This window comes from Pseudomonas lactis (genome assembly GCF_001439845.1).
Taxonomy (GTDB): domain Bacteria; phylum Pseudomonadota; class Gammaproteobacteria; order Pseudomonadales; family Pseudomonadaceae; genus Aquipseudomonas; species Aquipseudomonas lactis.
Genome location: NZ_JYLO01000010.1, coordinates 222,038 through 335,563 on the forward strand (window position 1 = coordinate 222,038; position 113,526 = coordinate 335,563).

Below are 113,526 nucleotides of genomic sequence, written 5' to 3' on the forward strand. Positions count from 1 at the left end.
CGCCCGATGAACCGCGTGGCCAAGCCGCTGCGGGAAATGGGCGCAATCATCGAAACCGGGCCGGACGGGCGTCCGCCACTGAGCATTCGTGGCGGGCAATCGCTCAAAGGCTTGAACTATGTATTGCCCATGGCCAGTGCCCAGGTGAAATCCTGCCTGTTGTTGGCGGGGTTGTACGCTGAGGGTAAAACCTCGGTGACCGAGCCCGCACCGACCCGCGACCACACCGAGCGCATGCTGCGCGGCTTTGGTTACCCGGTGGCGGTGCAGGGCGCGACGGCGTCGCTGGCGTCGGGGCATGGGTTGACCGCTACGCGTATTGAAGTGCCGGGGGATATTTCGTCTTCGGCGTTTTTCCTGGTGGCGGCCTCGATTGCCGAGGGCTCCGAGCTGTTGCTGGAGCATGTCGGTATCAACCCGACCCGCACCGGAGTGATCGACATCCTGCGGCTGATGGGCGCTGATATCACCCTCGAAAACCAGCGCGAGGTGGGTGGCGAGCCGGTTGCGGATATACGTGTACGTGCTGCCGTGCTCAAGGGCATCGAGATTCCAGAGGCCCTGGTGCCGTTGGCAATTGATGAGTTCCCCGTGCTGTTTATTGCTGCAGCCTGCGCTCAGGGCCGTACTGTTTTACGCGGTGCCGAGGAGCTTCGCCTCAAGGAGTCCGATCGCATCCAAGTGATGGCCGACGGTCTGTTGGCCCTGGGCGTGAAGTGTGAACCCACCCCAGATGGGCTTATCATTGACGGTGGACCGATGGGCGGTGGTGAAGTGCATGCCCATGGCGATCATCGGATTGCCATGGCGTTCAGTGTGGCTTCCCTGCGGGCGAAGGCGCCTATTCGTATTCTTGACTGCGCCAATGTTGCTACGTCTTTTCCGAACTTTCTGACACTGTGTGCCCAAGTCGGCATCCGTGTTGCCCAAGAGGCTCAATTGTGAATATCAAAGCACCGGTGATTACCATCGACGGGCCTAGCGGCTCGGGCAAAGGCACAATCGCTGGCATTCTGGCCAAGCGCCTGGGTTGGTGCCTGCTGGATTCTGGAGCGCTGTACCGCCTGCTGGCGTTCGCTGCGCACAACCATGGTGTGGACCTGACCAACGAAGAGTTGCTGACCAAACTTGCCGCCCATCTGGATGTGCAGTTCATTGCGGCGACCGAGGGTCAGTTGCAGCGCATCATTCTGGAAGGTGATGAAGTCAGCGATGTGATTCGCACCGAGAGTATCGGCGCGGGTGCCTCCCAAGTGGCCGCGTTGCCCGCCGTGCGCGAGGCGCTGCTGCAGCGCCAGCGCGCATTCCAGGAGGCGCCGGGCCTGGTGGCCGATGGCCGCGACATGGGCACGGTGGTGTTTCCCGAGGCGCCGCTGAAGATTTTCCTGACCGCCAGCGCCGAGGAACGGGCACGCCGCCGTTACTTGCAGTTGAAGGGCAAAGTCGATGGTGTTAGTCTGTCGAGTCTGCTAGATGAGATCCGTGCACGCGATGAGCGTGATACCCAGCGTGCGGTAGCCCCGCTCAAGCCGGCGGCTGACGCCATACAGCTGGATTCCACGGAGCTGTCCATCGAGCAGGTGCTGGAACGCATCATGAGTGAAATCGCCATTCGCGATATCGCCGGGTGATCAAGAAGGCCGCAGGGGACCAGTCATAGTCCTGCGGTGGCTTCTTTTAACTGAAACTGACCCACACCGTCTGGGGTGTGGAGATGGGCGTATTCTTCGCCCTTATCAACAGGAATTAAAATGAGCGAAAGCTTTGCGGAACTCTTTGAAGAAAGCCTAAAAACCCTGAACCTTCAGGCAGGCTCCATCATCACCGGTGTTATCGTTGATATCGATTACCAAGCTCGCTGGGTAACCGTTCACGCTGGTCTGAAGTCTGAAGCTCTGATCCCGCTGGAACAGTTCTACAACGATGCTGGTGACCTGACTATCAATGTCGGTGACGAAGTTCACGTTGCTCTGGACTCGGTTGAAGACGGTTTCGGTGAAACCAAGCTGTCCCGTGAAAAAGCCAAGCGCGCTGAATGCTGGATTGTTCTCGAAGCAGCCTTCGCAGCTGAAGAAGTGGTCAAGGGCGTTATCAACGGTAAGGTTAAAGGCGGCTTCACTGTCGACGTTAACGGCATCCGTGCGTTCCTGCCAGGTTCTTTGGTCGACGTTCGTCCAGTGCGCGACACCACGCACCTGGAAGGCAAAGAACTCGAATTCAAAGTCATCAAGCTCGACCAGAAGCGCAACAACGTTGTCGTTTCCCGTCGCAGCGTGCTGGAAGCAGAGAACTCCGCCGAGCGTGAAGCTCTGCTGGAATCCCTGCAGGAAGGCCAACAAGTCAAAGGTATCGTCAAGAACCTCACCGATTACGGCGCATTCGTCGATCTGGGTGGCGTCGATGGCCTGCTGCACATTACCGACATGGCTTGGAAGCGTATCAAGCATCCTTCCGAAATCGTCAACGTTGGCGACGAGATCGATGTCAAGGTTCTGAAGTACGATCGTGAGCGTAACCGCGTTTCCCTGGGCTTGAAGCAGCTGGGCGAAGATCCATGGGTTGCTATCAAGGCTCGTTACCCAGAAAGCACTCGCGTCACCGCGCGTGTTACCAACCTGACCGACTACGGCTGCTTCGCAGAGCTGGAAGAAGGCGTGGAAGGCCTGGTACACGTTTCCGAAATGGACTGGACCAACAAGAACATCCACCCTTCGAAAGTCGTACAAGTCGGCGACGAAGTGGAAGTTATGGTTCTGGACATCGACGAAGAGCGTCGTCGTATCTCCCTGGGCATCAAGCAGTGCAAATCTAACCCATGGGAAGATTTCTCTGGCCAGTTCAACAAGGGCGATAAAATCTCCGGCACCATCAAGTCGATCACCGATTTCGGTATCTTCATTGGTCTGGACGGCGGCATCGACGGCCTGGTTCACCTGTCCGACATCTCCTGGAACGAAGTTGGCGAAGAAGCTGTTCGTCGTTTCAAGAAGGGCGACGAGCTGGACACCGTTATCCTGTCGGTTGACCCAGAGCGCGAGCGCATCTCCCTGGGCATCAAGCAACTGGAAAGCGATCCGTTCTCCGAGTACGTTCAAGAGAACGACAAAGGCGCCATCGTTAAAGGCACTGTGAAAGAAGTTGACGCCAAAGGCGCCATCATCGTTCTGGCCGACGATATCGAAGCGACTCTGAAAGCCTCCGAAATCAGCCGTGACCGCGTTGAAGACGCGCGCAACGTACTGAAAGAAGGCCAGGAAGTAGAAGCCAAGATCATCAGCGTTGACCGCAAGAGCCGCGTGATTCAGCTCTCCATCAAGTCGAAAGACGAAGTGGAAGAGAAAGAAGCTATCCAGAGCCTGAAAGAAGCTGCTCCGGAAGCTGCTGCTGACACCACCATGGCGGCACTGCTGCGCCAGGCAATGGCTAAGCAGAACTAAGTTCTGTAAAGCTGTAGAAAAAGGGCGACTTCGGTCGCCCTTTTTTGTTGCCTCCCGCCTCAACGGTAGGAGCGAGCTCGCTCGCGAAAAACTCACAGACGACACGTTCATTCAAGATTCATGATCGTTCCCACGCTCCGCGTGGGAACGCCTCTTGAGACGCTCTGCGTCTCGTCCGTTAGCGCCAGTGGCGCAGAGCGTCACTGGCTGCATTCCCACGCAGAGCATGGGAACGATCACGATCAAGGGCCTTGCGATGCGAGGCCTTTTTTTTGCCTGAAATTTGATGAAGCAACTGCACCGAACCAAGGCATTCAGCCCAATGTCAGAACTGACTATAGTCATAAAAACGGCTATTTCGCGTTGCTGGCTCAATAAGGGTTTGAATGAACAGAATTATCGTAATACTCGCCTTGCTGGTACTTGCAGGCTGCTCCTCCACCAGCGCCAAGACCCACGCCAAGCGCGGCGTCAGCGGCATCGAGATCGACTGCTCTGGCCTGGGCAACAAGTGGGAAAAGTGCGAAAAGCGCGCTGCTCGTGAGTGCAAGATGCAGGGCTACAAGGTCATTACCCGCTCCAGCGATGCAGAGGACGAAGAGGGCGACTACCTGTTCGGCTGGAACCCTGCTGGCGCGGTGACGCGGACCATGTTGGTGATCTGTAAGTAAGGCGTTGGCTGCTCGCTGAGCGTGTTTATTCAGCCTCAGATAAGTTGACACATGGGCTGTTCAAATTCATCAACTCATGCTAAAACCTTCGGAGCGCTTTTCCTAGCTGCTTGAAAAAGAAGGGAAAAATATGACGAAGTCGGAGTTGATCGAACGAATTGTCACCCATCAAGGGCTGCTCTCATCCAAGGATGTGGAGCTGGCTATCAAGACCATGCTTGAGCAAATGTCCCAATGCCTCGCCACCGGAGATCGCATCGAAATCCGCGGCTTCGGCAGCTTTTCCCTGCACTACCGCGCACCGCGCGTAGGCCGCAACCCAAAAACCGGCCAATCCGTCAGCCTCGACGGCAAATTCGTTCCCCACTTCAAACCGGGGAAGGAATTGCGCGATCGGGTGAACGAAGAAGAGGAAGAAGGCGTCTGAGTGTTTTTGGGGAAGGAGAAGGGTATGCGTGGGGTTAAGCGCGTTGTTGCGGTGTTGATTGCGGTGCTTGCAGCGTTGGTGGTTTTGGCGTTTGTGCTGGAGAACCAGCAGGGCGTGGCGCTGTCGTTCCTGGGGTGGAGTACTGCGCAGATGCCGGTGGCGGTGTTTGTGGTGGTGGCTTTGATTTTGGGGATGGTGATTGGGCCGGTGTTGGGGGTGGTTGTGCGTAGGCGGCGGGGTAAAGCGATTGCTTAGTATTGCTCTTGGCGGGCTCTAAGAGCGAATGATGACCGTTTGTCAGAAATGTTATCACGCTTGAAGCCGGTAATTCTTTATGGTGGCCTATCGACTTAACCCCGTTGGTCGTAACAGTTCCCTCGGAAAAATCAGAAGCATCTGACATACATGTCAAGACTTGTAATGTTCCGGAGAGATGGCAGAATAGAATCTGTTCTCGATAACAGTCATTTTGTGTGCTCAGAATTTGGCAGGGACGCTGGGTTTTGGCGGTCATCCAATTAGAAAAAAATACACATCAGGTCTGCATAACGAGCCCGCAGTTTCTCTTTGAAGGCAGGTTTTTGTTGTGAGTAGTAGCTTCCGAATTCCCCCGACACCTTCGTCCGAAGAAGTTGATCTCGCGGTCCTTTTTCAATCTCTCTGGCGACAGAGAGTCCTTATAGCCGCTGTGACGCTAGTCGTTGGCGCTCTGGCTGTGATCTATGCCTTTTCGGCGACTCCGGAATTTCAAGTCAGCAGCGTTTTGCGTCCAGCGGCGATCAATGATCTGGATGCATTGAATCGGTCTGGGGTATACGTCCTCCCAGCGGGTGAGGCGTTGAACAAAGTCGGAGCATCTCTTGAGTCTTATGATACGCGGTTAAGCTTCTTCCGAGCCCGTCAAAGTTTATTTAAGGCCTTCGAGCGTCCAGGGAGAACCCTGGAGCAGAGTTTTGATGAGTTCAATCGCAACTCCATCAATCTGATTTTGCCAGATCCCAAGAAATTAGACTCCCTCAGCGCCTATATCAAGCTGGAGATGAGCTACCCTAAAGGGATAGATGGCGTGACTATCCTCAACGAATTCATCGAGTTTGCCATTGCCACCGAGCGTCGGCAGATTAGCGCGGACCTGAGCGTCATCATCAATAACCGACTGAATGAAATTCAAGGCAAGCTCAAGGCCGTCCGCTCGGGATATGAAATTGATAAAGAGGCAAAAATTGCCAGTTTGACCGAGGGTGATGTGCTTCGTCGTGCTCAGTTGCAGGACGAGCTAAAGGCTCTGAGGGCTCAGCTTAAGACTATTCGTCGTGATAGGCTTGCATTGTTGAACGAAGCAATCGGCATCGCTAAGTCGCTGGGTATCAAAAAACCAGCCACCCCGTCGTCACTCGGTGATGCAGATCGCAGCGGGGGGGGCAGCACGATGCATACCGAGATTAATAATCAGCAGATTCCGTTGTATTTCATGGGGGTTGATGCGTTAGAGGCTGAGAAAAATGCTCTCCTTCAGCGCAAATCCGATGACTTCACAGAGGGGCGTATCGCGCAAATCGCTAAAGAGCTTCAGTTGCTGCAATCCAACAGGCAGATTGAGGTTTTGAATCGTCGTGAAAATGAAGATCTGTTTTTAAGCAATGTGGAGCCCCTTCGTGCTGAAGAGGCGCGCCTACGCAGCTTGAATATTGATATGAGTCGCTTGAAGCTGGTAACTATTGACAAGCAGGCGTTGGAGCCACTGGGGCCTATCAAACCTAAGAAGGCGCTCATTTTGGCGGTCGGTCTGATTCTTGGCGGCATGCTAGGTATTCTCCTTGCCCTCATTCGTACAATGGTTGTAAATAAACGCCAGCTGATCATGAAATGCGTGCCTTTTAATGCTTCAGATATCGCCATCGAAAAGAAGGCCTCTTCTGAAGGCATCGTCCGACAGCCTTAGGAATGAGCTCGTCTATCACACGTTGAGCAGGCATGCATACCATGCGCGGTGTGGGTGCTATTTATTCCCGTTTCCCTCCTTTGAAATAGGAATATGTACCTATGTCAAATTACTTTTGGGTCATGCCTGAAAAATACTCGGGGTGATTCTATCCTGAGCAGAAAGATTCTGTGAACAGTGATCCATCACGCTGGCCAAGTGTAACGAACCACTTATTTGTATTTACATCCCGTAGTATGATTGTCAAATTTCATGGAACCGTTTTATTTGAAAGGCATCCAACGATTTATGGCACAAAGCCATGCAAGCAAGGTCCTGTGCTTTTTTTGCTGAAGTGGGTACGTGAAGCCTGCGCTAGCGATGGCGTTCCGATCCGAGCGCGTTACGTTAGTGTTGATTCTGTTTGTCAGCAGGGGCAGGTTCGGGCAGGCATTGGTAAGAGCAATAAGCTTCGTACGTAATGTAATGAATAATGTAAGTTAATGAGAACCCTCAAAAGAAGTATGAGCGAGGGAGCGTTGGAAGCGTATAGGGCAACGGTATCTGGAAACAGATCGATCTCACTGAGTGGGTTTTGAGCTTGAAGAACTTCGTACTGGAATTGTTTCAGTAAGTATTTTGGATTTTGATCATTTAGGTTTTAATTATGCAGAAACTGGAAGATATTAAGCTCGCCATCATCGGCCTTGGTTATGTTGGCCTCCCCTTAGCAGTAGAGTTCGGCAAACAGCGATCGGTGGTTGGATTTGACATTAACCAGCCGCGTATCCAAGCGTTGAAAGCGGGGCATGATTCAACCCTCGAAGTCAGCGACGAAGAGCTCAAGCAGGCCAGCTATTTGAGCTACAGCTGCGACTTGGCTGAGCTGGCTGCTTGCAACACTTTTGTTGTCACAGTTCCGACCCCGATTGATGAGTACAATCAGCCAGATTTGACGCCGCTCATAAAAGCATCTGAAAGCATTGGCAAGGTGTTGAAGAAGGGTGATTTGGTTATTTACGAATCGACTGTCTACCCTGGCGCAACTGAGGAAGATTGTGTTCCTGTACTTGAAAAGGTCTCAGGGCTGACATTCAACGTTGACTTTTATGCTGGATACAGCCCGGAGCGAATCAATCCTGGTGATAAAGAGCATCGTGTCACCACGATCAAGAAGGTGACGTCTGGCTCGACGCCGGAAATCGCTGACTTGGTGGACGCGCTGTATAATCAAATTATCGTCGCGGGCACCCATAAAGCTAGCAGTATCAAAGTTGCAGAAGCCGCTAAGGTTATCGAGAATACTCAGCGTGATTTGAACATTGCGCTTATCAATGAGCTGGCCATCATCTTTAATAAGATGGGTATTGATACTGAGGCTGTCCTTCAGGCAGCGGGTACAAAATGGAACTTTTTACCTTTCCGGCCGGGTCTGGTAGGCGGGCATTGTATCGGTGTCGATCCCTACTATTTGACGCATAAGGCCCAATCCATTGGCTACCATCCTGAGATTATATTGGCAGGACGTCGCCTTAATGACGGTATGGGCGCCTACGTTGTCTCTCAGTTGGTCAAGGCGATGCTCAAGGAGCGAATTCATGTCGATGGCGCTCGCGTATTGATCATGGGGCTGACATTCAAGGAGAACTGCCCGGATCTACGCAATACCCGCATCGTTGACATCGTCAAAGAACTTTCAGAATACAACATTGAAGTCGATGTCTACGATCCATGGGTTAACGCCAGTGAAGCTGAGCACGAGTATGGGATAACGCCGGTCTACGAACTCGAAACAGAAAAGTATGATGCCATCGTGCTGGCTGTGGCGCATACACAGTTCCGCGAGCTAGGTGCCAAGTCGATTCGGAGTTATGGCAAGTCTAAGCATGTACTTTACGATCTGAAGTATTTGCTGAGCACGGAAGAGTCGGATATCCGTCTCTAAGACTAATGTCTCTATTTGCTAACTCACTATTAATCTTGAGTATATAACTATGGCCCGCTATGAACAACTGTTAGATTTGCTTCAGGTATCTCCGAAAACTTGGCTAATAACCGGGGTGGCAGGTTTCATCGGTTCTAATTTGCTGGAAGTGCTTCTTGGTTTGAATCAGCGGGTCGTTGGATTAGATAACTTTGCAACAGGTCATCAGAGGAATTTGGATGAAGTAAAAAGTGCCGTTTCCTCTGGTCAATGGGCTAACTTTTCTTTTGTTCAGGGAGATATTAAAGTACTAGAAGATTGCCATAAGGCTTGCGATAGCGTTGACTACGTTTTACATCAGGCAGCGTTGGGATCGGTACCACGTTCTCTTAATGATCCGATTACTACCAACAATACGAATATTGATGGTTTCCTAAATATGCTAGTGGCAGCACGGGATGCAAAAGTAAAAAGCTTCACATACGCCGCAAGTAGCTCAACATATGGAGATCATCCAGGGCTGCCTAAGGTAGAGGACATCATTGGCAAACCACTGTCTCCTTACGCAGTGACCAAATACGTTAACGAACTGTACGCTGACGTTTTTGCCAAGTGTTATGGGTTTGATACTATTGGCCTTCGGTATTTTAATGTGTTCGGTAAGCGCCAGGACCCTGAAGGTGCATATGCGGCAGTGATACCCAAATGGGCGGCTTCCATGATAAAAAACGATGACGTTTTTATCAATGGTGACGGTCAAACCAGTCGGGACTTTTGTTTTATCGAAAATACTATCCAAGCGAACCTACTGGCTGCCACTACGACGGACTCGGCTTCGCGCAATCAGGTTTACAACGTCGCGGTCAGCGGTCGAACAGACCTAAATATGCTTTTTACGTCTTTGCGTGACGCATTGGCAAAAAATGGGATTAACTATGATAAGACCCCGGTGTATCGGGATTTCCGAGCTGGAGACGTTCGCCATTCACAAGCTGATATCAGCAAAATAAAAAAACACCTTCAGTATGAGCCTCGCTTTGACATTGTTGAGGGCGTCGAAAGAGCTATGCCATGGTACGTACGTTTTTTGAATTAACGTTATTCTTTTTTTTAATGTATGTATACATGGACCATAGACAGGGGGCAATAAGTTGCTAGCAAAACACGGTGCCGCTTATCTGGTTGTAAAGTTGATACCGGCAATATTGTCCCTATCGGCCTTGGTGATTTTTACGCGTATTTTGACGCCTGCTGAGTATGGAGTTTACTCACTGACTATCTTGGTTGCTGGTGTAGGTAATGCGGTGTTACTACAGTGGTTGAGCTTGGGGGTTGGTAGGTATCTTCCTGCTGTAACTGATAAAAAAGATGAAGAACGCTTGTTGGGAACTGCGAGATCGATTTCATTTATTATTTTTGTAGTCGTGATTGTTTTGTCGCTTATGTGCGCGGCCCTAGGCGCGTTTTCATCATTTTCAATAGTATTTTGGATGGTCGGTTTTTTGTTTGCGATCCAGGGTTGGCATGAACTTAACCTAAAGGTTTTAAATACATCTTTAAACCCTTTTGATTATGGGAAAGTACTCACCGTAAAAAGTGCAGTTGGCTTTTTTCTATCTGTAGTTGCGGCCTACCTGGGCTTTGGTGCAGAAGGGATATTGGCCTCAATCATAGTAGGTTCGATTGCCGCATGCGTAATCAGTAGGCGGATATGGAGTGGTTTGCCTTGGTTTTTTATCAATAGGGATTACCTGAGCAAATTATTCGCTTATGGTGCTCCGTTAACGATTACTTATCTCTTGATATTTGTTATTGATGCGTCTGATAGGTTTTTCATCGAGCGCATGGTGGGGGTTGAGGCTGTCGGCGTTTATTCAGCTTCGTATGAGCTGAGCCAGTATTCAATCGGCATGCTGACATCGGTCGTTCATTTGGCTGCCCTGCCATTGGTGATAAATGCACTGGCTAAAGAGGGCTTGCTGGCTGCGGGTTTAAAACTGCGTCAGACCTTTTCATTAGTGTTTGCGGTGGCTGTGCCATTGTCGGCAGGAATGGCGTTGACCGCCCCTGATATAGCGTATTCCATACTCGGGGATAAGTTTAGAGAGGGCGCTACTGTGATCATCCCTTGGATCGCGCTGGCGATGTTTTTAAGTACGATAAAATCATATTACTTCGATTACGCATTTCAACTGTCAAACTCCACTCGAATACAAATGGGTATTGTCTTCGTGAGTGCCGTCGTGAATGTTGTTTTCAACTATTTTCTCATTGCCGAATATGGCGCTACGGGCGCTGCGATTTCGACGGTGATCGCTTTTCTTGTTTCCTTGATATTGAGCTGGGCTTTGGGGCGACGCGTATTTGCTATGCCGCGTCTTCCCTATAAAAATGCGGCGCAAATTATAGTTGCTGTGGTGGTTATGGCAGCAGTAGTAAGCAGTATCAATTTTGAGTTGTCGGTGTTGTCTTTTTCGTTAAAGGTGATTTTGGGTGGTGCGGCCTATATAGCTGTATTACTACTATTTAACGCCAGAAACCTGATTGCCAATGTTCCTGCGTTGTTAAAAAAATAATTGCTGAGTGTTAGGGGGGAATTTGCCGTATTTTACAGTGTTTACGCCGACTTATAATAGAGCATATATTTTGAGTCAGGTGTATGAGTCGCTTAGGGTGCAAACGTTTCAAGATTTTGAGTGGCTGATTATTGATGATGGTTCCACTGATGGGACGCAGGCACTTGTCGAGGAATGGATAAAAAAGAAAGAGCTGAATATCCGTTACATTTATCAGAATAACCAAGGTAAGCATGCCGCGCATAATGTTGCGGTCGAGCATGCAACAGGTTATTTGTTTTTGGTTTTCGATTCCGATGACCGATGTGTTAACACAGCTCTGGAACGATTGAAGTTTCATTGGGAGGATATTGACATCTCACAGAGAGATCAGTTTTCGACGCTCTCAGTTCTATGCATGGATGATGAAAGTAATGTATTGGGTCAAGAGTATCCAAATTATATATGTGATATTGCTGATCCGGATCTACAGCGTCAATACCGTTCCATGGGCGATAAGTGGGGCGTTAATGTCACAGAAATATTGAAGCAGTATGAGTTCCCCATAATTGCGGGTGAGCGATTTATTGCTGAAAGCATTGTTTGGAATAGAGTTTCACTTGTCTATTCTGCTAGATTTGTTAATGAAAAGTTATGCATAAAAATTTATCGAAATGACGGGCTCACGCAGTCCTCGGTACGAATTAGGGTTAACAATCCATGTGGCGCCAGTCTGGTGTATCTTGAAGAGTTCAAGATACTGAAGGGCATCGCTAGCAGGTTCAAATCGGCTATTAATTATGTACGATTCGCCCTAAGGACAAACAAAATGGAAATAATATTTCCAAGTTGTAAAGCATCGCTCTTGATGATGTGTGCGTTTCCTGTGGGCTGTGCTTTTTATTTTGTTGATTCCTATCGGGTGAAAAAGTAAGGAACTAGGTTTTTGAATTTTGCTGACTGCTTATAAGAGGTTGAAGTGGTATGTATAGCTTTTTAGCAGGCTTGACTCTGTTGGCGGTCGCAATTTTATCGCGCGCAACCATGAGGGATCCGTTTCATCCTTCGTTTATATTTCCTGCCATTTGGGGCGGCGGATTATGCTTAATAGCCTTCACTCCTCTGTTGGGTTTTTATGCCGTTGAGTCTGACGCTCTGCTAATTTTTATTCTGGGCGGGGCAATATTCAGTGCGGTGTCTATTTGTATAAGCCTGTTTGCCAAAAGCTTCGTGCATAAAGGCTTTTTTTGTCGCGAACTTAATTTTAATGATCTGTTTTTGCTATTCGCCTTCATGCATCTTCTGGTTTTGCCGGTTGCTTATAGTGATTTGTCTGCACTCGGTTCTGACTTTGAGCAGATATCATACGCCGCAAGGGCAATGTCGGTTGCTGGGGAGTCAGTATTCGGTCGGCTGACAGCAAACTATCTGCTGCTGGGGCTGGTAATAATTCCGTTATTTACGATAGCCTTGGCTCAACGGAGAATAGGGTGGCTCAAGTATCTCATAATCGCTTTTCCATGGTGCGCTCTGATATTGGTTGGGAGTGGTAGGGCAGGGTTGATACAGATGCTGTTAGGCCTGGTATTTATTTATCGGGTGGTGCATCAAAAACTTCCCGTTAAAATTATGGCGACCTTGGGTTTATTTTTTTTGGTAGTTTTATTTGTAGGCGCTATAGCCACAAATAAAATCGATGTAAGTTCAGATGAAAGTGTAGGCGAAGTTATGTCTATCATGCTGACGCACATTGCAGGTTATGCGCTTCAAGGGCCGGTTCTGTTTTCGCTATATTTTGATGGGACGGTTCGAGTCTTCGAAAACTGGAACCCCTTCATATCCGTTTGCCACTTACTTTCCATGGTTCAGTTGTGCACCCCTTTACCCATGCACTCAGAGTTTAACTTATATGGCGATGGGTTAGAGGGTAACGTTTATAGCTTGTATTTTTCCATTTTTCCCGGGTTCGGCGTGTTGGGTGTCGTTTTTTTTATTGCGCTGTATTCGGCGGCTTCAACCTATGCTTACCTGAAGGCTAAGCAAGGCCATATCTTTTATATGGTGATCTCTGCCTACTTGTATTCAGCGATTGTATTATCATTGTTTTCCGATACGTTTCTACCTTCGTTATGGTTTTTCATGAAGGTGTTTGTGATTGTAGTCTTTGTGTTGTTGTTTTTTTCAAAAAAACCAATTTCATAATTTATAAGGTTGACGGTATGAAAGATGAAATTTCGGTTATGGCATTCACGCAGGGTGATAAGGTGCCGAGCACACGGTTTAGAGTGGACTATTTAAAGCGTGGATTAGAAGCCAAAAATATTAAAATACATGTCTCCAATGCTTATGAAAGCGCTTATCCGCCCAGTGCCCGCGCGCAAAGATTACTTTGGATTATCAAGGAATTCTGCTCCAGGCTTTTTGGTGTGTGCAAGAGCTTTAAATATGATGTGATCATACTACAGAGAGAGATGATTTCGACGATTCCTACTCTGGAAAGGTTTACCAAAAGACCGCGAATTTTAGATGTTGATGACGCGATTTGGTTGCACAGAAATGGGTGGGCGGTAGAGCAAATTACGAAGCGTGTCGATCACATAGTTTGTGGAAATAGTTATATTGCCGACTATTTTCGCAAGTTTGGTAAGCCGATGACTGTTATTGCCACGCCCGTTGATGTTGATAGATTTCGTCCTTTGAAAAAAGACTTCGCTGCTAAAATTATTGGATGGTCGGGCACTTCCGGAGGATTCAAGTTTCTATATGATATAGAAGACGCCCTGGCTCAGGTCCTCAAGGAAAACAAAGGTTGGAAGCTACGCGTTGTTTCTGACCAGCGTCCGCGTTTCGACAAGATTCCTGATGAGGCTGTTGAGTTTGTACAGTGGGCAGTTGAGAATGAAGTCAGCTCTATTGCAACCATGGACATTGGCCTCATGCCGTTGGATGATACGGAGTGGTCGCGAGGCAAGTGCAGTTATAAGATGTTGCTGTATATGGCTTGTGGTATTCCGATCGTGGTATCCGACTTTGGTATGAATAGCGAGATCTTAAAAAATGGATTTATCGGTTATGGAGTGGTTACGCCTGCTGAGTGGTATCAGTCTTTGAACGCGTTGATTAATAATCCGTTAGACAGAGATCGTGCAGGCCAACATGCCCGGGATGTCATCGTCAACAAGTATTCCCAGCATCAGGCGGTTAATGAGTGGGAGAGAATAATCAGAGAAACTGTTGAAAAAAGCAGCTGATGGCGAAATAAGTATTTATACTGTTTGGCTGAAGAATTTTAATAGGGAAGGGTTTCGTAGTGTGTGGAATAGCCGGTTACTTTCATTCGACGCCGTCCTCTATAACTGATCGTCATGTCGTTCAGATGGTCCAGGCCATAAATAAGCGTGGCCCCGACGGCTCTGGAACGTGGACTGATGATGCACAGATTGTATTAGGTCATGCTCGTCTGGCTATTCAGGACCTCTCACCAGCCGGCCACCAACCGATGGAAAGCGCGAATGGGCGTTATGTGATCGCGTTCAACGGCGAAATTTATAATCATCAGACGCTGCGCAAATCACTCGAAAGTCAATTCGAGGCTCCTGCTTGGCGTGGCCGCTCCGACACGGAGACTCTTTTAGCGTGCTTCAACAGTTGGGGCGTCGAGAAAACGCTTCAAGCTACCGTGGGTATGTTTGCTATCGCTTTGTGGGATCGTGTAGACAATAAACTCGTCCTTGCACGTGATCGGCTGGGTGAAAAGCCGCTTTATTGGGGCTGGTTGGGTGACATTCTGGTTTTCGGGTCTGAGCTTAAAGCGCTTAAGCAACATCCAGACTTCAAATCAACTGTTGATAGGAATGCGTTGGCTTTATACCTTCGCCATAATTATGTGCCGGCCCCGTACAGTATATATGAAGGTATAGAAAAGCTGATGCCTGGCCACTATGTCAGTATTTCCTTGGGCCAAAAAAGAGAGTCGGTTAAGCCAGCTTTTTTTTGGTCGTACAATGACGCTGTTGTGAGGGGTTTGGATCAGCCGCTAGTTGGCAGTGAAACTGCCATTGTAGACGCGCTTGAATTGCAGCTAGCTGAAAGTGTTGGGATGCAAATGCTATCCGACGTGCCCCTGGGTGCGTTTTTAAGCGGCGGCGTCGACAGCAGTCTAATTGTTGCCCTGATGCAGAAACAAAGTCGGCGGCCAATCAAAACCTTCACCATCGGTTTCAGTGAGGCAGGCTTTAATGAAGCGGAGCATGCCTTGGCTGTCTCCCGTCACCTGGGTACCGAGCACACGGAAATATACATTCAGCCGAAAGACGCGCTGGATGTTATCCCTCACTTGCCAGCGATTTATTGTGAGCCATTTGCCGATAGTTCGCAGATTCCAACGTTCTTGGTTAGCCAACTTGCAAAACAGCAAGTCACGGTCGCTCTGAGCGGCGACGCGGGTGACGAGCTGTTCGGTGGCTACAACCCCTACCAATTCACACCGCAGGCGTGGAACCACGTCAGTAAAGTGCCGGTTTCTTTGCGGCGATTGGCCGCGAGCTCACTCAAACTACTGCCTCTGAGGGGCAGGGTTGAAAAGCTGGTGGATATTATGAATACCCCCACCCGAGAAGATTTTTATCGTCAGATGATCAGTCACTGGAAGGATCCTCTGGTCGCAGTGATAGATGCAAAAGAGCCTGCAACGCTGTTGAATACACCCACGAGCTGGCCTTCCACTACGGGCAGGTACGAAGAGTGGATGATGGCGATGGATGCGCAAACCTATATGGTCGACGATATCTTGGTAAAAGTTGATCGCGCCGCGATGGCCAACAGTCTTGAAACACGTGTTCCATTGTTGGATCACCGCATTGTCGAATTGGCCTGGCGTATTCCCTTGCCTATGAAAATTCGTGAGGGCGTAGGCAAGTGGGTATTAAGAGAGGTGCTCTATCGGCATGTTCCTCGGCAGTTGATTGAGCGGCCAAAAAAAGGATTTTCCATTCCTGTCGCTTCGTGGCTGAGGGGCCCATTGCGTGAGTGGGCCGAAAATCTTTTGAGCGAAAGCCGGCTACGTCAGGAGGGTTTTTTCCACCCTGCGCCTATCCGTCAGATCTGGGCACAGCACCTTGCTGGACATGCGGATTATTCGAGCAGGCTGTGGGGCGTTTTGATGTTCCAGGCTTGGCTCGAGGAGCAGGGCTGATGAAAGTTACCCATGTAATTGTCGGCCTTAATATCGGCGGCGCTGAGTTGATGTTGCGTCGACTTTGTGAGTCTTTCAACTCCAGCTCCGAAGACGAGCACCGTGTTATTTCATTGACGGATCTGGGCGAAGTCGGCGCATTGCTGCGTGCTCATGGCGTCACCGTTGATACTTTGGGCATGCGTGGCGCCTGGGATGTTTTTAGCGCATTCAACAAGCTGGTGCGTCTTTTACAGTCTACTAAGCCTGATGTGGTTCAAACCTGGATGTATCACGCTGATTTGTTGGGCGGTTTGGCCGCACGCTGGGTCGGCGTAAAAGGGCTAATTTGGGGCATCAGAACCACTGATGTCAGCAAGGGAGGAGGTAAGTCAACGATAGTTATTCGCAGGCTGTGCGCCTGGCTTTCTGCTATTTTGCCCAGCGTTATTGTTTGCGCTGCCGAAGCGTCGCGAACGACGCATGTCGCGGTTGGTTATTCCCCGAAAAAGATGATCGTCATACCCAACGGGTTCGACCTTGAGCGTCTAGTAGCTTCATCCGAAGAGCGTGAAGTTATACGATCAGCGCATGGTATTGGGGTGAATGACTTTGTTATCGGTAGCCTCGGACGTTTCAACGAAGTCAAGGATCACGCGGGTTTCATTAAGTCCGCGGGACTCGTTGCCGCTCGTTTCCCACACGTTAAGTTCTTAATGATTGGGCGTGATGTTGATCGTGGCAATATTGCGCTAATGGCTGATATAGCTGCGACCGGATATGCTGATCGGTTTGTACTATTGGGTGAGCGCAAAGACGTGGCGGGATGTTATAGGGCGATGGATATGTTCTGCCTGCATTCGTTTACTGAGGGATTCCCCAATGTACTAGGTGAGGCCATGAGTATGGCATTGCCTTGTGTAACTACCGATGCCGGTGATGCAGCCTTTCTTCTTGGCGGAAACGGAATTGTCGTACCTGTACACGAACCTCAGGTATTGGCTGAAGCATTGGCGAAGGTGGTGGGAAAGACTGACGCGGAGCGTACAACGATGGGGCAGGGTGCCTATACTCGGATCTTCGAAAATTTCACGATGAAATGTACCGAGACAAAATTCAAAGAAATTTATGACCGGCTTTACTTAAATCAGGATGTTCAGTGATGTGTGGTTTCAGCGGAATTTTCCAGTCCTGTATTGGCGATTTGACAGCAATCGTCAACCGGATGAACGATGCCCTCACACACCGTGGCCCTGATGATCGTGGCGTTTGGGTCGATGAGAATGTGGGGCTTGCGCTCGGACATCGACGTTTGGCCATTGTCGATCTGTCCGAGGCGGGTCGACAGCCGATGCATTCTAGTTGCGGAAGATTTGTAATTGTTTTTAACGGCGAAATCTATAATCACCGCGAGCTAAAGCAGAAGTTGGAGGATGAGGGGCTGTCGCCGGCGGAATGGCGAGGACATTCTGATACCGAAGTGCTGCTGGAAGGCCTTGTAAGCTGGGGCGTCGAAAAGACCCTGCAGGCGTCCGTTGGCATGTTTGCCTTCGCGCTTTGGGACAGGCAAGAGCAAGTGTTGACACTTGCGCGTGACCGGATGGGCGAAAAGCCTTTGTATTACGGCTGGCAAGGGGACGCGCTGCTTTTAGGCTCCGAGTTGAAGGCGATCAAGGCTTTCCCACAGTTCACTGGGGAAGTGGATCGTAATGCACTCACCTTGTTACTTCGTCATAATTGCATTCCAGCTCCTTACAGTATTTATAAGGGCATTGCGAAGCTTGAGCCGGGTCACTACGTAATCCTTACGCTGAACAATCTTCCCGCCGCAAAAATCGCAGTTCCTCAATCTTACTGGCGTCTCAACGACGCCGTTGCGAGAGGCATTGCCCAGCCCTTTGAGGGAACTGCTTCTCAGGCGACGGATTTGCTAGATGCACAATTACGTTCCAGCATTGGCCAGCAAATGCTGGCTGACGTACCTTTGGGCGCGTTTTTAAGCGGTGGTGTTGATAGCAGTACGGTAGTAGCTCTAATGCAGGCGCAAAGTGCTCAGCCGATTCGTACATTTACTATCGGTTTCGACGAAGGTGGTTACGACGAAGCTGTACATGCCAAAGCCGTCTCCCAGCACCTGGGTACGCAGCATACGGAGCTATATGTTCGTCCGGAGGACGCGTTAGCAGTGATTCCACGCCTGCCATCGATGTATTGCGAGCCGTTCAGCGATAGTTCGCAGATCCCGACCTTTTTGGTCAGCCAATTGGCTAGCAAGCAGTTGAAGGTTGTGCTCAGCGGTGACGGTGGAGACGAGCTTTTCGGTGGTTACAATCGCTATCTTAGCGCTAAGAAAGTCTGGTCGAAAATGCAACAGCTACCTCCGTTTGCCAGGCAAGCAAGCGCCGGGCTTTTAAGGTCACTTTCGCCCTCCAGCTGGGATCATCTGTTTCGTATCTCTAAGCCACTACTGCCCAAGCGTCTACACCTCAGTACGCCGGGAGAGAAAGCACATAAATTGGCTAATGTTCTGACGCTTGCGGACGGCCATGAGTTCTATCTTCAGTTGAACAGTCACTGGACCGATCCTGCAAGCGTAGTGATTGATGGCGAAGAGCCGAAAACCATTTTCACCGAGCCTTCACGCTGGCCACAAACTGACAGCTTTGAGCATTGGATGATGGCGATGGACGCCCAAACCTATATGTCGGATGACATCATGGTCAAGCTAGATCGTGCAGCCATGGCCGCAAGTATTGAAGGGCGTGTGCCATTGCTCGATCATCGAGTCGTCGAACTGGCTTGGCGCATGCCGCTCGATTTGAAGATTCGTAACGGTCAGGGTAAGTGGCTGCTGCGGGAAGTTTTGTATAGATATGTACCCAAGGAACTCATCGAAAGGCCAAAGCAAGGTTTTGGTATTCCGCTGGGTGCTTGGTTGCGCGGACCTTTAAGGGAGTGGGCTGAGTCATTGTTGAACGAAGCACGCCTACGGCAGGAGGGATACTTCCATCCTGAACGTATCAGGCACATGTGGCAGGAACATCTCGAGGGGCGCGGTAACTGGCAGCCTCATTTGTGGACCATTTTAATGTTTCAGGCATGGCTGGAAGAACAGGCATGAGTAAAATTCTTCTGTTCATCGTCAACGATCCGGCTTTCTTTCTCTCCCATCGGCTGGCTGTGGCCAAGGGCGCTCAGACAAAGGGCTATAAGGTTCATGTGGCGTGCATGCCAGGCCCGGCAGTTGCGGCTATTGCTGCGGAGGGTTTTGAGTTTCACTCATTGCCACTGTCACGTAGTGGTCGAAATCCTCTCGCCGAGCTTGGCCTTATGTTCACTATTTGGAAGCTACTTTGGCGATTGAAGCCGGACATACTGCACTTAGTAACCATCAAGCCAGTTTTGTATGGTGGAGTCGCTGCTCGTTTTGCGCCGGTTAAAGGTGTTGTTACGGCTATTTCAGGGCTGGGTTTTGTGTTTCTTTCAAGGGGACTCAAGGCTCTTGTTACGCGTAAAGTAGTCAGCACTTTTTACCGTCTTGCTCTGGGAAAGCGTAACCTGCGCTCGATTTTTCAGAATCCCGATGATCGTGATTTGCTGTTAAGCATGAGCGGCCTTAACGAATCTAAAGCCGTGATGATTCGTGGTTCCGGCGTCAACTTGTCACTTTACACAGCGATTCCGGAGCCTGAAGGACTTCCTGTGGTATGCCTGGCAGCTCGATTGCTACGTGATAAAGGTGTCGAGGAGTTCGTTGAGGCGGCAAAAATACTCGCTGCACGCGGCGTCAAGGCGCGGTTTCAATTGATAGGTGATATTGATCCAGGCAATCCGGCTACCGTGACTCGTACGCAAATAGATCAGTGGCGAGAGGATGGTATGATCGAGTTACTCGGTTATCGCGATGACATCGCTACACTGTTCGCTGCAGCGAATATCGTCACTTTGCCCTCTTATCGTGAGGGGTTACCCAAGGTCCTAGTGGAGGCCGCAGCCTGTGGCCGTGCGGTTGTAACTACAGATGTGCCCGGATGTCGAGACGCAATAGACCCTGACATAACGGGTTTTTTGGTTCCCGTACGTGATGCAAAGGCGTTGGCCAACCAATTGCAGGTGCTGATCGAAGATCCGGCCCTGCGCAGTCGTATGGGCATGGCTGGCCGTGAGCTGGCTTTGCGTGCTTTTTCGATTGAAAAGATCGTAGAACAACATTTGGATGTGTATGGGCAGTTGGAGCGCATAGTTTGAATCAGAGGAAGACAGTCTTTGTTACGGGCGCTAGCGGCTTTGTGGGCGCCGCGCTTGTTGATCGGTTGGCATCCGCAGACGACTGTCAGGTGCTGGCACTGGTGCGTCGAGAGGGTGTTACGCTCCCTGCCAATGCCGTCCCTGTGCTCGTTAGTGCCGATTATCTAGCCACAGAATCTTTGCTTGCCCTCGAAGGGGTCGATGTGTTGGTTCATTGCGCAGCCCGTGTTCATGTAATGTCTGATGCTTCGAGTGATCCGCTGACTGAGTATCGTAAGGTCAACGTAGACGGAACGCTGAAGCTGGCACAGCGAGCAGCGCACGCCGGAGTAGAACGTTTCATTTTTATCAGTTCAATCAAAGTGAACGGAGAAGCAACTCAGCCTGGCGCTCCCTATACGGCAGACGATGTGCCAGCCCCTTGCGACCCGTATGGCGTTTCAAAAAAGGAAGCCGAAGAGCAGCTAAAGATACTGGCCAAAAAAACCGGGATGGACGTCGTTATCATTCGCCCCGTTCTCGTTTACGGCCCGGGAGTGAAAGCCAACTTTCGCAGCATGATGAACTGGCTTAACAAAGGCATTGTTTTACCTTTGGGAGCTATACGCAATCAGCGAAGCCTAGTCTCGCTCGACAATTTGATTGATCTGATTGTGGTTTGCTTAGATCACCCCGCAGCAGCTAATCAAATATTTTTAGCCAGTGATGGTGATGACATGTCGACTACCGATTTGTTGACGCGCATGGGGATTGCACTGGGTAAACCAGCCCGATTGATACCTGTGCCCGCTGCTCTTTTGCAGTTAGGTGCTGCGTTGATAGGACGTAAGGCTATTGGCCAGCGGCTGTGTGGTTCGCTGCAGGTCGATATTGCTAAGACTCGCCGGCTATTAGAGTGGACACCACCTTCCACTGTGACCGCTGCCCTGCGCAAGACAGCTGAAAGTTTTCAGGGCAGCTTGAAGTAAATAGTGACCCTTCTCGGGACCGTAATTGGAGTTGTTGATGAATCATTTACTGTGGCTTGCGCCTGCAGTCGCGGCGTTTGCTCTTTTCCTGACGTGGTGTTTACGGCGCTACGCACTCGCCCGTAGTCTGATTGACGTGCCTAACGCACGTAGTTCGCACTCAGTCCCGACTCCTCGAGGCGGAGGAGTGGCTATTGTGTTGAGCTTTCTAATTGCGTTGCCTTTCCTGCTCGTAGGCAACGAAATAACGCATTCCTTTACATGGGCATTATTGGGTGCGGGGGCCGCAGTTGCAGTGCTCGGATTTCTTGATGACCACGGTCATATCGCTGCCCGTTGGCGGTTGCTAGGGCATTTCAGTGCCGCGATCTGGGCCCTGTTTTGGTTGGGAGGCTTGCCAGCGATAGTGCTGCCGGGAATGGTCATCGACCTTGGTTGGCTCGGGCATATCGTCGCTGCTTTTTATCTGGTGTGGGTGTTGAATCTATACAACTTCATGGATGGAATTGATGGCCTGGCCAGCGTTGAAGCGATATGCGTCTGCCTCGGAGCCTGCCTGATCTATTGGCTGAATGGGGATCAAGCGCTTATCTGGGCTCCGCTGCTATTGAGCATGGCGGTACTGGGTTTTCTCTACTGGAATTTCCCGCCCGCCCGAATATTCATGGGGGATGCAGGTAGCGGTTTTCTCGGTGTAATCCTTGGTGTGCTCTCCCTACAAGCTGCCTGGCACAACCCTGATTTGCTGTGGGTGTGGCTTATCTTGCTTGGGGTTTTTATTGTCGATGCGACATTTACGCTCATTCGTCGCTTGATGCGAGGAGATAAAGTGTATGAAGCCCATCGCAGTCATGCCTATCAGTTCGCCTCACGCCAAGTAGGGAGCCATTTGCCCGTCACTCTCTCGGTGTTAGTGATCAATGTCTTCTGGCTGCTCCCTCTTGCACTTTGCGTTGTATTGTTGGGACTGAACGGGTTGCTTGGGGTTTTCATAGCGTACGTCCCACTGGTAATCCTGGCAGTCAAATACAAGGCAGGTGAGCTGGAGAGGGCTACCTGATTTTTCGTGAGTAGATTTACGCGGTCATTAATGCTCTGAAGTGTTTAAATATGACAAAGCAGTAGCGCCAGGAGCAACAAAGGTGTTTAAAGGGTTCATGAATACAATACGATCATATTTGCTGGGCCTACCCCGTCGCCGCAAGCGCATCCTGCAGGTTGTTGCGGACGTTCTTCTTGTGTGGTTTGCACTGTGGATGGCGTTCCTCGTTCGCTTAGGGGTGGATGACATGATCAACCCTATAGCACTGCATCGCTGGTTGTTCCTGAGCGCACCAATCGTCGCCATACCGCTTTTCATCCGCTTCGGCATGTACCGGGCGGTCATGCGCTATTTTGGTAATGACGCGCTGATCGCAATCATCAAGGCGGTAAGCCTTTCATCCGTGATTCTGGGGGTGGTGGTCTATTGGTATAGCAATCATCAAAACGTGGTGCCGCGCTCAATCATCTTCAACTATTGGTGGCTGAGCTTGATCATGGTTGGTGGCCTGCGGTTGGCTATGCGTCAGTACTTTTTGGGGGATTGGTTTGCTGCAGCCCAGCATGTACCGTTTACCAACCGTGAAGACGGCTTGCCGCGTGTTGCAATCTATGGCGCCGGCGCTGCCGGTAATCAGTTAGTAGCGGCCCTGCGTATGGGGCGTGTCATGCGTCCCGTAGCGTTCATAGATGATGATGACAGCATTTCAGATCGAGTGATTTCAGGACTGCAGGTGTACAAACCTCGTCATATTCAGCGAATGATTGATGCCACTGGCGCCCAGGAAATTCTGCTTGCAATACCGTCCTCTAATCGCGGTAGGCGACGTGAAATCCTTGGTTTTCTTGAAGGCTATCCGCTGCATGTACGCAGTGTTCCGGGCTTCATGGATCTCGCCAGCGGTCGTGTGAAAGTGGATGACATCCAGGAAGTTGATATCGCTGATTTGCTGGGACGTGATTCAGTGCCCGCACAAGGGGAACTGTTGGAGCACTGCATTAAAGGGCAAAGCGTTTTGGTGACTGGTGCTGGTGGCTCTATAGGCTCTGAGCTATGTCGTCAGATTCTTGCACTACGTCCTACTACGTTACTGTTATTCGAACACAGTGAATTTAACCTCTACAGCATTTTGTCTGAGCTTGAACAACGCATCATCCGTGAGTCGTTGCCGGTCAGGTTGCTGCCTATCCTTGGATCAGTACGCAACCAGAATAAGTTACTGGATGTCATGAATACATGGGGTGTGGACACTGTCTATCACGCAGCAGCTTATAAGCACGTACCGATGGTCGAGCACAACATTGCAGAGGGCGTGTTGAATAACGTCATCGGTACTCTAAATACGGCGCAAGCAGCGCTGCAGGCGGGTGTTGCTAACTTCGTCCTGATCTCTACTGACAAGGCTGTGCGCCCAACTAATGTTATGGGGAGCACTAAACGTCTTGCAGAGTTGACTCTCCAAGCCCTCAGCCGTGAATTGGCTCCTATATTGTTCGGCGATAAGTCGAATGTTTCCCGTGTCAACAAGACCCGCTTCACTATGGTTCGCTTCGGAAATGTACTGGGTTCATCTGGATCGGTGATTCCGCTTTTTCATAAGCAAATCAAATCTGGGGGGCCTCTGACGGTAACTCATCCCAAGATCACTCGTTACTTCATGACTATCCCCGAAGCGGCACAATTGGTGATCCAGGCGGGTTCTATGGGCCTTGGGGGGGATGTGTTCGTGTTGGATATGGGGGAGCCGGTGAAAATTGTCGAGCTAGCCGAAAAGATGATTCATCTCTCTGGCTTAAGTGTTCGCTCTGACAAGAATCCCCACGGTGATATTGCTATCGAGTTCTCTGGCCTGCGCCCAGGGGAAAAACTTTACGAGGAGTTGCTGATAGGTGATAACGTCGTTGCCACCCAGCACCCCATGATCATGAGTGCCAACGAAGACTGTCTGGCTTGGGATGTGCTCAAGGATAAGCTGACCGAGTTACTCGCGGCTGTAGAACAGGACGATTACGATCGTGTTCGTCAGCTTTTACGCGAGACGGTAAGTGGGTATGCCCCCGACGGCGAAATCGTTGACTGGATCTACCAACAACGCCGCCTGGAACCGTGAATAATACCCTGTTACTCATCCATTTTTGACACTCTCCAACCATCGCCTAACGTAGAAAAGCAGCTTCGGAAAAGCTGCTTTTCCCTCACCGATGTCATGGAGCGTCACCAATGCAAAACCTCTACCTCTCATCCTTCATCTTCGCCTTCCTCACCAGCCTCTCCGTCGCCACCACCGCTGCGCCGTCCATCAAGCCAGAGCCCCCAACCCCCATCTCCACCCAGATGACCAAGACCGAACAATCTTCCAAGGTCAACCTCAACGCCGCCGACGCCGAAACCCTGCGCCGTGATCTGTTCGGCATTGGTGCTTCCAAGGCGAAGGCAATCATCGCCTATCGCGAGAGCAACGGCCCGTTCACAGCGGTGGATGAGTTACTGGAAGTGAAAGGCATCGGCAAGGCATTGCTGGAAAAGAATCGCGACAGGCTGGTTATTAATTGAGGATCTGAAAACAGCGCGGAGGGCCGGTCATAGACCGGCCTTTCCTTTAACTAACGGACATTGCGATTTCCCCTCGCAGGCAACATTGGCACGAAACGTGGTTACCTCTTCCTCAGTGATTGTTCAACAATCTCGAGGTAACGATGCCACTCACCCTATCCTTAGCCGACCAGATCGCTCTGGAACTGCGCGCCGACATCATAGGCGGCCGGCTGTTACCAGGCATGCCGCTGATCGAGTCGGACCTGGTCAAGGTCTACAACGCATCCCGGAATACGATTCGCGAGGCGCTGCATCGTCTGGGCCAGGAGGGCCTTACTCGTTATATCCGCAATAAGGGCGTCATGGTTCGGCGCTTGGAGCGAGCAGAAGTGCGCGACCTCTTCGTCGTCCGCCGCACCCTGGAGTTGCAGGCGATTGCGCAAAGCGGGCCGCTGACGGACGCTCAATCAACACTTATGCAAAACGCCATTGACGCCACCACCCTGGCCCGGGAGCGGGAAGATTGGCGAGCCGTGGCCACTCACAGTCTTATGTTTCACCAGCAGATCGTCGCGTTGATGGGCAGCCCGTTGTTCGACGAGTTCTTCGCCCAGGTAATAGCCCAACTGCGTCTGGCGTTCTGCGCCGCGCCGGATGAGCAGCGCTTCCAGTCACCCTGGCTGGAGCGTGACCATGAGATATACACATTGCTAACCCGCAACCAAACCCAGGCCGCCAGCGAGGCGATGAGTCTGTACCTGGATGACTCGGAACGCCTTTCTCTCGCCTTGTTTGATCGCCCTTGATGGAGGAGTGCCCCATGTACAAAGACTATCCCGCCGCGTACCAGGTCAGCAAAGGTTCGGCGTTGCAGGTGGATACGGCGTTCTATGAGCGTATTCGTGATCAGAAAACCCAGCGCACGTTGATCGAACAGTTCGAGGTGCCGATTCGAACGGGGAGAGCGTGGAAGGTGCCGGCCGGGCATGTGTTCCGTGTGACCACACCGGTGGGGCCGCAGGTGGGGGATTTTAATGTCTGGAACGCCAACGACCCACGCGAACGCTTGTGGGCCGCGCGCACTCGGCAGCTGCAAGGCGCCCATGTCAGCACCCATGATCGGTTGTGGTCGAACCTGCCTTTTCTACGGCCCTTGGTCACTATTACCGATGACAGCCTGGCCAGCTACGGCATTGATGAGCACGGTGGGCGTTTGCACGATTTGTTGGGCACGCGGTGCGACCCCTATGTGAACCGTATGTTGACCGGGGAGGACTTTCACCACCATTGCCACTCGAACCTGACCCGTGCGGTATTGCCCCATGGGCTGACGGAGTTCGATGTGCATGACGTGTTGAATATTTTCCAGTGCACCGGGCTCAATCAGGATGACATGTACTTCATGAAAGCCTGTCCGGCGAAGAAGGGCGATTACCTGGAGTTTTTTGCCGAGATTGATCTGCTCTGTGCGTTGTCGACGTGCCCTGGCGGGGATTTGTCGCTACCGATGTGGGGGCCGGATGCGCAGGATCCGCTGACGGTGTGCCGTCCGTTGGGGGTGGAGATCTACCGGTTGGAGGATGAGTTGCTCAATGGCTGGAGCCAGCCGGAACGTGCTGCCTACAAAGGGCAGCACGGCTTGCATATTGCCAAGGCGGATTGGGAGTAACCCAATATTCAGCGATCCTGCGCATCCTTGGCATCTGCCTGGGCATTGCGCTCGGCTACGCGTTTGCGTTGTTCGTCGGTGAGTTCCACCTTGTTGGCGCTGTCACGCAGCATCATCAGGCCACCGACGATCGACCCGATCGCTACTACCATAATCAACCATGCATACCACGGCATAAGACGCTCCTTGAGGCAGAGGTTCGTGGGAGAATTTCCCACGGTAATCACTGCTTTGAGTGACGGGCTTTCTGAGTAGTTCAGTGTAGGCCCGTTCTGCCTCATAGGCGCTATTGTCCGGTCAACATTGCATCCGCCGGCGCATCGATGCGGTCTTGTGCGGTCATCTGGAAGTAGATGAAGCCCACCGCCATAAAGCCCAGGAAGATCAGCCCGATCAAGGCATTGAACCAGGCCATCGCCACCAGGCACACCACCGCCAGCACCAGCGCGATACCCGGCACGATGGGGTAGCCTGGCGCGCGGAAGGTGCGCTCCAGCAACGGCTCGGTCTTACGCAGTTTGAACAGGCTGAGCATGCTCATGATGTACATGACGATGGCACCGAACACCGCCATGGTGATCATCGCGGCGGTCAGGGTCATGCCGCCCAGGTTGATCAGGCCGTCGCTGTAGATGGCGCCGATACCCACCACGCCGCCGGCGAGGATGGCCCGGTGCGGCGTCTGGAAGCGTGAAAGTTTGGCCAGGAAGGAGGGGAGGTAACCGGCGCGGGCCAGGGCGAAGAACTGGCGCGAGTAGCCGAGAATGATGCCGTGGAAGCTTGCCACCAGGCCGAACAGGCCAATCCATACCAGCATGTGCAGCCAGCCGGAGCTGTCGCCCACCACGGTTTTCATCGCCTGGGGCAGTGGGTCGTTGATGTTCGACAAGGTGCGCCAGTCGCCTACGCCGCCAGCGAAGAACATCACGCCCATGGCCAGGATCACCAGGGTCAGGATGCCGCTGATGTAGGCTTTTGGAATCGTGCGTTTGGGGTCCTTGGCTTCTTCGGCGGCCATGGCGGCGCCTTCGATGGCGAGGAAGAACCAGATGGCGAAGGGGATGGCGGCAAACATCCCGGCAATCGCCGGGGCACCGAAGGTGTCGGAACCGGCCCAGCCGTTCAGGGCGAAATGGCTGAAGCTGAAGGCTGGGGCGACCACGCCCATGAACACCAGCAGTTCGGCGACGGCGAGCACGCAGACCACCAACTCAAAGGTGGCGGCAAGTTTCACCCCGAGAATGTTCAGGCCCATGAACACGATATAGGCGCCGACAGCGGCGTGCTTGGGGTCGAGTGCCGGGAATTGCACGTTCAGGTACGCACCAATGGCCAGGGCAATCGCGGGCGGGGCGAAGACGAATTCGATCAAGGTGGCCAGGCCTGCAATCAAGCCACCTTTCTCACCAAAGGCGCGACGGCTGTAGGCAAAGGGGCCTCCGGCGTGGGGAATCGCAGTGGTCAGTTCGGTGAAGCTGAAGATAAAGCAGGTGTACATCGCGGCGACCATCAATGAGGTCACCAGAAAGCCCAAGGTCCCGGCGACGCCCCAGCCATAGCTCCAGCCGAAATACTCGCCGGAGATCACCAGCCCGACGGCGATGCCCCATAGGTGCAGGGTGCCCAAGGTGGGTTTGAGTTGTGTGTTCATTTTGCTGCGCTCCCTGAACCGTTTGGAATAATTCAAGGTGTTGCAGTGGCTATGCCAAGCCTCAGAACTATGTCGTAAAGCAGTGCCTATGTCGCCGGGGGGACGGTTTGGCGTTTGAATGTGGCATGAGTTGCACCACATAAGTGCGGTGGTGACTTGGCGCGCGCTTTCGCGGGCAAGCCCGCTCCCACACGTGACCGAGTATTAACTGAAAGAACGCAGTCGAATGTGGGAGCCGGGCTTGCCCGCGAAGAGGCCCTCCCAGCCACTGCAAATCCCGCTGTAAACCCCGCATAAACCCACTCTTTACGCCATCTTTACGCCCCACCCAGCCCCTCGCTCTCGTTCCTTTACACCGCTCCTGCGGACAATGCCCCCACACGCGGCAATCGCCGCACGAAGGGGAGACTTCCATGAGCGTTCTGGACGGAGTGTCACTGCTATTGGCCGTGGCGCTGTTCATTTATCTGCTGGTTGCGCTGTTACGCGCGGATCGGAACTAGGAGCGGGCTATGCACAGTTATGACTATTGGCTGATCATCGCCTTCTTCGCCGTGGTACTGGTGCCGGCACCGTTTCTGGGGCGGTTCTACTACAAGGTGATGGAAGGCCAGCGCACCTGGCTCACGCCCGTATTGGGGCCTGTCGAAAACGCCTGTTACCGCCTCTCGGGCGTGGATGCGCAGCAAGAGCAGAGCTGGCAGAAATACATGCTGGCCTTGCTCGCATTCAACCTGGCGGGCTTCTTGTTGTTGTTCTCGATCCTGTTATTCCAGGGCTCCCTGCCACTGAACCCGCAAAAACTGCCGGGCCAGGAATGGACCCTGGCGTTCAACACCGCCGTCAGTTTCATGACCAACACCAACTGGCAGAACTACAGCGGCGAGGCGTCCTTGAGTTACCTGAGCCAGATGGCCGGCCTCACGGTGCAGAACTTCGTCAGCGCCGCGACCGGCCTGGCCGTGCTGGTCGCACTTTGCCGTGGGATCGGGCGCAAATCTGCCCAGACGCTGGGTAACTTCTGGGTCGATATGACCCGCGCCACCCTCTACGGCCTGTTGCCGTTGTGCCTGGTGCTGGCGCTGTTCCTGGTCTGGCAGGGCGTACCGCAGACTTTCGCCCATTATGTTGATGCCGTCACGATGCAGGGCGTGGACCAAGTGATTCCCCTGGGCCCGGCCGCCAGCCAGATTGCGATCAAGCAGTTGGGCACCAATGGCGGCGGCTTTTTCGGGGTGAACTCGGCGCATCCGTTCGAAGACCCGACGGCCTGGGCCAATCTTTTCGAAGTGGCCTCAATCATCCTGATTCCGGTGGCGTTGGTGTTTACCTTCGGCCATTACGTCAAGGACCTGCGCCAGAGCCGGGCGATCCTCGCGTGCATGCTGGCGCTGTTCCTGATCGGCGGCGCGACGTCGCTGTGGTCCGAATACCAGCCCAACCCAACCTTGAACAACCCGGCGGTGGAGCAAACCGCACCGCTGGAAGGCAAGGAAACACGCTTCGGCACCACCGGCACCGTGCTGTGGTCGGTGACCACCACCGCGGCGTCCAACGGTTCGGTCAACGGTATGCAGGACAGCCTCAGCCCGCTGAGCGGGATGGTGGCATTGGTCAACATGATGGTCGGCGAAGTGATCTTCGGCGGTGTCGGTGCCGGTATGTACGGCATGTTGCTTAACGTGTTGATCGCGGTGTTCCTCGCCGGCCTGATGATCGGCCGCACCCCGGAATACCTGGGCAAGAAACTCCAGGCCAAGGAGGTGCAATTGCTGGTGGTGACCCTGCTGGTGATGCCGGTCGGCGTATTGGTGTTGAGTGCCATCGCCGCTAGCTTGCCCGGCCCGGCAGCTGCCATCAGCAACCCCGGTCCCCATGGCTTCAGCCAGTTGCTCTACGCCTACACCTCGGCCAGTGCCAACAACGGTTCGGCGTTTGCCGGCCTCGGCGCCAACACCCCGTTCCATAACCTGATGCTGGGCCTGGGCATGTTGATCGGCCGCTTCGGCTACATCCTCCCGGTACTGGCCCTGGCCGGCAGCCTGGCGATGAAGAAAGCCGCACCGATTGGCCAGAACAGCTTCCCCACCCATGGTGCGCTGTTCGTCACCCTGTTGACCGTGACCATTTTGCTGGTGGGCGGCCTGACTTTCCTGCCGACGCTGGCGTTGGGTCCCATCGCTGAACACTTGAGCATGGGCTTCTAGTTAAGGGATATGAAAATGAATATGCCTGCAAAAAACGCGGCCCCGGTCAAAACCCAGGAGCCTGCCAAAACCGCAATCTCTGCGCTGTGGCGCCCAGCGCTGGTTCAGGCCTTCGTCAAGCTGGACCCTCGCCAACTGCAACGCTCGCCGGTGATGCTGGTGGTCGAACTGACCGCCATCCTCACCACCGTGCTGTGCTTTGTGCCCGATACCACCGTTCCAACGTTTGTCGCCGTGCAAATAGCCGTGTGGCTGTGGTTCACCGTGCTGTTTGCCAACTTCGCCGAAGCCTTGGCCGAGGGGCGTGGCAAGGCCCGTGCCGATAGCCTCAAGGCCGGCAGCGAAGGCTTGAGCGCGCGTCGCCAGGAGGCTGACGGCAGCTTCAAAATGATACCGGCCACCAGCCTGCGCAAGGGCGATGTGGTACGTGTTGCCGCCGGGGAAATGATCCCCGGTGACGGCGAGGTCGTCGAAGGGATTGCGGCGGTCAACGAAGCGGCGATTACCGGCGAATCCGCCCCGGTGATCCGCGAGTCTGGCGGCGACCGTTCGGCCGTTACCGGCAACACGCGGTTGGTCTCGGACTGGCTGTTGATCCGCATCACTGCCAACCCGGGCGAGTCCACCCTCGACCGCATGATCGCCCTGGTGGAGGGCGCCAAGCGCCAGAAGACCCCCAACGAAGTCGCGCTGGATATCCTGCTGATCGGCCTGACCCTGATCTTCCTGCTGGTGGTGGTGACCTTGCAGCCGTTCGCCCATTTCGCCAATGGCAGCTTGCCTTTGGTGTTCCTGGTCGCACTGCTGGTGACGCTGATTCCTACCACCATTGGTGGCTTGTTGTCGGCCATCGGTATTGCTGGCATGGACCGCCTGGTGCGTCTCAACGTGATCGCCAAGTCTGGCCGCGCGGTAGAAGCGGCGGGGGATGTGCACGTGCTGTTGCTGGACAAGACCGGCACCATCACCTTCGGCAACCGTCGTTGCTCGGCCGTGGTCGCGGCGCCTGGCGTCAGCGGCCGCGAGTTGGCCGAAGGCGCGCTGCTGGCGTCCCTGGCCGATGACACGGCGGAAGGCAAGTCCATCGTTGAATACCTGCGCGCCTTGCACCCGCAGGCCGAGCCAAGCCTGGAGGCGTTGACCGCCGTGCCCTTCAGCGCCGAGACCCGTTTGTCCGGTGTCGACTACCAGGGCCGTGTGTTCCGTAAAGGCGCGGTGGATTCGCTGCTGGCGTTTATCGGCCAGCAACGCAGCGACCTGTTGCCGGCGCTGTCGCGGGAAATAGACAAGATCGCCCAAAGCGGCGGCACGCCCTTGCTGGTGTGCGCCGATGGCAAGTTGCTGGGGGCGATCCATCTCAAGGACGTGGTCAAGCCCGGTATTCGCGAGCGTTTTGCCGAGCTGCGCAAGCTGGGGATTCGCACCGTGATGGTCACCGGCGACAACCCGCTGACCGCCGCCGCGATTGCTGCTGAAGCGGGGGTGGACGACGTGCTGGCCGAGGCCACGCCAGAGAAGAAACTCGCGCGTATTCGCCATGAGCAGAACGATGGTCGCCTGGTCGCCATGTGTGGCGACGGCGCCAACGACGCCCCGGCGCTGGCCCAGGCTGACGTTGGTATGGCGATGAACGACGGCACCCAGGCCGCGCGCGAGGCCGCCAACATGGTCGACCTCGACAGCGACCCGACCAAGCTGCTGGACGTGGTGCAGATCGGCAAGGAACTGCTGGTGACCCGTGGCGCGCTGACGACCTTTTCCATCGCCAACGACGTGGCCAAGTACTTCGCGATCCTGCCGGCGCTATTCGCCTCGATCTACCCGCAACTGGGCGTGCTCAACATCATGCACTTGCAGAGCCCGCAGAGCGCGATCCTCTCGGCCATCGTGTTCAACGCGCTGATTATCGTGGTGCTGATCCCATTGGCCCTGCGCGGCGTGCGGGTGCAGGCGGCGAGTGCGGCGGCCTTGTTGCGGCGCAACCTGTTGATCTACGGGCTGGGCGGGCTGTTGGTGCCGTTCGTGGGCATCAAGGCCATCGACATGCTGCTGACCGCGCTGCACCTGGTTTGACCTGTCCGCTGATCGTTCCCACGCTCTGCTGATCGTTCCCACGCTCTGCGTGGGAACGCCGCCGCCCCGAACGCTCCGCGTCCCACCGCACCACTGAATTGAGGAGTCTGAAATGTCCAACATCATCCGCCCAGCCCTGAGCCTACTGGTACTCATGACTCTGATCACCGGCGTGGCCTACCCGCTGGTAGTCACCGGCGTGGCCCAAGTGGCCTTCCCCGATCAAGCCAATGGCAGCCTGGTGCACGACGCCAGCGGCAAGGTGCGTGGCTCCAGCCTGATCGCCCAGGACTTTACCGGTGACCGCTGGTTTCACCCACGCCCGTCAGCCGGTGCATTTGCCACAGTGTCCAGCAGTGCCAGTAACCTGGGGCCCAGCAATCCGGCCTTGGCCACTCGCATATTCGAGGAGGCCAACAAGCAGTCAGTGCCGGGCCAGGGCCCGGTGCCACTGGCCTCGCTGACAACCTCCGGCAGCGGCCTTGATCCCCACTTGCCACCGCAGGCGATTGCCTATCAACTGGCGCGAGTAGCGGCGGCGCGAAATGTGCCGGTGGCAACCTTGCAGCGGTTGCTGGATGAGCATATCGAAAGCCCGTTGGTAGGGCCGCCCGTAGTAAACGTCCTGGCCCTCAACATGGCTTTGGAAACGTTGTAAGCCAAGCGATCGCCATCGCGGGCAAGCCCGGCTCCCACATTTGGAATGCATTCCACTGTGGGAGCCGGGCTTGCCCGCGATGGCGGCCTTGAAGACTCTCCATAAATACCTGAAGGAACCCCCGAGCATGAGCGACTCCGGCCGCGCCGATGCCCTGTTAGCCGATCTGCCCCGGGACGGTCGTGGCCGGCTCAAAGTCTTCCTCGGCGCCGCGCCCGGCGTGGGCAAGACCTACGCCATGCTCCAGGCGGCTCACACCCAACTGCGCCAGGGCGTGCGCCTGATCGCCGGGGTGGTCGAAACCCACGGCCGCGCCGAGACCGAAGCCTTGCTCAGCGGCCTGCCGCAACAACCGCTGTTGCGCAGCGAATACCGTGGCGTGATGCTCGAAGAAATGGACCTCGACGGCCTGCTCGCCGCCAAGCCCAAGCTGGTGCTGGTGGACGAACTGGCCCACAGCAACGCCCCCGGCAGCCGTCATGAAAAGCGCTGGCAAGACATTCAGGAACTGCTCGCCGCCGGCATCAACGTGTTCACCACGGTCAACGTCCAGCACCTGGAAAGCCTCAACGACCAGGTGCGCGGCATCACCGGCGTACACGTGCGCGAAACCTTGCCGGACTGGGTGCTGCAAGAGGCCGACGAACTGCTGCTGATCGACCTGCCGTCTCGCGAGCTTCTCGAGCGCTTGCGTGACGGCAAGGTGTATGTGCCCGAACAGGCGCGTGCGGCCATCGATGCGTTTTTCACCCAGACCAACCTCATGGCCCTGCGCGAGCTGGCCATGCAAACCGCCGCCGCCCACGTCGACGACGACCTGGCCCAGGGCTACCGCCAACTCGGCCAGGCCGCGCCGGCGGTGCGCGGGCGTTTGCTGGTCGGCGTGGATGGCGATGCCCAAGCCGAACGCCTGGTGCGCCATGCCAGCCGTGTGGCCCAGCGTCGGCATTTGCCCTGGAGCCTGGTGCACATCGACAACGGCCGTGCGCGGGATGAGCAATCGCGCCTGCGCCTGCAAAACGCCCAGCAATTGGCGGAGCGGTTGGGCGGCGAAGTGGTGTTGCTGCGCGCGGGGGAAGTGGCCAAGACCCTGATCCAGCACGCCGCCGAACGCCGCGCCAGCCTAGTGCTGGTGGGGCAGTCACGGATGCGTTGGCGGCGGCGCTTGTTCGGTGGTGGCTTGGCGGCACGCCTGTTGCGCAATGCCCGCGGTTTGGAAATCAACGTCCTCGACAGCGATGACATGCCTGCACCGCCACGTCTGCCGGAGGTACGCGGGTTGGTGTGGTTCGATTACGCCTTGGCGGTGGTGGCGACCCTCGCCGCTGCCGCAGTGGCCTGGGCCGTGTCCAGTGCGTTGGCGCTGCCGAACATCTCTTTGGTATTTCTCGCCGCCGTACTGCTGGTGGCGGTGCGCAGCAGCCTGGGGCCGTCCCTGGTGTGTGCGGCACTGTCGTTTTTGACTTACGATTTTCTGTTTATCCCGCCGAATTTTTCCTTCGCTATCCAGCGTGAAGAAGACGTGCTGACCCTGTTGTTTTTTCTGTTGATGGCGGCGTTGACCGGCAACCTCGCCGCGCGCCAGCGCCGCCAGTTGCAGGCGTTGCGCGATACCCAGGAAGAAACCAGCGAACTGCTCGACCTGTCGCGCAAGCTCACCGCTGCCACCGACCGCCAGGCTGTTATCAGTGCCGCCGCCCACCATCTGCAAGGTTGGAACGACCTTGACCTGTGCCTGGTCAATCGCGACGGTCAGGGCGGCTGGAAGGTCGAGACCGGTGGCCCGTTGACCCTCACCGAAGCCGAACGCGCTGCCGCCGATTGGGCCTGGCAGCATGATCAGCCGGCCGGCATGGGCACCGGCACCTTGCCGTTTGGGCGTTGGTGGTGGTGGCCGCTGTCAGGTGAAGAGGGGCCCTTGGGGTTGCTGGGTGTCAGTGCCAAGCCTGGCCTGGAATTGAGCGGGCAACGTCGTCGCTTACTCACCGCGTTGAGCCAACCGCTGGCCCAGGCGCTGGCGCGGGCACAACTGGGGCAGGAGCTGGAATCGGCGCGCCTGCACGGCGAAACCGAACAACTGCGCAGCGCTTTGCTCGCGTCGGTGTCTCACGATTTGCGCACGCCATTGACGTCCATGCGCGGCAGCATCGACAGCCTGCTGGCCCTGGGTGAAGCCATCCCGCTGGAGGATCGCCGCGAATTGCTCGAAGGCACCCGTGATGAAGCCGAGCGCCTGGACCGCTATATCCAGAACCTGCTGGACATGACACGCCTGGGTCATGGTGCGCTGAAACTGGCACGCGATTGGGTGTCGCCCGGCGATATTGTCGGCAGTGCCCTTGGGCGACTGCGCGCCGTGCTGGCGCCGTTGCAGGTGAGCACCGATGTGCCGCCGGAGCTGCCTTTGTTGTATGTGCATGCGGCGTTGATTGAGCAGGCCTTGGTCAACGTGTTGGAAAACGCCGCACGGTTTTCGCCCCCCCAGGGCCGCTTGCAGTTGCGGGCTGGGGTGCAGGATGAGCAGTTGTTTTTTGCCGTGGCGGATGAAGGACCGGGGATTCCCGAGGAGGAGCGGGCGAAGATTTTCGACATGTTCTACACCGCTGCCCGTGGTGATCGAGGCGGACAGGGCACCGGCCTCGGCTTGGCGATCTGCCAGGGCATGGTCGGCGCACACGGTGGGCATATCAGCGTGGCCGATGGCATTGAGGGGCGCGGCACCTGCATTTCCTTGTTTCTACCGCTGCCCACACAACCTGTCCTGGAGTAATCCTGTAGGAGCGAGCTTGCTCGCGAAGGTCGTTAACGACAATGATGGCGTCCTGAGTTTACGCGGTGCCTATGGGTTTTTCGCGAGCAAGCTCGCTCCTACAGGGGGGGTGATTTTTTAATGGATTTTGATGAGACACCATGAGCCAGACCGCGACGATTCTCGTCATAGATGACGAACCGCAGATCCGCAAATTCCTGCGCATCAGCCTGGCCTCCCAGGGCTATAAGGTGATCGAGGCCGGCACCGGCAACGAAGGCCTGGCGCAAGCGGCCCTGAACAAACCGGACCTGCTGGTGCTCGACCTGGGGCTGCCCGACATGGACGGCCAGCAGGTGCTGCGCGAGTTTCGCGAGTGGTCTACGGTACCGGTGCTGGTGCTGTCGGTGCGGGCCAGTGAAGGCCAGAAAGTCGAGGCTCTTGACGGTGGCGCCAATGACTACGTGACCAAGCCCTTCGGCATCCAGGAATTCCTCGCTCGGGTGCGTGCGTTGTTGCGTCAGGCACCGGCGGGAGAGGCCCAGGAAGCCGCCCTGAGTTTTGGCCCGCTGACGGTGGACCTGGCTTATCGCCGCGTGCTGCTGGACGGTGCCGAAGTGGCGCTGACCCGCAAGGAGTACGCAGTGCTGGCGCAACTGGCCCGCCATCCCGGGCGGGTGATTACCCAGCAGCAGTTGCTCAAGGACATCTGGGGGCCAACCCATACCGAGGACAGCCACTATCTGCGGATCGTGGTGGGGCACCTGCGCCAGAAGCTGGCGGATGACCCCACCCAGCCGCGGTTTATCGTGACGGAGGCGGGGGTGGGGTATCGGTTGCTAGGTGCCTGAACCTTTGGTGCCTGCGCTGGCGCCATCGCAGGCAAGCCAGCTCCCACAGTTGAAATGCATTCCCCTGTGGGAACCGGGCTTGCCCGCGATGAGGCCATCCGCAACACCCACACGCTCAACTCTGCTCACTCTCATACCGATCCAACGTATCACTGGCAATCTCCCGCCCCAAAGCAATCAACTCCGGCGCTTTGTAGAACTCGAAAAACCGGCACACCCGCTTCGGCACGTTGATCAGCACATCCGGTGGGTACCCAGCGATCTTGTATTGCGCCAATGAGGTTTGCATCACCTCGAAACTCTGGTTGATAAGGTCCAGCAGCGATGCAGGCCCGACGTTGTCGATGATGAACGAGCCGGTCGCAGACTTCGGCGCGCCAGCTTTCTCCGGCGCCGCGGCGGGTTGCTGGGCTTCGGGTTCGGCAGACTCCAGCCACGGGTTGATTTCGGCGGCCTGGGCCTGCAAGGCTTCTTGTTCCAGTTTCATCAACTGCTCGGCCTGTTTGCGGCGAAACGGCAGGTGCGAACCCAGTGACTTGGCCAGGCTGTTGAAGCGGCTCTTGAACGCTGGCGGGCGCTGGATCACCGGCAATTGATAGTGCTTCTGGTTGGTGGCGTTGAGGTTGACTGCAATGATCAAGTCACAGTGGCTCGACACCACCGGCACGATGGGCAGCGGGTTGAGCAGGCCGCCGTCCACCAGCATGCGGTTGCCTTGCATCACTGGGGTGAACAGGCTGGGGATGGCCGCCGAGGCGCGCATGGCCTGGTGCAGGCAGCCTTCCTGGAACCAGATCTCCTGTTGGTTGGTGAGGTCGGTGGCGACGGCGGTGTAGGGGATGCGCAGCTCCTCGATATTGATATCGCCGACGATCTTGCGGATTTGCCCGAACACCTTCTCACCGCGAATCGCTCCCAGGCGAAAGCTCACGTCCACCAGACGCAATACGTCAAGGTAGTCCAGGCTTTCGATCCAGTTGCGGTACTCGTCGAGCTTGCCGGCAGCGTAGATCCCACCCACCACGGCGCCCATGGAACAGCCGGCGATACAGGCGATGTCATAGCCGCGTCGTTCGATTTCCTCGATCACCCCGATATGGGCGTAGCCCCTGGCACCACCGGAGCCCAGCACTAAGGCAACACGTTTCTTCATGGCCAGATCCTTCGCAAAACAGGGGCCCACAATGCACCCATCAAGGGGCCTGCTTCAATCCTTGCTGACAGCGCGCAAGATTTTTCCAGGCTGGCGATCAGGCTCGGGTATGCTCTGGCAATAGGTACTACCGATTTCAGGCTAAGGACAAGGCACTTTTCCCTGTAGGCAACGTCTACAGGCTACGACTGAATTTGTATATTTGAGGTGTCATCAATGAAAGCCTGGATCTGTGTGCCTGTGATCGTGCTGGCCTTGGCTGGTTGTGCCGGGAAAACCGCGTATCGCGACAGCTGTGGCTCGCAATTGGACGCCGCCTGGAAAGAACTGGACCTGGCCAAGGCCGAAGGTTTTGCCGGCACTGTCAGTTACTCCAAGGCGTTGTCGCTGTTGACTGGCGCCAAGACTCAGCAGCAGTTTGAAGCGTTCGAGGGCTGCTCCAACAAGGCCGAGAAAGCGCGGTTCTACATTCGTGAGTCTCGCGCCGGGCGATGACCCCGCAGCGGGCAGGATTTTTTATCGAAAAGTGAGGGCAGGATGTCAGCGTTGGTCAATCAGTTAGTCGCTCAGGTCATTGGCCTGGAAGTAGGGTTACTGAGCTGCCAGGCTCGCCTCGCCGCCTTCACTGACGATGAAGCCTTGCATGATTTGCGCACCACTGTGCGACGCCTGCGCAGCCTGTTGCGCCCTTTGCGCGGGCTGCCCGGTGTCGAACAGCTTGAATTGGCCGCCAGCACGGTTGGCCAACTGACTACGCCGCTACGCGACCGAGAGGTGCTGGCGGCGTATTTGCATCAGCACGGGCATCACGAGGCAGCTGATCGGCGCCTGCGTCTGCAGCCCGAGGCTTACCGCCAAGTGGCGCAAAGCCCGGAACTGGCGCACTTGCTGCTGATCCTGGATGCATTCCCGCGGTTTATCCGCGCGTCCCAGCACCAGAAACTGCTCAAGGGCTTGCGCCCGCGTATCCAGAAGCGCTTGGCCAAGCAATGGCAGAGACTCGATGAGGCCCTGAAGAATCCCGATCATGATCGCCACCGGCTGCGGTTGCTGATCAAGCGTGTGCGCTACGCCGCCGAGGCGTATCCGGAGCTGGACAAATTACCCGCTAATGCTCTGTCGCATTTGAAAAAAGCCCAGAGCGCTCTGGGTGATTGGCATGACTGTTGGCAATGGCTGGCCCAGGCCGGTCACGAGCCAGACCTGCAACCCTGTGTCGCGGTGTGGCAGCGCACCATGCTCAAGGCGCAAGGCAAGGCCGACCGCGTGCTGGACACACTCAGCGCCGAGTGTTTTTAAACCGGTCCGGTTTTTGGCCGGAATAGGCGCTGTGCCTGCCGAATTGGATGGTTAAGATTCCTCCACGATTTTCTTGATGTGAGGTCGCCATGCGCTTTAGTGATTTGCTCGATGCTGCCCGTAGCAATCCGCTGGATGTCACCATTCCTGCCGAATGGGCCCAGGGCCGGGCTACCTTTGGTGGCCTGGTCGCCGCCTTGCAATACGAGGCGCTGCGCGCTCAGGTGCCGGCGGATCGACCGCTGCGCTCCCTGGCCATCACCTTTGTCGGCCCGGTAGCGCCGGATGTACCTGCCAGCTATCAAGTCGAAGTGCTGCGCGAAGGCAAGGCGGTCAGCCAGCTGCTGGGGCGCGTGGTGCAGAACGGTGAAGTGGCGACCCTGGTCCAGGCCAGTTTTGGCGCCTCTCGCCCCTCCGAAATTGACGTGGCAAGTGAGCCGCCACCGGTCTTCAAACATTGGGATGAGTGCCAGGAACTGCCCTATATCAAGGGCGTTACCCCCGAATTCATGCGCCACCTGGCGATGCGTTGGAGTGTGGGTGGCCTGCCGTTTACCGGCAATAAATCCCGCGACATGGGCGGCTGGGTACGGTTGCGGGGGGATGTAAAAGAAGAGCCACTGACCGAGGCGCATATCCTCGCCCTGGTCGACGCCTGGCCACCGGCGTTGCTGCCGCACCTGAAAAAGCCCGCGCCGGGCAGCACCCTGACCTGGACCATCGAGTTCATCCAGCCCCTGCAGGATCTGACCACCCTCGACTGGTGCCAGTACCACGTCAACATCGAACACGCCCGCGACGGCTACGGCCACGCTGCCGCTGCCTTGTGGAGCCCGACCGGCGAGTTGATCGCCCTCAGCCGTCAGACTGTGGTGGTGTTCGCCTGAACCTGCCGGTCAGTGGTGGTGCCGCTGCCGCCAGGCGCGCCACCAGCCACCGCTGAGCACAAAGCGCGGGAAAGTCACGAACTGCTCGACCACCAGGCGCTGCACCGCATCTTTACGATCGCTGAACGGCTCACTGGCCTGAGCCTCCAGGCTATGGCCATGACGCTGCAACGCCAGGCCCGCGACAATGCCAATCACGCCGACCGCGAAACTGGTCAGGCTCAGGCTGAACACGCCCGACACGATCAACAGGAAACCAACGATAAACAGCGGCACGGCAATCAGGTGCAACGCCAGGTTGGTCGGGTGCTGATGGTTCTGTGGGTACTGACGCCATTGCCAGGCGGGGAGATTGGGGTGACGTTTGCCCATGGTGGTGAATCCTCTGTCCGTTGAAACAACTTGAACAGAGTTTAGGTTGAGGTGGGCGAGGTGGCGAATTGGGGCTGGCTATGGACCTCATAGTCTGCAATTTAGGCGGAGTGGCGCTCATGCCCAAATGACACAGTCATGATCGTCCATGTGTACTAAGAACGTCAGCTCGTTATCGGTTATCCAAAACGGATATCCGGTGGTTTCGCCTAACACAGAGGCGAGCACTCGAGCGTTTTCCATTCTCCAGGCGCTGTACGCTGAATCTAATACCAGCAGAACCAGGCCATTCCCGCTAATGCGATGCGGCACCTCCTTCCAAAAGTCAGGGTTGTGTTCGGTGCTTTTCTCGTTCAGTTCGACGGGATCAAGCACATTGCTTTGCGCTTTGAAGAATTTTCTCGTCAGAGAGCTTATCAACAAGTTGAGTTCGCTCGAATCAAGCTTTCCAGCGTCGAGGTTCAGCGCATTAAAGGCTTCGTCTATTTCGTCTTCCAGATAACTCATCAGGGGACACCTATTCTGGACCGGCTGACAGGAACCAGTTGGAGCAGTATATGGCCTCTTTTGGCTCCTCCGTCGCCTCTCTTTCCAGGTGTTTGATAGCCAATATGAGGTGATTTCGGGCCTTCTTTACTTGGCACAAGCATAGGATCGTCAATATTCACTTCCGCTCCTCTATTGGGACCGGTTTGTACTCGCCATTCTGTTGGAAATGATTTGCCATATTGGTCTTTGCCCCATTTCGATACGCTGTATTCGGTGTTGGGTATGTTCGTCCTGCGAAAAGGCTCATCCAAACCATCGGTGGAAAGCGTGGTGCCGCGGGTTTATTTGTTGAGTCTGATGATTATGGAGCTTTCCAAGCGCTGATCAGATTACTTGATTGCATAACGCAGCAGGTTCGAATGTGGGAGGAGCGCCAGTCAGTTAAGCGCAGATCCCCTGTGGGAGCGGGCTTGCCCGCGAAGGCGGCGTGTCAGTCACGGCATCTGTCACTGTATTACTGCTTTCGCAGGCAAGCCAGCTCCCACATTTGATCTTCGTTGCTTTGGGCATTGCGTTCGCTTGACTAACCAGCATTAGGGCTTGCACCGATTCCGGTGGGGCAGTTTGCACATGTATTGGCTGGTTCACAGCTATCGGGGTCAAGTCCCATCCCATATTCGATATTCAGGGTGTCTAGGGTAAGGAGATTTACCTGAACGGCATCAAGACTGTATGAAGTACAAATTAGATGTGGACCCTTCGATTTTCTTGGCTTTGCCCTTTTTTAGGTACGCATTGAACTCACGTTCCAAGGCTTGTTTATCTGTATGTTTTTTGTACTTGCTGGGTGTTTCGCATGCGTACATATACAGCCTCCACGAGTCGAAACCGTCGACCCTATCGTCCGGGCCGTAATCAAAGTCGACACATATTTCAGATAAGTAAACACTGCAACCAATACCGTGCAGTTCGTAGGTGATATTTGCAGCGACCGTCCCGCGCTGTGGGATCTTTTTGGATCGCCATAGACCAATGATGTTTTTGGTTCCAAAGACTTGCTCAAGTAAGTCGGTAGCCTTTTTTACTTGTTCCAAGTAGTCGGTAATCAAATGTTCTAGAGTTTGAGTTCTCATCTTCTTGGCCTTTCTAGTCTGTCCAGTTCTACTGCGTAGCTGTCGGTGCCCTTCAGTAACGTGGGTGAAAAGGGATGAAGTGAGAGGAAATAAATTTACTTAATGGTTGGTAGATATTTTAACTAAGTTTCTCCCGTTTTTTCTCAGGCAGATTTTTTGTAGGATTTATTTACTTTGATTCGCTTGCGTTGGCGTCCAAGTTGTAATGCTCTAGGCAGCGAAGCAATACTTTCATAAATTGCCTATGATTAGTTATTTCATAGTCAAAATAAGTGTCGAGAAAGTAAAATACGGACTCGAAATTCTCATCCGTATTTAGGTAGTGGTGAAGTGTGTCAATGTGCCATTGGCGCTCTTTGGGTCTGTAGGGTAGAAATTCTGGTTTGGTTAATTTGTCAAACAGCTCCGTAAGCTCCTTTTCATCATTGATGTTTTTTGATGCTATGAAGCGCTCTCGTTCAGGGTCGTCATAATTTTCAATGCTGTAGGTGAATAGTAAGCTTTTGATGATTGATAGTTTCGGGGTGAGCTTCATGGCCTAAAACTCCGTGTACGCAGTGATTGGATTGCCGTTGATGTCCAGGATTACAATGGCTTTGCTTTGCTTTCCGTATTCAAAGCTATTTCTTTTGTACCCTTCGCCAATTATTTTTCCCATATTCATCGGTTCTCGAGATGTCTCTAAATTTGTGCGCCTAAGTATAAGTCTGGCACGGTAAATAGCGTTAAGTTGGTCTCGATGGCTGAGGTACCGAGTCGCAGCAGTAGGTATTTTGGGCTCGCCATCTTTGTTTCCGCCAATGTATCTTTCAATTTCTCCTGTGGTCGGATTTTTACCTGATCGTACTCTTTCAAGTTGAGAGCCGCGCGTTGTCTGCGCGCCGTGCTTCTCCAAAAAATGTGCTCTTGGGAACGCTTGCTCTATCTCTTTCAGACGTCTGTAGGCGTTTGCCTCTGCTAGCTCATCAATTCTCGCCTGCCGCTGCGTGCGGGTCAGTTGCGGTAAGGCAGGCTCTCCGTGGTTAACACTCTCCGCAGGGTTTGGAGCACTGGTGCTGGCTTTACACCCGTCAGCACCTGGGCATGTATTCAAGCCTAGCGGATCTACCCATCCCGTCGGATTGGGCACATAACGGTACCCATTGATCCCACCCGCCAACTTCACCGGATCCGGTGTCAGGTAACGACCAATATCCGGATTGTAGTAGCGATGGCGGTTGTAGTGCAGGCCGCTTTCCTGGTCGAAATACTGTCCCTGGAAACGCAGCGGATTGTCGATTTTGCCTACGTCGAGCCGTGCGATCTGGCCGTAGGCGCGGTAGTGAGCTGACCAGACGATTTCTCCTTCCGGTGTGGTGAGTTCTTGCGGGGTGCCTAGGTGGTCGAGTTGGAAGTGGTAGGGCGTTGTGGCTTGTGGTCCGTAGCCTTCCAGCAGTGCTAATGGGCGGAAGCTGTTGGGCTCGTAGATATAACTGCGATGACAGTCTGCATAGTGCTCGGCAATCAGCTTGTCGCCTTGCCAGAAAAACTCGGTGGTCTTGCCGTCTACGGTCTTGCTGATGCGGCGCCCAAATGGGTCGTAGCGATAGCGGGCGGTTTGGCCGTTGGGTTGGGTGACGCTGATGAGCCGATGCTGGCAGTCGTAGCGATATTCGGTGATGAGTAGCTGGCCTTTGCCGCGCCGTTCGCGGATGAGGTTGCCGAAGGCGTCGTAGTCGTAATGGCGGTCGCCTTGGATCATCAGGCGGTTGGCCGCGACGATGTCCGGGCCGGGGCGGTCTTGCGTCAGCAGGTTGCCGGCGGGGTTGTGGCCGAAGCGTTCCTGCACGTCTTGGGAGTGGTCGGCGCGGGTCAGGCGGGCGAGCGGGTCGTAGTGGTAGCGGTGCTCGCCTTTGCGGGTGTCGAGCAGGCGGGTGAGGTTGCCGGCTTTGTCGTAGTCGTATTGGCGTTGGTAGAGGTGGTTTTTTTGCTGCGTTACCGCGTGGGCGTGTAGGCGGTGTTGGTCGTCGTAGTGGTAGTGGCTGAGCAGTTGGCCTTGCTGGCGCTGATGTTCGCGGCCGCTGTTGAACAGATGCGAGGTGAGCACTTCACCGTTGAGTTCGACGGTGGCGAGGTGGCCGCCTTTGTCGTGGTTGAAGGTGACCCGGTTGTTGTCCGGCAGGCGCAGGTTTTTCAGCTGGCCGCAGGCGTCGTAGCCGTAGCGCAGGGTGCCCCAGCCTTGGTGTTCGGCGGTGAGGCGGTTTTGGCGGTCGTACTCGTAGGCCAACGCCCAGTGACCGTCGTCGACGCTGAGCAGGTTGCCCTGGCGGTCGTAGGCGTAGTCGACAACGCTGGCATCGGGCAGGGTTTTTCGTACGAGGCGCCCGGCGTGGTCGCGCTGGTAGCGGGTGATTAATTGGCTGCCATCGTCGCCGTATTCGGTTTTCTCCAGCAGGTTGCCATTGAGGTCGTAGGCATACGCGGTGCGCTGGCCGTCGAAGCCGGTTTCCTGGCGGATCAGGCCGTTGGGGTGGTAGTCGAGTTGGTAGGTTTCTCCGGCTTCGTTTCGATCTCGGTGAGCAGCAGTCGGGTGTTGTCGTAGCGGTATTTGACCTGGGTGCCGTCGGCGTTGAGGCGGCGGCTGATCAGGTGCAGGCCACCTTCGTATTCGTAGCGGGTGACGTGGCCGAGTTCGTCGCGTTCGGCGATGATTTTGCCGTAGGGGTTGTAGCTGAATTCGCGTGTGGCGCCGCCTGGCAAGACGAGGCGAATCAGCCTACCGACGCTGTCCCATTCATAGACTGTTTGCGCGCCGTGCTCATCCTCACGGGCGATTTGCCTTCCGAGGTCGTCATAGCGATAACGCTTGATCCCACCATTGGGCAATTGCTCCTCAAGCAACTGCCCACGCTCATTCCACACCAGCCGATGGCAACTGTGATCCGGGTACCAAACCCCCGTCAGTTGCCCGTGTTTGTTGTAGCTGTAGTCGATCGCGCTGCCATCCGGATCAATCTTGCGGATGACGTCACCCTGGTCATTGCGCTTATATTTCCAAACCGCCTCACCGCGCCTTACAACCCTTACGAAGCCGTTGTCATGCTCGTAAGACGTCGGCTCGTCATCCCCCGGAAACAGCGCCACCAAGCGTCCGGCTTCGTCGTACTGATACGCCGTCACCGCGCCCAGCGGATCCTGTTCGACGGTCAGCCGCCCCTCGGCATCGTAGGATTTGAAATGCTGCGCGCCGTCCGGATCGATGCGCTGCACCAACCGCGCCCGCTGGTCATGGACATACACTTCCTGGCTGCCATCGGCGTTATGCACGGTGACACGGCCGTCATCCCCCCAGGCATAGCGCGTGTCCATCTGGGAAAAACTCGCCCAATGCCGGACACACCGCGCCGCTTTGCCAGATCGTTCCCACGCCCAGAAGAAACTCGCCCCACCGGCTAGTTGGCGTTCAAGAATGACGTGCTGATCGTCGTACCGATAACGCTCGCTTTCACCGACAGCATTGGTCGCGCAAACCAGTCGTCCATCTTCGTCATAGGCGTAGGAAACGACGTTCTGCTCGGTCTCCCACACGTAGGGATCACGGCCTTTGGCACGATGAACCTGGTAGTCCACCGCCACGATGCGATCCAATTCATAACGCAGCAGCAGCGAGCGGCCAGCACCGTTATCCAGCCGCTCAATCCGCCCGGAGGGATCACGGCAAATGCGCAGCCGGTTGTCATACGCATCGCTGATCGAGACCAGCACACCATCGCGAAAGTGATAGAACCGCGACGCCTGGGCCAGCACTAACTCATCAGGAGCCGAGCCCAAGTAGATCGCTGCTTCCGCCAGGCTATTGGTGATCGCGGGTCGGGCAGATGTGGGCAAGGGCAGGGTAGTCGAGCGGTTCTCATGGTCGGTCCACACCACCGAATCGCCCGACACACAAAGCCTGTGCGCCAGCGCATGACTCCAGCCAAACCCCAACCCGCAATCCACATCCACCGCACTGGTGCGATACAGCCGCGTCCACTCAAACGGCAAAACCCCGTCCAGCGCGCCATCGGTGAGGGTGAGCAATTCTTCCCCGGTGACCATCGACACCGGGCAGCCGTTGGTGACCGTCTTGTCCGCTGGCGCCGTCGCATCCCCTTTCGGATTCGACGCCACGGCAGGCACATCATCGACGTGTTCCTGACGGACCAACACGGTCTGTCGGGTCTTGTTGCGAACCACCGGCACCGGGTTCGAAACCAGCGTGTCGCCGGCCTTCAATGGAACCACTGGCACGGCCTTGACCGGCGTCGCCGCACTGCTCAGCAACACCGGCTTGGCGACCTCCACATGGGTTTCCAGCCGAGGCCCCGTCACCTGCTTGGCCAGCAATTCCAACAACGCCCGCGCCCGGCCGGACTTGACGCCACTAAGGATCTGAGCACCCAGGCGCAGCTGGACCCCAATGCCTCGCGTGGCCCAGATCAGCAGTAGATTGATCAAGACTTCGCCGGTGATTTCACCCAGCAGTTCGTACATGTCAGGTGGCGGCAGCATGCGTACCCAGGCCACCAGCGCCGACAGGTAGATAAACAACAGCGGCTCATCACTGAGTACCAGCAACCCCTTGGCCAGCGTGTCTTTGCCCAGCTTGAGCAGCGCCTTCAGCTCAGCTTCGGACAGGTACTTCAGCAACTTTTCGCTGTTGGATTTGAGATTGGCGAGCAGGTCGTACAGCTCGGTGATGTTGTCCCACAGGTTATAAAGCGCGCCGCCAAGCCCGGCAGCAAAGGCCATGCCCTGTAACGCACTGCGCTTGTAAGCAGGCGCTTTGGCAAAGTCTGCCCATCGAGGCTTGAAGTACTCGGCCCAGGCCTTGCGCAAATCCGCTTCCAGCCCGGCGATCACAGACTCATAGGACGCATACAGCGCCTGGACGTGAGCCTTGGAAACGTTGGGGTAAAAGGTGATTTCGTACGTCTGGTCGCGGGTACAGTCGTTGACTTCAAGAATGCCGCTGGGGCCAATGGTGCGATGCAGTGGCGCACCTACCGGGCTGCCGTCCCGAGCAACGGCTTGCAGCATCACAGGCGTGTTGCCGATGGGCACGAACTGCGTGCTTTCGAACAGATGCACCAGGGTCAGCCCGCCCTGGGCTTTGCATTGAGCGACCGTGCGACTGGTTTTTTTGGAAGAAGCCGGCGCGACCAGTGCGACCTGTTCTCCCACCTTGAATACCTGCTCCACACTAAGTGCCGAACCACTTAAAAAGCTGTCGGCCCACGTATCAAAGGTATTCAGGCAGGTGCGGAAATCCGCAAATACGCGCTCAACCTTCGGCGCTTCGGGATCCATCGGCACCAGCACCAGGTTGGCCAGCACCGAGATCAAGAGACAGCCCCATCCACCAGGGCTTTAACGAGCACCACCATCTGCAATCCCTCGCACTGTTTGATCAGGCGAGGGACTTTGCAGCAGTTGTCAGGTAAAAGAAGTCGGCGTTATTCGCGAGAGGGGCGAGGAAGTTTCGTCTTAACTTCAGGTAAACCGAGGCTTGGTCGTAGGAGTCGGATTACAGCTGGAACAGTCTTACAACTTCAACTGCCCAATCGCCTTGCTCAACTCCCCGGCCAGCGTCGCCAGTTCATTGCTGGTAGTCGCTGATGCCACGGTTTGATGCACGGTGTTTTCGGTCACATCGCGAATGCTCACCACGGCGCGGTTCATTTCTTCGGCGACATGGCTTTGTTGCTCGGCGGCCACGGCAATCTGGGTGTTGCTTTCGCGCATCTGTGCCACGGCCCCGGTAATTTCAGCCAGCGCGAGGCCGGCTTCCTGGGCCTGCTGCACGCAGTCATCGGCCTTGAATGAGCTCTCCTGCATGAAGTCCACGGCGTCGCGGGTGCCGGCTTGCAGTGCCGAGACCATGCGGGTGATTTCGTCGGTGGAGCTTTGCACGCGCTTGGCCAGGTTGCGCACTTCGTCGGCGACCACCGCGAAACCGCGGCCCATTTCCCCGGCGCGGGCGGCTTCGATGGCGGCGTTGAGGGCGAGCAGGTTGGTCTGTTCGGCGATGCTGTGGATCACCCCGACCACGCCGTTGATTTTCTGGCTGTCTTCAGCCAGTTTCTGGATCATTTCGGCGGTCTGCTGTACGCCACTGGACAGCCCGGCGATCGAACGCTGCACCCGAGTGACCACAGCCTGGCCGCTGCCGGCGAGGGTGTCGGCGGACTGGGACAAGTCACGGGTGGCGCCTGCGTGCTGGGCGATGTGGTAGACGGTGGCGGTCATTTCGTTGATGGCGGTGGCGGCCTGGTCGGTTTCGCTCTGCTGGCCGAGCATGCCGTGTTGTACCTCGTTCATGCTGCTAGCCAGGCGTGCGGCGCCGTCGTCCAGTTGCCGGGCGGTGCGGGCCACGGTATTGACCACCCGCTGGTAGCCGGCTTGCATGGCGTTGAAGGCACTGGCCATCTGGCCGACTTCATCCTTGCAAGCCAATGGCACCCGCGCCGAGAGGTCGCCGGTTTTTTCAACGTGCAGCATCACATCCTTGAGGGTGTTGAGTTGGCTGAGCAGGAAGCGGATCAACAACTGCGAGGCGCCGAGCATGGCCAGCATCAGCACTGCCACAGCTACGGCGTAATGAGTGAAGCGTTCACGGAACACCTGGCTCAGGCTCGGCGCGTAGGCCAGGACTGCGACCTGCTGGCCGTCGGCCCGGCTGATCACTTCGGCGCCGATCAGCGGGTTTTCGCCGAACAACGGCATGGGGTTGAGTTCAGTCCAGCCGTTGGCAGTGCTCAGGGCGGGCAGATCCTGGGGGATCTGGCCTTTGGCAAAGGTGAGCCAGTGCTCACCCGTGGGCAAGGTTTTGTCGGCTGGCCAGGCGCTGAGCAAGCGCCCCTGGGCCTGGGCCGATGCCTGCGACGCCTGGCTGCGCGCCTGTTGTTCAAGCTGTACGGCGTACAGCACCAGCAACAGGGTGGTGATGAAGGCGACCGCATTGACGGCCCAGAATTTGTATTTGAGCGAGATATTGCTAAGCCAGGCACCCATGGAAGGTTTTCTCTGATAGCGGAAACAGTATTGGCAAGGTGCCATTATTGTGCCGCTATTCAGAAAAGCGCTTTTGACATGGGTCAATGCGCCGCATCAATCGATGGCAGGCAAGCCGAAAAAGCGCCGGGCGCAGGCGGTGCTGTGCAGCGCCAGGTCTTCCATCGTTTCGTTACGGTGCAGGGCCACTTCGCGCAGTACTTCGGGCAGGTACGCCGGTTCATTGCGACCATTCTTCGGCTTGGGGCGCAGGGTGCGTGGCAGCAGGTAGGGCGCATCGCTTTCCAGCATCAGACGGCCTCGGGGAATTTCCCTGACCAGCGGATGCAGATGAGTGCCACGGCGTTCGTCGCAGATCCAACCCGTGATGCCAATGTGCAAGTCCAGGTCCAGGTAGCTGAACAGCGCTGCCTGTTCACCGGTGAAGCAGTGCACCACGGCGGCTGGCAGGTGGTCGCGGTAGTCCTTGAGGATCTCCAGCAGACGCTGGTTGGCATCGCGCTCATGGAGAAATACCGGCAGTTGCAGCTCGACCGCCAAGGCCAGGTGTTCTTCGAGGACTTTTTCCTGCTGGGGGCGAGGGGAGAAGTCCCGGTTGAAATCCAGCCCGCATTCACCCACGGCGCGCACTCGGCTGTCGCCCAGCAAGCTGCGCAGACGTTGGGCGCTGTCGCTGTTCCAGTCGCTGGCAGAATGGGGGTGAATGCCGGCAGTGCTGAACAGGCGCTGGCCGCTTTCGTCGAGTTTTACACACAGTTGCAGGGCCTGTTCGCTGCCCTCGACGCTGGTGCCGGTGAGTACCAATTGCTGCACGCCAGCGGCGTAGGCGCGTTCGAGAACGGCCATGTGCCTCTCGTCGAAACTGGGGTTGGTCAGGTTGACGCCAATATCAATGAGTTGCATGGTGCTATCTCCGCCTGCGGCCGGAAAGCATATCAGAGCTGTAGATTGATAAGAAAAACCAAGAACTACAATGCGTTAACGCTGTCTTTGAACGTCGCAAGCGACATTGTGGTGGGCCGATTGCCTGCCACCGTGGCGCCGTTGCACGCCTTGCCAGCGCATAAAGCGCTCTGTTTCTGACCACCAGCACTGCGTTATTTGCGCAGGCGCTGGCCAGTTTTCTTTCCGGAGAGCGGATGATCCGACCCTCGGCGTTGCTTATGTTATGCGTGACGTTGCTACTGCCCATGGCGGCGGTCGCGCGTCTTGACGGGCCGCTGCAAGTGACCAAGCCCGGCAAGGTCCGTGACCTGGCGCAAATTCGCTCCAGCCGCACCCTGCGCGTCTTGGTCAACCAGAGCCGCAACAGTTCCGGTGAAGTGCAGGGCCAGGCCATCGGCGTCGAATACCACCGGTTGCGCGCCTTCGAGCAATACCTCAACGGCCATGCCCGTGATGGGCAGGCCATCAACCTCAAGATCATCCCCAAGGCCAAGGACCAGTTACTCGGCGCGCTGGCCCGTGGTGAAGGCGACCTGGTGGCACCCGGTGAGTTGCTGGATGTGAAGGGCGTGCACAAGGTCAGCGCCAGCGCCCCGATTGTCAGCGATGTGCCGTTGTGGTTGGTGGGCGTCAAGGGTGAGCGACGCTTTACCAAGCTGGAGCAACTGTCGGGGCGCACGGTGACGCTGACCACGGGCAGTGCGGCGGCGGATGCCATCAGTCAGGTCAATCAAAAGCTGGCCCTGCACAAGCGTCCACCGGTGAAAGTGGAATGGGTTGACCCCAGCCTGGCGGTGGAAGACGTCCTGGAGATGGTGCAGGCGGGGATTTTTCACCTGACGATCGTGGAAAAACCGATTGCCCAACGCTGGTCGAAAATCCTGCCCAAGTTGCGCTTTGACAAGCAGGTGGTGATCAGCGAGCCGGGCGACGAGTTCTGGTTTGTACGCCAGGACGCGTCGATGCTGCGCGCCAGCATTGATCGGTTTATCAAGACCTATCACACGCCTTCCGACCAGGATGTGGCCTTCCAGCGTATCTATCGACGCCTCTACCAGGTCCGTAACCCATTGGCGCGGGCTGACCGCCAGCGCCTGGAAAAACTGCGCCCGGTTTTGCAAAAACATGCGCGTGAGCAAGGTATGGACTGGCTGAACCTGGCGGCGTTGGCGTTCAAGGAGTCTTCCCTGGACCCAGGTGCACGCAACAGCGGCGGCCCCACCGGCCTGATGCAGATCACGCCGTCGGCGGCCCAGCGGGTGGGGGTCAACAATATCGAGACGCTCGACAATAACGTGCAAGCGGGGGCACGTTACCTGGCGATGATCCGTCGCAAGTTTTTCGCCAGCCCCAAGCTCAATGAGCGCGAGCGCATGGCCTTTATGCTGGCGGCGTACAACATGGGGCCGGAGCGAGTGCAAGGCATGCGCACCGAGGCCAAGCGCCGCGGGCTTAACCCCAATCAGTGGTTCTTCCAGGTTGAACGCATTGCCATGGAGCAGGTAGGGATGGGCGGCGTCAGCTATGTTAATAGCGTCAACAAGTATTATTTGGCGTTCGATCGGGAGCGGGAGTCCCTTGAGCCGGTAGCTGCTAAAATTGCCTCGCGCAAATAATCGAATTGTTAGATATTAATTAGGCGATATTTCGGCTTTTATCATTGCTTAAACTGATTAATATAGCGGCCAACCAACCCCTACCTGGAAAAGGATTTACCCCATGAGCCCAATGATTACCCGTGTACTGTCCACTCGCGCCGGTTATGGCCTGACTATTCTGCGCATCTTCGTCGGCATCATCTTCGCTGCCCACGGCTCGCAAAAACTCTTCGGCTGGTTTGGCGGTGGTGGCCTGGCGGGCACCGCACAATGGATGGAAAGCATCGGCCTGGCGCCGGGTACGCTGATGGCGCTGCTGTCGGGCGGTACCGAGTTCTTCGCCGGCCTGGCCCTGATCATCGGTTTGCTGGTTCGCCCTGCTGCATTGGGCCTGACCTTCCTGACGCTGGTGGCGATTTTCTCTGTACACATCCACAACGGGCTGTTCATGGCCAACAACGGTTATGAGTTCGCACTGGCGTTGCTCGGTGGCGCGCTGGCGGTGTTGCTGGAAGGTGCGGGCAAATTGTCTGTCGACCGCGCGATCACTCACTGATCGTTTTGCAAGCTGCACAAAAGGCCCGCTAATGCGGGCCTTTTCGTTGCCCGGGATTCTTGACACTGCCCCACCGGCTTCTCTAGGATGCTGCTCATGCGCCGATTTAAACAGCTAATTGCGGGGCGCCACTGGGTCTCAATGCAGCCCGACAGAAGCACGCTTGCTCACGCAGGGCGTTCTTCGAAATACCGCTAAAGCGCTGGTTCGGTGTTGCCTCTCACCTGCCCGCAGACTTTTGAGGCAGAGACACGACACGATGAATGCACTACGCCCCCTCATACGCCTGGCCCCGATCACCGCGGACCTGACGCAACGCAATCCGAAAATCCTGCTGGGCGGCAAGCACCAGCCGACACTGCTGTGCTATCTGGACGGCTGGCCACGTCGTTCCGGTCGACCCTCGGCGTTCCTGATCCAGTTTGTTGAACACGGCGATTCCCTGGCCCGTTTTGCCAGCGACAGTTTCGACCTGGCAGTGATTCAGGCACCGAGTGCCAGCAATGCCCATGAGGTGATCCACCAACTGACGCGCATTGCCCGGCAAGGGCTGATTGCTCGTCGGTGAGCGATTAGTGAAAGATCGCGGGGGTACGACGCCGGCGCTGGTGTAGGAAAAGTAACCAGGCAATCAGGCACAACAGCAGCGGAAGGGGCACGATTATCAGCCCTCTCAGCTGTCGCTCGAAACGCTGCACCGGGGCATAGGCCTGCGCCTTGAATGCATGCAACTCGATGGGCAGTTGCAGGCGCTCCTTGTTCAGTGCCTGCAACTGGGTACTGGTATCCACCGCTTGGGTGATAAGCCGTGTGTGCAGTGGGTTCAACTTTCGCCATGCTTGCTCCGTCTGCTCAAGTCGTCGCTCCAGCTCAACCGAATTTTTCCGATACGCCTGCGCGGCTTGGTCCCGCATCTGATCCAGCCTGTGCAACGGTTGGTGCATGACACGGGGTCGAATGCGTTTGAGTGCGTCGGGCGCCGCCAGGTTATCCAATGTGTTCAATACAAACTGCGCGTTGCCGTTGGGTCGTGCCTGGCTGAGAGTGTCCGCTAGCAGGTCAGTGTCGGCCACGACTACCATCTGAATCAGTTCTGCTTTTTGCAGCCCGGGCGGCTGGCCCTTGAAGCCGTCGGGAAACGCTGAGTAGGCGGGCCCCTCAACGCGCGCCGCGATTACATGGCGCTGCCCTGAAGTTGCCGTTTCATCGATGAGCGAGTCGAATGTCGTCGCCGAGGCAAAGCGTTTGGCGTTCAACAGGGCCGATTGCCCTGAGCTCAGTAGAAGCGGGGTCAACAGTGAGCGGCTTTTGGGCGCTAGCGAAAGTGCGCCACTGCTTGAGACGATGACGCTGTCCAGCCCCCAGGTGCTGATATCTGTCGTGGCCATGGCCTGTCGCGGCAGGTGTAGCCGGGCCGGGTGCAGTACCCGGGGCATTCCCGGACCGGGCGTGGCTGATGAGGCATAAAGATTGTCGATCAACAGCTTGTCCTCCGGCATCTGGATGCCCCAAGCGTTCAGCAGCCCCTCCATTCTCGCGTTCGCTGACACGGCGTCAGCGCCTATCTCGCTCACGGGGTCGATGAACATCATCAACGGGGTGCCTTTCAATACCGATTGCTCAATGGCATATAAGGCCCGCTCAGGTAAGGCGTGCGGCTGTATGACCATCAATGTCGCGATGGATGGCGGTACCTGAGCAATGTTCGCCGCCAGTTCCACCACATTGAATTGCTCGCGCATCAACGCCAGCAGCTCGCTGCCCGGTTTATCCAGCGACAGGCCCGACAGCAGGCCGACAGTGGCACGCTCAGGATGCCCCAACTTAGAGATCAGGTGGCTGATCTCATATTCAAGTAATGACTCGTGCTCAGGGCGGAACGCTTCGATGCGTTGGGCGCCCTGGCCAGCGCGGGTGCCGATAAGACCAAGAAATCCTTGTGTGTCATCAAGCCCGAACAAGCTGGCTTTGTAGGCGTCTTCAGAAAAGGGAGCGGGGTTAATGATATGTAAGTTGATCATGCCGTTTGCCGCTTTTTCGAACGCCTTGAGCACGTCTTCGACGCGTCGACCATAACGTTCTAATGCCTGGCTTTTTTGCGGCGCATGGAGGGTATTGAAGTAATACAGATCCAGTGGGCTTTCAAGTGAGGCAAGTAGTTGCCGCGTTGCTGGGGATAACGTATGGATTTTTTCTTGGGAAAAGTCCCATTGGGCAGTAGGTAGTTTGGGTACCCAGACTAGATTGAGTGCCAGAAACAGCAGTGATATGACGAGAAGTGTCATACCCGCACGAAAAGCGGATCCCATCGGTGGTCTTCCTTTTCTCAACTGCTTTTGTAGTTGAGTGTTAGGGTGGTTGCAAACAGAAAAGCAACGATCATGCTGATAAAGTACAGGCTGTCATGCAGTGTGAGTCTGCCGTTATCCATCGCGCTGAAGCGGGCAATGGGATCCAGGGACATCAAACTGTCGATAACCCATATCGGTGCTTGTTGTTCAAGTGCATCCAGTACTGACGAAAGCCCACTGGCGGTCAGCAACAAGCCGAGGGTGAAAAAGAAAATCAGCAGGCGTTGGTTCGCAAGTACACAGATGAAGCAACCCACGGAAAGATAACTTCCCGCCAGCAACCAACTGGCCAGGAACTGCGAAGCGATAACGCTATTGTCAGGCGTGCCCAGATAATTTACGGCAATTACCAAGGGGAAGTTAAGCATCAGCGCAATGCCACAGACAGTCCATGCTGCGATAAATTTGCCGATCACTCGTTCCACTGAGGTGACAGGCAAGGCATTCAGGGTGTCGTAAAAGCTGACGTTGGATTCATCCGACCACAACTGCGTCGATAACAGGGGGACCAGCAGGAGATAGAGCCAGGGATGCAGATCGAAAAAGGCCTGCAGATCGCTGCTGTTGCGCTCCATCCATTGGCTGGAATGCAGCCCCAGCACTGCGCATAGCGCGAGAAAAATCGCCACGCTCAGATAGGTGCTGGGCGCGCAGGCATAGTTGGCCAGTTGTCGTTTGAAAATGACAGGTAGCAGTCTCAAGGTGTTACCTCTTGGCTCAGATGGTGAACGACATCGTTCAGGCGACCCGGCTCCAGATTCATTGACGTGATGTTCCAGCCGCGATGGGTGATAAGCGCGTTGATTGCGGAAAATATGCAATGCCCAGGCATGGCCAGGACCGTCACCTTGCCGGGTGCATGTCGGTCTTCTTCGATGCCGGCGACGCCGGGCAATACGGCCAGCGCGAGCAAGTCCAGCGGGGTGTCTGCTGCGAGGGTGACGGCCTGAAAATGCCGGGAGCTGCGCTGTAAATCGGGCAGCGAGGCATCGGCCACCAGGCGGCCACCGGCCATAACCAAGGCACGGGTGCAGATGTCCGCCAGCTCCTGGTAATGGCGGGAAGCGATGATGATGGTCATTTCCTCGTTCAGGGACTGGATGAGTGCCCGGAACTTGACGCGTTGATCAGGACAGAGGCCTTCTGTGGGTTCATCCAGCAGCAGCAGGCTTGGCGCATGCAGGAGCGCCTGGGCCATTGCTACTCTGCGCTTCAAGCCAAGGGAAAGTACGCTGATGGGGCAGTCGAGTACGGGCAGCAGTTCCAGGCGTGCGGCCACCTGCGCCACCTGGCTGCGTTTTTCCAGCCCGCTCAAACCGCGAATGGCAGCAATGAAATTGAGCATGTGTTTGACGGACATCGTGTGATGGTCAAGGCCGCCTTGGAGTTGATAGCCAATGACCTTTTTGGCTTGAGTTGAATGGGTATGGGTATTGAAACCTTGAACAGTGATGTGCCCGGCCGTCGGCTTGATCGCCCCGGCGATCAAGCTCAGGAGTGTTGTTTTTCCCGCACCACTCTCTCCCAGCAAGCCGATACACTCCTGGCGCTGGGCACAGAAGGACACGTTGCTGATTACGCGTGTTTTGCCCAGCTGTTTTGTCAGGTTGCTTATCTCGATCATGGTTTTACCGAATAAGTTTTGCAGGGCGTGTGAGAGGGGCCGGCAGTATGGAAAAGTGCTTTAAAAAGGGTACGTTCAATATGAAGGCTTGGGAACGCGAAGTATGCTTAATAAGAAGAATCCTACGTTCGACCCGATAATTCGCTGAAACAATTGTTTTGTTTTGAATACTTATTAATGCCCAGATGTTTATCGGATGTTTATATAAGGTTTTTTCTTTTGTAATGAGGCCTGATTGCCATGATGCTTTTACGTACTCTTGTTCTTGAGCGCAACGATGAAGGGACGCCTGTTAACGGCGCCTTGTTGTGCGGGTTTGCTGTTACGCAAACGGCGTCCAACTTTCTGGTGTATAGCCTGGATGAGGAGGCCGAGCCCGGCCATTCCAGGGTCTATATCGCGGCACTGCGTAAAAAGATTGAACGGTATTTCTTGGGAGGCGTTGATTCCAAAGAAGACCTGCAATTAGCCATGCAGGTCTTCAAACAGATCTTGACGATGGCAGCCGCAGCTGGCTCGAAGACGACGCCCATTGCCGAACCTCAGGTTCCCTTTCATTTCATTGATTTGAAAGGCTGCCGGTTACCGCCGGCCAGGCCAGAGGATCACCACTCGGTGATCATCAAGAAGGCTCTGGTCATGAAGGTCATCACCCTGGGCATGTCAGCCCCGGCGTTGCCTGCGATCGAAAGCAGCGCAGTGATCGTGCCGTCCATTCGCTTCTCGTCGCAAATGGTTGCGCCGCCGCGAAATCCGCGCTCAGTCACGACTGCGCCGCAGCCTATGGATGAAGACACCGTTGAGGAACCGGCGCGGTCGCTGGTCGCGATACCGCAGGAGCAGGTTGAGACCATTGCGTCGCCGGTTCTGGTTGAACAAAATGACAGTCAGTTTGAGCCAGACAACCTGCGGTTGGACCCACCTGAGCCTGAGCCCGAACCCTTGGACCCGCCTGCTCAGATGGACCATACCTCTTTGCTCGAAATGGACAGCGCACTGAGCAACCTGGCCAAGGTCGCCCAGGAACTGACGCAAAAAAAATGCGCAGTACTGGAGAAGGAACAGATGCTCGAACAGTGGCAGGCGCGATTGCAACAGCAGCAGAGCCAGCTGGAAGAGAAGGGCCGTGAACTTGAACAGCGCCATGCCTATTTGCAGGAGCAGGGCTTGGAGGTCAGCCAGAAGGCCGAGAAGCTGGCAATGATGATGTTGCAGTTGTCGGGTATGCGCCAGCGTATGCAGGGCACGTTGCTTGAGTTGGATCAAGTGCTGGAGGGGCATGGGTGAGGTAATGGGGCGCCGGCCTGGATACTTTCCAGGGTTCATTTATCATCAGTCCCAGCCAGCCGCTGCCTGGGCATGATGCCCTGGCATAACGGCACCATTGGACATTGCCTGGGGATGCAAGCGTTTGAGTACCAAGCTGATTACCAAAGAAGGTCATGAAGCGCTGAAAAAAGAGCTGGATTACCTGTGGCGTGAAAAGCGTCCGGATACCACGCGCAAAGTGACCTGGGCGGCCTCCCTGGGAGATCGCAGTGAAAACGCCGATTACCAGTACAACAAGAAGCTGTTGCGCGAGATCGACCGACGCGTGCGTTACCTGCGCAAACGCCTGGAAGACATGCGGGTGGTGGAGTACATGCCCGAGCAGGAGGGAAAGGTGTTTTTCGGCGCATGGGTCGAAATCGAAAACGAACAGGGCGAGACCAAGCGCTTTCGCATCGTCGGTTATGACGAGATCTACGACCGCATGGATTACATCTCCATCGACTCACCCATGGCACGGGCCCTGCTGCGCAAGGAGGTGGATGACGAGGCAATCGTACAGACCCCAGGCGGGGAGGTGTGCTGGTGGATCACCAAGATCGAATATGTGAAGCCCGCCTGATGGCACGTACCTTGGCTGGGTACGTGCCATCCGGGTTTCAGCCTTCGCGCAATACGGTCAGCGGGCTGGCATTCAGCGCACGGCGCGTGCCGAACACTCCGGCAGCGCCAATCAACAAAGCACCGATCACGGGCAGCAGTAACAACCACGGGTGGGGATGCCACGCCAGGTCAAAGGCGTAGCGGTACAGCACCCAGGTCACCAGTTCGGTGCCCAGTGCCGCCAACAAGCCGCTGACGGCGCCCAGCAGGCCGAACTCAATGCGTCGGGCCTTGACCAGCAACTTACGCTCGGCACCCAGGGCGCGCAGCAATGCACCCTGGCGGATTCGTTCATCCAGGGTGGCCTGCAGGCCAGAGAACAACACCGCCATGCCCGCCGCGAGTACAAACAACAGCACGTATTCGACCGCCAAGGTCACTTGGGCAAGGATGCTGCGCAATTGCTCCAGCAGGGCCTCGACCTGCAGGATAGTGACCGCCGGGAAGGCCCGTGACAGGTCGACGATCTGTTGGTCATGGCCGGGAGCCAGATAGAAGCTGGTGAGGTAGGTCGCGGGCAGATCCTTCAAGGTGCCCGGTTGGAAAATCATGAAGAAGTTGGGCTGGAAGTTATCCCAGTTGATGGTGCGCAGGCTGGTGACCCGCGCCTCACGGTTTTCCCCTCCGATGGTGAACACCAGATGGTCGTTGAGCTTGAGCTTCAGGCTCTCGGCCACTTTGGCTTCCACCGACACGCCAGGAACCCCATCAGTGGGTTGCGCCGACCACCAGCTACCTGCCGTCAGGACGTTACCCGCTGGCAAGTCGGCTGCCCAGGTCAGGCTCAGGTCGCGTTGAGTGGCACGGTCGCCGCTGGAGTCCTTGCTGACAATCTCCTGCACCGGTTCGCCATTGATGCTGATCAAGCGCCCTGGTACCACCGGGTAAAGCGGCGCCGCTTGCGCCTGGACATCCAGCAGGCGGGCGCCAAAGGCGTCCTTGTCGGCCGGCAGGATATTCAGGGCGAAGTAGTTGGGTGCATCCTTGGGCAGCTGGTTTTGCCAGGTGTCGAGCAATTCGCCCCGCAACAGCGCGATCAACCCCATGGACAACAGGATCAAGCCAAACGCCAGGGACTGGCCTGCCGCCGCCAAGGGGTGACGCAACAACTGGCCCAGGCCCAGGCGCCAGGGCAGGGAGGCGCGAGCCAATAACCGTCGCAGGCTTTGCAGCAACAGCAACAGCAAGCCACCCAGGAGCAACGCAGCCACCACACCGCCACCGAGTAATGCGAAGGTCAATACCAAGTCCAGGCTCAGGCGCCACATGATCAGGCCCAAGGCAAACAGCGCCGCGCCGTAAACCATCCAAGTGCTTGAGGGGATAGGCAGCAAATCGCGGCGCAACACCCGCAGCGGTGGTACCCGGCCCAGTGCGGCCAGCGGCGGGAGGGCGAAGCCGGCGAGGGCGACCAGCCCGGTACCGATCCCGGCGACGGCCGGCAGCAGCCCGCCCGGCGGTACGTCGGCGGGGAGCAAGTCGTGCAGGAAATAGAACAGGCCAAACTGCGCCAGCCAGCCGAGCAGGGCGCCGGCCAGGCTCGCCAGCAAGCCCAGCACACTCAGTTGCAGGGTGAACAACAACATCGCTTCACGGCGCGACAGGCCCAGGCAGCGCAACAACGCGCTGGCATCGAAACGTCGGCTGGCGAAGCGGTTGGCCGACAGCGCCACGGCCACGCCAGCCAGCAGCACGGCCACCAGGCTGGCCATGTTCAGGTAGCGTTCGGCCTTGCCCAGCGCGCCGCCGATTTGCTGGTTGCCATCGCGGGAGTCCTGCAGGCGCTGGTTGGCGGCCAGGCCCGGTTTGACCAGGTCGCGATAGGTTTGCAGCGCAGTGCTGCCTTGCGGCGCACGCCATAGTTCGCGGTAGCTCACCCGGCTGCCTGGCTGCACGACACCGGTGGCGTCCAGGTCCGCCAGGTTGATCATGACCCTGGGCGTGAGGCTGTAGAAGTTGCCGGCGCGGTCGGGCTCATAGGTCAGGATGCGCGCCAAGCGTAGGGTTTTCATGCCGACATCAATGCTGTCGCCGACTTTCAGGTCCAGCGCCGTCAGCAATCGTGCTTCCACCCAGGCTTCGCCGGGTTTTGGGGCACTGCCCGGAACTTCAGCGCCGAAAGGCTCGGTGCTGCTTTTAAGCTCGCCACGCAGCGGGTACTGCTCGTTGACCGCCTTGATACTGGAAAGCTGGATGCCATTGTCGGTGGCGATAACGCTGGAGAACTCCACGATGCGGGCGTGATCCAGGCCCAGTTCGGTCCCTGATTTGATTTGCTCGGGGCGGGCCGGCGAGCTGCCTTCGAGCACCAGGTCGGCGCCGAGGAACTCGGTGGCACGCAGCAGCATGGCGCCGTTGAGGCGCGCACCAAAGTAGCCGATGGCGGTGCTGGCGGCCACGGCCACCAGCAGGGCAAAGAACAGCACGCGCAATTCACCGGCGCGGGCGTCGCGCAGTAACTGACGCATGGCAAGGCTGAACAGACGCAACAGCGGCAAACGTGCCATCAAGGCTCCAGGGGCGCGACCATCAGGCCGGCTTCAAGGCGGATCAGGCGTCGGCAACGGTGGGCCAGGCGCTCGTCATGGGTGACCAGTACCAGGGTCGTACCGCTCTCTTTATTCAACTCGAACAGCAGGTCGCTGATGCGCTCGCCAGTATGGCTGTCGAGGTTGCCGGTGGGCTCGTCGGCAAACAGCACATCCGGTTCGGCGGCAAACGCGCGGGCAATCGCCACGCGTTGTTGTTCGCCACCGGACAGCTGGCGAGGCGAGTGGGTCAGGCGCTGGCCCAGGCCTACGCGCTCCAGCAGGTGTTTGGCTCGCTCGCGGGCGTCCTGGCGACCGTCCAGCTCCAGCGGCAGCATCACGTTTTCCAGCGCGTTCAAGCTGTCGAGCAACTGAAAGGATTGGAATACGAAGCCCACATGCTCGGCGCGGATGCGTGCGCGCTGGTCTTCGTCGAGGGTGCTCAGGGCTTGCCCGGCCAGGGTGACTTCGCCGCTGCTGGGCAGGTCGAGGCCGGCCAGCAGGCCCAGTAGGGTGGATTTGCCGGAACCGGAGCTGCCGACGATAGCTAGGCTATCGCCCTTGTTCAGTTCCAGGCTCAGTTCGTGCAGGATAGTCAGTTCACCTTCCGCGCTGGGAACCACTTTGCTAAGGTTTCGCGCGGTGAGAATGCTTGCGCCCATGGAGAATCCGATGCGAGTGTGGTTTTTGAGTGCTGGCCTGGCCTTGATGTGCATGGCCCAGAACGCAGCGGCGGGTACAGTCCTGATCGTTGGCGATAGTATCAGTGCCGGTTTCGGCCTGGATACCCGCAAAGGGTGGGTCGCGTTGCTGGAGCAACGGCTCAAGCAGGAGGGTTTTGACGATAAAGTCGTCAATGCTTCCATCAGTGGCGACACCAGTGCAGGAGGCCTCGCGCGGCTGCCGGCGGCGCTTGCGGCGCATAAACCGGATGTGGTGGTGATCGAGTTGGGTGGCAACGATGGCTTGCGCGGCCAGCCGCCGGCGCAATTGAAACAAAATCTTGCGTCGATGATTGACCAGTCCAAGGCCGGTGGTGCCAAGGTGCTGCTGCTGGGGATGCAGTTGCCACCCAATTACGGGCCTCGATACACCAACGCGTTTGCACAAGTCTATGGTGCATTGGCCAAGGAAAAAAACATTCCTCTGGTACCGTTTTTCCTTGAGGGCGTGGGCGGTCATCCAGAGCTGATGCAGGCTGATCAATTGCATCCGGCAGTCGCGGCGCAAGGCAAGTTGCTGGAAAATGTCTGGCCAACGCTAAAACCGCTGTTATGACGCTTTTCTACCGGCAGGCTTTCGGCTAAGGTGGCGCCCCCCCGATTTGGAGCCCTCGATGTCGCGCCCTGCCTGGTCCCTGTTTAACTACCAACTGATCGAGCCGGACGAGCAGCTGGACCTGTTCGCCTGCCAGGAAGTGCGGGTGCATTTGGTGGCGCGTCAATTGGAACTGGGCGGCTCCATCGACCGCACGCTCTGCGGCACTTTATTGCCCGCACAGCCACGCTGGTCATCGGTCAACCGCTCGATTTTTCAAGACCAGCGACTCTGCCCGTTATGCCGGGCGATTCTCGAATCGCAAAAGCGCGGCACGCCGCCGATCTGGCCGGAGCTGCGCTTCGAGCTGTAAAACAGCTTGAAGCTTGGCGCTGCGAAGCCGTATACAATCAGTTTTTCCCTACCCGTCGTCTTGCGAAGGATTTTCCGGATGTTGTCGCGCCTTTCCGTCGTCACCTGCTGCCTGTCTCTTGCTGCGCTTTGTGCGGCGGGTTCGGCGGCGGCCTTGCAGTTGCCCTTGCCGCCGCCCGGTGAGGACATTGTCGGCCAGGTCCAAGTGATCAAGGCCAAGTACGAAGATACCTTTGCTGACCTTGGCACCACCTACGACCTGGGCTATTCGGAAATGGTCGCGGCCAACCCGGGCGTCGATGCCTGGTTGCCGGGCGCGGGCACCGAGATTGTGCTGCCCACACGCTTTATCCTGCCGCCCGGGCCGCGGGAAGGCATTGTGATCAACCTGGCGGAATACCGGCTCTACTACTATCCCAAAGGCCAAAACGTCGTCTATACCTTCCCGCTGGGTATTGGCCGGGAAGGCTGGGGCTCGCCGATTGCCCATACCAGTATCATCGCCAAGACGCCCAACCCGACCTGGACACCACCGGCCTCGATCAAGGCCGAGCACGCCGCCAACGGTGACCCGCTGCCCAATGTGGTGCCTGCCGGCCCCGACAACCCACTGGGGCCGTTCAAGTTCACCCTGGGCACGCCGGGTTACCTGATTCACGGCTCCAACATGAAATTCGGGATCGGCACGCGCACCAGCCACGGCTGCTTCCGCATGTTCAATAACAACGTGTTGGAAATGGCGGGCATGGTGCCGGTGGGCACGTCAGTGCGCATCATCAACGACGCGTACAAGTTCGGCAGCAGCGGCGGCAAGGTCTACCTTGAAGCCCACACGCCGTTGAACGATGACGGTACGCCCTCGGTGGTCGACAAGCACACCGCAGTTATCAATGCGTTGCTCAAGCGCGAAGACCTGTCCAATAACCTGCGGGTCAACTGGGACCAGGTACGTGACGTGGTCGCCGCCGAGGATGGCTTGCCGACCGAAATTGGTGTGCCAGGCGCGGCGCCTGTGGCCTCAAGTACGCCGGCCGACCTGCTGTAGGAGCGAGCTTGCTCGCGAAAAACCTGAGGGCGCCGCTGTCATTCAGGACGCCCGCGTCATCGTTGACCATCTTCGCGAGCAAGTTCGCTCCTACAGGTGGCGCGTGCCAAATCAAAGGCAAAAAAAAGCCGACCCATAAATGGATCGGCTTGATAACAACCCCGAAGGATTATTACTTGCGGCTTGCTTTTTCAAGCATGCGCAGAGCGCGCTCGTTAGCTTCGTCAGCAGTCTGTTGTGCTTTTTGAGCAGCAGCCAGAGCTTCATCAGCTTTACGGTAGGCTTCGTCTGCACGGGCCTGGGAGCGAGCTGCTGCGTCTTCAGTTGCAGTCAGACGAGCTTCGGTTTCTTTGGAGACGCTGCTGCAACCGGTAGCCAGAACTGCGGCCAGAGCCAGAGCAGAGAATTTCAGAACGTTGTTCATCGTGTTCCCCTTCAAGGACTTTCAATTTAATGGCTACTTTCTCAGAGTGAGCTAATAGCCGGCGTACATACTACCCATTACTTGTAGTAAGTAAACTGACGTTGCGCAAGAAGCAAAAAAATTTCTTGTGCCGAATCTATTTTGGCTAATCTTTTGACGGTTTGTATGAAAACCGTCCAGTTTTTTGCGCCTCGACGAACATTGGATCCAGGCTGAAAGGGCCGGCCCGCATGTGTTAAGCCTTGTAAATCGATGAAATTTTATATAACGAAGCGGGGCACTTTGGTCGCGCTTGGCTTTACTGCGCCAGGCATCTTTTGCGCATCTAGAGGTGACTTTAAGAGCGCCAGTTCGTCTCAAGGTTCAACTGCCGGCAATGTTCAGGCTATCGGTCGCCGATTGATCGAGGCCCTTTCTATATCCATCAGCGGCGGGGAATGACGAGTGCGCCTTGAGCAATTTCAGGTTTGGTGCCTACTATTCCCTATGTGCTGGTTGTGAGCGCTCACGGTTTTCTCGCTGTCGAAACCGGCACGGGGTGGCGTAGATGTTCCTTCGCCGGAAAAACATCGGTAAGGTAGGGTCGTTAATTCAGACCCGCGAGGAGTAGTGATGAGCGAGGCGTTGTCCATCCACCATGACCAGGCTGGTCATCAGTTCGAGACCAATGTGGACGGTCATCGTGCCTACCTGACCTACATGGACCTCGGGAAGCAGACCCTGGATATCTATCGCACCTTCGTGCCCAACGCACTGCGGGGGCGAGGCATTGCGGCTGCGTTGACCGAGGAAGCCTTGAAGTTTGCCGAAGAGGCTGGCTACACGGTGATCCCGTCGTGCTCCTATGTCGAACGCTACATGGAGCGCCACCAGCGCCATGCCGCGAAGCTGTAACTGACCAGTTGCCAATAAAAAACGCCGGGCTTAGCCCGGCGTTTTTGTGTGCGCGAAACAGGTACAGGCTCAGGTGCGTTTGCGCTGGGGCAACACGTCCTTGAGTTTGGCATGCATGCTGCGCAGGGTGGTTTCGGTGGCGGACCAGTCGATACAGGCATCGGTGATCGATACGCCGTACTGCAAGTCGGCCAGGTCTTTTGGAATCGCCTGGCAACCCCAGTTCAGATGGCTCTCCACCATCAAGCCGATGATCGACTGGTTGCCTTCCAGGATCTGGTTGGCAACGTTCTCCATCACCAACGGCTGCAACGCCGGGTCTTTGTTGGAGTTGGCGTGGCTGCAATCGACCATGATGTTTGGCTTGATCTTGGCCTTGTTCAGCGCCTGTTCGCACAGGGCGACGCTGACCGAATCATAGTTGGGCTTGCCATTGCCGCCACGCAGCACCACGTGACCGTAGGCGTTGCCCTTGGTGGTCACGATGGACACGCCGCCTTCCTGGTTGATACCCAGGAAACGGTGAGGGCTGGAGACCGATTGCAGCGCATTGATCGCCACGGTCAGGCCGCCGTCGGTGCCGTTCTTGAAGCCTACGGCCGAGGACAGGCCGGACGCCATTTCGCGGTGGGTCTGGGATTCGGTGGTGCGTGCGCCGATAGCCGACCAACTGATCAGGTCCTGGAGGTATTGCGGGGAGATCGGGTCGAGGGCTTCGGTGGCGGTGGGCAGGCCCATTTCAGCCAGGTCCAGCAGCAGCTTGCGACCGATGTGCAAGCCGTCCTGGATTTTGAAGGAGTCGTCCAGGTACGGGTCGTTGATCAAGCCTTTCCAGCCGACGGTGGTACGCGGCTTCTCGAAATACACGCGCATGACCAGGTACAAGGTGTCGGACACCTCAGCTGCCAGCACCTTGAGGCGCTCGGCATATTCGTGGGCGGCCTTGAGGTCGTGGATAGAGCAGGGCCCGATCACCACGAAGAGGCGGTGGTCGGTGCCGTCGAGAATGTCACGGATGACTTCGCGGCCCTTGGTGACGGTCTGCAGGGCAGCGTCGCTCAGGGGGATTTCGCGCTTGAGCTGATCGGGGGTGATCAGGGTCTCGTTGGATTCAACGTTAAGGTCATTGATCGGTAAATCAGCCATCGTGTTACTCGCCAGGGTCACGGGTGCCGGCCGCCAGCTATCCCCGTGCGGCGGGCACAGCATGATTTGAATGCAGGGGGAGGAACCTTAGCGCGTAACACGGGCCCGCGACAATGGGCAAAGCCCGGTTTAATCCAGTGCTGGCTGCACAACCGCCTCATGGGAGAACTCGCCGGCATGGCGCGACACCCAATCACGGGCCATGGCTTCCAGTTGCGCAGGCGTTGGCTCGGCATCTTCGTGCAGGCGGCAGTAACGCTCGATCTGGCACACTTGCTCGCCCATCCGCGCACCGAACAAGGCGTGTTCGTCGGTAAAGCAGATACCGATGCGATAGCCCTGTTCGACCTTGCGGCACCAGGCAACATAGCCCGGATAACGGGCGCTGGGCCCCAGGGAAGGGATATGCAGATCAACCGCCGTGCCGGCGCGCCAGGCACGCGGCCAATTGCAGGCGATGCCGCCACGGCCGATAGTGTGCAGGCGTTGGCGGGGAAGGGCGGGAGAGGGACGTTGGATCAACTCGACAGCGACATCATCAGGGTGAGGTAAAAAACGACCCATGTACACGGACTCCGAGCGCCGTCCAGTTGACGGCAATGGCAGCAGTATAGTGAAGGAACTGGAATTGACCGACCTGGATATTGACCAGCAATTGCTGGGATTGCCAGGTATTTCGCTGGTAGTGTTCACCAGTGTCGGTTGTACCAGTTGCCGCTGGGCACGCCAGCAATTGCCCGGCTGGCACTTGCCGGTGGACCGCGTGTGCTGGGTGGATGCCGGGCACAACGGCGGTGCGGTGCAACGCTACCAGATCTTTCATTTGCCGGCGTTGTTCCTGGTATGCGAGGGTCAATTCCTTGGGCAATTACAGACACGTCTTACAGCATCCGACCTCGCCGAATGGGTAAACCAGGCGCTAACCCGAACACCAGAGGATTTGCCATGACAGCAGTTGCAGCCCCGTCGCCACGCATTGGCATTATCGGCACCGGTGCCATTGGTGGTTACTACGGACTGATGCTGGCGCGTGCCGGCTTCGACGTGCATTTCCTGTTGCGCAGCGAATACGCCGCGGTGAGCAAGCATGGCCTGCACGTCAACAGTACGGTGCATGGGCAACTGCACCTGCATCCGGTGCAGGCCTATGCCAGCGCCGCCGACATGCCGCCGTGCGACTGGCTATTGGTGGGCACCAAGTCCACCGGCAATGTGGACCTGGCGCCGACCATCGCCCAAGTGGCGGCGCCGGACGCCAAAGTGGTGCTCCTGCAAAACGGCCTCGATGTGGAAGACAGCCTGCGTGAACACCTGCCGCCTTCGCTGCATCTGTTGGGCGGCCTGTGCTACATCGGTGTGCACCGCTCGGCCCCCGGTGTGGTCGAGCATCAGGCGTTGGGCCGGGTCAACCTGGGCTATCACAGTGGCACGGCGGCCAACGATGAGGCGCGGCAACAGGCGATTGTCGAAGCCGGCGCCGGGCTGTTTCATCAAGCCGGTATCGAGTCCCAGGCCATGGCCAATGTGCATCTGGCGCGTTGGCACAAGCTGGTCTGGAATGTGCCATTCAACGGCCTCTCGGTGTTGCTGGGCACGGGCACCACGGCCATGATGGCCGATGAGTCCAGCCGCGAGTTGATCCAGGCGCTGATGGCCGAGGTGGTGCAGGGCGCTCATGCCTGTGGGCATGAAATTCCTGCCAGCTACGCCGGGCAGATGTTCGCCATGACCGAAACCATGGACGACTACCTGCCCAGCATGTACCACGACCACCTGCACAAGCGGCCCTTGGAACTGGCGGCCATCTACGCCCGTCCCTTGGCCGCTGCCAAAGCGGCCGGTTGCGAACTGCCACGCATGCAGGCGCTGTACCAGGCCTTGAGTTTCATTGATCGGCACAACCGCTGATTGGGGGGGAACCACTGACCAGGCTGGCCATTGCGAGAAAGCCAGGGAGGTGGTGGCCACTGGGCATGTGCCCCATGGCATCAGCAACGAGTTGAGAATCCAGACCGAGCGCTAGCTGCTAAGCTCATTCCATCCCCGCCATCCTGGCAGTCCAGGAGGTTTTATGATTCGTTCGATGCTGTTTGCCACGGACCTCGGTCTGTATGCACCCTATGTGATGCAACATGCATTGGCGCTGGCGCGAACGTTCAAGGCTGACCTGTATGTGATCCACGTGGTCGAGCCCATCGGCTTGTTCGCCGAATCGGTGTTGCAGAGCTACCTTGATGAGGCCGCCTTGAGCGAATGGCAGAGCAAGGGGCTGAGCACGGTGATGGCGACGATTGAACAGCGTGTGCTCGACAGCTTTCGCGAGGAGTGGGGGGAAGGGGAGCAGGACCTGCAATGGATTCGCTCGGTCAAGGTGATCCAGGGGGACCCTTGCGAGGTGATTCTCGACCAGTTGCGAAAACTGTCTGTCGACTTGCTGGTCGTCGGCAGTCATAGCCAGGCAACCGGCGTGGCCGTCCCCCTTGGACGTACCGCCGCACGGGTGTTGCAGTTGTCCCCGGTGCCGGTTTACTTGGTGCCGTCGCTGCAGCGTCGGCGCAGTGACGACAGCTGATCGGTAAAAACGATAAAAAGTTCTAGATTTATCCGCCAAACCTTTAATATAGTTATATACCGTCGCTGATACCCGTGGCGTCTATCTGCTTTGAGGGATTGATATGAAGCTTCAACAACTGCGCTACATCTGGGAAGTGGCGCACCACGACCTCAACGTTTCCGCTACCGCTCAAAGCCTCTACACCTCGCAGCCTGGTATCAGCAAGCAGATCCGCCTGCTCGAAGACGAGCTGGGCGTCGAAGTCTTCGCACGCAGTGGCAAACACCTGACCCGCGTCACTCCGGCTGGCGAGCGCATCATCACCACCGCCGGCGAGATCCTGCGTAAAGTCGAAAGCATCAAGCAGATTGCCCAGGAATTCTCCAACGAGAAGAAAGGCACCTTGTCGATCGCCACCACTCACACCCAGGCACGTTATGCACTGCCGCCGGTGATCCGCGATTTCATCAAGCAATACCCGGACGTGGCGCTGCACATGCACCAGGGTTCGCCGATGCAGATTGCCGAAATGGCCGCTGACGGCACCGTCGATTTTGCCATCGCCACCGAAGCCCTGGAACTGTTCGGCGACCTGGTGATGATGCCCTGCTACCGCTGGAACCGTTGCGTGGTTGTGCCTCAGGGGCACCCGTTGGCCAAGTTGCCGAAGCTGACCCTGGAAGCCTTGGCTGAATACCCGATTGTGACCTATGTGTTCGGCTTTACCGGCCGTTCCAAGCTCGACGAAGCCTTCAGCCATCGCGGCCTCACGCCCAAGGTGGTGTTCACCGCTGCCGATGCCGACGTGATCAAGACCTATGTGCGCCTCGGCCTGGGCGTCGGGATCGTTGCCAAGATGGCGGTCGACACCAACCTGGACAAAGACCTGGTGGTGCTGGATGCCAGCGAATTGTTCGAGTCCAGCGTGACCAAGATCGGTTTCCGCCGCGGTACTTTCCTGCGCGGCTTCATGTGCGATTTCATCGAGAAGTTCGCCCCGCACCTGACCCGCGAAGTGATGGCAAAGGCGATTCAGTGCCACAACAAGCAAGAGCTGGAAGAGCTGTTCGACGGCGTCGAATTGCCCGTCCACTGACACGATTACCCTGTAGGCGCGAGCTTGCTCGCGAAGATCGCCAACGATAACGCGGGGCGCCAGGTTGTATGCGGCGCCCTTGCGTTTCTTCGCGAGCAAGCTCGCGCCTACAGGGGCCGTAGGTTATCTGGCCTCGGTCACCGTAAAGTACTGCCGAGCGCCGGCCACCAGAATCTCCACCTCTTCATCGATACGCTTGCCCAGCAGGCCTTTGCCCAAGGGCGAGCGCGGCGTGATGACGGTCACTGGTTGCCCGACCACATCCACTTTCAAACCCGCTGCATCCGGCGCCAGGAACAGCCATTGCTGGCGACCGTCCTCGTCTTCCAGGCCTACCAGCGTGCCTGTCTCTATCCCACGTTGATCATCGTACGCACGTAGCTGCAATTGCTGGCACAAGACCAGCGATTGCTTGATCTCCTCCACTCGCCGGGCCTGCCCGGTGGCCAGGTACGAAGCCTCCAGGCCGAGGGTGTCGTATTTGTTCTCGGCGATGTTTTCTTCGTGGGTCGCGGTTTCGTAAGCGGTCTGCGCGGCGCGTTGGACGATGTCGAGGTCGACGGTGAGCTTTTCCAGGATCAACTGGAGCACGGCGTGTTTATTCATGGCGGTATCTGGCATCAATCGCAGAATTGCAGGACATTGGCCCGCGTCTTTTCATTGGGAGCGTTCTGGTCTTGTTGCAGCCAGAACTGGCATTTGGGGTTGGACAGGTTACGCGCGTTGCTTCGGGCCTGTTCCAGAGCCTGTTGTTGTTCCTGTTTATGCAGGTTCTGTTGGTACTGTTCGAACAGGCGGTTCGGTGGCTGCGGCTCAACCATCGCCGGTTGGCCCAATTGCTGAACCGCCTGTGCCACCGGCGCCAGGCTCTGGGGGAACAGGTAGCGAGACGCCAGCCAGGTGGTCAGCGCAATGGCGATAAACCCTAGCCACACGCCTGCGGCAATCGCGATGCAGAGCTTGAACAGCGATAACGGACGGTCAGACATAAGGGCCTCCTGGCAGGCATTGACGGCATGGCGGTGATTGTCGCACAGCCTCCGTGCAGAATAATCGCGATCAAGCCTTCTGCATCCACGCATTTATGCGGACAATCGAACCTTTGATCGATGGAGCCCGGAATGAAAGCCCGCTGGGATATTTTTTGCAGTGTCGTCGACAACTACGGCGACATCGGCGTGACCTGGCGCCTGGCCCGGCAGTTGGTGGTGGAGCAGGGCTGTGACGTGCGTTTGTGGGTCGACGACCTGCGGGCCTTCGAACGCATGTGCCCGGACATTGATGTGCAGGTGGGCCAGCAATGGCAAGAGGGCGTGCAAGTGCGTCACTGGCCGGCCGAATGGCCTGGCGCACACCCTGCCGATGTGGTGATTGCCGCGTTCGCCTGCCAGCTACCGCCTGAGTACATGGACCGCATGGCCGAGCGTGAGCGTGCGCCATTGTGGATGAACCTCGATTACCTCAGCGCCGAAGACTGGGTGGTGGGCTGCCATCGCTTGCCTTCGGTGAAGTACAAGGGCGTGCAGAAATACTTTTTCTTCCCCGGTTTTCGCCCAGGCACCGGCGGCCTGTTGCGCGAAGCCGGCTTGTTGGAGCGCCGCCAGGCATTTCAGCAGGATGACCTCGCGCAGCAACAGTTCCTGCAAAGCCTGGGTGTTGCTCCGACGGCCGGTGCGCGTTTGATGTCGCTGTTTGCCTATGAGAATGACGGCTTGGCCGGCTGGCTGGACGTATTGGCAGCCGATAGGCGTGGGACGCACTTGCTGGTGCCGGAAGGGCGCATTCTGGGGGATGTGCAACGCTGGCTGGGCGTGAACAGCTTGTCCGCAGGTGACATCCAGGTGCGTGGTGCGCTGACCGTACAGGTCATTGCATTCGTGCGTCAGGAGCAATATGACCGATTGCTATGGTGCTGCGAACTCAACGCCGTGCGTGGCGAGGACTCATTCGTGCGTGCCCAGTGGGCGGGCAGGCCATTGCTGTGGCACATCTACCGCCAGGACGAAGACATCCACCTGGACAAGCTCGACGCCTTCCTGGAACTGTACACCGCCGCACTTTCGCCGACCGCCAAGGCTGCCGTCGTTACGCTCTGGCAAGCCTGGAACGCTGATGGCGATATGGCACAGTCCTGGAAAATGCTGCTGGAACATTGGCCGGAGGTCAGCCAGCACGCGCAGAACTGGTGTCTGGAACAAGGCTTGCAGGCCGATCTTGCGACGGCGCTGGTACAGTTTTATGAAAGTTGGATATGATACGCCACCTTGATTTTTGTCAATCCCATCCAAATTTCGGATATACGCAATGAAAACTGGTAAAGAACTGAAACCCGGTACAGTGATCCGTCTCGAAAACGACCCTTGGCTGGTTCAGAAAGCTGAGTTCACCAAGTCTGGTCGTAACAGCGCAATCATGAAGACCAAGCTGAAGAACCTGCTGACCGGTTACAAGACCGAAATCGTCTACAGCGCCGATGACAAACTGGACGACGTGATCCTCGACCGCAAAGAAGCGACCCTGTCCTTCATCAGCGGCGACACCTACACGTTCATGGACACCACCGACTACACCATGTACGAGCTGAACGCTGAAGATATCGAAGCCGTTCTGCCGTTCATCGAAGAAGGCATGGAAGACGTCTGCGAAGCGATCTTCTTCGAAGAGCGCCTGGTTTCCGTAGAACTGCCGACCACCATCGTGCGTAAGGTTGCTTACACCGAAGGCTCCGCTCGCGGCGACACTTCCGGCAAGGTGATGAAGCCTGCCAAGCTGAGCAACGGTACCGAACTGCAAGTGGCCGATTTCATCGAAATCGACGACCTGATCGAGATCGACACCCGTGAAGGTGGTTCGTACAAAGGTCGCGCCAAGAAGTAATTCTGGCCCCGGCGATACGAAAAAAAGCCCGACCTTGAGTCGGGCTTTTTCATGGGCGTCTGTTTATCAGACCGTTACATGCAAACGCACATCAACGTTGCCACGTGTGGCGTTGGAGTACGGGCAGACTTGGTGCGCGGCGTCGACCAGGCTTTGCGCATCATCCTGGGCCAGGCCCGGCAGGCTGATATTCAGGTCGATATCCAGGCCGAAGCCGCCAGGGATCTGGCCGATGCCCACGTGGGCAGTGATCGACGCGTCATCCGGGATTTTGCGTTTGGTCTGGCTGGCCACGAATTTCAGTGCGCCGATAAAGCAAGCGGAGTAGCCGGCAGCAAACAATTGCTCGGGGTTAGTGGCCTGGCCACCGGCACCGCCCAACTCCTTTGGAGTCGACAGCTTGACGTCGAGGATATTGTCGCTGGAAACGGCGCGACCATCACGGCCGCCAGTGGCGGTGGCTACTGCGGTGTAGAGCGTTTGCATGGGGCGTTCCTCTGTGTTTTAGCGCTAAACATTTGCGCGCTAAGTAGTTGGTGAGGTGAATGTATAGCTCTAATGTTTAGTGCGCAAGATAATTTTTCAGATGAACAAAAAATGTGAGGGCGCCGCAGAGCAAAAGTGGGAGCTGGCTTGCCTGCGATTGCGGTGTGTCAGCCCCGAAAATACTGACTGATTCGCCGCCATCGCAGCCTAGGTATCTACACACCTTTTTGTGGGCTGTAGCAGCCCCCGCTAACCACGATGCGAAGCGAGCCGCTCTTGCTCTTGATCTGCTTTTGATCTTAGGCGCCCCGTCAAACCACGCTGGCCGGAATTCGACAGTGATTTGGGGGGTAAACCGGCAGGGATGCCGGTTTAGCCGCCCCGCGCCATGGATGGCGCGTGGCGGCGGCCCCCCAAATCACTGGCGGATTACGGGCACACCGAGCCTAGGCGAGGTGCCGAGTGGTGGGGCAAGAGCGTTTTGCTTACTTTTGCGCTTTTCAAAAGTGAGCCGCCGTTGGGCGGAACCCTAGGTGGCCGTTACCTAGATAATGGATATGTACACAATCCAACTGTATTGACTATCAGGCCGCCTTCGCGAGCAAGCCCGCACACAGTTGGATCGTTGGGGTGTCAGGTAGATAGGTATCGGCTGTGAGGGCGCCATCGCAGGCAAGCCAGCTCCCACTTCTGAGTGTGTGTAATGCTGGGGGTGTCAGAGGCTGGTTAGCAGATTAGTGCGCAACGCGATCAGATCGCCTTGCAGCTTGCGCAATTGCTCCAGCGCCATCCCGCTGGCGCCCAGGATGCATTGTGGAACATCCTTGGCCTTCTCCTGCAAGGCGCGCCCGGCGTCGGTCAACTCCACCACCACCACCCGTTCATCTTCACGGCTGCGGGTGCGGCTGAGCAAGCCCTCGGCTTCCAGGCGCTTGAGCAGTGGCGTCATGGAGCCCGGGTCCGTCAGCAGGCGGCTGCTGATTTCGCTGACAGTCAACTCATCCTCTTCCCACAGCACCATCATGGCCAGGTATTGCGGGTAGGTCAGGCCGATGGCTTGGAGCAGCGGCTTGTAGACCTTGGTCATCAGCAGTGAAGTGGAGTGCAGGGCGAAGCACAGCTGGTTGTCCAGCAACAGCGATTCGCAAGGATCAGGGTTTTTGCTCATGGTAGTGCCTCGAAAAAGCATGTATGGGCTGGAATCTAGCGGGCAAATCTTTAATGCGCCAGGTAATTGTTGCCCTAGGCGTCAGACCAGGCCACTTTGCAATGCCAGATCCCAAGGCGGCACCGGGCTGAAACGGGATTTGAGGTATTCGAGCAGCAACCGGCTGCGGGCATTGGGCTGTTGTTCCAGGCGCAACGCATAGATGCCGGCGGTTTCCGGACTGGGCAACCCGTCTTCACAAAACAGCGGCAACAGTTCGCCGCGCACCAGATATTCACTGGCCAACCAGGTTGGCAGGTGCGCGATGCCCAGCCCGGCCAATGCACCCGAAAGCAGGGCTTCGGCATTGTTGGCGCTCATGCGGATGCGCCGCGGGCGATAGGTGGTGCGGCGCCCGTCCAGTTCGAAGCGCCAGGCGAACATCGGCGCCAGCCCGTCCCAGTCCAGGCCATCATGTTCGCTCAGCTCCCGAGGATGGGCCGGCGTGCCACGGCTTTTCAGGTACGCGGGGCTGGCACAGGCGATACGCACGATACTCGCCAACGGCGTAGCGACCAGCCGAGTGTCGACAATATGCCCAGCGCGCAGAACCAGATCGACCTTGCCCAGATGCGCGCCTTGCATATCGACAAAGCTGTCGATCAAGTGCAGGTGCACGTCCAGTCCGGGGTACAGGTTCAAAAAGTCCGCAATGACCGGCGCCAGATGCCGGCGGCCGAATGCTGCGGGCGCATCGACCCGTATCAACCCTTCCGGCGCATGGCTCAGTGAGACGGCTTCGGCCCGCGCCAACTGCAACTCGCTGACAATCCGTCGCGCCCGCTCGGCAAAGGCCAAGCCCGCTGAGGTGGGCACTACCGCATGGGTGCTGCGCTGGAACAGGCGGCTGCCCACTGAGTTCTCCAGGCTGTCGATGCGCCGCGCCACGGCGGAAGGTGTCAGCGGATGGCGGCGCGCGGCGGCGGAAAAGCTGCCGGTTTCCAGTACATCCAGAAACAGGCTCAGTTGGTCGGTCAAGGTGTTGGGGTTCATGGCTCAACGCTTATGCGAGATTGGCACAGCCATTGTGCGTTGCTGTGCGTTTCCGCGCCAGGGCCGACTGCGTAGCATGCCAAGCATCAAATGGCGGAGTAGCGAGCGGTGTGGGATTTAGTGATGTACCTGGCATTGGGCGCGGCGTTGGGCACCGTGGGTGGGCTGTTTGGCATTGGCGGCGGGCTGATTGCTATCCCGGTGCTAGGCGTGTTGTTCGGCCTGGATCAGCAGATCGCCCAGGGCACCGCGTTGGTGATGGTCGTGCCGAACGTGATGCTCGCCCTGTGGCGTTATCACCAGCGTAACCGCATCGAGTTGCGTCATGCCTTACCCCTGGGTGTGACCGGCTTTTGCTTTGCCTGGCTGGGGTCGATCTGGGCGGTGGGGCTGGATGCGGGCGCCATGCGCATCGGCTTTATTGCGTTCTTGGTGGCGCTGTCTGCCTACAACCTGCTGCGCATGTTCACTCGCAACGCGCCGCCTACCGCGCAAATGCGTTATTCCTGGCCTTGGCTTGGCGTCTTGGGCGCGGCATCCGGTTCCATGGGCGGGCTGTTCGGTGTCGGCGGCGCGGTGGTGGCCACGCCGGTACTCACCAGTGTCTTCGGCACTACGCAAGTAGTGGCCCAAGGTTTGTCGTTGGCCCTGGCGTTGCCCAGCACCGGTGTGACCCTGGTCACCTATGCCTGGCACCACGAGGTGGACTGGATGATCGGCCTGCCGCTGGCGGTGGGGGGCCTGCTGAGTATCAGTTGGGGCGTGAAAGTGGCCCATGCCTTGCCGGAGCGTCTGTTGCGCGGCCTCTTCTGTGGCTTTTTGGTGGTGTGCGCGGTGATGCTGACCTTTAAAGTTTGAAGCCTTCGATGATGTACTCTGCCAGGCATTCGGTGATCGGCGAGGTCATCTGCGGGTTACGCAGCAAGCGCAGGTTCATCGACGGCAAAGGCGGGAAGCCTTCGTCGCTGCCGAGCACGCGCAGGTCGTCGGTGACCAGGCTTTCCATGCTGACCATCGCCGCCAGGCCCGCACTCACCACCGCCAGGATCGCTGCTCCGTTAGAGCTGTGATAGGCCAGGCGATAATCTCGCCCAGCCGCGTCCAGTGCGGCACGTGCCCAATGGGTGTACAGGCACTCGTCGCCGGACACCGCCAGGGGTAGGGCATCGTGCTCCTCCACACAAAAGCACGGCGATGCTGCCCACACCATGCGCTCGGTACGCAATAACTCACCCAGATCGTTTCCAGGTTCGCGGCTGATCACGGTCAACGCCAGGTCCCGCCGCTGCATCAATACGGTCGATGCTTCGCAGTGCATTTCGATCTGAATCAGTGGGTAGGCTTTGGAAAACTGCTTAAGGATCCCAGGCAGAAAGCGCATCACGTAGTCATCCGGCGTGCCGATGCGCACCAAGCCCACCATGTGGGGCTCGCGCAAGGTATTGAACACCTCGCTGTGCAATTTCAGGATGCGCCGCGCATAACCCAACAGCACCTGGCCTTCGGGCGTGAGCCGTACCTGCCGGCCATCGCGCTCGAACAGTTTGCGCTGCAGTACGTCCTCTTCCAGGCGCTTCATCTGCATGCTCACTGCCGACTGCGTACGGTTGACCTGCTCGCCGGCGCGGGTGAAACCGCCTTGGTCGGCAATGGCGACGAAGGTGCGCAGCACATCTGTGTCGATGCTGGGATAGGCGGACAATTGATCAATCTCCGAGATGTATTGCATAAGAAACATTCGTTGGATTGATCATAATGCCAGGCACACACTGTCGTCATCCCCACTGGAGGGCGAGAAGATGAAAGGTCAAAAAGGTTTCATATCGACAGGTAAATGGCCGCTTTCCGGGCTGTTTCACACATTCGCGCGTTGGCAGCTGTTGCATCAGGAGCGCCAGATGCTGGCGACCCTGAGCGATGACGCACTCAAGGACATCGGGCTCAATCGCGCCGACGTCGCGCAGGAAAGCCATCGGCATTTCTGGGAAGACCCGCTGCGAAAATAAGCCTGGATGCAGTAGGGTAGGGGGCGAGCTTCTATGGAGATTGCCATGCCCGCCGACCTGTGTTTTTCACTCAAGCAAGCTCGACGCATGGCGCTGGCAGCCCAGGGGTTTTCCGGGCGCCAGGCGCCTGCACAGATAAAGGCCACGCACCTCAACCGCTTGATCGAACGCCTGGGCGTTTTACAGATCGACTCGGTCAATGCGCTGGTGCGTTCCCACTATCTGCCGGTGTTTTCCCGCCTTGGTTCTTATTCCCCGTCGATCCTTGAGCAGGCCGCCTGGAGCCAGGGGCGGCGACGCTCACTGTTCGAATACTGGGGGCATGAGGCGTCGCTGCTGCCCATGGCCCTGTACCCGCTGATGAAGTGGCGCATGGAGCGCGCGCGGCAAGGGCAGGGGATCTATGCGCAAATGGCACGTTTTGGCCGTGAACAGCAGGCGACTATCCAGCGCGTGTTACGCATCGTCGAACAGCAGGGCGCCTTGGGGGCCGGCAGCTTGTCGACCCGCGAGGAGCGTGCCGGGCCTTGGTGGGATTGGAGTGATGAAAAGCACGCGCTGGAATGGCTGTTCGCCGCTGGTTTGGTCACGGTTGCCGGTCGCCGAGGGTTCGAGCGGCTTTATGATTTGCCCGAACGCGTTATCCCCGCCGAGGTGCTCAATGTCTCCATGGGTGAGGCTCAAGCGCAGCGCGGCTTGCTGTTGCACAGTGCGACGGCATTGGGTGTCGCCACCGAAAAAGACCTGCGCGATTATTTTCGCCTCGAGCCCGCCGACAGCCGCAACCGCTTGGCCGAGCTGGTCGAGGATAGGCAACTGCTGACGTGCCAGGTGCGGGGTTGGAAGCAACCCGCGTATTGCCTGGCGCAGCCGAAACTGCCGCGCAACGTACCGGCCAGCGCACTGTTGTCACCGTTCGATTCGCTGATATGGGAGCGCAGCCGCACCGAGCGCTTGTTCGACTTTCGCTATCGGCTGGAGATCTACACCCCGCAAGAAAAGCGCGTGTATGGCTATTACGTGCTGCCGTTTCTGCAAAACGAGCGCATTGCCGCGCGCGTCGACCTGCGGGCCGAGCGTGCCCATGGGCGCCTGGCCGTACATGCCGTGCACGAGGAAGAGCCGGGGCTGGATGAGGAAGGCATGCTGGCGCTGGCATTGAACCTACGCAAAATGGCCGACTGGCTAGGGCTGGAACAGGTTCAGCTCAATTGCCAACGGCCCAGCGCTGCCCGATTGAGGGCTGCGATGCTGAGCCGGGATGTCAGCCTTTAAGGGCCCTATCGCGGGCAAGCCCGGCTCCCACAGAGAAACGCGTTCAAATGTGGGAGCCGGGCTTGCCCGCGATGGCGTCATCCCGGTCGATAAAGCGTCAGCGCTTTACCTGTTTCAAGGTCTCGGCAATCAGAAACGCCAACTCCAGCGACTGATCGGCATTCATCCGTGGGTCGCAATGGGTGTGATAGCGGTCCGACAGGCCATCTTCGGTGATCGGCCGTGCGCCGCCGATGCATTCGGTGACGTTCTGCCCGGTCATCTCGATATGGATCCCGCCGGCATAGCTGCCTTCTGCCTGGTGCACCTGGAAGAAATCCTTCACTTCGCCAAGGATCTGCGCAAAGTCGCGGGTCTTGTAGCCGCTGCTGGCCTTGATGGTATTGCCGTGCATCGGGTCGCAGCTCCACAGCACTTGCTTGCCTTCGCGCTGCACGGCACGGATCAGGTTGGGCAAATGGTCGCCGACCTTGCCTGCCCCCATACGGGCGATGAGGTTAAGGCGGCCGGGGTCGTTATCCGGGTTGAGGATGTCGATCAGGCGGATCAGGTCGTCAGGGTTCATGCTCGGTCCGACCTTCACGCCGATCGGGTTGTTTACCCCGCGCAGGAACTCGACATGGGCGCCGTCCAACTGACGGGTGCGGTCGCCGATCCACAGCATATGTGCCGAGCAGTCGTAGTAGTCGTTGGTCAGGCTGTCGCGGCGTACGAAGGCTTGTTCATAGTTGAGCAGCAACGCTTCGTGGGCAGTGAAGAAGCTGGTTTCGCGCAATTGCGGCGAGCTGTCCATGCCACAGGCGCGCATGAAGGCCAGGGTTTCGTCGATGCGGTCGGCCAGTTGGCTGTACTTTTCAGCCAGGGCTGAGTTGGCGATGAAATCCAGGTTCCACTTGTGCACTTGGTGCAGGTCCGCGAAACCGCCCTGGGCAAAGGCGCGCAGCAGGTTGAGGGTGGCGGTGGACTGGTGGTAGGACTGCAGCAGACGGTCCGGGTCTGGCACGCGGCTTTTTTCGTCGAAGCCGATGCCGTTGACGATATCGCCACGGTAGGCGGGCAGGGTGATGCCGTCGATGGTTTCATCGTTGGCCGAGCGTGGCTTGGCGAACTGACCGGCCATGCGCCCGACTTTCACCACCGGGCAACCGGCGGCGAAGGTCATGACAATAGCCATCTGCAGCAGCACCTTGAAGGTGTCGCGGATCTTCGCGGCGGAAAACTCGGCAAAGCTCTCGGCGCAATCGCCACCTTGCAGCAGGAAGGCACGGCCCTGGGTCACTTCGGCAAACTGACGGCGCAATTCGCGGGCTTCCCCGGCAAACACCAGGGGCGGGTAGCTCGCCAGGCTTTGTTCCACTTGCAGCAAGTGGGCAGCGTCCGGGTATTGGGGTTGCTGCTGGATCGGCAGGGCTCGCCAGCTATCGGGGCTCCAGGGTTGGCTCATCATGAACTCGTTTGCGGGTGGATGTCGGGGCGTCAATGTTAGCAGCAATTAGTACGTGACCTGTGGCTGCCGCTTGGCCGACAATCGCGCCTTTGTCGTGCGGTAGACCCTTTAGGAGTAGTGATGAGCGAGGAGCGTGTCGAGCGCCTGCTGGCCGAAGTCCATGATGAATTCGGCATGATCCGTGTGCTTGAAGTGGCGGATTACCGCTTTCTCGAATTCGGCGATGCCATTGAGCAAAGCTGTGTATTCACCGCTGACCCGAGCTGGTTGGAGTACGACTATACCCGCGCGATGCTGATCGGTGCGTTGTGCCATGAGCAGCCGGAGAGTGCGTTGTTTCTCGGCCTGGGCGCGGGCACGTTGACCCAGGCGTGCCTCAAGTTCCTGGCGCTGGACGATGTCGAAGCCATTGAGCTGCGCCCCGATGTACCGCGCCTGGCGATTGAATATCTGGGGCTGGATGACGATCCGCGCTTGTACATCCGCATTGGTGACGCGCTGCAATTGCTCGACAGTGCCGAATCTGCCGATCTGATTTTCGTCGACCTCTACACCGATGTCGGCCCGGGCGTGGGGCATCTGGCCTGGACCTTTCTGGAAAACTGCCAAAAGAAACTCAACCCCGGCGGCTGGCTGGTGATCAACCAGTGGGCCACCGATGATGGCAAACCGCTGGGGGCGGCGTTGCTGCGTGGGTTGTACCACCGGCATTACTGGGAGCTGCCGGTGAAGGAGGGCAATGTGATTCTGTTGGTGCCTTCGGAGTTGGATCAGGAGCTGGACCTGGAGGCGCTGTCAGCCCGCGCCGAAGCCTTGGCGCCGCGGTTGGGGTATTCGTTGCAGCCGTTGATCAAGGCGATTCGGCCGGCTACCTAGTTGCCAGTTCGGGCGCTTTCGCGGGCTAGCCCGCTCCCACAGGGGATTGCATTTCAGCAGAGAATGCAATTCAACTGTGGGAGCGGGCTTGCCCGCGAAGAGGCCCTCACTGCCGACCGCTAATTCAGTTCGTTCAAATCCCCTTGAACACCCCCGGCCGCTTCTCGATCATCGCCCGAACACCCTCCTTGGCATCCTCACTGTTAAGCAGTTTATCCACCATGGGCGGCAGCGCGGCGGCTGCGACGGCCTCACCCTCCATCCGCGCCAGCCGCGCCGACATCAACGTGGCCTGCACACCCAGCGGTGCCTGGCGCGCAATGCGGTTGGCCAACTCGATGGCGCGGGGCAACAGGTCTTCACTGGCCATCACTTCCTGCACCAACCCCAGGCGCAGGGCTTCATGGGCGTCGAATTCGTCGCCAGTGAGCAGCCAGCGCATCGCATTGCCCCAGCCGGCGATTTGATGAAAGCGCAATGTCGCGCCGCCAAACGGGAAGATCCCACGTTGAACTTCCATCTGGGCAAAGCGGGTATTGCTGGCGCAGAGGTTGATATCCGCCGCCAGCATCAATTCGATACCGATCGTCAGGCAATAACCCTGGGCGGCGACGATCACCGGCTTGCTTACGCGCGGGCCGGCAAACACCCCCCACGGGTCGCACCCTCCCAGCGGCGGTTGCCAGCCGCCCGCCATCACGCTGCTGACATTGGCCAGGTCCAGCCCGGCCGTGAAGTGATCGCCATGGGCAAACACCACGGCCACCCGAGCGTCATCGTTTCGATCAAATTCGCCATAGGCCAGGCTCAGCGCATTGAGCAAATCAAGGTCGAAGGCGTTGCGTTTGGCCACACGGTCCAGGCCCAGCAATAGAACATGGCCCTCAAGTGCGCGGCTGACACGGCTACTGCTGGCTTGATTCATGGGGTGTGCCCTCGGGGCGCGGGTAAGGTTTCAGACCAAAGGGTCTCAATGGTTGGGTGAACCGTTTAAGCTTGATGGCCAACAGGGCCGGGCCTCTGAAAAATAGACCCTGGCGCACGGATCTGCAAAACGCGTGACGCAGTGCGCTTTATCGGTGCCTGACGATAAAAAAAGCTCCCTTTTTCAGCTATTTCCGGTATAGTGCGCGCCGGCCTTTAACCGGGCCGCGTTTAGGTAGCGCAATTCCCCGAAGTCAGCTTCGGCTGCACGTCCGCACAGCGGACTCTCCCTTGACGAATCTTTTTCATTCATTCGTTTTCGCAAATCCCCGCCGACAAAGCAGCCAGGGCGACTCTTGAGTCTCAACACGGCATGCGCAGCTTTGGAGCATGGGTCTTTGCGGATGCACTTAGAGGCAGACCCATGACCCAGGAAACCGGCGGCTTCGCCGCTTTTAATCTTAACCCGAATATTCTTGCAGCCGTCGCAGCGACCGGCTACGAAGAACCTTCGGCGATTCAGCAGCAATCGATCCCGATCATCATGGCCGGTAAGGACATGATTGGCCAGGCGCAAACCGGTACCGGTAAAACCGCCGCGTTCGCCCTGCCTATTCTGCATTGCATCGATCCTGCCAAGCGCGAGCCGCAAGCCCTGATCCTGGCGCCAACCCGTGAGTTGGCGCTGCAAGTAGCAACCGCCTTTGAAACCTACGCCAAGCAAATGCCGGGTGTAACTGTTGTGGCCGTTTACGGCGGCGCGCCTATGGGCCCACAACTCAAGGCAATCCGTAATGGCGCACAGATTGTTGTCGCCACTCCGGGCCGTCTGTGCGACCACCTGCGTCGTGACGAAAAAGTTCTGTCGACCGTGAACCACCTGGTTCTGGACGAAGCTGACGAAATGTTGAAGCTGGGCTTCATGGATGACCTGGAAGTCATCTTCAAGGCACTGCCAGCGACCCGTCAGACTGTACTGTTCTCGGCCACCCTGCCGCAGTCCATCCGTGCCATTGCCGAACGCCACCTGCGCGATCCGGAGCACGTGAAGATCCAGACCAAGACCCAGACCGTTACCGCGATCGAACAGGCTCACCTGTTGGTTCACGCTGACCAGAAGACCTCGGCTGTATTGAGCCTGCTGGAAGTCGAAGACTTCGACGCCCTGATCATGTTCGTGCGCACCAAGCAAGCGACCCTGGACCTGGCTAGCGCCCTGGAAGCCAAAGGCTACAAAGCCGCTGCGCTGAACGGTGACATTGCCCAGAACCAGCGTGAGCGCGTGATCGACTCCCTCAAGGATGGCCGTCTGGACATCGTTGTAGCGACCGACGTTGCCGCCCGTGGCCTCGACGTTCCACGTATCACCCACGTGTTCAACGTTGACATGCCTTACGATCCAGAGTCCTACGTTCACCGTATCGGCCGTACTGGCCGTGCCGGTCGCGAAGGGCGTGCATTGCTGCTGGTGACTCCACGTGAGCGCCGCATGCTGCAAGTGATCGAGCGTGTTACCGGTCAGAAAGTTGCCGAAGTCCGCCTGCCGGATGCTCAGGCCGTTCTCGATGCGCGCATCAAGAAACTGACCAACAGCCTGGCGCCACTGGTGGCTGACGCTGAATCGACTCACGGCGACCTGCTGGACCGCCTGACCGCCGATATCGGTTGCACCCCGCGTGCCCTGGCTGCAGCTCTGCTGCGCAAAGCTACCAATGGTCAGGCCCTGACCCTGGCAGCTATCGAAAAAGAACGTCCACTGGTTCCGAACAGCGCGCCACGCGGTGATCGTCCAGAGCGTTCCGGCGACCGTCCAGACCGTGGTGATCGCGAGCGTCGCGCTCCAGTGCCATTGGCTGAAGGCCGTGCTCGTTGCCGTACCGCGCTGGGTGCGCGTGATGGTATCGCTGCCAAGAACCTGCTGGGCGCTATCCTCAACGAGGGTGGCCTGGCGCGTGAAGCCATCGGTCGTATCCAGGTGCGTGACAGCTTCTCCCTGGTGGAGCTGCCGGAAGACGGCCTGGAAAAACTGCTGACCAAGCTCAAAGATACTCGCGTTGCCGGTAAGCAGCTCAAGCTGCGTCGCTACCGCGAAGATTGATCCGCCCTTGGGCTGATTGATCGCACATAAAAAATCCCCGACTGGTTCGGGGATTTTTTTTGCCTGATGTTTAGTCTCCGGCACGAACAACTGTGGGAGCTGGCTTGCCTGCGATAGCGGTGAGTCAGCAAGCCAGTGTGTGACTGATACACCGCTATCGCAGGCAAGCCAGCTCCCACAGGGGTAACGGTGTCAGCCAAAGCGATAGATATCCATGCCCAGGGCGCCCAGTGTGAAGCCTTGGTGCGCCACGCTGAAATCTGCGCCCGCACCCCGCGCGAAGTACAACGGCAGCAGATGCTCATCGCTGGGATGGCTGCGCACGGCATGGGGCGCCTGGCGGCGATAGTCATGCAAGGCGGCGTCGTCATTGGCCGCCAGTCTGTCGACCACCCAGTTGCGAAACTCCAGCGCCCACGGTGTGATCGTTTCCGGCCCTGCGCGCCAATCCAGTTCGCCCAGGTTATGGGTGATGCTGCCGGAGCCGATCAACAGCACACCCTGTTCACGCAGGCTGGCGAGTGCATGCCCCACGCGGGTCTGCAAGGCGGGGCCCATACGACTGGGCAAGGAGACTTGCACCACCGGGATGTCCGCTGCCGGGTACATCAGCGACAGCGGGACCCAGGTGCCATGGTCGAAGGGCCGACGTTCATCAATGCTGGCAGCCAGACCGTCGGCGTGCAGCAATTCGACGATCTCACTGGCCAGTTGTGGGTCACCCGGCGCGGGGTATTGCACCGCAAACAGCTCGCGCGGGAAGCCGCCGAAGTCGTGCCAGGTTTCGGGTGCAGTACTGCCGCTGACCAGCAGCTGCGGGCTTTCCCAATGCGCCGACACCACCACAATGGCTTTGGGCCGTGGCAGCTCGGCAGCCAGACGCTGCAGCGCAGGGCCGCTGGCGCCGGGTTGCAAGGCCAGCATGGGCGAGCCGTGGGAGATAAACAGGCTGGGGAGCATGAGCAGGGTCCTGAGGGTTAAGATGGAGCCATCTTCAATCAGATCATCGATCTAAATCTAATATAAGTTTTAGCGCCTTTTGATCGAATTTTCGGAGTGATTCATGCAGCCTGAATTTTGGCAGGACCGCTGGGCGAGCAATCAGATTGGTTTCCACCAGCGCGAGGTCAATCCCTATTTGCAACGGCACTGGCCCGTGCTGGGGCTGCCCGAGGGGGCAAAGGTGCTGGTGCCGTTGTGTGGCAAAAGCCTGGACTTGGTATGGCTCGAGAGCCAGGGGTACCCGGTCATGGGCGTGGAGCTATCGGAGCAGGCGGTGGAGGCGTTCTTCAGCGAGCAGGGGCTTGTGCCGCACGTCACTCAGAAGGGCGCCTTCAAGGTTTACCAGGCGGGCCAGATCGAACTGTGGTGTGGCGATTTCTTCAGTCTGGATGCTGAGGCAGTGGCCGGTTGCAGCGCCGTTTATGACCGCGCGGCATTAATTGCCTTACCGCCGCTGATGCGTGCGCAATACGCCGAGCACCTGAATGCCTTGCTGCCCTCAGGCTGCCAGGGGTTGCTGATTACTCTTGATTACGACCAAGCTCAGAAGGCCGGTCCGCCTTTTGCTGTTTCGAACGAGGAGGTGCAGATGCTGCTGGGGCCATATTGGATGTTGGAGCGGCTGGAGGAGCGGGACATCCTGGGGGAGAGCGGGAAGTTCCTGCAGGACGGTGTTACCCGCCTTGAAGAGCGTGCTTATCGGCTGACCCGGCGCTGAAAGGGCTTTTGCTTTTGTAGGAGCGAGGGTGACGCCTAGTTCTTGCTCGCGAAAGACGTCAACGATAACGCGTGCTTGGTGAATGAACGCGGCGCCTGTTAGTTTTTCGCGAGCAAGCTCGCTCCTACAGAGGAGGGTGAGAAATCAGCATGCACAAAAAAGGGGCGATCATATCGCCCCTTGTCGAGTCATCTGGCTATCAGCCCCGGCGACGCAGTGCGTCAATCCGCTCTTCCAGCGGCGGGTGGCTCATGAACAAGCGAGCCAGGCCCTGCTTGATGCCGCCGTTGATGCCGAAGGCGGTCAGGCTGTCCGGCATATGCACCGGCAGGCCCTGTTCGGAGCGCAGGCGTTGCAGCGCGCCGATCATTGCGCTGGTGCCCGCCAGGCGTGCGCCGGCTTCATCTGCGCGGAACTCGCGTTTGCGCGAGAACCACATCACGATGGCGCTGGCCAGGAAGCCCAGGACCAACTCGGCGAAAATGGTCGCCACGAAGTAGGCAATGCCACGGCCTTCTTCGTTCTTGAAGATGACCTTGTCGACAAAGTTGCCGATGATCCGCGCAAAGAACATCACGAAGGTGTTCACCACGCCCTGTACCAGTGCCAGGGTGACCATGTCGCCGTTGGCTACGTGGCCGATCTCGTGGGCCAGCACCGCCTTGACTTCATCGGGCGAAAACCGCTCCAGCAGGCCCTGGCTCACGGCCACCAGCGCGTCGTTCTTGTTCCAGCCGGTGGCAAAGGCGTTGGCCTCATAAGCAGGAAAAATCCCCACTTCGGGCATTTTGATGCCTGCTTCTTGAGACAACTGCTCCACGGTTTGCATCAGCCATTGTTCATGGCGAGTGCGGGGTTGAGTGATGATCTGGGTGCTGGTGCTCATCTTCGCCATCCACTTGGAGATGAACAGCGAGAACAGCGAACCGGCAAAACCAAAGACCGCACAGAAAATCAGCAGCTGATTGAGGTTCAGATCAACCCCATTGGCCGCCATGAACCCGTTGAAGCCAAAAAGGCTCAGGGTGACGCTGGCAATCAGTACGACCGCCAGGTTAGTGGCCAAGAACAGCAGGATGCGCATCATGGTTGTAGAATTCTCCTCATGCTTAATATGTCGCTCACTGCGGGGTATATAAGGTGCGGCATGGGGTGATTCAACCGGGGGACTATTTCAAACTGTGTCCTACACCTCGGGCGTAGGGCCTTGAAGGGATTTTCCCACCTGTATTGTCAGCCGTGATCGACCCGATGCTACCCCGTCGCCCCGTGATTATAGGGGGTACGTCATCGGCAGAGGCCAAATGAAGTACAACCGCAAGTAAGTGACACAGAAGTGTTGCCAGATAATCGCTGTACGACCCTTTGTGAGTCGTACAGCGTCAATTGCCTTACTGGCGATAGGACTTCAGGAAGTTGCCGATGCGACCAATGGCCATTTCCAGGTCATCCACGCGTGGCAAGGTCACTACGCGAAAGTGATCCGGCCACGGCCAGTTGAAGGCGGTGCCTTGCACGACCAGCAGTTTTTCTGACAGCAGCAGGTCGAGCACGAACTTCTCATCGTTGAGGATCGGGCAGACTTTCGGGTCGATCCGCGGGAATGCATAGAGCGCACCCATGGGCTTCACACAGCTCACGCCTGGAATGGCATTGAGCAATTCCCAGGTGCGGTTACGCTGCTCCAGCAAGCGGCCTTGGGGCAGGATCAGGTCATTGATGCTCTGGTAACCGCCCAGGGCGGTCTGGATCGCGTGCTGGCTTGGCACGTTGGCGCACAGGCGCATGTTGGCCAGCATATCGATGCCTTCGATGTAGCTTTGCGCGTTGTGCTTGGGCCCGGAGATGGCGATCCAGCCGGAGCGGAAACCCGCCACGCGGTAGGACTTGGACAGGCCGTTGAAGGTCAGGCACAGCAGGTCCGGGGCCAGGGAGGCGGTGCAGATATGTACGGCGTCATCGTAGAGGATCTTGTCGTAGATCTCGTCGGAGAACACCACCAGGTTGTGCTGGCGCGCCAGCTCCAGCATGCCCAGCAGCACTTCTTTGGAATAAACGGCGCCTGTCGGGTTGTTCGGGTTGATGATCACCAGGGCTTTGGTGTTGGGGGTGATCTTGGCCTTGATGTCGGCCAGGTCCGGGAACCAGTCGGCGCCTTCATCACACAGGTAATGCACCGGGTGGCCGCCCGCCAGGGTCACGGCGGCGGTCCATAGAGGGTAATCCGGGGCTGGCACCAAGACTTCATCGCCATTGTTGAGCAATGCCTGCATGGACATCACGATCAACTCGGACACGCCGTTGCCCAGGTAGATGTCCTCGATGCCGACGCCTTCGACCTGCTTCTGCTGGTAGTACTGCATCACCGCCTTGCGCGCGCTGAACAGGCCCTTGGAGTCGCTGTAACCCTGGGCGGTCGGCAGGTTGCGGATCACATCCTGGAGAATTTCGTCCGGCGCTTCGAAACCAAACGGTGCCGGGTTGCCAATGTTCAGCTTGAGGATGCGATGGCCTTCCTCTTCCAGGCGTTTGGCGTGCTTGAGCACTGGGCCGCGAATGTCGTAGCAGACGTTGGCGAGCTTGTTCGATTTGCTGACCTGCATGGCGATGTGATCCTGAAAATGAACGATCCCGACGGCGTAGGCACTACCGTAGGGTGAAGCCTGCACGGCCCGCACCCATAAATACGTTTGAATGCCGGTGGCGCGGGTGCCAGACTGGCGTTTTGAAGAGGCGCAATCATACGTGCCGCCTGATCCATGGAAAAGACACAGATCAGGGTTTTTCAGTTGCCGAGGTGTACCGATGGAAAAGTTGCAGAAAACTGTAGATGAATGGAAGGCGATGCTCGATCCGGAGCAGTACAACGTGTGCCGTCTCAAGGGTACCGAGCGACCGTTCAGCGGCAAGTACAACGCCACCAAGACCGACGGCGTCTACCACTGCATCTGCTGCAACGAGCCGCTGTTCGATTCCAAGGCCAAGTTTGATTCCGGCTGCGGTTGGCCCAGCTTCTATGAGCCGATTGCCGATAGCGCAATGGTCGAGATCCGCGACGTCAGTCACGGCATGATTCGCACCGAAGTCACTTGCGCCAAGTGTGACGCACACCTGGGGCATGTGTTCCCGGACGGTCCACCGCCGACGGGCCTGCGCTACTGCATCAACTCGGTATGCCTGGATCTGGTGCCGCGCTAGGCTTGCATAGCCCCCGTAGGAGCGAGCTTGCTCGCGAAAAACGTCAACGATAACGCGGGGCGCCTGAATGAACGCGGCGTCTGGGAGTTTTTCGCGAGCAAGCTCGCTCCTACACGAATAAGGTTCTTCTTTCGCTGACTTGAGGTATTGCCATGAGCGACTCTCTGCTGAGCATCCCTTGCACCACCATCAAGGGTGAACAAAAAACCTTGGCCGATTTTGCCGGCAAGGCCATTCTGGTGGTCAACACCGCCAGCAAATGCGGCTTCACCCCGCAGTACAAGGGCCTTGAGCAGCTTTGGCAGCAATACAAGGACCAGGGCCTGGTAGTGCTCGGCTTTCCCTGCAACCAGTTCGGCAAGCAGGAGCCGGGCAACGAAGGTGCGATATCCGAGTTCTGCGAGCTGAACTTCGGCGTCAGTTTTCCGCTGTTCAAGAAAATCGACGTCAATGGCAGCGATGCCCACCCGCTGTTCGTGCAGTTGAAAAAACAGGCACCGGGTCTGCTGGGCTCCAAGAACATCAAGTGGAACTTCACCAAGTTTCTCATCGGCCGTGATGGCCTGCAGGTCAAGCGTTTTGCGCCAACCACCAAGCCCCAGGACTTGACCCAGGAGATCGAAGCCCTGCTCAAATGACCTACGCGGTGCGGGTACCCGTCAGAGGCTGGTGGTCTTCGGTACCCACAGTTCCAGCAAGGCGTTGAGTTCTTCCCGTCGAAACGGCTTGGCCAGGTAGTCGTTCATACCCGCCGCCCGGCAACGCTCGCGTTCTTCGGCCATCGCATTGGCGGTCAAGGCCACGATGGGCAAGTCCGGCCAACGCCCGCTGCGGCGAATTTGTCGGCTGGCCTCATAGCCATCCATCACGGGCATGTTGCAGTCCATCAACACCATATCGAAGCGCTGGTCCTCCAGCAGCTTGAGGGCTTCGCCACCGTGGGCCGCGACGATCACCTCGCACCCGAGCTTGCTGAGCATGCCCTTGGCCACCAGTTGGTTGACCGCGTTGTCCTCCACCAACAGGATGCGCGCACGGTGCGCAAGCGGTGCGGCCTCTATCTGTACCGGGTCGAGCACCAGTTGCGCGTCGCTGCGCAGGTTGCGTTGCAAGATCTGGTACAGCGCGTTACGGCTCAACGGGCGTGCCTGTTGTTGTAGCGGCGCCAGGGCCGCGACTTCAGCGCTGGGCAAAAAGTTGCCGTAGGCGGTGACCAGCAGAATCGGCGCGCTGATGCCCGGGCGCAAGCGGAACAAGCACTCAGGGCAGTCGGTGATCAACAGGTCGGGCGCCAGCCCGCTCAAATCGTCGTCCTGGGAATAACAGCGCGGCGTCAGCCCCCAAGAGGGCAATAGCGTGGTGAGCAGCTCCGTCAGCCCGCCGCCGGCGTTGGTGATGGCGATCACCTCGCCGGTGAGCGGTGCATAGCGTGTGGCAGGCAAATGCGCCGGCAGCGGTAGATCGGCGCAGAACTGGCTGCCAAAGCCCACCTCCGAACTGATACTCAAGCGGCCTTGCATGGCTTCGCACAGGTTATGGGTCAGTGCCAGGCCTAAACCCGTGCCGCCAAACTGACGGGTGATGCCAGCGCCGGCCTGGGTGAACGGCTGGAAAATTTTCACCTGGGCTTCCTGAGCGATGCCAATGCCGGTGTCGCACACTTCGATGCTGACCCGGCCTTCCAAGGCGCGCAGGCGCACATCGACGCGGCCGAAGCGGGTGAACTTCAAGGCATTGGAGAGCAAGTTGCTGACGATTTGCCGCACACGGGTCGGGTCACCGATCACCTGGGCGGGAAATTGCGGGTCGATCAGGCAGGTCAGCTCCACACTCGGCGCAGCGTTTTGCGACAGCAGGTTGGCGGTGTCCTCCACCAGGGAGCCCAGGTCGAAGGGGATATGCTCCAGTTCCAACTGGCCGGCGTCGAATTTGGACAGGTCGAGAATATCGTTGAGCAACTCCACCAGCACTTTGCCTGAGTCATGGGCAATGGACAGTTGCTGGCGCTGTTCGGCGGTCAGCGGGCTGTCCAGTGACAGGGCAATCATGCCCAGCAGCCCGTTGAGTGGCGTGCGGATTTCATGGCTCATATTGGCCAGGAATGCCGCCCGCGCCTGGGCCATGCCCAGCGCCGTCATTTTCGCCGCCTCCAGCTCATCGTTGGACTGGCTCAAGCGTTGGTTGCTGGCCTTGAGTTCAAGGGTGCGCGCCGAAACGATATTCTCAAGTTGCCCAAGGTACTCCGTAAGGCGGTCTTCGGCGTGGCGCCGCTGCTGGATCTCGGTTTCCATGTTTTCGAATTGCTGGTTGGCGACGCTGACCAGCACGCCGATTTCATCGTGTTCATGCCCCGGTGGGCAATCCAGGCGCGCCTGTTTGCGTGTGCTCAGCTCGCGGATAATGCGCACCAGCGGTTGGGTGAGCATCACGTAGAACAGGCCGAGCAAAATCCCGGTGAGCAGCAGGCTGCGGGCGAAGCCGTTGAGCAGGGTGATTTCGGCGCGATGCAGGAAACGGCTGCCAAAGGCATAGGTGTCGACGTCCAGGCGCAGCACACCGAGTGAGTCGTTGGGCATATGGCTGAGAAACAGCCGGTCTTCGAACTGGCGATTGGCGCCAAACAGAAAATCGCTGACGGGCCTATAGTTGCTTTCTTTGCGCGGGCGGTTGACGTCGGCCAGCACCACGCCATTGTTGTCGATCAACTGCGCGCGGATGATGGCAGGGGAGTGCAGCAGGCCCAGGGTCAGTTCCTGGGCGAGTTCGGCATCGATGTTGTAGGCGATGCGTGACGCCGGGTTGTGGCTGATTTCAATCAGTGAGCGTATTTCACGGTTGATGGATGCGTCTTCACTGGCATAATCAATGCCGATTTGGATCAGGCTGAGCAGGGTTCCCAAGACGAAACCGACCAGCACAGTCAATCTGGCTTGTTTATAAGACAAGCGGTGGGCGAACTTGATATCCATCGAGTGTTGAACCACTTAGCGTTTCCCTTCGCCCGGCAAGCATAGCTGAACATCCACACGCTTTGGCTCGCCCGGCATGAATCGTTTTTTTGATGCAGCCCATGCAGTGTGCCGCAGGGTTGCCAATACGCCATCTTTTGCAAGAAGTTGCCAGAGGAATAGCTGTGGATTCTCGATTGAATGCCTTTCTTGAGCGCGCCGATGCGGTGCTGGCTCGCCTGGAACCGTTGTTACCCGCCCCGCGCCAAGCGATCGACTGGAGCCAATGCCTGGCCGCCCGTTGGCAGCGCGAAGGCCGCAGTGGCTTCCTGTTGCCGCTGGAAGTCAGCCTGGACATGCGCCTGTCGGACCTGATCGGTGTCGATAAACAACGCGAGCAACTGGCGCGCAACACCCAACAGTTCCTCGACGGTTTACCCGCCAACCATGCGCTGTTATGGGGTTCGCGTGGCACCGGCAAGTCTTCCATGGTTCGTGCCTTGCTTGCCCAGCACGCCAAGGCGGGCCTGCGTCTTATCGAGATCGAGCGTGACCACCTGGCGGACCTGCCGCGGGTGGTCGAGCAACTGCTCAAGCTCCCCCAACGCTTTATTCTGTTTTGCGATGACCTGTCGTTTGAGGCCGGCGAAGGCGACTATCGCGTGCTCAAGAGCGTGCTCGATGGCTCCCTGGAACAGGCGCCGGAAAACGTGCTGCTGTATGCCACGTCCAACCGTCGCCACCTGGTGCCGGAAAACCAGAGCGACAATGACAACTGGAAGCGCGTGGATGGCGAATTGCACCCGAGCGAGGCGGTTGAAGACAAGATTGCCTTGTCGGATCGTTTTGGCCTGTGGCTGTCGTTCTACCCGTTTAGCCAGGAGCATTTCCTGGATGTGGTGGAGCACTGGATCGGCGAGTTGGCCAGCAAGGCCGGCTTGCAGTGGCAGCGCGATGAGCAGCTTGATGTCCTCGCGGTGCGTTGGGCCACTGGGCGGGGCAACCGCAATGGCCGGTGTGCCTATCAATTCGCCCGTTACTGGGTGGGTCTTAAATTGTTGGAACGTCAACCATGATCGATTTACAACAGGCCGGCAGCGGCCTTGATGGCTATGCCATGCTGTGCGCGCAACTGGAGTCGCTGTTGGCTGATGAGCGCGATTTTATTGCCAACAGTGCGCAGTTTTCCGCGTTCCTGTTCAACCAGTTGGATGACTTGAACTGGGCGGGCTTTTACCTCAATCGCAATGAAGAGTTGGTACTGGGGCCCTTCCAGGGGCAGATCGCCTGTGTGCGCATTCCGTTTGGTCGTGGCGTGTGTGGTGCGGCTGCGGCAACGCGGCAAACCCAGCGCGTGGAGGATGTGCACGCGTTCCCAGGCCATATCGCCTGTGACAGCGCTTCGAACAGTGAATTGGTAGTGCCCTTGGTCAAGGACGGTCGCCTGATTGGCGTTCTTGACCTCGACAGCCCATTGCTGGCCCGGTTCACCCCTCAGGACCAGGTGGGCATTGAGCGGCTGGCGGAGATTTTCCTGCGGTTGACCGACTGCTGAAGCGGCTGGTGCTAAGGCAGGTTGGGGTAGGGGCGCGTTTGCTCACTCCTGCCCCTACCGGCCCTGGCGATTATTGGCTTTGCAGCTCATCCAGTTGAACCTGCAGCATCTTTTCCAGTGCCTGCATGAGTTGTTCCAGGGCCTTGATACCGCTTTCGATCACGGCCCACTCCTCATTGCGAGAACAGCTTTGCTCCAAGGCTTCGCATTGCCCCGCCAATGAATGGGCTTGCACGATACGGGCTGCGCCCTTGATCTTGTGGGCTTGCTCAATAATTTCCGAGAGTGGCGCGTGTCGATCCAGCAGTTCGCTAAGGATCTGGCGGTCTTGATGGCTGCTGCTCAGTAGTTCCTCCAGCAGGCGTCTACTCAAATGGGGGTCACCTCCGGTCAACGCTTCCAGGCATTCGAGGTCCAGTCGTTGGTGCACGGCTTTAGGGACAATGTGTGCCAGTTGGCGCTCCAATACGGTGAGGCTGATGGGCTTGAACAGACAGTCATCCATGCCGGCCTGCACGCACCGTTGTCTTTCTTCTGGCTGGGCATTGGCGGTAAAGCCCAGTACCACGCAGGGCACCAATTGTTCGCGCTGCTCATACTCACGGATTGAGCGACTCAGTTCATAGCCATTCATGATGGGCATGTTGCAGTCGGCAATCACCAGGTCGAAATGCTCTTTACGCCAGGCCTGGAACCCCGCCGCACCGTGCTCGGCAGCGGTGAATTTATGCCCCAGGTAGCCCAGTTGCTGGCACATCAGCAGGCGGTTCGCCGGGTGGTCGTCTACCACCAGTACGTTAAGCACCAGTGCGGTGGCCGGCGTTTGCGGCGTGTGTTCACCCTCCGCCTGGATCGCTTGCAGGCGAGGCATGCTGAGGTTGACGTGCACCTGGGTGCCTACCATGGGCACGCTGCTCAGGCTCAATTGGCCGCCCATCATCGCGCACAGGCTGCGGCAGATCACCAGCCCCAGGCCCGCGCCACTGCGGGCCAGTTGCCCGGAGTTGTCCGCTTGGGCAAAGGGTTCGAACAGGCGCAGTTGGTCTTCCCGGCTGATGCCGATGCCGGTGTCTTCCACCACCAGTCTCAGCTCGATCTGCTCCGGGGCCTGGGTAGGCTGCAGCTCAACCTTGATCTTGACCTGCCCCTGTTCGGTGAACTTGATCAGCGTTGCTGACAAGGTTCGATAGCACCTGCTTGAAGCGCAGTGGGTCTATCAGCACCTCGATATCGTTCAGATCGGGTTTGAACTCCAGCAGCAGGCTGAGGGTTTTCTGCCGTGCCAGCCCGTCGAAGACGCGCACCACTGATTCAATCACCTCCCGCAGGTTGACGCGCTCCGGCGCTAGGCTGAGGCGGCCGGACTCGATACGCGCGATGTCGAGAATGTCACCGATCAGCTCCAGCAGGTCTCTGGCCGAGTTGTACGCCACCTCGATCGCTGGACGGTCAAGGTGCCCTTGGTCGGCGCGCTTGAGCGTCAGTTCGAGCATGCCGATCACGGCGTTCATCGGGGTGCGAATCTCGTGGCTCATGGTGGCCAGGAACGTGCTCTTGGCGCGGTTGGCCTCGTCAGCACGCTCCTTGGCGGCGCGTAGTTCATCGAATAGCTGGCGTCGGTCACTGATATCGATCCAGCCACCGATGATGCCTTGGACTTCACCCGTGGAGTCGCGGTAGGGCAGGATCCAATGGTAGATGGTCAGTTTCCTGTCGTGGATATGCAGGCTGCGATCGAGGATCAGCGGGTTGCCCTCGGCGACTACGCGCAGGTAGTCAGCATGATACTGGGCTGCTTCCGACGCCAGGGCCATGGTCATCTGAGTCACGCTTTTGCCGATCACCTCTTCGCGCTTGACATCGAACACCTGCAGGTAGCTGTCGTTACAGGTCTGCAACAGCCCATTGCGGTCGCGCACGTAGATCGGATGCGGCGTCTCATTGACCAGTGCGCGCATGAACTCGAACTGATCGTTGAGGGCGCGTTCGGCCATTTTTCGATGCTTGATCTGGCGACGCATGTAGGCATTCCAGGCCAGGGAAATCAATAGCAACAGCCCGGTGCCGATGATGATGCGCGCGATCAATTGATGGTAGTTACGCCAGTAGCTGTCGGACGCGGCGGTATAGCCACGCCAGCGGCTGTTGATCACACCCATTTCATCCGGGGCAATGCTGAGCAGGGCCTTGTCGAGGATAGAGCTCAACTCCGTGGCTTGACGCGAGGTGGCCAGGGTGAAGGTCGCAGGGGTCGTGCCGATGCTGGCACTGATTTGCAGGCGGTCCTGGAAAACCTGGGAAGACAGGAAGTAGTTGGCGATCACCAGGGTATTCACGGCCCCGTCCACTTGTCCCTGTGCGAGCAACTCAGATGCTCTGAATGTATCACTGGTTTCCACCAGGTGAATCTCAGGAAAGTCCTTGCCCAAAGTTGCGGCCAAGGGGTTGCCCTGGGTTATAGCCAGACGCTTTCCTGCCATTTGCTCCATGTTCGTGGGCGCCCCTGGCTCTTTGCGCGTCAGCAGCACATAGGAGTTTTCCAGGTAAGGACGGCTGAAATTAAGCTGTGAGTCTCGTTCGTTGCTTGGAACGATGGCCCCGATCATATCGATTTTCTGAGCCGCGACCTGATCGATCATCGCGTTGACGTCGCGCCCGCGCTGCACCGAAAAACGCAGGCCGGTGCGCAGGCGAATCAACTCCAGCAGATCGGCGGTGATCCCGCGAAAATTACCGTCCGCATCGAAGAACGTCAGGGGCGCGAAGGTTTCGTTGACGATCACCGTGACCACCGGGTGATCTTTGAGCCAACGCTCTTCGCGCTGGGTCAGTTGCAGTTTCTGGTCGGTCAGCAGGATGTCGCTGCCGGCGCTCCAGCGCTTGGCAATGCTGTCCCTTTCGTTGATGGGCACCGAGGCCAGGGCTGAATCGACAATGCTGAGGAGCATCCGGTTGTCCTGGCGTGTGGCAAAACTGAAACCATAAGCTTCATGCTTGCCGAAGTTGGCCATGCGAATGTTTTTGAGATAGCCCTTGTTGATCATGTAATGGGTGGAAATGGTGTCACCGAGAAACACATCCGCCTGGTCGAAGGCCACTGCATTCAAGGCATTTTGATAAGACGGGTAGGCGCGGATGATCGCCTTGGGGTACAGCTTTTCCACCTCATTGAGCGGCAGGTAGTGATAGACAAGGCTCAGGCGCAGCCCGTCGAGGCCTTCGCTGAGGCTGCGGGTTTCTCCCTCGCGCGTGACCAGCACCGGCTGGTCCACGGCATAGGGTTCGGAGAGGATAAGGTTCGGCGTTGCAGCTTCAAACCCGTTGGAGGAGCCCAGCAGGTCAATTTCCCCGGCTTCCAGGGCACGAATGGCCGCCGCTCGGGAGGGGTAGCGCATCACAGTGATGGGCAGGGAGAGTGCCTTGGCCAGCAGTCCTGCATAGTCGGCGGTAAGGCCTTCGTAATCATGGCCGCTGGAAGTGAGGTCGAAGGGCGGGTAGTCGGGCGTGGATGTCCCCAGCGTTAGTTCACGTTTGTTCTGCAGCCACTGGCGCTGGGCCTTGTCAAAATGAGTGTCCAGTTGAACAGCTCCCGCGCGACTCAAGAGGGTGAAGCGTTCCGGGCTGGTTTGGTGCTCAGCGAGCACAGTCGTGCTGAAGTACAAACCGGCACTTAGTATTATTAGATAGTCCTTTATACGCCTGGGCATCCGCTTTCTCACACTAGCGCGTTTCGTTTTGCCATCTCGATGAGGTCAACCAAGGATTTGGCTTGAAGTTTTTGCATGAGTCTCTTTTTATAAGTGCTGACGGTCTTGTTACTTAAGAACATGCCTTTGGCGATTTCCTTGTTAGTGCGGCCCTGTGCAAACAGTTGCAGGACCATCAGTTCCCGGTCGTTGACGGTCTTGAACAGCTCCAGCTCTTGAGCATCCATGCCTTCGGTTCCGGGGCCATTCAAGGCCTGGCTGGGGAAGTAGTTGTAGCCGGACAGCACCGCGCGAATGGCACTCAGCAACTCGCTCAGGTCACCCTCCTTGCACACGTAGCCTTCCGCCCCCGAGCGCATGCAGCGCGTGGCAAACAGCGTGGGGCATTGGGCCGTGAGCACCAGGGTTTTCATGGAGGTGTTCATGGCGTTGAACCGGCAGAGCACCTCAAGGCCATCAAGTTTCGGGATGCTGATGTCGAGAATCACCAGGTCTGGAAGGCATTCACGGACCATCTGTATGGCATCGCACCCGTTATCTGTTTCGCCGACGACTTTGTAACCTTCGTGCTCCAGCAACATTCGAATGGCAAGCCGGATAACGGGGTGGTCATCGATAATAAAAACTGTGTTCATAGTCACTTTCCATGCAGGTGCAGATAAAGCGGGCACATTAGCTCAGAAGGTGAGTGCGCAGTATGAAGCTCGCACGGAGTAGATGCAGAACAGGAAAGTTCCTACATTTAAAAAGGTATCGGCCTACAAGTTGTTAGGTAATCGTGACAGCGCATGTGAGCGTTTTGAGGATGAGCCAGACAAGAAAGGAGGCTTGGAGATTTACGGCGGACCCCGAATCGTTTTTCGTTGTAGGGGATGTTTAAAATCCTACAGGAGCGGGTTAAAAGTTGAGCGGACTAATCGCTCAAGTTCATCTTTGTTCAAAGGTTTTGATAAGTAGCCAAGGAGGGGCAGACTTCGTTGTGCGGCTTGTATCGTCAGGTTAACCAATTCCGAGGTGGGTAAACCGCTTAACAAGATAGCGCTGGTGATGAAGCGCCGGCGGCTGGCGATTTCCACCAATTCAAGCCCGGGCAGGTCGGGCAGGCATTGGTCGCATAACATCAGGTCGAAAGGGTGTTCGGACTGACTCATCACGCGTATGGCTTGCTCGGCGTTTTCCACCGGGGTCAGTTGATCGAAGCCGAAGCTTCTGAGCAGGCACTGGGTGGCCATGAGTTGAAAGGGGTGATCCTCCACCAAAACAATACGAAGAGAATAGCTGGGCATAAAGAGCACACAGTAAGGCAAGCGTCGATGGGGGCAGTAGGAATTACTCGGCGGGTCCGTTGGGGGCGCGCGTGATTATTCTTCGTGCGCCTGTACGAATTCGATCAGGCCGCTCTGTTCCCATCGTAGGGCAATTCGCTTCAGGGAACAGGCAGCTGGATGGAGTCGTTATTGAGGGCTGGAGCGCCCAGTCATTTCCCGTGCCATTTCGGTGGCGTAGCTGTCGGTCATACCGGCGATGAAGTCGATCATGCGCAGGAAAGAGGCGTGCAGCGGCCAGGCGGGGTCCGGCGCGCTATTGCCCAGCAAATCGAGAATGCGCCGGTTCTTGAACGACGGCGTGCGCCCGCCATGTTGCTCCAGGGCCGCGCCGCAAAAGGCATTCAGCAGAATTTCCAGGGTGGTGTAGGCCCCGATCTCATGCAATGTCTTGCGCTTGTCCTGGAAGATCTTCTTGCGCGCCATGTCCTTGGCATCCAGCACGCAGCGCTTTGCCGGGCCGTGCATGTGCTCCACCAAGTCACCGGGCAGCGTGCCGGCCAACAGGGCGTCCTGCTGTTCGACAAACGCCTGCGCCGCCGCATTGGTCAGGTGCTCGATGGCTTTGCCGCGCAGGATCGCCAGCTTGCGGCGACGTGAGTCCATTGGGCCCAGTTGGCGATAGGTTTGCGGCAGGTCATCGCCGACCAGGTTCAGCAGCAGCGACTCGACTTCGGCGTACTGCAGAAGCTCCATTTCCAGGCCGTCTTCCAAGTCGATCAGCGCATAGCAGATATCGTCGGCGGCCTCCATCAGGTAGACGAGCGGGTGACGTGCCCAGCGTTGCTCCTCCAACTGGGGCAGGCCAAGCTTGTGGGCGATCTGCTCAAGAATCGGCAGCTCGCTCTGATAACAGCCGAACTTGTGTTTCTTGTAGCCCAGCGAGTCGGCGTGGCGAGCGGTCCAGGGGTATTTGAGGTAAGTGCCCAACGTGGCGTAGGTCAGCCGCGTGCCGCCGTCGAACTGATGGTATTCAAGTTGGGTGAGTACCCGAAAGCCCTGGGCATTGCCTTCGAAGTTCAGGAAGTCATTGCGTTCCGCGCCGCTCATGTCATCCAGCCAGCCGCGCCCGGCGGCCTGTTGGAACCAGTGGCGAATGGCGTCTTCGCCAGAATGCCCGAATGGCGGGTTGCCGATGTCATGGGCCAGGCAGGCCGATTGCACCACCATGCCGAGGTCGCTCGGGTCGCACCAGTCGGGCAGGGCGCTGCGCAGGGTTTCGCCCACGCGCATGCCGAGTGAACGCCCCACGCAGCTGACTTCCAGGGAGTGGGTCAAGCGTGTATGGATATGGTCGTTACTCGAAACCGGATGCACTTGGGTCTTGCGGCCCAGGCGCCGGAACGCGCCGGAGAAAATAATGCGGTCGTGATCTTTGTGGAAGGGGCTGCGGCCCAGTTCTTCAGGGCTGTGCAGGGGTTTTCCAAGACGTTCGCGGGTCAGCAGGGTGGGCCAATCCAAGGCGCAGGTTCTCCGTAACGTGAATGACAGTTCCAGCTTCCCGCTTCGGCTTTTGTGATGCAAGCGAATCCAGCGGTAAGCCGAGTCGATATCAATTAACAGCCAGCGCAAAAAACCGCAATGACCAGCACGTGTCTGGTCATTGCGGTCATCGGCTCACGCGTATCAGCTTTTGCGCGAAGAGCTCTGCATGGCCAACTTGATCAGCGGGATCAACCCGGCACCCAGCCGCACCAGGCGCGTGACGCTGCTGATGCTGCCGCCCTTGGCGCCTTTGCCGGTAAAGAAGCCCATCAGCGTGACCGCCGCCACGCCCCACAACGGCGCGTGCTTGATGCCCAGGCTGTCCTGCCAGTTGTGGCGCATGTTGCGCATTTTGTGCAGGGGCGCCATGAGTTGTTGGGACTCATGCCGGATTTCCTGGCGGTGCATTTCCATGCGCAGGCGGATCAAGGCTTTGCGCATTTCCCGGCGTGACGTGTTTTGCGGGATCTCAGTCATGCTCATGGCAGCAGGCGCTCCCGGTCATTGGCCAGTTCTTCGAGCGTGGCGTGGAAGGGCGTGGACTCATCGAACACCGCCGCCTTCAAGCGCACACCGCAGAACGCAGCGGCCAGGCTATAGAACACGCACAGGCAGATGATACCGGTGAGGCGATAGCCTGTGTCCCACACCAGGATCATCACCAGGGTCGACAACCCCACCAGCAACAGCAGGGCAAACACCAACGCCAGGCCGGCAAACAGCAACAGGCTGACGGTGCGGGCCTTTTGCTCTTGTAATTCAATGCCGAACAACTCGACGTGACTGTGCAGCAAGCCCAGCACAGCTGCGCCCAGGCGTCGGGAGGTCGAACCGCTTGCTGAGGAATGTGCGCTCGAAGATGAGCTGGATTCGCCGATAGACATGGTTAGCGCCTTGTAGCCAGCAGACCGATCAAAAAGCCTACGCCGGCAGCAATGCCGACCGACTGCCATGGGTTGGCTTGCACGTAGTCCTCGGTGGCAGTGATCGCCGCCTGGCCGCGCTCGCGCAGTGAGTCCTCAGTCAGTTGCAAGGTCTCGCGGGCCTTGAGCAGGCTCTCGTGGATCTTGGTGCGCAGCTCGTCAGCCTGGTCACCGGCCAGCACGGCGGTGTCGTCCAGCAACTTTTCGGTATCGCTGACCAGGGTTTGAAAATCCTCCATCAGTATCTCTTGAGCAGTCTTTGCTGTTTTACCGGCCATGGTTGTCTCCGTGGGTAGCTGATCTGTACGTGTGGTTTCGAGTCGCGGCGTTGGCTGAAGGTTCAGTGCAATTGTGTGGTACAGCTTTTGCTTTGCCTTGGTGCGCAGGCTTTAGGGCCTGCGCTGAATCCGGGCGGTCGAGGTAAACACCTTGAAAAACCTTACCCTAAATCACTCAACTTCGCGGAAAAACCCTATCGGCAACGGCCTGTTGTGTTGAACGCTGCGCTAAAGCGGTTCACGCCCTCTGAAGAGGGGCGAAGCCGGCGGTGCCAATTTAGTGCGCGAAACTCTGGCTTGAACCGCTTTGGTGCTTTTTGCCTTGATGCAGGCCTGCCAACCTCCATGGAAAACTTGCAAAGCGCAGTGGACACCCTTGTCCACAGTTCCAACACCCTGTTCATCCTGATTGGCGCGGTCATGGTACTGGCCATGCACGCCGGCTTTGCCTTCCTTGAAGTCGGCACGGTACGCCAGAAGAACCAGGTCAACGCCTTGTCGAAAATCCTCAGTGATTTTGCGATTTCAACGCTGGCCTATTTCTTTATAGGCTATTGGATCTCCTACGGTGTGAGCTTCCTGCAACCGGCCGCCGTCATCAGCGCCGATCATGGTTACGGCCTGGTAAAGTTTTTCTTCCTGCTGACGTTTGCCGCGGCGATTCCGGCGATCATTTCCGGCGGGATTGCCGAGCGTGCGAAGTTTGCGCCGCAGTTGTGTGCCACCGCGCTGATCGTGGCGTTTATTTACCCGTTCTTCGAAGGCCTGGTGTGGAACGGCAACTTTGGCTTGCAAGCCTGGCTGCTCGTAACCTTTGGCGCCAGCTTCCACGACTTTGCCGGCTCCGTGGTGGTGCACGCCATGGGCGGCTGGCTGGCGCTGGCGGCGGTGTTGCTGCTGGGCCCGCGCAATGGGCGCTATCGCGAAGGGCGCCTGGTGGCGTTTGCGCCGTCGAGCATTCCTTTCCTGGCGCTGGGCTCGTGGATTCTGATCGTGGGCTGGTTCGGCTTTAACGTGATGAGCGCGCAAACCCTCAATGGCGTCAGTGGCCTGGTGGCCGTCAATTCGCTGATGGCCATGGTCGGTGGCACCGTGGCTGCCCTGGTGATTGGCCGTAACGATCCCGGTTTTCTGCACAATGGTCCCCTGGCCGGGTTGGTGGCGATCTGCGCCGGCTCCGACCTGATGCACCCGGTGGGCGCGTTGGTCACGGGCGTGGTGGCTGGCGGCTTGTTCGTGTGGTGTTTTATCGCTGCCCAATCGCGCTGGAAGATCGATGACGTGCTGGGCGTGTGGCCGTTGCATGGTTTGTGTGGTGTGTGGGGCGGCATTGCCTGCGGCATCTTCGGCCAGACCGCCCTGGGTGGGCTGGGCGGTGTGAGCCTGATCAGCCAGTTGATCGGCACCGGGCTGGGCGTGGTCGTGGCGTTTGGCGGCGGCTTGCTGGTGTACGGCGTGATCAAACGCGTGCAAGGGCTGCGCTTGACCCAGGAGCAGGAGTATTACGGCGCGGACCTGTCGATCCACAAGATCGGCGCGGTCAGTCAGGATTGATCGGCGCTTCTTCATCTGTATGTGGCGGCGGGTAAAAACCGTGTAGCAGGCGGTAGCGGTTGTGCCGTACCTCATCCACCCGTGCCTGCACCTGTTGGTCCGGCAGGCCCAGCAGGATCAGGGCATGGGCGGCGAGCATCAGGCTCGACTCCAGCAACTCGGGCACCACTTCGCTGGCGCCCGCGGCCTTGAGCTCAGCCAACTGGCTGTCATCGCGGGTGCGCACCAGGATCGGCACGTCGGGGTTGATCTGCCGCGCCTCCTTGAGCACCACCAGGGCGACATCGCTGTTGTCCACCGCGATCACCACCAACCGCGCCCGCTCCAGGCCGACGGCGCTGAGCAAGGCGCCACGGCGGCAGTCGCCGTAATGCACGCTGCTGTCCTCGGTGGCGGCTTCCTGCACCCGTTCGGGGTCATCATCCAGGGCGATAAACGCCTGTTGTTCGCGGCGCATAAAGCGCCCAATGGACTGGCCTACGCGGCCATAGCCGCAAATCACTACGTGCCCGTGCAGTTGGGCATTGAGCGCGGTGATCTGCTCCAGTTGCACTTGCTGGTTGGGCTTGCGGTGCAGGCGCAGGGCAACGGCCGGTGCCGCACGCAACAGCAGCGGTGTCAGCAGCATCGAGCAGAAGGTGGCGGCCAATAGCAAGTCGTTGAACTCATCGGGAATCAACCGGCTCTGCTGCATCTGCGCCATCAGCGCAAAACAGAACTCGCCGCCCTGGGCCAGCGCCAGGCCGCTGCGCCAGGCCGTTTCGGCGTCGCTGTTACGCCATTTGACCAGCGCCGCGACCACCATGCCTTTGACCAGCATCAACGTGAGCGTCAGGCCGAAGATCAACAGGCTGTGGCTGACGAACAACTGCAGATCGATAAGCATGCCGATGCTGACAAAAAACAGCCCCAGCAGAATGTCGCGAAACGGGCGGATATCCGCTTCGATCTGGTGCCGGTAATGACTCTCGCCCAGCAACATGCCGGCCAGGAACGCGCCGAGGGCAGGGGACAGCCCCAGCAGGTGGGTGAGCCAGGCGGTGAGCAAGACAATCACCAGCGCCAGCAGCACAAACAGCTCCGCCGAATGCGACGCGGCGACTTCACGGAACAGGCGCGGCAGCAACCAGCGGCTGGCGAACAACAGGCCCACGAACAGCACCACGGTCTTGCCCAGGGTCAGCGGCAGCGCCCAGTACCAGGCTTGGTCACTGCTGCCGGCAAACACCGGCACCAATGTCAGCAGCAACACCGCCACGACGTCCTGAAACAGCAACACGCCTATCGCGTTCTGGCCATGACTGCTGAAGATCTCACCGAGGCTGGTCAACTCTTTGCTGACAATGGCCGTGGACGATAACGCCAGCCCTGCGCCCAGCAGCAGCGCGATGCCGGGTGCGAGGCCAAAGCCCATCAGTAATGCGCCCAGCAATGCCCCACACCCCAGCACTTGCAGGCTGCCCAGGCCAAATACCACGCTGCGCAGCGCCAACATTTTCGACAGGGAAAACTCCAGCCCCAGGGAAAACAGCAGGAACACCACGCCCATCTCGGCGAGGTCTGGCAGGTCTTCGTTGTCATTGACCCAATCCAACGCGGAGGGCCCCACTGCCAGGCCAACGCACAGGTAGCCCAGCACAGGGGGCAGTTGCAGCCGGCGAAACAGCGCAATCACCACCAGGGATGAGGCCAGGATAATCAGCAGGTTGGCGAACACAGGCATCTCCGTTGCAGGGTGAGCGGCAAAAAAGCCGCGAGAATCGCTGAATCAGTTATAGGCCATGGTGATCTGGGTCAGGCTTTTTGCACCGTAGGAGCGAGCTTGCTCGCGAAAAACGTCAACGCTAGCGCGCAGGGTCCTGAATGAGCGCGGCGCACGGGAGCTTTTCGCGAGCAAGCTCGCTCCTACAAGGGGCTTGTTGGGCTTAGAATGGACGTTCGTTTTGTGACCTGAGTCCTTTGATCATGCTTCCTGAATGCCAGCTGTTCGGCACCCTGGGTTGCCATCTGTGTGAGATCGCCGAAGCCGAAATCATGCCGCTCGTCGAACACGGGCTGTTGGTGGAGTTGGTGGATATCACCGATCCCCAGGACCTGACAGATGTCTACGGCCTGCGTATTCCGGTGCTTCGCCGCATGGACACCGGGGCGGAACTGGACTGGCCGTTCGACACCGATCAGGTGGTTGCCTTCCTGCGCTGAGATTTATGCGATGGCGGCTTTCCAAATATTAAGTTACTGTATATTCGTACAGCGATTGAATAGAGGGAACGCCCGTGGTGAATGTTGAACAACTTAAAAGCAGCGTCAATCGCATGTCCGCCGATGTGGTACGCGACGCGGTGAACGAGCTGCGCCTCGATGGCCTGGTCACGGAAGGCAAGACGCCGTTTAACAAAGTGCATTTCAACACCTGCTTTGCGGAAATCGAGGCGCTGTTCCAGCGCGCCGGTTATCACAAGCAGCTGGATGTGGTGGGTTATCAGGGCTTGCTCTACGCGCTGTATGACCCGGGCCGTTGGGAAGCAGTGGACGTGCTGCGCTGGCTCAAGGAATTCACCGAGGCGGCGAGCGCCTCGCCGGTGCTGCGGGCTCAACTGGCCAAGGCCTGAGATAGGCCCTAGGCAATCGCGCGCCATGGGCGATAATGCTCGCCTGTTTCCAGGCTTTGAGCGTCGGCATGTCTACTTGCGTTTTTTCTCCCTCCCAGCACCAAGCCAGCACCCTGTACTTGCCGCCGGGCTCCTGGGGGACGGTGCTCGACTGCCTGTGCGCACACTTCCCGGCCATTGGCCGTGAACAGTGGCTGGACCGCATTGCCCGAGGCCGGGTGCTGGATGTCAACGGCAGCCCGATCAGCCTGGGCCTGGGCTACAAGGAAGGCCTGTGCATCTATTACTTTCGCGAAGTGCCCAACGAGAAAGTGATTCCGGTGCAGGAAAGCATCCTGTACGCCGATGAGCATCTGGTGGTGGCGGACAAACCGCATTTCCTGCCAGTGACACCCGCTGGCGAGTACGTCGAGCACACTTTGTTGCGCCGCTTGATCCGGCGCCTGGACAACCCCGCTCTGGTGCCTCTGCACCGTATCGACCGGCATACGGCGGGGTTGGTGCTGTTCTCCGCCAACCCGCATAGCCGTTCGGCCTATCAGCAATTGTTTCCCACGCGACGTATCGACAAATTCTACGAAGCCATCGCCCCGGCCTTGCCGCATCTCAGCTTCCCGTTGGTGCACAAAAGCCGCTTGGTGGATGGCGAACCTTTCTTTCGCATGCAGGAAGGGCCGGGCGCTAGCAACACTGAGACGGCGGTAGAGGTGCGCGAGAAAAATGGCGATCTATGGCGCTACGGCCTGTTCCCGGTGACCGGCAAGAAGCACCAGCTGCGCGTGCACATGACGGCGCTGGGAGCGAGCATCTGCAATGACCCGTTCTACCCCGAAGTGATCAAGGACGCCGAGGATGATTACGCAAGGCCACTCAAGCTGTTGGCCCAGGGCGTGCGTTTTATCGACCCGGTGAGCGGCCAGGAGCGCAGCTTCCGCAGCCAGATCACCTTGGACTGGTAAACCCCAGGAGCAACAAGGCCCGCGCTAGGCGGGCCTTGTGTGCGAGCGTTAAGACTTACAGGTCTTTAACAGTGCGAACCTGATCTTTGTTGATTCGGGTGTGCTTGCCGTCCAGCTGTTCGAATTCGTAGAAGCCCGAATCTTCATCGTATTTCGGGGTGTCGACGGCCTGGATTTCGCGACCGTCATTCAGGGTGATCACTGTTGGCGAAGCGCAACCGGCGAGGGTGGCGAGGCCCAGTGCAAGCATGAGAGCGGCGATGGTCCGTTGAGTCATGAGTTTGTCTCCGAGAGAATACTTTTAAATTGCTGACCTTGTGACGTACGAGACGCCGGCAAAGTTCCTTGTGCAGGGTTCATTCTGACATGCCAGCCCCGGGGTGCAACAGCTCGGGCGTATTAAGATTGGCCAGGCGCGGGTCATTGGCCGGGCATTGCAGGGCCACCGCGCCCAGTTGCAGCCAGAGCTTGCGCGGGCTGCGTTCACCCGCTTGCCACGCCTGTTCCACCTGGTTTTTCAGGCTTGTGGGGATGATGCACAGCAAGGGTTCCCAGTCTTCACCCTGGCGCACCATCACCGGTAGCTGCGGGTTGCGTCGTGAGGTCGCACGCAGGTCGGCCAGCAACCGCGCATCGATCTGCGGCACATCGCAAGGCAAGATCAGCAGATGCGCATGGCGTGCGGCGAAGAGTCCTGCGCGGATACCGGCCAGCGGGCCGGGGAAGTCCGGGTTGTCATCGCTCACTTGTTGGTCGGCATAGGGCGCGTAGCGTTCATGGTTGCGGTTGCACGAGATGATCAGGTCATTGGTGAGTGGCCGGGCCAACTGGTGCAGGTGGGCGATCAAGGGCTGGCCTTGCCATTCCAGCAGCCCTTTGTCCTGGCCGCCCATGCGTTGGCCGCGACCTCCGGCCAACAACAGGATTGAACACGGCAGGGAAGAAAATTCAAAGCTCATGGTAGTTGCGCTGCGGCAGGTAAACAGGGGCCTGTGATATAACATCGGGCTGTTCCTTCGACAACCGGACCGTGCCATGAAAGCCAAGGCCGATGCGCCCTTCGTACCCCTCAATATTGCTGTATTGACCGTCAGCGACACCCGCACCCTGGAGACTGACACCTCCGGCCAGGTCTTCGTCGACCGCCTCACCGCCGCCGGCCACCACCTGGCCGAGCGCGTGCTGCTCAAGGACGACCTCTACAAGATCCGCGCCCAGGTGGCCCACTGGATCGCCGAAGACGTGGTGCAAGTGGTGCTGATTACCGGCGGCACCGGCTTCACCGGCCGCGACAGCACGCCTGAAGCAGTGAGCTGCCTGCTCGACAAGCAGGTCGATGGTTTCGGCGAGCTGTTCCGCCAGATCTCCGTGGCCGATATCGGCACCTCCACCGTGCAATCGCGCGCCTTGGCGGGGTTGGCCAATGGCACCCTGGTGTGCTGCCTGCCGGGCTCCACCAATGCCGTGCGCACTGGTTGGGACGGCATCCTTGCCGAGCAACTCGATAACCGTCATCGCCCGTGCAACTTCGTCCCGCACCTCAAGCAGGCCGAGCCTTGTGAATCCCGTGAGTAAGCCCGGCAAGACCGGCGCCCTGATGCCGGTGGAAGCGGCCTTGCAGCGTTTGCTCGACATGGCTGGCGCTGCACCGATCCGCGAGCAGCAAGTGCTGCCCCTGGCTGAGTGTGATGGCCGGGTATTGGCCCAGGACTTGATCTCCACACTCGACCTGCCGCCGTGGCCCAACAGTGCCATGGACGGCTACGCCGTGCGCCTGGCGGACTGGACCGGCGAACCCTTGGTGGTGAGCCAGCGTATTTTCGCCGGCACTGCTCCTGAACCCTTGGCGGCCGGTACCTGTGCGCGCATTTTTACCGGCGCGCCGGTGCCCCAGGGGGCGGACTGCGTGCAGATGCAGGAAAACGCCATGGTGCATGCCGACCAGCGCGTCAGTTTTACCGAGCCGTTGCACAAGGGCGACAACATCCGTCCCCAGGGCCAGGAGACCACCGTCGGCGAGACCGTACTCAATGCCGGCACCCGCCTGGGCCCCATCGAGCTGGGGTTGGCCGCGTCCCTTGGGCGTGATCGACTCGAGGTGGTGCGGCGCGTGCGCGTGGCCGTGTTGTCGACCGGCGATGAGCTGATCGAGCCAGGGCTGCCGCTCGGCCCTGGGCAGATCTACAACAGCAACCGCCGCGTGCTGTGCAGTTGGCTGGTGCGCATGGGCTGTGAAGTGATTGATGCCGGGATTTTGCCGGATGATCTGGAACAGACCCGCGCGCGCCTGGCGGGGCTGGGCAGCGTTGACCTGATCCTCTCGACCGGCGGTGTGTCGGTGGGCGAAGCGGACTTCCTCGGCATTGCCTTGCGCGAAGAGGGTGAGCTGGCGCTGTGGAGGTTGGCGATCAAGCCGGGCAAGCCGCTGACCTTCGGGCATTTTCGTGGCGTGCCGGTGATCGGCCTGCCGGGCAACCCGGCCTCGACCCTGGTGACCTTTGCGCTGTTGGCGCGCCCGTATCTGCTGCGTCGCCAAGGTGTGATGGAGGTGCAGCCGTTGCGCTTCGAAGTGCCGGCAGGGTTCGTCTGGCCCAAGCCCGGCAACCGCCGCGAGTACCTGCGCGGGCGGATCGAACAGGGCAAGGCGATCATCTACCGCAACCAAAGCTCCGGGGTGCTGCGCAGTGCGGCGTGGGCTGAAGGCTTTGTGGAGGTAGTGGAAGGCACCACGCTGGCCATCGGCGACCGGGTCAACTTCATTCCTTTGAGCGAAGTCCTGAACTGAACACACATCCAACTGTGGGAGCAGGCAAGCCAGCTCCCACAGTTGGATGTGTGGGGAGCTCATGAGCAATCAGTAATCGTCACCCTGCTCAGTGACGTCCCGCTCCACTGGCCCTGCATCCGGGTCGTAGCCCACCGGGAACTTGCCCTTCAACGTCCAGGCAAACGCAATGATTTCGGCAATGGTGCGGTACAGCTCCTCTGGAATGCTGTCGCCCAGTTCCATGCGCGCCAGCAGTTTCACCAGCTCGGGGTTTTCATAGATGGGGACTTCGTTCTCCCGTGCCAATTTGAGGATGGCTTCGGCCAGGGCATCATCGCCTTTGGCCGTCAGGGTGGGGGCCTGTTGGCCGTCATACTTGAGGGCGATGGCCTGGCGGGGTGGGGCGGCGTTTTTCATGCGGTTTCATCCACCCAGCGTTGTTCCAATCCGGTTTTTGGTCCGCGTGGCGGGGTGCCCAGATGGCAATCCAGGTCGCCGACGTTGAGCCCGGATGACACCAGGCGCTCGCGCAGGCTGCCCAAGTGGCTTTCGATCAGGCTGGCGGTGAACGGGCGGCTGGCCCACAGCTGGCTGGACAGTTTGCCTTGGGACAGCTGCGCCTGAACTTGCAACGGCCCCAGCGGCTCCATGTCGAAGGCCAGTTCGACGCGCCAGAGCATTTGTTTCGGGTCTTTTTTATCCTTGCGCTCGGGCTGGTCCTTGTCTGGCGCGGGCTCCTCGCGCTGGAACTTGACCTGCAACGGCACGATGTCTTGCAGGGTGCGCAGGGGGATTTCCAGCTGCCAGGTCGTTTGCAGGCGGCCGTCGGCGGTGGTGCCGGTCTGTTCCAGGCTCGACAGTTGATGGCTCTGCAAGCGCGAGATCGCCCCGGCGGCCAGGCGTAGCAGGTTTTCCAGGTCGCCTTCACCTTCCAGTTTTGCCATCAGTCTTTCGGGCAGCGGGAAGCCGGCGGGTATCTGCCGGGCGCCGACCTGGCCGAGAGTGTTCAGCGGGCTGCGCACAAAGTGCGGCAACACCTGGGCCAGCGTATTGGCGGCGAGAATCGCATTCAGGTTGGTGCTGGCGGGCAGGGCAGGCAGCAGGTCTGCGACCAGGCGTAACAGCGCGCCTTTCATGTCCAACGGTGGGATTTGCGGGTTCTGCCCGGCAAGCAATTTGGCTTCCAGAAAGGCACCGCTGTTCTGCACCACCTGGGCCAGTACCTTGGGATTGCTGACCTGCGCCAGATCGGGCAAGGCCGCCAATAATCGCTCGGCGGCGGCCCGCAGCTCAGCCGATGTGCTGTCACCACGGGGCAGGTTTTGCAAGGCGCTAAACACCGCGTCCAGCGAGCCTTGGCGACTTTGCTGAGTGGCGAGTTGTTGCGCCACGGCCAGTTGGTCTTTCAAGCCGCTCAGCGGTACGAAGTTCAGGGTTTGCGCGTTCTGCACCACGGCACTGAGCAAGCTGCCCACCCTCAACGGCTGGGGGCTTTCCAACGTCAGGGTGGTACCGGCCAGGGCGTTATTGAGCACACTCACCAGCGAGCGATAGATCGCCGGTTGCGCCGTGCCCTGAGGCAGCATCTGCGTGGTCAGCACTTTGGCTTGCAACAACGTACCCACCGGCATTTGCGTGGTGTCGAGGCGGGTGAGGGCGGCCACATTGGCGCTCATGGCTTGCTGCAAGGTGATGGCCAGGTTGCCCGCAGGTGTCTGGCTTACCGCCACATTGCTGCCCAGGGGCAGGGGCTGGGCACTGCTGGCCTGCACCAGGGTTTGTCGGCCGCCTGCGAGGGTCAACTTGAGCAGCAACTGAAAGGCCTCGCCGCCTTGTTTAAGCGCGATGACCTCAGCGTTCACGGTTTTCCCCGGCTCGATCAACCCGGCCTGTGGCTCCAGCAGTTTGAGCAACGCGCCGGCCCCAGGCAGTGGAGCAGGCCCGGGCGTGGAGGCTGGCGGCAGTGGAGGAAGATTGATCTCACCGGTCATCGTACGCATCGTCTCTGGGGAAATTGCCCTCTTTAGAGTAGGGCATCGCATGTATAATGCCGCCCGTCTGCAAAGAGAGCGGTAAAAACTCACAACTATTTGATCCAGCTCTCTAAAATCGGTCGCCAAAGCCGTTATTGTGCATCTCTCTATAACGGCCGCTGCACCGCCGACTTGAACCGTAAAGGCCCGCGATCTTTTGACCAGCCCTCTTCTTGAAGCCGTAGCGCTTGCCTGTGAACGCGACCTGCGCCTGCTGTTCGAGCAACTCGACCTGCGGCTTTCGGGTGGCGACATGGTGCAAGTCAGTGGCCCCAATGGCAGCGGCAAGACCAGCCTGCTGCGCCTGCTGGCCGGGCTGATGCAGCCCACGGCCGGCGTGGTGCGTCTCAACGGCAAGCCGTTGAACGAACAACGTAGCGAGCTGGCGCGCAACCTGGTCTGGATCGGCCACGCCGCCGGCATCAAGGACGTACTCACCGCTGAAGAAAACCTCAGTTGGCTCAGCGCCCTGCATCATCCTGCTTCCCGTGACGCCATCTGGCAGGCCCTGGCCGCGGTGGGCCTCAAGGGCTTTGAAGATGTTCCCTGCCACACCCTGTCTGCCGGCCAGCAGCGCCGCGTGGCCCTCGCCCGCTTGTACTTGACCGGCCCGCCGCTGTGGATTCTCGACGAACCCTTCACGGCCCTCGACAAACAAGGCGTGGCTCAACTCGAAGCGCACCTGGCCCAGCACTGCGAACAAGGCGGCCTGGTGGTGCTCACCACCCACCACACCTTGGCGCGCATGCCGGCTGGCTACCGTGAGCTGGACCTGGGGCGGTGGTCGCTATGAGTGTGTTCGCCCTGTTGGTGGCCCGTGAAGCCCGACTGCTGTGCCGTCGCCCCGCCGAACTGGCCAACCCGCTGGTGTTCTTTGCCATCGTGATTGCGCTGTTCCCGCTGGCGGTCGGCCCGGAGACTAAACTGTTGCAAACCTTGTCCCCGGGACTGGTGTGGGTCGCCGCGCTTTTATCGGTTCTGCTATCGCTGGACGGGCTGTTTCGCAGTGATTTCGAAGACGGTTCCCTGGAACAGTGGGTCCTTTCGTCGCACCCTTTGCCACTTCTGGTACTGGCCAAGGTGCTGGCACACTGGGCTTTTTCCGGCTTGGCGCTAGTCTTGCTCTCGCCACTGCTTGCCATGATGCTCGGGTTGCCCGTTGAATGCCTGCCGGTGCTACTCCTGTCCTTGTTACTCGGCACGCCGGTGCTCAGCCTGTTGGGGGCGGTGGGCGCAGCGTTGACGGTCGGCTTGAAGCGTGGCGGGCTGTTGCTGGCTCTGTTGATTCTGCCTTTGTATATCCCGGTGTTGATCCTGGGCAGTGGCGCGTTACAAGCCGCGCTTATGGGCATGCCGGCGACCGGTTACCTCTTGTGGCTTGGCAGCCTGACCGCCCTGGCGGTAACCCTGACACCTTTTGCTATAGCCGCCGGCCTGAAAATCAGCGTCGGCGAATAATGAGGTCTGACCCTGCGTTAACGACGCGGAGTCAGTAAAGACCCTGAGCTTTTCGCCACGACGAAAAGCACCGTGATGGAAACAACAATGAACTGGACCTGGTTTCACAAGCTCGGCTCGCCCAAATGGTTTTATGGCATCAGTGGCAAGCTGCTGCCGTGGTTGAGTATCGCCGCCATCCTGCTGATCGGCATCGGCCTGGTCTGGGGCCTGGCCTTCGCGCCGCCGGACTATCAGCAAGGTAACAGCTTTCGCATCATCTATATCCACGTGCCTGCCGCGATGCTGGCCCAGTCCTGCTATGTGATGCTGGCGGTGTGCGGCATCGTCGGCCTGGTCTGGAAGATGAAGCTGGCCGATGTGGCCCTGCAATGCGCCGCGCCCATCGGTGCGTGGATGACCGCCGTGGCGCTGGTGACCGGTGCAATCTGGGGCAAGCCGACCTGGGGTTCGTGGTGGGTGTGGGATGCGCGACTGACCTCGATGCTGATCCTGCTGTTCCTGTATTTCGGCCTGATCGCCTTGGGCAACGCCATCAGCAACCGCGACAGCGCCGCCAAGGCCTGCGCGGTGCTGGCGATTGTCGGCGTGATCAACATCCCGATCATCAAGTACTCGGTGGAGTGGTGGAACACCCTGCACCAGGGCGCCACCTTCACCCTCACCGAAAAACCAGCGATGCCCGTGGAAATGTGGGCGCCGTTGCTGCTGATGGTGCTGGGCTTTTACTGTTTCTTCGGTGCCGTATTGCTGCTGCGCATGCGCCTTGAAGTGCTCAAGCGTGAAGCCCGTACCAGTTGGGTCAAAGCCGAAGTGCAAAACTGCCTGGGAGCACGCGGATGAGTTTTGCTTCTTTCAGTGATTTTCTCGCCATGGGCCACCACGGCCTGTATGTCTGGACGGCCTATGGCATCTGCCTGGCGGTGCTGGCCCTCAACGTCGCCGCGCCGATCCTGGCCCGCAAACGTTACCTGCAACAAGAGGCGCGACGTCTGCGCCGGGAGACTGAAAAGTGAATCCGCTGCGTAGAAAGCGTCTGTTGATCATCCTTGCCATCCTGGTCGGCGTCGGCATTGCCGTGACCCTGGCCCTGAGCGCCCTGCAGCAGAACATCAACCTGTTCTACACGCCCACCCAGATCGCCAATGGCGAAGCGCCGGTCGATACGCGCATCCGCGCCGGCGGCATGGTGGAGCAGGGCTCGTTGAAGCGTTCCGGCGATTCGTTGGACGTGACCTTCGTGGTCACCGACTTCAACAAGGCCGTGACCATCACCTATCGCGGCATTCTCCCGGACCTGTTCCGCGAAGGCCAGGGCATTGTCGCCCTGGGCAAGCTCAACGCCGACGGCGTGGTAGTGGCTGACGAA

At 57.9% G+C, this 113,526-nt stretch carries 109 protein-coding genes and 3 pseudogenes (2 of these 112 only partly in view); 69 read left to right on the forward strand and 43 right to left on the reverse strand.

Features of this window, described 5'->3' with window-relative positions:
- From TX24_RS18990 to TX24_RS19100, 23 genes are all read left to right on the forward strand, one after another.
- Positions 1–945, forward strand: the 3' portion of a protein-coding gene (locus TX24_RS18990) for a bifunctional prephenate dehydrogenase/3-phosphoshikimate 1-carboxyvinyltransferase (RefSeq protein WP_057710875.1). 1,266 nt of this gene lie to the left of the window's left edge; only the last 945 of its 2,211 coding nucleotides appear in the window; the start codon falls outside the window, past its left edge; the stop codon is at positions 943–945.
- Positions 942–1,631, forward strand: a complete 690-nt coding sequence (gene cmk / locus TX24_RS18995) for a (d)CMP kinase (RefSeq protein WP_003189772.1) — start codon at positions 942–944, stop codon at positions 1,629–1,631. The genes TX24_RS18990 and cmk overlap by 4 nt, the downstream gene beginning before the upstream one ends.
- Positions 1,632–1,751: 120 nt before the next feature.
- Positions 1,752–3,437 (forward strand): 30S ribosomal protein S1, encoded by a 1,686-nt coding sequence (rpsA, locus tag TX24_RS19000; protein WP_003189774.1) that lies wholly within the window; start codon positions 1,752–1,754, stop codon positions 3,435–3,437.
- A 386-nt stretch (positions 3,438–3,823) separates the two neighbouring features.
- Positions 3,824–4,108 (forward strand): hypothetical protein, encoded by a 285-nt coding sequence (locus TX24_RS19005; protein ID WP_003189775.1) that lies wholly within the window; start codon positions 3,824–3,826, stop codon positions 4,106–4,108.
- A gap of 130 nt (positions 4,109–4,238) precedes the next feature.
- Positions 4,239–4,535 carry an integration host factor subunit beta gene (ihfB, locus tag TX24_RS19010; RefSeq protein WP_003189779.1) on the forward strand — a complete coding sequence of 99 codons (297 nt, stop codon included), beginning with the start codon at positions 4,239–4,241 and terminating at the stop codon, positions 4,533–4,535.
- 24 nt (positions 4,536–4,559) lie between these two features.
- Complete coding sequence (locus TX24_RS19015; protein ID WP_057710876.1) at positions 4,560–4,790, forward strand: lipopolysaccharide assembly protein LapA domain-containing protein; 231 nt, start codon at positions 4,560–4,562, stop codon at positions 4,788–4,790.
- A 331-nt stretch (positions 4,791–5,121) separates the two neighbouring features.
- Positions 5,122–6,477 (forward strand): Wzz/FepE/Etk N-terminal domain-containing protein, encoded by a 1,356-nt coding sequence (locus TX24_RS19020; protein ID WP_073844210.1) that lies wholly within the window; start codon positions 5,122–5,124, stop codon positions 6,475–6,477.
- A gap of 646 nt (positions 6,478–7,123) precedes the next feature.
- Positions 7,124–8,401: a Vi polysaccharide biosynthesis UDP-N-acetylglucosamine C-6 dehydrogenase TviB gene (gene tviB / locus TX24_RS19025; protein ID WP_057710877.1), complete on the forward strand. Its 1,278-nt coding sequence runs from the start codon at positions 7,124–7,126 to the stop codon at positions 8,399–8,401.
- A 49-nt stretch (positions 8,402–8,450) separates the two neighbouring features.
- Entirely contained in the window at positions 8,451–9,476 is a 1,026-nt protein-coding gene (locus TX24_RS19030; protein WP_082628830.1) for an NAD-dependent epimerase/dehydratase family protein, read from the forward strand.
- Between the two features lie 55 nt (positions 9,477–9,531).
- On the forward strand, positions 9,532–10,956 hold the full coding sequence (locus TX24_RS19035) for an oligosaccharide flippase family protein (RefSeq protein WP_057710879.1): 1,425 nt from the start codon (positions 9,532–9,534) through the stop codon (positions 10,954–10,956).
- A 37-nt stretch (positions 10,957–10,993) separates the two neighbouring features.
- Positions 10,994–11,869, forward strand: coding sequence for a glycosyltransferase family A protein (locus TX24_RS19040; RefSeq protein WP_256575792.1), 876 nt, complete (start codon positions 10,994–10,996; stop codon positions 11,867–11,869).
- A gap of 50 nt (positions 11,870–11,919) precedes the next feature.
- Positions 11,920–13,137 carry an O-antigen polymerase gene (locus tag TX24_RS19045; protein WP_057710881.1) on the forward strand — a complete coding sequence of 406 codons (1,218 nt, stop codon included), beginning with the start codon at positions 11,920–11,922 and terminating at the stop codon, positions 13,135–13,137.
- 17 nt (positions 13,138–13,154) lie between these two features.
- The gene (locus tag TX24_RS19050; protein ID WP_169878789.1) at positions 13,155–14,186 is read left to right on the forward strand and encodes a glycosyltransferase family 4 protein; all 1,032 of its coding nucleotides are present in this window, start codon (positions 13,155–13,157) and stop codon (positions 14,184–14,186) included.
- Positions 14,187–14,245: 59 nt separating this feature from the next.
- Positions 14,246–16,129: an asparagine synthase (glutamine-hydrolyzing) gene (gene asnB / locus TX24_RS19055; RefSeq protein WP_057710882.1), complete on the forward strand. Its 1,884-nt coding sequence runs from the start codon at positions 14,246–14,248 to the stop codon at positions 16,127–16,129.
- The gene (locus TX24_RS19060; protein WP_057710883.1) at positions 16,129–17,271 is read left to right on the forward strand and encodes a glycosyltransferase family 4 protein; all 1,143 of its coding nucleotides are present in this window, start codon (positions 16,129–16,131) and stop codon (positions 17,269–17,271) included. Before asnB (TX24_RS19055) ends, TX24_RS19060 begins: the two co-directional genes overlap by 1 nt.
- Entirely contained in the window at positions 17,271–19,229 is a 1,959-nt protein-coding gene (asnB, locus tag TX24_RS19065; RefSeq protein ID WP_057710884.1) for an asparagine synthase (glutamine-hydrolyzing), read from the forward strand. The genes TX24_RS19060 and asnB (TX24_RS19065) overlap by 1 nt, the downstream gene beginning before the upstream one ends.
- On the forward strand, positions 19,226–20,356 hold the full coding sequence (locus TX24_RS19070) for a glycosyltransferase family 4 protein (protein ID WP_057710885.1): 1,131 nt from the start codon (positions 19,226–19,228) through the stop codon (positions 20,354–20,356). Before asnB (TX24_RS19065) ends, TX24_RS19070 begins: the two co-directional genes overlap by 4 nt.
- Positions 20,353–21,324 (forward strand): UDP-glucose 4-epimerase family protein, encoded by a 972-nt coding sequence (locus tag TX24_RS19075; RefSeq protein ID WP_057710886.1) that lies wholly within the window; start codon positions 20,353–20,355, stop codon positions 21,322–21,324. The genes TX24_RS19070 and TX24_RS19075 overlap by 4 nt, the downstream gene beginning before the upstream one ends.
- 37 nt (positions 21,325–21,361) lie before the next feature.
- Positions 21,362–22,384 (forward strand): MraY family glycosyltransferase, encoded by a 1,023-nt coding sequence (locus TX24_RS19080; protein ID WP_057710887.1) that lies wholly within the window; start codon positions 21,362–21,364, stop codon positions 22,382–22,384.
- Between the two features lie 97 nt (positions 22,385–22,481).
- Positions 22,482–24,476, forward strand: coding sequence for a polysaccharide biosynthesis protein (locus tag TX24_RS19085; protein WP_057710918.1), 1,995 nt, complete (start codon positions 22,482–22,484; stop codon positions 24,474–24,476).
- Between the two features lie 110 nt (positions 24,477–24,586).
- Positions 24,587–24,919 carry a ComEA family DNA-binding protein gene (locus TX24_RS19090; RefSeq protein ID WP_003189815.1) on the forward strand — a complete coding sequence of 111 codons (333 nt, stop codon included), beginning with the start codon at positions 24,587–24,589 and terminating at the stop codon, positions 24,917–24,919.
- A 143-nt stretch (positions 24,920–25,062) separates the two neighbouring features.
- A complete protein-coding gene (locus TX24_RS19095) occupies positions 25,063–25,707 on the forward strand; it encodes a GntR family transcriptional regulator (protein WP_003189816.1) in 645 nt (214 codons plus the stop codon).
- 14 nt (positions 25,708–25,721) lie between these two features.
- On the forward strand, positions 25,722–26,570 hold the full coding sequence (locus TX24_RS19100) for an urea carboxylase-associated family protein (RefSeq protein WP_014717638.1): 849 nt from the start codon (positions 25,722–25,724) through the stop codon (positions 26,568–26,570).
- 8 nt (positions 26,571–26,578) lie between these two features.
- Here TX24_RS19100 and TX24_RS31050 read toward each other — a convergent pair whose 3' ends face one another.
- Both TX24_RS31050 and eat read right to left on the reverse strand, forming a co-directional pair.
- Positions 26,579–26,746 (reverse strand): DUF2897 family protein, encoded by a 168-nt coding sequence (locus TX24_RS31050; protein ID WP_003172675.1) that lies wholly within the window; start codon positions 26,744–26,746, stop codon positions 26,579–26,581.
- Between the two features lie 110 nt (positions 26,747–26,856).
- The gene (gene eat, locus TX24_RS19105) at positions 26,857–28,221 is read right to left on the reverse strand and encodes an ethanolamine permease (RefSeq protein ID WP_057710888.1); all 1,365 of its coding nucleotides are present in this window, start codon (positions 28,219–28,221) and stop codon (positions 26,857–26,859) included.
- Between the two features lie 413 nt (positions 28,222–28,634).
- Between eat and kdpF the strand changes: the two genes are divergently transcribed.
- From kdpF to TX24_RS19130, 6 genes are all read left to right on the forward strand, one after another.
- Positions 28,635–28,724 (forward strand): K(+)-transporting ATPase subunit F, encoded by a 90-nt coding sequence (gene kdpF, locus TX24_RS31055; RefSeq protein ID WP_003218754.1) that lies wholly within the window; start codon positions 28,635–28,637, stop codon positions 28,722–28,724.
- A 9-nt stretch (positions 28,725–28,733) separates the two neighbouring features.
- Complete coding sequence (gene kdpA, locus TX24_RS19110; protein WP_057710889.1) at positions 28,734–30,428, forward strand: potassium-transporting ATPase subunit KdpA; 1,695 nt, start codon at positions 28,734–28,736, stop codon at positions 30,426–30,428.
- 15 nt (positions 30,429–30,443) lie between these two features.
- A complete protein-coding gene (kdpB, locus tag TX24_RS19115) occupies positions 30,444–32,501 on the forward strand; it encodes a potassium-transporting ATPase subunit KdpB (protein WP_003189828.1) in 2,058 nt (685 codons plus the stop codon).
- Positions 32,502–32,613: 112 nt separating this feature from the next.
- Positions 32,614–33,159 carry a potassium-transporting ATPase subunit KdpC gene (gene kdpC / locus TX24_RS19120; RefSeq protein ID WP_057710890.1) on the forward strand — a complete coding sequence of 182 codons (546 nt, stop codon included), beginning with the start codon at positions 32,614–32,616 and terminating at the stop codon, positions 33,157–33,159.
- 127 nt (positions 33,160–33,286) lie between these two features.
- Entirely contained in the window at positions 33,287–35,929 is a 2,643-nt protein-coding gene (locus tag TX24_RS19125) for a sensor histidine kinase (protein ID WP_057710891.1), read from the forward strand.
- A gap of 140 nt (positions 35,930–36,069) precedes the next feature.
- A complete protein-coding gene (locus tag TX24_RS19130) occupies positions 36,070–36,759 on the forward strand; it encodes a response regulator (protein WP_005786351.1) in 690 nt (229 codons plus the stop codon).
- 115 nt (positions 36,760–36,874) lie between these two features.
- Here TX24_RS19130 and TX24_RS19135 read toward each other — a convergent pair whose 3' ends face one another.
- Positions 36,875–37,912, reverse strand: a complete 1,038-nt coding sequence (locus TX24_RS19135) for a patatin-like phospholipase family protein (protein ID WP_003189836.1) — start codon at positions 37,910–37,912, stop codon at positions 36,875–36,877.
- A 216-nt stretch (positions 37,913–38,128) separates the two neighbouring features.
- On the opposite strand from TX24_RS19135, the gene TX24_RS19140 reads away from it, so the two are divergent.
- From TX24_RS19140 to TX24_RS19150, 3 genes are all read left to right on the forward strand, one after another.
- The gene (locus TX24_RS19140; protein ID WP_003189839.1) at positions 38,129–38,407 is read left to right on the forward strand and encodes a hypothetical protein; all 279 of its coding nucleotides are present in this window, start codon (positions 38,129–38,131) and stop codon (positions 38,405–38,407) included.
- Between the two features lie 42 nt (positions 38,408–38,449).
- A complete protein-coding gene (locus tag TX24_RS19145; protein WP_057710892.1) occupies positions 38,450–39,211 on the forward strand; it encodes a CHAD domain-containing protein in 762 nt (253 codons plus the stop codon).
- A gap of 89 nt (positions 39,212–39,300) precedes the next feature.
- On the forward strand, positions 39,301–40,098 hold the full coding sequence (locus TX24_RS19150; protein WP_003189843.1) for an acyl-CoA thioesterase: 798 nt from the start codon (positions 39,301–39,303) through the stop codon (positions 40,096–40,098).
- A gap of 9 nt (positions 40,099–40,107) precedes the next feature.
- On the opposite strand, the gene TX24_RS19155 is transcribed toward TX24_RS19150, so the two are convergent.
- The 8 genes and pseudogenes from TX24_RS19155 to TX24_RS19185 all read right to left on the reverse strand — a co-directional run bounded on the left by TX24_RS19155 (position 40,108) and on the right by TX24_RS19185 (position 50,027).
- Positions 40,108–40,470 carry an Mpo1-like protein gene (locus tag TX24_RS19155; protein WP_057710893.1) on the reverse strand — a complete coding sequence of 121 codons (363 nt, stop codon included), beginning with the start codon at positions 40,468–40,470 and terminating at the stop codon, positions 40,108–40,110.
- Positions 40,471–40,587: 117 nt separating this feature from the next.
- Positions 40,588–40,977 (reverse strand): hypothetical protein, encoded by a 390-nt coding sequence (locus tag TX24_RS19160; protein WP_057710894.1) that lies wholly within the window; start codon positions 40,975–40,977, stop codon positions 40,588–40,590.
- Positions 40,977–41,270, reverse strand: a complete 294-nt coding sequence (locus tag TX24_RS32965) for a polymorphic toxin type 47 domain-containing protein (RefSeq protein WP_082628832.1) — start codon at positions 41,268–41,270, stop codon at positions 40,977–40,979. Before TX24_RS32965 ends, TX24_RS19160 begins: the two co-directional genes overlap by 1 nt.
- Positions 41,271–41,681: 411 nt before the next feature.
- On the reverse strand, positions 41,682–42,092 hold the full coding sequence (locus TX24_RS19165; RefSeq protein WP_057710895.1) for a DUF6896 domain-containing protein: 411 nt from the start codon (positions 42,090–42,092) through the stop codon (positions 41,682–41,684).
- A gap of 169 nt (positions 42,093–42,261) precedes the next feature.
- Positions 42,262–42,627 (reverse strand): hypothetical protein, encoded by a 366-nt coding sequence (locus TX24_RS19170; RefSeq protein WP_057710896.1) that lies wholly within the window; start codon positions 42,625–42,627, stop codon positions 42,262–42,264.
- Positions 42,628–42,630: 3 nt separating this feature from the next.
- Positions 42,631–47,456 (reverse strand): annotated as a pseudogene (locus TX24_RS19175) (RHS repeat-associated core domain-containing protein).
- Positions 47,457–47,654: 198 nt separating this feature from the next.
- Positions 47,655–49,124, reverse strand: coding sequence for a methyl-accepting chemotaxis protein (locus TX24_RS19180; RefSeq protein ID WP_057710897.1), 1,470 nt, complete (start codon positions 49,122–49,124; stop codon positions 47,655–47,657).
- A 96-nt stretch (positions 49,125–49,220) separates the two neighbouring features.
- The gene (locus tag TX24_RS19185; RefSeq protein WP_057710898.1) at positions 49,221–50,027 is read right to left on the reverse strand and encodes a TatD family hydrolase; all 807 of its coding nucleotides are present in this window, start codon (positions 50,025–50,027) and stop codon (positions 49,221–49,223) included.
- A gap of 236 nt (positions 50,028–50,263) precedes the next feature.
- Here TX24_RS19185 and TX24_RS19190 point away from each other — a divergent pair, with 236 nt between their 5' ends.
- The 3 genes from TX24_RS19190 to TX24_RS19200 all read left to right on the forward strand — a co-directional run bounded on the left by TX24_RS19190 (position 50,264) and on the right by TX24_RS19200 (position 52,791).
- Positions 50,264–51,685, forward strand: coding sequence for an MltF family protein (locus TX24_RS19190; protein ID WP_003189850.1), 1,422 nt, complete (start codon positions 50,264–50,266; stop codon positions 51,683–51,685).
- Positions 51,686–51,788: 103 nt separating this feature from the next.
- Positions 51,789–52,223 carry a DoxX family protein gene (locus TX24_RS19195; protein WP_003189852.1) on the forward strand — a complete coding sequence of 145 codons (435 nt, stop codon included), beginning with the start codon at positions 51,789–51,791 and terminating at the stop codon, positions 52,221–52,223.
- A gap of 259 nt (positions 52,224–52,482) precedes the next feature.
- A complete protein-coding gene (locus TX24_RS19200) occupies positions 52,483–52,791 on the forward strand; it encodes a hypothetical protein (protein WP_057710899.1) in 309 nt (102 codons plus the stop codon).
- 4 nt (positions 52,792–52,795) lie between these two features.
- Here the strand turns inward: TX24_RS19200 and TX24_RS19205 are convergent, their stop codons facing one another.
- Genes TX24_RS19205 through TX24_RS19215 form a run of 3 tightly spaced genes read right to left on the reverse strand, consistent with a single transcriptional unit; the run spans position 52,796 to position 56,198 of the window.
- On the reverse strand, positions 52,796–54,532 hold the full coding sequence (locus TX24_RS19205; RefSeq protein ID WP_003189854.1) for a Gldg family protein: 1,737 nt from the start codon (positions 54,530–54,532) through the stop codon (positions 52,796–52,798).
- A 17-nt stretch (positions 54,533–54,549) separates the two neighbouring features.
- Entirely contained in the window at positions 54,550–55,275 is a 726-nt protein-coding gene (locus tag TX24_RS19210) for an ABC transporter permease (RefSeq protein ID WP_003189857.1), read from the reverse strand.
- The gene (locus TX24_RS19215; protein WP_003189858.1) at positions 55,272–56,198 is read right to left on the reverse strand and encodes an ABC transporter ATP-binding protein; all 927 of its coding nucleotides are present in this window, start codon (positions 56,196–56,198) and stop codon (positions 55,272–55,274) included. Before TX24_RS19215 ends, TX24_RS19210 begins: the two co-directional genes overlap by 4 nt.
- A 240-nt stretch (positions 56,199–56,438) precedes the next feature.
- On the opposite strand from TX24_RS19215, the gene TX24_RS19220 reads away from it, so the two are divergent.
- Together TX24_RS19220 and greB are read left to right on the forward strand one after the other, a co-directional pair.
- Positions 56,439–57,485, forward strand: a complete 1,047-nt coding sequence (locus tag TX24_RS19220) for a hypothetical protein (protein WP_003189860.1) — start codon at positions 56,439–56,441, stop codon at positions 57,483–57,485.
- A 124-nt stretch (positions 57,486–57,609) separates the two neighbouring features.
- Positions 57,610–58,089, forward strand: coding sequence for a transcription elongation factor GreB (greB, locus tag TX24_RS19225; protein ID WP_032897540.1), 480 nt, complete (start codon positions 57,610–57,612; stop codon positions 58,087–58,089).
- Positions 58,090–58,126: 37 nt separating this feature from the next.
- Here greB and TX24_RS19230 read toward each other — a convergent pair whose 3' ends face one another.
- Both TX24_RS19230 and TX24_RS19235 read right to left on the reverse strand, forming a co-directional pair.
- A complete protein-coding gene (locus TX24_RS19230) occupies positions 58,127–60,637 on the reverse strand; it encodes an ABC transporter permease (RefSeq protein WP_003189863.1) in 2,511 nt (836 codons plus the stop codon).
- Positions 60,637–61,320, reverse strand: coding sequence for an ABC transporter ATP-binding protein (locus TX24_RS19235; RefSeq protein WP_003189864.1), 684 nt, complete (start codon positions 61,318–61,320; stop codon positions 60,637–60,639). Before TX24_RS19235 ends, TX24_RS19230 begins: the two co-directional genes overlap by 1 nt.
- Positions 61,321–61,330: 10 nt before the next feature.
- Between TX24_RS19235 and TX24_RS19240 the strand changes: the two genes are divergently transcribed.
- The 3 genes from TX24_RS19240 to TX24_RS19250 all read left to right on the forward strand — a co-directional run bounded on the left by TX24_RS19240 (position 61,331) and on the right by TX24_RS19250 (position 63,332).
- Positions 61,331–61,936, forward strand: coding sequence for an arylesterase (locus TX24_RS19240; RefSeq protein WP_003189865.1), 606 nt, complete (start codon positions 61,331–61,333; stop codon positions 61,934–61,936).
- A 58-nt stretch (positions 61,937–61,994) separates the two neighbouring features.
- Positions 61,995–62,288 carry a hypothetical protein gene (locus TX24_RS19245; RefSeq protein WP_003189866.1) on the forward strand — a complete coding sequence of 98 codons (294 nt, stop codon included), beginning with the start codon at positions 61,995–61,997 and terminating at the stop codon, positions 62,286–62,288.
- Between the two features lie 78 nt (positions 62,289–62,366).
- A complete protein-coding gene (locus tag TX24_RS19250) occupies positions 62,367–63,332 on the forward strand; it encodes a L,D-transpeptidase family protein (RefSeq protein WP_003189867.1) in 966 nt (321 codons plus the stop codon).
- A gap of 172 nt (positions 63,333–63,504) precedes the next feature.
- Here the strand turns inward: TX24_RS19250 and oprI are convergent, their stop codons facing one another.
- Positions 63,505–63,756: an outer membrane lipoprotei OprI gene (gene oprI, locus TX24_RS19255; RefSeq protein ID WP_003172710.1), complete on the reverse strand. Its 252-nt coding sequence runs from the start codon at positions 63,754–63,756 to the stop codon at positions 63,505–63,507.
- Positions 63,757–64,368: 612 nt separating this feature from the next.
- Here oprI and TX24_RS19260 point away from each other — a divergent pair.
- Positions 64,369–64,650: a GNAT family N-acetyltransferase gene (locus TX24_RS19260; RefSeq protein WP_003189869.1), complete on the forward strand. Its 282-nt coding sequence runs from the start codon at positions 64,369–64,371 to the stop codon at positions 64,648–64,650.
- Between the two features lie 69 nt (positions 64,651–64,719).
- Here TX24_RS19260 and TX24_RS19265 read toward each other — a convergent pair whose 3' ends face one another.
- Both TX24_RS19265 and TX24_RS19270 read right to left on the reverse strand, forming a co-directional pair.
- Positions 64,720–65,796, reverse strand: coding sequence for a 3-deoxy-7-phosphoheptulonate synthase (locus tag TX24_RS19265; RefSeq protein ID WP_003189871.1), 1,077 nt, complete (start codon positions 65,794–65,796; stop codon positions 64,720–64,722).
- A 129-nt stretch (positions 65,797–65,925) separates the two neighbouring features.
- The gene (locus TX24_RS19270; RefSeq protein ID WP_003189872.1) at positions 65,926–66,360 is read right to left on the reverse strand and encodes a PilZ domain-containing protein; all 435 of its coding nucleotides are present in this window, start codon (positions 66,358–66,360) and stop codon (positions 65,926–65,928) included.
- Here TX24_RS19270 and TX24_RS19275 point away from each other — a divergent pair.
- From TX24_RS19275 to cysB, 5 genes and pseudogenes are all read left to right on the forward strand, one after another.
- Positions 66,359–66,745: a thioredoxin family protein gene (locus TX24_RS19275; RefSeq protein WP_003189873.1), complete on the forward strand. Its 387-nt coding sequence runs from the start codon at positions 66,359–66,361 to the stop codon at positions 66,743–66,745. The genes TX24_RS19270 and TX24_RS19275 overlap by 2 nt on opposite strands.
- Positions 66,742–67,704 (forward strand): putative 2-dehydropantoate 2-reductase, encoded by a 963-nt coding sequence (locus TX24_RS19280; protein ID WP_003189874.1) that lies wholly within the window; start codon positions 66,742–66,744, stop codon positions 67,702–67,704. The genes TX24_RS19275 and TX24_RS19280 overlap by 4 nt, the downstream gene beginning before the upstream one ends.
- 16 nt (positions 67,705–67,720) lie before the next feature.
- Positions 67,721–67,819, forward strand: a pseudogene (locus TX24_RS32565) (5'-nucleotidase); the annotation flags it as partial.
- Positions 67,820–67,867: 48 nt separating this feature from the next.
- The gene (locus TX24_RS19285) at positions 67,868–68,368 is read left to right on the forward strand and encodes a universal stress protein (RefSeq protein WP_003189875.1); all 501 of its coding nucleotides are present in this window, start codon (positions 67,868–67,870) and stop codon (positions 68,366–68,368) included.
- Positions 68,369–68,471: 103 nt separating this feature from the next.
- Positions 68,472–69,446, forward strand: coding sequence for an HTH-type transcriptional regulator CysB (cysB, locus tag TX24_RS19290; protein WP_003189876.1), 975 nt, complete (start codon positions 68,472–68,474; stop codon positions 69,444–69,446).
- Between the two features lie 123 nt (positions 69,447–69,569).
- Here cysB and TX24_RS19295 read toward each other — a convergent pair whose 3' ends face one another.
- Both TX24_RS19295 and TX24_RS19300 read right to left on the reverse strand, forming a co-directional pair.
- A complete protein-coding gene (locus TX24_RS19295) occupies positions 69,570–70,052 on the reverse strand; it encodes a GreA/GreB family elongation factor (RefSeq protein WP_003189877.1) in 483 nt (160 codons plus the stop codon).
- Between the two features lie 14 nt (positions 70,053–70,066).
- Complete coding sequence (locus TX24_RS19300) at positions 70,067–70,435, reverse strand: hypothetical protein (protein ID WP_003189878.1); 369 nt, start codon at positions 70,433–70,435, stop codon at positions 70,067–70,069.
- A gap of 132 nt (positions 70,436–70,567) precedes the next feature.
- On the opposite strand from TX24_RS19300, the gene earP reads away from it, so the two are divergent.
- Positions 70,568–71,701, forward strand: coding sequence for an elongation factor P maturation arginine rhamnosyltransferase EarP (gene earP / locus TX24_RS19305; protein ID WP_057710900.1), 1,134 nt, complete (start codon positions 70,568–70,570; stop codon positions 71,699–71,701).
- 49 nt (positions 71,702–71,750) lie between these two features.
- Complete coding sequence (locus TX24_RS19310) at positions 71,751–72,323, forward strand: elongation factor P (RefSeq protein WP_003172723.1); 573 nt, start codon at positions 71,751–71,753, stop codon at positions 72,321–72,323.
- A gap of 66 nt (positions 72,324–72,389) precedes the next feature.
- Here TX24_RS19310 and TX24_RS19315 read toward each other — a convergent pair whose 3' ends face one another.
- The 3 genes from TX24_RS19315 to TX24_RS19325 all read right to left on the reverse strand — a co-directional run bounded on the left by TX24_RS19315 (position 72,390) and on the right by TX24_RS19325 (position 75,009).
- Positions 72,390–72,809 (reverse strand): organic hydroperoxide resistance protein, encoded by a 420-nt coding sequence (locus TX24_RS19315; RefSeq protein ID WP_057710901.1) that lies wholly within the window; start codon positions 72,807–72,809, stop codon positions 72,390–72,392.
- A gap of 715 nt (positions 72,810–73,524) precedes the next feature.
- Positions 73,525–73,977, reverse strand: a complete 453-nt coding sequence (locus TX24_RS19320; protein ID WP_057710902.1) for a MarR family winged helix-turn-helix transcriptional regulator — start codon at positions 73,975–73,977, stop codon at positions 73,525–73,527.
- A gap of 81 nt (positions 73,978–74,058) precedes the next feature.
- Positions 74,059–75,009 carry a LysR family transcriptional regulator gene (locus TX24_RS19325; RefSeq protein WP_057710903.1) on the reverse strand — a complete coding sequence of 317 codons (951 nt, stop codon included), beginning with the start codon at positions 75,007–75,009 and terminating at the stop codon, positions 74,059–74,061.
- A gap of 108 nt (positions 75,010–75,117) precedes the next feature.
- On the opposite strand from TX24_RS19325, the gene TX24_RS19330 reads away from it, so the two are divergent.
- Positions 75,118–75,867 carry a sulfite exporter TauE/SafE family protein gene (locus TX24_RS19330; protein WP_014717671.1) on the forward strand — a complete coding sequence of 250 codons (750 nt, stop codon included), beginning with the start codon at positions 75,118–75,120 and terminating at the stop codon, positions 75,865–75,867.
- On the opposite strand, the gene TX24_RS19335 is transcribed toward TX24_RS19330, so the two are convergent.
- A complete protein-coding gene (locus tag TX24_RS19335; RefSeq protein ID WP_047710396.1) occupies positions 75,857–76,738 on the reverse strand; it encodes a LysR family transcriptional regulator in 882 nt (293 codons plus the stop codon). The two genes, TX24_RS19330 and TX24_RS19335, sit on opposite strands and share 11 nt — an antisense overlap.
- Positions 76,739–76,808: 70 nt before the next feature.
- Here TX24_RS19335 and TX24_RS32755 point away from each other — a divergent pair, with 70 nt between their 5' ends.
- Together TX24_RS32755 and TX24_RS19345 are read left to right on the forward strand one after the other, a co-directional pair.
- The gene (locus tag TX24_RS32755) at positions 76,809–77,015 is read left to right on the forward strand and encodes a DUF1127 domain-containing protein (protein WP_003189892.1); all 207 of its coding nucleotides are present in this window, start codon (positions 76,809–76,811) and stop codon (positions 77,013–77,015) included.
- A gap of 45 nt (positions 77,016–77,060) precedes the next feature.
- Positions 77,061–78,290, forward strand: coding sequence for a winged helix-turn-helix domain-containing protein (locus TX24_RS19345; protein WP_057710904.1), 1,230 nt, complete (start codon positions 77,061–77,063; stop codon positions 78,288–78,290).
- Positions 78,291–78,387: 97 nt separating this feature from the next.
- On the opposite strand, the gene TX24_RS19350 is transcribed toward TX24_RS19345, so the two are convergent.
- Positions 78,388–79,734 carry a class II 3-deoxy-7-phosphoheptulonate synthase gene (locus tag TX24_RS19350; protein WP_057710905.1) on the reverse strand — a complete coding sequence of 449 codons (1,347 nt, stop codon included), beginning with the start codon at positions 79,732–79,734 and terminating at the stop codon, positions 78,388–78,390.
- A gap of 123 nt (positions 79,735–79,857) precedes the next feature.
- Here TX24_RS19350 and TX24_RS19355 point away from each other — a divergent pair, with 123 nt between their 5' ends.
- A complete protein-coding gene (locus tag TX24_RS19355; protein WP_003189897.1) occupies positions 79,858–80,613 on the forward strand; it encodes a spermidine synthase in 756 nt (251 codons plus the stop codon).
- 133 nt (positions 80,614–80,746) lie between these two features.
- Here TX24_RS19355 and TX24_RS19360 read toward each other — a convergent pair whose 3' ends face one another.
- Positions 80,747–81,538, reverse strand: coding sequence for a crotonase/enoyl-CoA hydratase family protein (locus TX24_RS19360; protein ID WP_003189899.1), 792 nt, complete (start codon positions 81,536–81,538; stop codon positions 80,747–80,749).
- Between the two features lie 423 nt (positions 81,539–81,961).
- Between TX24_RS19360 and TX24_RS19365 the strand changes: the two genes are divergently transcribed.
- Positions 81,962–83,635, forward strand: a complete 1,674-nt coding sequence (locus tag TX24_RS19365; protein WP_003189900.1) for a DEAD/DEAH box helicase — start codon at positions 81,962–81,964, stop codon at positions 83,633–83,635.
- 192 nt (positions 83,636–83,827) lie between these two features.
- Here TX24_RS19365 and TX24_RS19370 read toward each other — a convergent pair whose 3' ends face one another.
- Positions 83,828–84,595, reverse strand: a complete 768-nt coding sequence (locus tag TX24_RS19370; RefSeq protein WP_057710906.1) for a DODA-type extradiol aromatic ring-opening family dioxygenase — start codon at positions 84,593–84,595, stop codon at positions 83,828–83,830.
- Between the two features lie 103 nt (positions 84,596–84,698).
- On the opposite strand from TX24_RS19370, the gene TX24_RS19375 reads away from it, so the two are divergent.
- Positions 84,699–85,355, forward strand: coding sequence for a thiopurine S-methyltransferase (locus TX24_RS19375; protein WP_057710907.1), 657 nt, complete (start codon positions 84,699–84,701; stop codon positions 85,353–85,355).
- A 199-nt stretch (positions 85,356–85,554) separates the two neighbouring features.
- On the opposite strand, the gene htpX is transcribed toward TX24_RS19375, so the two are convergent.
- Together htpX and TX24_RS19385 are read right to left on the reverse strand one after the other, a co-directional pair.
- Complete coding sequence (gene htpX / locus TX24_RS19380; RefSeq protein ID WP_003189904.1) at positions 85,555–86,442, reverse strand: protease HtpX; 888 nt, start codon at positions 86,440–86,442, stop codon at positions 85,555–85,557.
- A gap of 304 nt (positions 86,443–86,746) precedes the next feature.
- Positions 86,747–87,958, reverse strand: a complete 1,212-nt coding sequence (locus TX24_RS19385) for a pyridoxal phosphate-dependent aminotransferase (protein ID WP_003189906.1) — start codon at positions 87,956–87,958, stop codon at positions 86,747–86,749.
- Positions 87,959–88,160: 202 nt separating this feature from the next.
- On the opposite strand from TX24_RS19385, the gene msrB reads away from it, so the two are divergent.
- The gene (gene msrB, locus TX24_RS19390; RefSeq protein ID WP_034135159.1) at positions 88,161–88,553 is read left to right on the forward strand and encodes a peptide-methionine (R)-S-oxide reductase MsrB; all 393 of its coding nucleotides are present in this window, start codon (positions 88,161–88,163) and stop codon (positions 88,551–88,553) included.
- Between the two features lie 152 nt (positions 88,554–88,705).
- Positions 88,706–89,191, forward strand: a complete 486-nt coding sequence (locus TX24_RS19395) for a glutathione peroxidase (protein WP_003189908.1) — start codon at positions 88,706–88,708, stop codon at positions 89,189–89,191.
- A gap of 21 nt (positions 89,192–89,212) precedes the next feature.
- Here the strand turns inward: TX24_RS19395 and TX24_RS19400 are convergent, their stop codons facing one another.
- Positions 89,213–91,522 (reverse strand): hybrid sensor histidine kinase/response regulator, encoded by a 2,310-nt coding sequence (locus TX24_RS19400; RefSeq protein ID WP_057710908.1) that lies wholly within the window; start codon positions 91,520–91,522, stop codon positions 89,213–89,215.
- 164 nt (positions 91,523–91,686) lie between these two features.
- On the opposite strand from TX24_RS19400, the gene TX24_RS19405 reads away from it, so the two are divergent.
- Together TX24_RS19405 and TX24_RS19410 are read left to right on the forward strand one after the other, a co-directional pair.
- Positions 91,687–92,577: an ATP-binding protein gene (locus tag TX24_RS19405; protein ID WP_003189912.1), complete on the forward strand. Its 891-nt coding sequence runs from the start codon at positions 91,687–91,689 to the stop codon at positions 92,575–92,577.
- Positions 92,574–93,056, forward strand: coding sequence for a GAF domain-containing protein (locus tag TX24_RS19410; protein WP_003189914.1), 483 nt, complete (start codon positions 92,574–92,576; stop codon positions 93,054–93,056). The genes TX24_RS19405 and TX24_RS19410 overlap by 4 nt, the downstream gene beginning before the upstream one ends.
- 70 nt (positions 93,057–93,126) lie before the next feature.
- Here TX24_RS19410 and TX24_RS19415 read toward each other — a convergent pair.
- The 7 genes and pseudogenes from TX24_RS19415 to TX24_RS19445 all read right to left on the reverse strand — a co-directional run bounded on the left by TX24_RS19415 (position 93,127) and on the right by TX24_RS19445 (position 100,774).
- Positions 93,127–96,763: pseudogene (locus TX24_RS19415) on the reverse strand (transporter substrate-binding domain-containing protein).
- Positions 96,764–96,771: 8 nt separating this feature from the next.
- Positions 96,772–97,398, reverse strand: coding sequence for a response regulator transcription factor (locus tag TX24_RS19420; protein WP_003189917.1), 627 nt, complete (start codon positions 97,396–97,398; stop codon positions 96,772–96,774).
- A 249-nt stretch (positions 97,399–97,647) separates the two neighbouring features.
- Complete coding sequence (locus TX24_RS19425) at positions 97,648–98,049, reverse strand: response regulator (protein WP_003189919.1); 402 nt, start codon at positions 98,047–98,049, stop codon at positions 97,648–97,650.
- A 168-nt stretch (positions 98,050–98,217) separates the two neighbouring features.
- Positions 98,218–99,549, reverse strand: coding sequence for a deoxyguanosinetriphosphate triphosphohydrolase (locus TX24_RS19430; protein WP_003189920.1), 1,332 nt, complete (start codon positions 99,547–99,549; stop codon positions 98,218–98,220).
- A gap of 165 nt (positions 99,550–99,714) precedes the next feature.
- A complete protein-coding gene (locus TX24_RS19435; protein ID WP_003189922.1) occupies positions 99,715–100,056 on the reverse strand; it encodes a hypothetical protein in 342 nt (113 codons plus the stop codon).
- The gene (locus TX24_RS19440) at positions 100,053–100,457 is read right to left on the reverse strand and encodes a phage holin family protein (RefSeq protein ID WP_032892696.1); all 405 of its coding nucleotides are present in this window, start codon (positions 100,455–100,457) and stop codon (positions 100,053–100,055) included. Before TX24_RS19440 ends, TX24_RS19435 begins: the two co-directional genes overlap by 4 nt.
- Before the next feature lie 2 nt (positions 100,458–100,459).
- Positions 100,460–100,774, reverse strand: a complete 315-nt coding sequence (locus TX24_RS19445) for an ElaB/YgaM/YqjD family protein (RefSeq protein WP_003189926.1) — start codon at positions 100,772–100,774, stop codon at positions 100,460–100,462.
- A 345-nt stretch (positions 100,775–101,119) separates the two neighbouring features.
- On the opposite strand from TX24_RS19445, the gene TX24_RS19450 reads away from it, so the two are divergent.
- On the forward strand, positions 101,120–102,328 hold the full coding sequence (locus tag TX24_RS19450) for an ammonium transporter (protein WP_003189927.1): 1,209 nt from the start codon (positions 101,120–101,122) through the stop codon (positions 102,326–102,328).
- Here TX24_RS19450 and TX24_RS19455 read toward each other — a convergent pair.
- Positions 102,315–104,045, reverse strand: coding sequence for a cation:proton antiporter (locus TX24_RS19455; RefSeq protein WP_057710919.1), 1,731 nt, complete (start codon positions 104,043–104,045; stop codon positions 102,315–102,317). The genes TX24_RS19450 and TX24_RS19455 overlap by 14 nt on opposite strands.
- Before the next feature lie 248 nt (positions 104,046–104,293).
- On the opposite strand from TX24_RS19455, the gene TX24_RS19460 reads away from it, so the two are divergent.
- The 3 genes from TX24_RS19460 to TX24_RS19470 all read left to right on the forward strand — a co-directional run bounded on the left by TX24_RS19460 (position 104,294) and on the right by TX24_RS19470 (position 105,899).
- Positions 104,294–104,530 carry a glutaredoxin family protein gene (locus TX24_RS19460; RefSeq protein WP_003189931.1) on the forward strand — a complete coding sequence of 79 codons (237 nt, stop codon included), beginning with the start codon at positions 104,294–104,296 and terminating at the stop codon, positions 104,528–104,530.
- A gap of 74 nt (positions 104,531–104,604) precedes the next feature.
- Positions 104,605–104,940, forward strand: coding sequence for a hypothetical protein (locus TX24_RS19465; RefSeq protein ID WP_003189932.1), 336 nt, complete (start codon positions 104,605–104,607; stop codon positions 104,938–104,940).
- Positions 104,941–105,008: 68 nt separating this feature from the next.
- Positions 105,009–105,899, forward strand: a complete 891-nt coding sequence (locus tag TX24_RS19470; RefSeq protein ID WP_034135166.1) for a pseudouridine synthase — start codon at positions 105,009–105,011, stop codon at positions 105,897–105,899.
- Between the two features lie 55 nt (positions 105,900–105,954).
- Here the strand turns inward: TX24_RS19470 and TX24_RS19475 are convergent, their stop codons facing one another.
- Together TX24_RS19475 and mobA are read right to left on the reverse strand one after the other, a co-directional pair.
- Positions 105,955–106,176, reverse strand: a complete 222-nt coding sequence (locus TX24_RS19475; protein WP_003189935.1) for a YgdI/YgdR family lipoprotein — start codon at positions 106,174–106,176, stop codon at positions 105,955–105,957.
- Between the two features lie 79 nt (positions 106,177–106,255).
- Positions 106,256–106,858 carry a molybdenum cofactor guanylyltransferase MobA gene (mobA, locus tag TX24_RS19480; RefSeq protein ID WP_057710920.1) on the reverse strand — a complete coding sequence of 201 codons (603 nt, stop codon included), beginning with the start codon at positions 106,856–106,858 and terminating at the stop codon, positions 106,256–106,258.
- A 76-nt stretch (positions 106,859–106,934) separates the two neighbouring features.
- On the opposite strand from mobA, the gene moaB reads away from it, so the two are divergent.
- Both moaB and TX24_RS19490 read left to right on the forward strand, forming a co-directional pair.
- Positions 106,935–107,474 carry a molybdenum cofactor biosynthesis protein B gene (moaB, locus tag TX24_RS19485; protein WP_057710909.1) on the forward strand — a complete coding sequence of 180 codons (540 nt, stop codon included), beginning with the start codon at positions 106,935–106,937 and terminating at the stop codon, positions 107,472–107,474.
- On the forward strand, positions 107,458–108,684 hold the full coding sequence (locus TX24_RS19490) for a molybdopterin molybdotransferase MoeA (protein WP_057710910.1): 1,227 nt from the start codon (positions 107,458–107,460) through the stop codon (positions 108,682–108,684). The genes moaB and TX24_RS19490 overlap by 17 nt, the downstream gene beginning before the upstream one ends.
- Positions 108,685–108,753: 69 nt before the next feature.
- On the opposite strand, the gene TX24_RS19495 is transcribed toward TX24_RS19490, so the two are convergent.
- Both TX24_RS19495 and fliK read right to left on the reverse strand, forming a co-directional pair.
- Positions 108,754–109,083, reverse strand: coding sequence for an EscU/YscU/HrcU family type III secretion system export apparatus switch protein (locus TX24_RS19495; RefSeq protein ID WP_003189945.1), 330 nt, complete (start codon positions 109,081–109,083; stop codon positions 108,754–108,756).
- Complete coding sequence (gene fliK, locus TX24_RS19500) at positions 109,080–110,657, reverse strand: flagellar hook-length control protein FliK (protein WP_057710911.1); 1,578 nt, start codon at positions 110,655–110,657, stop codon at positions 109,080–109,082. The genes TX24_RS19495 and fliK overlap by 4 nt, the downstream gene beginning before the upstream one ends.
- Positions 110,658–110,856: 199 nt before the next feature.
- On the opposite strand from fliK, the gene ccmA reads away from it, so the two are divergent.
- The 5 genes from ccmA to ccmE form a co-directional block, all read left to right on the forward strand.
- The gene (ccmA, locus tag TX24_RS19505) at positions 110,857–111,492 is read left to right on the forward strand and encodes a cytochrome c biogenesis heme-transporting ATPase CcmA (protein ID WP_003189949.1); all 636 of its coding nucleotides are present in this window, start codon (positions 110,857–110,859) and stop codon (positions 111,490–111,492) included.
- The gene (gene ccmB / locus TX24_RS19510; protein ID WP_003189951.1) at positions 111,489–112,157 is read left to right on the forward strand and encodes a heme exporter protein CcmB; all 669 of its coding nucleotides are present in this window, start codon (positions 111,489–111,491) and stop codon (positions 112,155–112,157) included. The genes ccmA and ccmB overlap by 4 nt, the downstream gene beginning before the upstream one ends.
- A gap of 87 nt (positions 112,158–112,244) precedes the next feature.
- Complete coding sequence (locus TX24_RS19515) at positions 112,245–113,000, forward strand: heme ABC transporter permease (RefSeq protein ID WP_003189953.1); 756 nt, start codon at positions 112,245–112,247, stop codon at positions 112,998–113,000.
- Positions 112,997–113,173, forward strand: a complete 177-nt coding sequence (ccmD, locus tag TX24_RS19520) for a heme exporter protein CcmD (RefSeq protein ID WP_003172771.1) — start codon at positions 112,997–112,999, stop codon at positions 113,171–113,173. Before TX24_RS19515 ends, ccmD begins: the two co-directional genes overlap by 4 nt.
- Positions 113,170–113,526 carry the 5' portion of a cytochrome c maturation protein CcmE gene (gene ccmE, locus TX24_RS19525; RefSeq protein WP_034135169.1) on the forward strand. 102 nt of this gene lie beyond the right edge of the window, so the window shows 357 of its 459 coding nt (coding positions 1–357); it begins with the start codon at positions 113,170–113,172; its stop codon lies beyond the right edge, outside the window. The genes ccmD and ccmE overlap by 4 nt, the downstream gene beginning before the upstream one ends.

Coding starts and splice junctions, on each gene's coding strand:
- TX24_RS19155 (WP_057710893.1), bottom strand. CDS start 40,470: ATGGGCAAACGTCACCCCAATCTCCCCGCCTGGCAATGGCGTCAGTAC.
- TX24_RS19190 (WP_003189850.1), top strand. CDS start 50,264: ATGATCCGACCCTCGGCGTTGCTTATGTTATGCGTGACGTTGCTACTG.
- TX24_RS19170 (WP_057710896.1), bottom strand. CDS start 42,627: ATGAAGCTCACCCCGAAACTATCAATCATCAAAAGCTTACTATTCACC.
- ihfB (WP_003189779.1), top strand. CDS start 4,239: ATGACGAAGTCGGAGTTGATCGAACGAATTGTCACCCATCAAGGGCTG.
- TX24_RS19310 (WP_003172723.1), top strand. CDS start 71,751: ATGAAAACTGGTAAAGAACTGAAACCCGGTACAGTGATCCGTCTCGAA.
- TX24_RS19240 (WP_003189865.1), top strand. CDS start 61,331: ATGCGAGTGTGGTTTTTGAGTGCTGGCCTGGCCTTGATGTGCATGGCC.
- TX24_RS19285 (WP_003189875.1), top strand. CDS start 67,868: ATGATTCGTTCGATGCTGTTTGCCACGGACCTCGGTCTGTATGCACCC.
- TX24_RS19265 (WP_003189871.1), bottom strand. CDS start 65,796: ATGGCTGATTTACCGATCAATGACCTTAACGTTGAATCCAACGAGACC.
- TX24_RS19355 (WP_003189897.1), top strand. CDS start 79,858: ATGAGCGAGGAGCGTGTCGAGCGCCTGCTGGCCGAAGTCCATGATGAA.
- TX24_RS19395 (WP_003189908.1), top strand. CDS start 88,706: ATGAGCGACTCTCTGCTGAGCATCCCTTGCACCACCATCAAGGGTGAA.
- TX24_RS19280 (WP_003189874.1), top strand. CDS start 66,742: ATGACAGCAGTTGCAGCCCCGTCGCCACGCATTGGCATTATCGGCACC.
- TX24_RS19425 (WP_003189919.1), bottom strand. CDS start 98,049: ATGCCCAGCTATTCTCTTCGTATTGTTTTGGTGGAGGATCACCCCTTT.
- TX24_RS19410 (WP_003189914.1), top strand. CDS start 92,574: ATGATCGATTTACAACAGGCCGGCAGCGGCCTTGATGGCTATGCCATG.
- TX24_RS19385 (WP_003189906.1), bottom strand. CDS start 87,958: ATGCAGGTCAGCAAATCGAACAAGCTCGCCAACGTCTGCTACGACATT.
- TX24_RS19230 (WP_003189863.1), bottom strand. CDS start 60,637: ATGGCACGTTTGCCGCTGTTGCGTCTGTTCAGCCTTGCCATGCGTCAG.
- moaB (WP_057710909.1), top strand. CDS start 106,935: ATGAAAGCCAAGGCCGATGCGCCCTTCGTACCCCTCAATATTGCTGTA.
- TX24_RS19420 (WP_003189917.1), bottom strand. CDS start 97,398: ATGAACACAGTTTTTATTATCGATGACCACCCCGTTATCCGGCTTGCC.
- TX24_RS19140 (WP_003189839.1), top strand. CDS start 38,129: ATGAAAGCCTGGATCTGTGTGCCTGTGATCGTGCTGGCCTTGGCTGGT.
- TX24_RS19200 (WP_057710899.1), top strand. CDS start 52,483: ATGAATGCACTACGCCCCCTCATACGCCTGGCCCCGATCACCGCGGAC.
- kdpA (WP_057710889.1), top strand. CDS start 28,734: ATGCACAGTTATGACTATTGGCTGATCATCGCCTTCTTCGCCGTGGTA.
- TX24_RS19260 (WP_003189869.1), top strand. CDS start 64,369: ATGAGCGAGGCGTTGTCCATCCACCATGACCAGGCTGGTCATCAGTTC.
- TX24_RS19440 (WP_032892696.1), bottom strand. CDS start 100,457: ATGTCTATCGGCGAATCCAGCTCATCTTCGAGCGCACATTCCTCAGCA.
- TX24_RS19165 (WP_057710895.1), bottom strand. CDS start 42,092: ATGAGAACTCAAACTCTAGAACATTTGATTACCGACTACTTGGAACAA.
- TX24_RS19270 (WP_003189872.1), bottom strand. CDS start 66,360: ATGGGTCGTTTTTTACCTCACCCTGATGATGTCGCTGTCGAGTTGATC.
- TX24_RS19400 (WP_057710908.1), bottom strand. CDS start 91,522: ATGGATATCAAGTTCGCCCACCGCTTGTCTTATAAACAAGCCAGATTG.
- TX24_RS19235 (WP_003189864.1), bottom strand. CDS start 61,320: ATGGGCGCAAGCATTCTCACCGCGCGAAACCTTAGCAAAGTGGTTCCC.
- TX24_RS19145 (WP_057710892.1), top strand. CDS start 38,450: ATGTCAGCGTTGGTCAATCAGTTAGTCGCTCAGGTCATTGGCCTGGAA.
- TX24_RS19370 (WP_057710906.1), bottom strand. CDS start 84,595: ATGCTCCCCAGCCTGTTTATCTCCCACGGCTCGCCCATGCTGGCCTTG.
- ccmD (WP_003172771.1), top strand. CDS start 112,997: ATGAGTTTTGCTTCTTTCAGTGATTTTCTCGCCATGGGCCACCACGGC.
- TX24_RS19085 (WP_057710918.1), top strand. CDS start 22,482: ATGAATACAATACGATCATATTTGCTGGGCCTACCCCGTCGCCGCAAG.
- TX24_RS19435 (WP_003189922.1), bottom strand. CDS start 100,056: ATGAGCATGACTGAGATCCCGCAAAACACGTCACGCCGGGAAATGCGC.
- htpX (WP_003189904.1), bottom strand. CDS start 86,442: ATGATGCGCATCCTGCTGTTCTTGGCCACTAACCTGGCGGTCGTACTG.
- rpsA (WP_003189774.1), top strand. CDS start 1,752: ATGAGCGAAAGCTTTGCGGAACTCTTTGAAGAAAGCCTAAAAACCCTG.
- TX24_RS19090 (WP_003189815.1), top strand. CDS start 24,587: ATGCAAAACCTCTACCTCTCATCCTTCATCTTCGCCTTCCTCACCAGC.
- TX24_RS19150 (WP_003189843.1), top strand. CDS start 39,301: ATGCGCTTTAGTGATTTGCTCGATGCTGCCCGTAGCAATCCGCTGGAT.
- TX24_RS19100 (WP_014717638.1), top strand. CDS start 25,722: ATGTACAAAGACTATCCCGCCGCGTACCAGGTCAGCAAAGGTTCGGCG.
- TX24_RS19365 (WP_003189900.1), top strand. CDS start 81,962: ATGACCCAGGAAACCGGCGGCTTCGCCGCTTTTAATCTTAACCCGAAT.
- TX24_RS19045 (WP_057710881.1), top strand. CDS start 11,920: ATGTATAGCTTTTTAGCAGGCTTGACTCTGTTGGCGGTCGCAATTTTA.
- TX24_RS19125 (WP_057710891.1), top strand. CDS start 33,287: ATGAGCGACTCCGGCCGCGCCGATGCCCTGTTAGCCGATCTGCCCCGG.
- TX24_RS19375 (WP_057710907.1), top strand. CDS start 84,699: ATGCAGCCTGAATTTTGGCAGGACCGCTGGGCGAGCAATCAGATTGGT.
- TX24_RS19095 (WP_003189816.1), top strand. CDS start 25,063: ATGCCACTCACCCTATCCTTAGCCGACCAGATCGCTCTGGAACTGCGC.
- TX24_RS19345 (WP_057710904.1), top strand. CDS start 77,061: ATGCCCGCCGACCTGTGTTTTTCACTCAAGCAAGCTCGACGCATGGCG.
- kdpC (WP_057710890.1), top strand. CDS start 32,614: ATGTCCAACATCATCCGCCCAGCCCTGAGCCTACTGGTACTCATGACT.
- TX24_RS19015 (WP_057710876.1), top strand. CDS start 4,560: ATGCGTGGGGTTAAGCGCGTTGTTGCGGTGTTGATTGCGGTGCTTGCA.
- TX24_RS19130 (WP_005786351.1), top strand. CDS start 36,070: ATGAGCCAGACCGCGACGATTCTCGTCATAGATGACGAACCGCAGATC.
- TX24_RS19080 (WP_057710887.1), top strand. CDS start 21,362: ATGAATCATTTACTGTGGCTTGCGCCTGCAGTCGCGGCGTTTGCTCTT.
- TX24_RS19205 (WP_003189854.1), bottom strand. CDS start 54,532: ATGGGATCCGCTTTTCGTGCGGGTATGACACTTCTCGTCATATCACTG.
- TX24_RS19135 (WP_003189836.1), bottom strand. CDS start 37,912: ATGAAGAAACGTGTTGCCTTAGTGCTGGGCTCCGGTGGTGCCAGGGGC.
- TX24_RS19185 (WP_057710898.1), bottom strand. CDS start 50,027: ATGCAACTCATTGATATTGGCGTCAACCTGACCAACCCCAGTTTCGAC.
- TX24_RS19475 (WP_003189935.1), bottom strand. CDS start 106,176: ATGACTCAACGGACCATCGCCGCTCTCATGCTTGCACTGGGCCTCGCC.
- asnB (WP_057710884.1), top strand. CDS start 17,271: ATGTGTGGTTTCAGCGGAATTTTCCAGTCCTGTATTGGCGATTTGACA.
- TX24_RS31050 (WP_003172675.1), bottom strand. CDS start 26,746: ATGCCGTGGTATGCATGGTTGATTATGGTAGTAGCGATCGGGTCGATC.
- TX24_RS19445 (WP_003189926.1), bottom strand. CDS start 100,774: ATGGCCGGTAAAACAGCAAAGACTGCTCAAGAGATACTGATGGAGGAT.
- TX24_RS19350 (WP_057710905.1), bottom strand. CDS start 79,734: ATGAGCCAACCCTGGAGCCCCGATAGCTGGCGAGCCCTGCCGATCCAG.
- TX24_RS19030 (WP_082628830.1), top strand. CDS start 8,451: ATGGCCCGCTATGAACAACTGTTAGATTTGCTTCAGGTATCTCCGAAA.
- cysB (WP_003189876.1), top strand. CDS start 68,472: ATGAAGCTTCAACAACTGCGCTACATCTGGGAAGTGGCGCACCACGAC.
- TX24_RS19460 (WP_003189931.1), top strand. CDS start 104,294: ATGCTTCCTGAATGCCAGCTGTTCGGCACCCTGGGTTGCCATCTGTGT.
- TX24_RS19070 (WP_057710885.1), top strand. CDS start 19,226: ATGAGTAAAATTCTTCTGTTCATCGTCAACGATCCGGCTTTCTTTCTC.
- TX24_RS19300 (WP_003189878.1), bottom strand. CDS start 70,435: ATGTCTGACCGTCCGTTATCGCTGTTCAAGCTCTGCATCGCGATTGCC.
- TX24_RS19195 (WP_003189852.1), top strand. CDS start 51,789: ATGAGCCCAATGATTACCCGTGTACTGTCCACTCGCGCCGGTTATGGC.
- TX24_RS19250 (WP_003189867.1), top strand. CDS start 62,367: ATGTTGTCGCGCCTTTCCGTCGTCACCTGCTGCCTGTCTCTTGCTGCG.
- kdpF (WP_003218754.1), top strand. CDS start 28,635: ATGAGCGTTCTGGACGGAGTGTCACTGCTATTGGCCGTGGCGCTGTTC.
- TX24_RS19220 (WP_003189860.1), top strand. CDS start 56,439: ATGATGCTTTTACGTACTCTTGTTCTTGAGCGCAACGATGAAGGGACG.
- mobA (WP_057710920.1), bottom strand. CDS start 106,858: ATGAGCTTTGAATTTTCTTCCCTGCCGTGTTCAATCCTGTTGTTGGCC.
- TX24_RS19325 (WP_057710903.1), bottom strand. CDS start 75,009: ATGAACCCCAACACCTTGACCGACCAACTGAGCCTGTTTCTGGATGTA.
- oprI (WP_003172710.1), bottom strand. CDS start 63,756: ATGAACAACGTTCTGAAATTCTCTGCTCTGGCTCTGGCCGCAGTTCTG.
- ccmB (WP_003189951.1), top strand. CDS start 111,489: ATGAGTGTGTTCGCCCTGTTGGTGGCCCGTGAAGCCCGACTGCTGTGC.
- TX24_RS19320 (WP_057710902.1), bottom strand. CDS start 73,977: ATGAGCAAAAACCCTGATCCTTGCGAATCGCTGTTGCTGGACAACCAG.
- TX24_RS19245 (WP_003189866.1), top strand. CDS start 61,995: ATGTCGCGCCCTGCCTGGTCCCTGTTTAACTACCAACTGATCGAGCCG.
- TX24_RS19495 (WP_003189945.1), bottom strand. CDS start 109,083: ATGAAAAACGCCGCCCCACCCCGCCAGGCCATCGCCCTCAAGTATGAC.
- TX24_RS19215 (WP_003189858.1), bottom strand. CDS start 56,198: ATGATCGAGATAAGCAACCTGACAAAACAGCTGGGCAAAACACGCGTA.
- TX24_RS19275 (WP_003189873.1), top strand. CDS start 66,359: ATGTACACGGACTCCGAGCGCCGTCCAGTTGACGGCAATGGCAGCAGT.
- TX24_RS32755 (WP_003189892.1), top strand. CDS start 76,809: ATGAAAGGTCAAAAAGGTTTCATATCGACAGGTAAATGGCCGCTTTCC.
- eat (WP_057710888.1), bottom strand. CDS start 28,221: ATGAACACACAACTCAAACCCACCTTGGGCACCCTGCACCTATGGGGC.
- TX24_RS19295 (WP_003189877.1), bottom strand. CDS start 70,052: ATGAATAAACACGCCGTGCTCCAGTTGATCCTGGAAAAGCTCACCGTC.
- TX24_RS19515 (WP_003189953.1), top strand. CDS start 112,245: ATGAACTGGACCTGGTTTCACAAGCTCGGCTCGCCCAAATGGTTTTAT.
- TX24_RS19060 (WP_057710883.1), top strand. CDS start 16,129: ATGAAAGTTACCCATGTAATTGTCGGCCTTAATATCGGCGGCGCTGAG.
- TX24_RS19005 (WP_003189775.1), top strand. CDS start 3,824: ATGAACAGAATTATCGTAATACTCGCCTTGCTGGTACTTGCAGGCTGC.
- kdpB (WP_003189828.1), top strand. CDS start 30,444: ATGAATATGCCTGCAAAAAACGCGGCCCCGGTCAAAACCCAGGAGCCT.
- tviB (WP_057710877.1), top strand. CDS start 7,124: ATGCAGAAACTGGAAGATATTAAGCTCGCCATCATCGGCCTTGGTTAT.
- TX24_RS19470 (WP_034135166.1), top strand. CDS start 105,009: ATGTCTACTTGCGTTTTTTCTCCCTCCCAGCACCAAGCCAGCACCCTG.
- TX24_RS19050 (WP_169878789.1), top strand. CDS start 13,155: ATGAAAGATGAAATTTCGGTTATGGCATTCACGCAGGGTGATAAGGTG.
- TX24_RS19160 (WP_057710894.1), bottom strand. CDS start 40,977: ATGAGTTATCTGGAAGACGAAATAGACGAAGCCTTTAATGCGCTGAAC.
- TX24_RS19450 (WP_003189927.1), top strand. CDS start 101,120: ATGGAAAACTTGCAAAGCGCAGTGGACACCCTTGTCCACAGTTCCAAC.
- msrB (WP_034135159.1), top strand. CDS start 88,161: ATGGAAAAGTTGCAGAAAACTGTAGATGAATGGAAGGCGATGCTCGAT.
- TX24_RS19180 (WP_057710897.1), bottom strand. CDS start 49,124: ATGGGTGCCTGGCTTAGCAATATCTCGCTCAAATACAAATTCTGGGCC.
- fliK (WP_057710911.1), bottom strand. CDS start 110,657: ATGACCGGTGAGATCAATCTTCCTCCACTGCCGCCAGCCTCCACGCCC.
- earP (WP_057710900.1), top strand. CDS start 70,568: ATGAAAGCCCGCTGGGATATTTTTTGCAGTGTCGTCGACAACTACGGC.
- TX24_RS19360 (WP_003189899.1), bottom strand. CDS start 81,538: ATGAATCAAGCCAGCAGTAGCCGTGTCAGCCGCGCACTTGAGGGCCAT.
- TX24_RS19335 (WP_047710396.1), bottom strand. CDS start 76,738: ATGCAATACATCTCGGAGATTGATCAATTGTCCGCCTATCCCAGCATC.
- TX24_RS19315 (WP_057710901.1), bottom strand. CDS start 72,809: ATGCAAACGCTCTACACCGCAGTAGCCACCGCCACTGGCGGCCGTGAT.